Annotated in this window: 105 protein-coding genes, 7 tRNA genes and 2 pseudogenes (2 of these 114 cut by a window edge); 67 read left to right on the top strand and 47 right to left on the bottom strand. The window is 60.8% G+C overall.

The annotated features are described in order from the left end of the window. Positions 1–126: the 5' end (the start) of a SmpA/OmlA family hypothetical protein gene (locus ACEN93_RS09495; RefSeq protein ID WP_039772082.1), read on the bottom strand. Its footprint begins 393 nt before the window's first position; the window shows 126 of its 519 coding nt (coding positions 1–126); its start codon is at positions 124–126; the stop codon falls past the left edge of the window. A 320-nt stretch (positions 127–446) separates the two neighbouring features. Here ACEN93_RS09495 and mgtE point away from each other — a divergent pair, with 320 nt between their 5' ends. Then, entirely contained in the window at positions 447–1,889 is a 1,443-nt protein-coding gene (gene mgtE, locus ACEN93_RS09490; RefSeq protein WP_007960287.1) for a magnesium transporter, read from the top strand. A gap of 113 nt (positions 1,890–2,002) precedes the next feature. Here the strand turns inward: mgtE and ACEN93_RS09485 are convergent, their stop codons facing one another. Continuing rightward, positions 2,003–2,329 (bottom strand): Arc family DNA-binding protein, encoded by a 327-nt coding sequence (locus tag ACEN93_RS09485; RefSeq protein WP_003178899.1) that lies wholly within the window; start codon positions 2,327–2,329, stop codon positions 2,003–2,005. 389 nt (positions 2,330–2,718) lie between these two features. Here ACEN93_RS09485 and phnN point away from each other — a divergent pair, with 389 nt between their 5' ends. Beyond that, positions 2,719–3,288, top strand: coding sequence for a phosphonate metabolism protein/1,5-bisphosphokinase (PRPP-forming) PhnN (gene phnN / locus ACEN93_RS09480; protein ID WP_039772084.1), 570 nt, complete (start codon positions 2,719–2,721; stop codon positions 3,286–3,288). Here the strand turns inward: phnN and ACEN93_RS09475 are convergent. Both ACEN93_RS09475 and ACEN93_RS09470 read right to left on the bottom strand, forming a co-directional pair. Next, complete coding sequence (locus ACEN93_RS09475; protein ID WP_007960291.1) at positions 3,263–3,442, bottom strand: PA3371 family protein; 180 nt, start codon at positions 3,440–3,442, stop codon at positions 3,263–3,265. The two genes, phnN and ACEN93_RS09475, sit on opposite strands and share 26 nt — an antisense overlap. 20 nt (positions 3,443–3,462) lie before the next feature. Then, on the bottom strand, positions 3,463–3,690 hold the full coding sequence (locus tag ACEN93_RS09470; RefSeq protein WP_064598789.1) for a hypothetical protein: 228 nt from the start codon (positions 3,688–3,690) through the stop codon (positions 3,463–3,465). A gap of 284 nt (positions 3,691–3,974) precedes the next feature. Here ACEN93_RS09470 and ACEN93_RS09465 point away from each other — a divergent pair. Next, a tRNA-Arg gene (locus ACEN93_RS09465) sits at positions 3,975–4,051 on the top strand. A gap of 55 nt (positions 4,052–4,106) precedes the next feature. Here the strand turns inward: ACEN93_RS09465 and ACEN93_RS09460 are convergent. Both ACEN93_RS09460 and ACEN93_RS09455 read right to left on the bottom strand, forming a co-directional pair. Then, complete coding sequence (locus ACEN93_RS09460) at positions 4,107–4,970, bottom strand: methyl-accepting chemotaxis protein (RefSeq protein WP_404943279.1); 864 nt, start codon at positions 4,968–4,970, stop codon at positions 4,107–4,109. Beyond that, a pseudogene (locus tag ACEN93_RS09455) lies at positions 4,965–5,747 on the bottom strand (MCP four helix bundle domain-containing protein); the annotation flags it as partial. The pseudogene ACEN93_RS09455 and the gene ACEN93_RS09460, both read right to left, overlap by 6 nt. Before the next feature lie 366 nt (positions 5,748–6,113). Between ACEN93_RS09455 and ACEN93_RS09450 the strand changes: the two are divergent. From ACEN93_RS09450 to ACEN93_RS09440, 3 genes are read left to right on the top strand one after another with little or no spacing between them, the layout of a single operon-like run. Continuing rightward, positions 6,114–7,514, top strand: coding sequence for a cytochrome c (locus tag ACEN93_RS09450; protein WP_414882118.1), 1,401 nt, complete (start codon positions 6,114–6,116; stop codon positions 7,512–7,514). A gap of 3 nt (positions 7,515–7,517) precedes the next feature. Then, a complete protein-coding gene (locus ACEN93_RS09445; protein ID WP_495611332.1) occupies positions 7,518–8,072 on the top strand; it encodes a sugar dehydrogenase complex small subunit in 555 nt (184 codons plus the stop codon). After that, positions 8,069–9,703 carry a GMC family oxidoreductase gene (locus ACEN93_RS09440; RefSeq protein ID WP_102688149.1) on the top strand — a complete coding sequence of 545 codons (1,635 nt, stop codon included), beginning with the start codon at positions 8,069–8,071 and terminating at the stop codon, positions 9,701–9,703. Before ACEN93_RS09445 ends, ACEN93_RS09440 begins: the two co-directional genes overlap by 4 nt. 75 nt (positions 9,704–9,778) lie before the next feature. On the opposite strand, the gene ACEN93_RS09435 is transcribed toward ACEN93_RS09440, so the two are convergent. After that, positions 9,779–11,149, bottom strand: a complete 1,371-nt coding sequence (locus ACEN93_RS09435) for a lysozyme inhibitor LprI family protein (protein WP_495611331.1) — start codon at positions 11,147–11,149, stop codon at positions 9,779–9,781. 215 nt (positions 11,150–11,364) lie between these two features. Between ACEN93_RS09435 and ACEN93_RS09430 the strand changes: the two genes are divergently transcribed. The 4 genes from ACEN93_RS09430 to ACEN93_RS09415 all read left to right on the top strand — a co-directional run bounded on the left by ACEN93_RS09430 (position 11,365) and on the right by ACEN93_RS09415 (position 16,552). Beyond that, a complete protein-coding gene (locus ACEN93_RS09430; protein WP_085647368.1) occupies positions 11,365–12,969 on the top strand; it encodes a tetratricopeptide repeat-containing response regulator in 1,605 nt (534 codons plus the stop codon). After that, positions 12,966–13,658 carry a sensor histidine kinase gene (locus ACEN93_RS09425; protein ID WP_495611330.1) on the top strand — a complete coding sequence of 231 codons (693 nt, stop codon included), beginning with the start codon at positions 12,966–12,968 and terminating at the stop codon, positions 13,656–13,658. Before ACEN93_RS09430 ends, ACEN93_RS09425 begins: the two co-directional genes overlap by 4 nt. A gap of 219 nt (positions 13,659–13,877) precedes the next feature. Next, positions 13,878–15,119, top strand: a complete 1,242-nt coding sequence (locus tag ACEN93_RS09420) for a glutamine synthetase family protein (protein ID WP_490844115.1) — start codon at positions 13,878–13,880, stop codon at positions 15,117–15,119. Between the two features lie 68 nt (positions 15,120–15,187). Continuing rightward, positions 15,188–16,552, top strand: coding sequence for an MFS transporter (locus tag ACEN93_RS09415; RefSeq protein WP_495611329.1), 1,365 nt, complete (start codon positions 15,188–15,190; stop codon positions 16,550–16,552). A 60-nt stretch (positions 16,553–16,612) separates the two neighbouring features. Here ACEN93_RS09415 and ACEN93_RS09410 read toward each other — a convergent pair whose 3' ends face one another. The 4 genes from ACEN93_RS09410 to flgA all read right to left on the bottom strand — a co-directional run bounded on the left by ACEN93_RS09410 (position 16,613) and on the right by flgA (position 19,265). Then, positions 16,613–17,359 carry a flagellar brake protein gene (locus tag ACEN93_RS09410; protein ID WP_039772106.1) on the bottom strand — a complete coding sequence of 249 codons (747 nt, stop codon included), beginning with the start codon at positions 17,357–17,359 and terminating at the stop codon, positions 16,613–16,615. A gap of 95 nt (positions 17,360–17,454) precedes the next feature. Next, entirely contained in the window at positions 17,455–17,922 is a 468-nt protein-coding gene (locus ACEN93_RS09405; protein ID WP_039772108.1) for a flagella synthesis protein FlgN, read from the bottom strand. Between the two features lie 48 nt (positions 17,923–17,970). Beyond that, on the bottom strand, positions 17,971–18,297 hold the full coding sequence (flgM, locus tag ACEN93_RS09400) for a flagellar biosynthesis anti-sigma factor FlgM (protein WP_007960324.1): 327 nt from the start codon (positions 18,295–18,297) through the stop codon (positions 17,971–17,973). A 206-nt stretch (positions 18,298–18,503) separates the two neighbouring features. Then, entirely contained in the window at positions 18,504–19,265 is a 762-nt protein-coding gene (gene flgA, locus ACEN93_RS09395) for a flagellar basal body P-ring formation chaperone FlgA (RefSeq protein ID WP_064598681.1), read from the bottom strand. An 82-nt stretch (positions 19,266–19,347) separates the two neighbouring features. Here flgA and ACEN93_RS09390 point away from each other — a divergent pair, with 82 nt between their 5' ends. The 6 genes from ACEN93_RS09390 to flgE all read left to right on the top strand — a co-directional run bounded on the left by ACEN93_RS09390 (position 19,348) and on the right by flgE (position 24,334). Then, positions 19,348–20,280 (top strand): chemotaxis protein CheV, encoded by a 933-nt coding sequence (locus ACEN93_RS09390; RefSeq protein ID WP_011335509.1) that lies wholly within the window; start codon positions 19,348–19,350, stop codon positions 20,278–20,280. Between the two features lie 47 nt (positions 20,281–20,327). Beyond that, on the top strand, positions 20,328–21,155 hold the full coding sequence (cheR, locus tag ACEN93_RS09385; protein ID WP_179694059.1) for a protein-glutamate O-methyltransferase CheR: 828 nt from the start codon (positions 20,328–20,330) through the stop codon (positions 21,153–21,155). A 236-nt stretch (positions 21,156–21,391) separates the two neighbouring features. Beyond that, on the top strand, positions 21,392–21,799 hold the full coding sequence (gene flgB, locus ACEN93_RS09380; RefSeq protein WP_007960328.1) for a flagellar basal body rod protein FlgB: 408 nt from the start codon (positions 21,392–21,394) through the stop codon (positions 21,797–21,799). Between the two features lie 3 nt (positions 21,800–21,802). Then, complete coding sequence (flgC, locus tag ACEN93_RS09375; RefSeq protein ID WP_007960329.1) at positions 21,803–22,246, top strand: flagellar basal body rod protein FlgC; 444 nt, start codon at positions 21,803–21,805, stop codon at positions 22,244–22,246. A gap of 15 nt (positions 22,247–22,261) precedes the next feature. Continuing rightward, the gene (flgD, locus tag ACEN93_RS09370) at positions 22,262–22,990 is read left to right on the top strand and encodes a flagellar hook assembly protein FlgD (RefSeq protein ID WP_039772111.1); all 729 of its coding nucleotides are present in this window, start codon (positions 22,262–22,264) and stop codon (positions 22,988–22,990) included. A 30-nt stretch (positions 22,991–23,020) separates the two neighbouring features. After that, on the top strand, positions 23,021–24,334 hold the full coding sequence (gene flgE / locus ACEN93_RS09365; protein WP_039772113.1) for a flagellar hook protein FlgE: 1,314 nt from the start codon (positions 23,021–23,023) through the stop codon (positions 24,332–24,334). 680 nt (positions 24,335–25,014) lie between these two features. Here flgE and ACEN93_RS09360 read toward each other — a convergent pair. Further along, the gene (locus ACEN93_RS09360; protein WP_011335505.1) at positions 25,015–27,909 is read right to left on the bottom strand and encodes a ribonucleoside-diphosphate reductase subunit alpha; all 2,895 of its coding nucleotides are present in this window, start codon (positions 27,907–27,909) and stop codon (positions 25,015–25,017) included. 736 nt (positions 27,910–28,645) lie between these two features. Between ACEN93_RS09360 and ACEN93_RS09355 the strand changes: the two genes are divergently transcribed. Both ACEN93_RS09355 and ACEN93_RS09350 read left to right on the top strand, forming a co-directional pair. Beyond that, the gene (locus tag ACEN93_RS09355) at positions 28,646–29,368 is read left to right on the top strand and encodes a response regulator (RefSeq protein WP_039772899.1); all 723 of its coding nucleotides are present in this window, start codon (positions 28,646–28,648) and stop codon (positions 29,366–29,368) included. After that, positions 29,365–30,975: an ATP-binding protein gene (locus tag ACEN93_RS09350; protein ID WP_039772898.1), complete on the top strand. Its 1,611-nt coding sequence runs from the start codon at positions 29,365–29,367 to the stop codon at positions 30,973–30,975. Before ACEN93_RS09355 ends, ACEN93_RS09350 begins: the two co-directional genes overlap by 4 nt. Before the next feature lie 6 nt (positions 30,976–30,981). Here the strand turns inward: ACEN93_RS09350 and ACEN93_RS09345 are convergent, their stop codons facing one another. Both ACEN93_RS09345 and ACEN93_RS09340 read right to left on the bottom strand, forming a co-directional pair. Then, on the bottom strand, positions 30,982–31,707 hold the full coding sequence (locus ACEN93_RS09345; protein ID WP_103386072.1) for a 4'-phosphopantetheinyl transferase family protein: 726 nt from the start codon (positions 31,705–31,707) through the stop codon (positions 30,982–30,984). A 209-nt stretch (positions 31,708–31,916) separates the two neighbouring features. Further along, positions 31,917–32,708 carry a dienelactone hydrolase family protein gene (locus ACEN93_RS09340; protein WP_085668007.1) on the bottom strand — a complete coding sequence of 264 codons (792 nt, stop codon included), beginning with the start codon at positions 32,706–32,708 and terminating at the stop codon, positions 31,917–31,919. Positions 32,709–32,850: 142 nt separating this feature from the next. Here ACEN93_RS09340 and ACEN93_RS09335 point away from each other — a divergent pair, with 142 nt between their 5' ends. The 3 genes from ACEN93_RS09335 (at position 32,851) to ACEN93_RS09325 (ending at position 35,581) form a co-directional block, all read left to right on the top strand. Further along, a complete protein-coding gene (locus tag ACEN93_RS09335; protein WP_064598671.1) occupies positions 32,851–33,456 on the top strand; it encodes a hypothetical protein in 606 nt (201 codons plus the stop codon). A gap of 104 nt (positions 33,457–33,560) precedes the next feature. Further along, a complete protein-coding gene (locus tag ACEN93_RS09330) occupies positions 33,561–34,238 on the top strand; it encodes a response regulator transcription factor (protein ID WP_039772894.1) in 678 nt (225 codons plus the stop codon). Then, positions 34,235–35,581: an ATP-binding protein gene (locus ACEN93_RS09325; protein ID WP_039772893.1), complete on the top strand. Its 1,347-nt coding sequence runs from the start codon at positions 34,235–34,237 to the stop codon at positions 35,579–35,581. Before ACEN93_RS09330 ends, ACEN93_RS09325 begins: the two co-directional genes overlap by 4 nt. Before the next feature lie 4 nt (positions 35,582–35,585). Here ACEN93_RS09325 and ACEN93_RS09320 read toward each other — a convergent pair whose 3' ends face one another. After that, on the bottom strand, positions 35,586–36,584 hold the full coding sequence (locus ACEN93_RS09320) for an AraC family transcriptional regulator (protein WP_039772892.1): 999 nt from the start codon (positions 36,582–36,584) through the stop codon (positions 35,586–35,588). A 353-nt stretch (positions 36,585–36,937) separates the two neighbouring features. On the opposite strand from ACEN93_RS09320, the gene ACEN93_RS09315 reads away from it, so the two are divergent. Beyond that, complete coding sequence (locus tag ACEN93_RS09315) at positions 36,938–38,272, top strand: dicarboxylate/amino acid:cation symporter (protein ID WP_039772890.1); 1,335 nt, start codon at positions 36,938–36,940, stop codon at positions 38,270–38,272. Between the two features lie 145 nt (positions 38,273–38,417). Further along, positions 38,418–39,599 (top strand): CaiB/BaiF CoA transferase family protein, encoded by a 1,182-nt coding sequence (locus ACEN93_RS09310; RefSeq protein ID WP_495611328.1) that lies wholly within the window; start codon positions 38,418–38,420, stop codon positions 39,597–39,599. A gap of 110 nt (positions 39,600–39,709) precedes the next feature. On the opposite strand, the gene ACEN93_RS09305 is transcribed toward ACEN93_RS09310, so the two are convergent. Continuing rightward, positions 39,710–40,204: a SprT family zinc-dependent metalloprotease gene (locus ACEN93_RS09305; protein WP_007957760.1), complete on the bottom strand. Its 495-nt coding sequence runs from the start codon at positions 40,202–40,204 to the stop codon at positions 39,710–39,712. A 159-nt stretch (positions 40,205–40,363) separates the two neighbouring features. After that, positions 40,364–40,966, bottom strand: a complete 603-nt coding sequence (locus ACEN93_RS09300; RefSeq protein ID WP_007957761.1) for a Yip1 family protein — start codon at positions 40,964–40,966, stop codon at positions 40,364–40,366. Positions 40,967–41,255: 289 nt separating this feature from the next. Here ACEN93_RS09300 and ttcA point away from each other — a divergent pair, with 289 nt between their 5' ends. Then, positions 41,256–42,080: a tRNA 2-thiocytidine(32) synthetase TtcA gene (gene ttcA / locus ACEN93_RS09295; protein WP_011335493.1), complete on the top strand. Its 825-nt coding sequence runs from the start codon at positions 41,256–41,258 to the stop codon at positions 42,078–42,080. Positions 42,081–42,148: 68 nt separating this feature from the next. Further along, positions 42,149–42,823, top strand: coding sequence for a DNA-3-methyladenine glycosylase I (locus ACEN93_RS09290; RefSeq protein WP_197869224.1), 675 nt, complete (start codon positions 42,149–42,151; stop codon positions 42,821–42,823). Positions 42,824–42,952: 129 nt separating this feature from the next. Here the strand turns inward: ACEN93_RS09290 and ACEN93_RS09285 are convergent, their stop codons facing one another. Genes ACEN93_RS09285 through arsC form a run of 3 tightly spaced genes read right to left on the bottom strand, consistent with a single transcriptional unit; the run spans position 42,953 to position 44,326 of the window. Then, entirely contained in the window at positions 42,953–43,378 is a 426-nt protein-coding gene (locus ACEN93_RS09285) for a DUF2069 domain-containing protein (RefSeq protein ID WP_039772886.1), read from the bottom strand. A 1-nt stretch (position 43,379) separates the two neighbouring features. Beyond that, the gene (wrbA, locus tag ACEN93_RS09280; RefSeq protein ID WP_007957765.1) at positions 43,380–43,976 is read right to left on the bottom strand and encodes an NAD(P)H:quinone oxidoreductase; all 597 of its coding nucleotides are present in this window, start codon (positions 43,974–43,976) and stop codon (positions 43,380–43,382) included. Further along, positions 43,973–44,326: an arsenate reductase (glutaredoxin) gene (arsC, locus tag ACEN93_RS09275; RefSeq protein ID WP_039772884.1), complete on the bottom strand. Its 354-nt coding sequence runs from the start codon at positions 44,324–44,326 to the stop codon at positions 43,973–43,975. Before arsC ends, wrbA begins: the two co-directional genes overlap by 4 nt. Positions 44,327–44,440: 114 nt before the next feature. On the opposite strand from arsC, the gene ACEN93_RS09270 reads away from it, so the two are divergent. Next, complete coding sequence (locus ACEN93_RS09270; protein ID WP_074688164.1) at positions 44,441–44,908, top strand: TlpA disulfide reductase family protein; 468 nt, start codon at positions 44,441–44,443, stop codon at positions 44,906–44,908. 142 nt (positions 44,909–45,050) lie between these two features. Here the strand turns inward: ACEN93_RS09270 and ACEN93_RS09265 are convergent, their stop codons facing one another. Together ACEN93_RS09265 and ACEN93_RS09260 are read right to left on the bottom strand one after the other, a co-directional pair. Next, on the bottom strand, positions 45,051–45,455 hold the full coding sequence (locus tag ACEN93_RS09265; RefSeq protein ID WP_007957769.1) for an META domain-containing protein: 405 nt from the start codon (positions 45,453–45,455) through the stop codon (positions 45,051–45,053). Next, complete coding sequence (locus ACEN93_RS09260) at positions 45,455–45,889, bottom strand: hypothetical protein (protein WP_007957770.1); 435 nt, start codon at positions 45,887–45,889, stop codon at positions 45,455–45,457. The genes ACEN93_RS09265 and ACEN93_RS09260 overlap by 1 nt, the downstream gene beginning before the upstream one ends. 133 nt (positions 45,890–46,022) lie before the next feature. Here ACEN93_RS09260 and ACEN93_RS09255 point away from each other — a divergent pair, with 133 nt between their 5' ends. Further along, positions 46,023–46,463 carry a hypothetical protein gene (locus ACEN93_RS09255; protein WP_039772880.1) on the top strand — a complete coding sequence of 147 codons (441 nt, stop codon included), beginning with the start codon at positions 46,023–46,025 and terminating at the stop codon, positions 46,461–46,463. A 10-nt stretch (positions 46,464–46,473) separates the two neighbouring features. On the opposite strand, the gene ACEN93_RS09250 is transcribed toward ACEN93_RS09255, so the two are convergent. Together ACEN93_RS09250 and ACEN93_RS09245 are read right to left on the bottom strand one after the other, a co-directional pair. After that, entirely contained in the window at positions 46,474–47,463 is a 990-nt protein-coding gene (locus tag ACEN93_RS09250) for a 2-hydroxyacid dehydrogenase (RefSeq protein ID WP_495611327.1), read from the bottom strand. 83 nt (positions 47,464–47,546) lie between these two features. Next, positions 47,547–50,300 (bottom strand): response regulator, encoded by a 2,754-nt coding sequence (locus ACEN93_RS09245; RefSeq protein ID WP_495611326.1) that lies wholly within the window; start codon positions 50,298–50,300, stop codon positions 47,547–47,549. 216 nt (positions 50,301–50,516) lie between these two features. Between ACEN93_RS09245 and ACEN93_RS09240 the strand changes: the two genes are divergently transcribed. The 7 genes from ACEN93_RS09240 to ACEN93_RS09210 all read left to right on the top strand — a co-directional run bounded on the left by ACEN93_RS09240 (position 50,517) and on the right by ACEN93_RS09210 (position 58,818). Beyond that, a complete protein-coding gene (locus ACEN93_RS09240) occupies positions 50,517–51,239 on the top strand; it encodes a response regulator transcription factor (RefSeq protein WP_039772876.1) in 723 nt (240 codons plus the stop codon). Continuing rightward, positions 51,226–52,650, top strand: coding sequence for a sensor histidine kinase (locus ACEN93_RS09235; RefSeq protein ID WP_495611325.1), 1,425 nt, complete (start codon positions 51,226–51,228; stop codon positions 52,648–52,650). The genes ACEN93_RS09240 and ACEN93_RS09235 overlap by 14 nt, the downstream gene beginning before the upstream one ends. A gap of 140 nt (positions 52,651–52,790) precedes the next feature. Continuing rightward, positions 52,791–53,693 (top strand): cysteine synthase CysM, encoded by a 903-nt coding sequence (gene cysM, locus ACEN93_RS09230; RefSeq protein ID WP_495611548.1) that lies wholly within the window; start codon positions 52,791–52,793, stop codon positions 53,691–53,693. Continuing rightward, the gene (gene rlmD / locus ACEN93_RS09225) at positions 53,693–55,078 is read left to right on the top strand and encodes a 23S rRNA (uracil(1939)-C(5))-methyltransferase RlmD (RefSeq protein ID WP_103386081.1); all 1,386 of its coding nucleotides are present in this window, start codon (positions 53,693–53,695) and stop codon (positions 55,076–55,078) included. The genes cysM and rlmD overlap by 1 nt, the downstream gene beginning before the upstream one ends. 88 nt (positions 55,079–55,166) lie before the next feature. Continuing rightward, complete coding sequence (gene relA / locus ACEN93_RS09220; protein ID WP_007957789.1) at positions 55,167–57,410, top strand: GTP diphosphokinase; 2,244 nt, start codon at positions 55,167–55,169, stop codon at positions 57,408–57,410. Between the two features lie 5 nt (positions 57,411–57,415). Further along, positions 57,416–58,249, top strand: a complete 834-nt coding sequence (gene mazG, locus ACEN93_RS09215; RefSeq protein WP_039772901.1) for a nucleoside triphosphate pyrophosphohydrolase — start codon at positions 57,416–57,418, stop codon at positions 58,247–58,249. A 26-nt stretch (positions 58,250–58,275) separates the two neighbouring features. Further along, positions 58,276–58,818 (top strand): DUF2058 domain-containing protein, encoded by a 543-nt coding sequence (locus tag ACEN93_RS09210; RefSeq protein ID WP_007957793.1) that lies wholly within the window; start codon positions 58,276–58,278, stop codon positions 58,816–58,818. A 97-nt stretch (positions 58,819–58,915) separates the two neighbouring features. Here the strand turns inward: ACEN93_RS09210 and ACEN93_RS09205 are convergent, their stop codons facing one another. From ACEN93_RS09205 to ACEN93_RS09180, 6 genes are all read right to left on the bottom strand, one after another. Further along, positions 58,916–59,104 (bottom strand): hypothetical protein, encoded by a 189-nt coding sequence (locus ACEN93_RS09205; RefSeq protein WP_039772867.1) that lies wholly within the window; start codon positions 59,102–59,104, stop codon positions 58,916–58,918. 278 nt (positions 59,105–59,382) lie between these two features. Then, positions 59,383–60,603, bottom strand: coding sequence for a beta-ketoacyl-ACP synthase I (gene fabB / locus ACEN93_RS09200; RefSeq protein WP_007957797.1), 1,221 nt, complete (start codon positions 60,601–60,603; stop codon positions 59,383–59,385). Between the two features lie 11 nt (positions 60,604–60,614). After that, on the bottom strand, positions 60,615–61,130 hold the full coding sequence (fabA, locus tag ACEN93_RS09195) for a 3-hydroxyacyl-[acyl-carrier-protein] dehydratase FabA (RefSeq protein WP_003227150.1): 516 nt from the start codon (positions 61,128–61,130) through the stop codon (positions 60,615–60,617). A 247-nt stretch (positions 61,131–61,377) separates the two neighbouring features. Continuing rightward, positions 61,378–63,279, bottom strand: coding sequence for an ATP-binding protein (locus tag ACEN93_RS09190; protein ID WP_163976153.1), 1,902 nt, complete (start codon positions 63,277–63,279; stop codon positions 61,378–61,380). Further along, entirely contained in the window at positions 63,276–64,208 is a 933-nt protein-coding gene (locus ACEN93_RS09185) for an ABC transporter substrate-binding protein (RefSeq protein ID WP_414882125.1), read from the bottom strand. Before ACEN93_RS09185 ends, ACEN93_RS09190 begins: the two co-directional genes overlap by 4 nt. Continuing rightward, entirely contained in the window at positions 64,209–66,332 is a 2,124-nt protein-coding gene (locus ACEN93_RS09180; RefSeq protein ID WP_414882126.1) for a TonB-dependent receptor plug domain-containing protein, read from the bottom strand. A 196-nt stretch (positions 66,333–66,528) separates the two neighbouring features. Here ACEN93_RS09180 and ACEN93_RS09175 point away from each other — a divergent pair, with 196 nt between their 5' ends. The 9 genes from ACEN93_RS09175 to ACEN93_RS09135 all read left to right on the top strand — a co-directional run bounded on the left by ACEN93_RS09175 (position 66,529) and on the right by ACEN93_RS09135 (position 74,402). Continuing rightward, on the top strand, positions 66,529–67,554 hold the full coding sequence (locus ACEN93_RS09175) for an NAD(P)H-dependent glycerol-3-phosphate dehydrogenase (RefSeq protein ID WP_495611324.1): 1,026 nt from the start codon (positions 66,529–66,531) through the stop codon (positions 67,552–67,554). A gap of 18 nt (positions 67,555–67,572) precedes the next feature. Further along, positions 67,573–67,920 carry a DUF4389 domain-containing protein gene (locus ACEN93_RS09170; protein ID WP_039772859.1) on the top strand — a complete coding sequence of 116 codons (348 nt, stop codon included), beginning with the start codon at positions 67,573–67,575 and terminating at the stop codon, positions 67,918–67,920. Continuing rightward, on the top strand, positions 67,917–68,369 hold the full coding sequence (sixA, locus tag ACEN93_RS09165) for a phosphohistidine phosphatase SixA (RefSeq protein ID WP_007957806.1): 453 nt from the start codon (positions 67,917–67,919) through the stop codon (positions 68,367–68,369). Before ACEN93_RS09170 ends, sixA begins: the two co-directional genes overlap by 4 nt. A gap of 81 nt (positions 68,370–68,450) precedes the next feature. After that, positions 68,451–70,106 (top strand): AMP-binding protein, encoded by a 1,656-nt coding sequence (locus ACEN93_RS09160; RefSeq protein WP_134334275.1) that lies wholly within the window; start codon positions 68,451–68,453, stop codon positions 70,104–70,106. A gap of 31 nt (positions 70,107–70,137) precedes the next feature. Beyond that, positions 70,138–70,581, top strand: coding sequence for a hotdog fold thioesterase (locus ACEN93_RS09155; RefSeq protein WP_007957810.1), 444 nt, complete (start codon positions 70,138–70,140; stop codon positions 70,579–70,581). Between the two features lie 118 nt (positions 70,582–70,699). Next, positions 70,700–71,506: an alpha/beta fold hydrolase gene (locus ACEN93_RS09150; RefSeq protein ID WP_039772855.1), complete on the top strand. Its 807-nt coding sequence runs from the start codon at positions 70,700–70,702 to the stop codon at positions 71,504–71,506. After that, a complete protein-coding gene (locus tag ACEN93_RS09145; protein ID WP_495611323.1) occupies positions 71,503–72,357 on the top strand; it encodes an alpha/beta hydrolase in 855 nt (284 codons plus the stop codon). Before ACEN93_RS09150 ends, ACEN93_RS09145 begins: the two co-directional genes overlap by 4 nt. A gap of 127 nt (positions 72,358–72,484) precedes the next feature. Continuing rightward, complete coding sequence (locus tag ACEN93_RS09140) at positions 72,485–73,291, top strand: DUF4892 domain-containing protein (protein ID WP_495611322.1); 807 nt, start codon at positions 72,485–72,487, stop codon at positions 73,289–73,291. Between the two features lie 70 nt (positions 73,292–73,361). Continuing rightward, positions 73,362–74,402 (top strand): AI-2E family transporter, encoded by a 1,041-nt coding sequence (locus ACEN93_RS09135; RefSeq protein ID WP_039772850.1) that lies wholly within the window; start codon positions 73,362–73,364, stop codon positions 74,400–74,402. Between the two features lie 654 nt (positions 74,403–75,056). On the opposite strand, the gene xopAW is transcribed toward ACEN93_RS09135, so the two are convergent. The 3 genes from xopAW to ACEN93_RS09120 all read right to left on the bottom strand — a co-directional run bounded on the left by xopAW (position 75,057) and on the right by ACEN93_RS09120 (position 77,823). Next, positions 75,057–75,914: a XopAW family type III secretion system calcium-binding effector gene (xopAW, locus tag ACEN93_RS09130; protein WP_495611321.1), complete on the bottom strand. Its 858-nt coding sequence runs from the start codon at positions 75,912–75,914 to the stop codon at positions 75,057–75,059. 110 nt (positions 75,915–76,024) lie between these two features. Further along, entirely contained in the window at positions 76,025–77,074 is a 1,050-nt protein-coding gene (locus ACEN93_RS09125) for a sensor histidine kinase (RefSeq protein WP_103387434.1), read from the bottom strand. After that, positions 77,074–77,823: a response regulator gene (locus ACEN93_RS09120; RefSeq protein ID WP_085668032.1), complete on the bottom strand. Its 750-nt coding sequence runs from the start codon at positions 77,821–77,823 to the stop codon at positions 77,074–77,076. The genes ACEN93_RS09125 and ACEN93_RS09120 overlap by 1 nt, the downstream gene beginning before the upstream one ends. A 295-nt stretch (positions 77,824–78,118) precedes the next feature. Here ACEN93_RS09120 and pyrF point away from each other — a divergent pair, with 295 nt between their 5' ends. Beyond that, a complete protein-coding gene (pyrF, locus tag ACEN93_RS09115) occupies positions 78,119–78,817 on the top strand; it encodes an orotidine-5'-phosphate decarboxylase (RefSeq protein WP_007960372.1) in 699 nt (232 codons plus the stop codon). Between the two features lie 52 nt (positions 78,818–78,869). Here pyrF and ACEN93_RS09110 read toward each other — a convergent pair whose 3' ends face one another. Beyond that, positions 78,870–79,874: an NADP-dependent oxidoreductase gene (locus tag ACEN93_RS09110; RefSeq protein ID WP_039772847.1), complete on the bottom strand. Its 1,005-nt coding sequence runs from the start codon at positions 79,872–79,874 to the stop codon at positions 78,870–78,872. A 228-nt stretch (positions 79,875–80,102) separates the two neighbouring features. On the opposite strand from ACEN93_RS09110, the gene ACEN93_RS09105 reads away from it, so the two are divergent. The 4 genes and pseudogenes from ACEN93_RS09105 to ACEN93_RS09090 all read left to right on the top strand — a co-directional run bounded on the left by ACEN93_RS09105 (position 80,103) and on the right by ACEN93_RS09090 (position 84,534). Then, entirely contained in the window at positions 80,103–80,864 is a 762-nt protein-coding gene (locus ACEN93_RS09105) for an SDR family oxidoreductase (RefSeq protein ID WP_007917441.1), read from the top strand. Between the two features lie 196 nt (positions 80,865–81,060). Continuing rightward, complete coding sequence (locus tag ACEN93_RS09100) at positions 81,061–82,461, top strand: aminotransferase-like domain-containing protein (protein WP_103387432.1); 1,401 nt, start codon at positions 81,061–81,063, stop codon at positions 82,459–82,461. Between the two features lie 108 nt (positions 82,462–82,569). Continuing rightward, positions 82,570–83,673 (top strand): annotated as a pseudogene (locus ACEN93_RS09095) (HAMP domain-containing protein); the annotation flags it as partial. After that, positions 83,653–84,534: a methyl-accepting chemotaxis protein gene (locus tag ACEN93_RS09090; RefSeq protein WP_371857911.1), complete on the top strand. Its 882-nt coding sequence runs from the start codon at positions 83,653–83,655 to the stop codon at positions 84,532–84,534. The pseudogene ACEN93_RS09095 and the gene ACEN93_RS09090, both read left to right, overlap by 21 nt. A gap of 635 nt (positions 84,535–85,169) precedes the next feature. Here ACEN93_RS09090 and ACEN93_RS09085 read toward each other — a convergent pair. After that, positions 85,170–85,928, bottom strand: a complete 759-nt coding sequence (locus ACEN93_RS09085) for a hypothetical protein (protein ID WP_011335462.1) — start codon at positions 85,926–85,928, stop codon at positions 85,170–85,172. 388 nt (positions 85,929–86,316) lie between these two features. On the opposite strand from ACEN93_RS09085, the gene ACEN93_RS09080 reads away from it, so the two are divergent. The 6 genes from ACEN93_RS09080 (at position 86,317) to ACEN93_RS09055 (ending at position 86,941) form a co-directional block, all read left to right on the top strand. Then, positions 86,317–86,392: transfer RNA gene (locus ACEN93_RS09080), tRNA-Glu, on the top strand. A 2-nt stretch (positions 86,393–86,394) separates the two neighbouring features. After that, positions 86,395–86,470: transfer RNA gene (locus tag ACEN93_RS09075), tRNA-Gly, on the top strand. Positions 86,471–86,574: 104 nt separating this feature from the next. Next, a tRNA-Glu gene (locus tag ACEN93_RS09070) sits at positions 86,575–86,650 on the top strand. 3 nt (positions 86,651–86,653) lie between these two features. After that, positions 86,654–86,729, top strand: a tRNA-Gly gene (locus ACEN93_RS09065). 58 nt (positions 86,730–86,787) lie between these two features. Next, a tRNA-Glu gene (locus ACEN93_RS09060) sits at positions 86,788–86,863 on the top strand. 2 nt (positions 86,864–86,865) lie between these two features. Further along, positions 86,866–86,941, top strand: a tRNA-Gly gene (locus tag ACEN93_RS09055). A 343-nt stretch (positions 86,942–87,284) separates the two neighbouring features. Here ACEN93_RS09055 and ACEN93_RS09050 read toward each other — a convergent pair. The 9 genes from ACEN93_RS09050 to ACEN93_RS09010 all read right to left on the bottom strand — a co-directional run bounded on the left by ACEN93_RS09050 (position 87,285) and on the right by ACEN93_RS09010 (position 97,818). Further along, the gene (locus tag ACEN93_RS09050; RefSeq protein WP_210709307.1) at positions 87,285–88,850 is read right to left on the bottom strand and encodes a type VI immunity family protein; all 1,566 of its coding nucleotides are present in this window, start codon (positions 88,848–88,850) and stop codon (positions 87,285–87,287) included. A 2-nt stretch (positions 88,851–88,852) separates the two neighbouring features. Beyond that, the gene (locus tag ACEN93_RS09045) at positions 88,853–89,731 is read right to left on the bottom strand and encodes a VRR-NUC domain-containing protein (protein WP_074688139.1); all 879 of its coding nucleotides are present in this window, start codon (positions 89,729–89,731) and stop codon (positions 88,853–88,855) included. Then, positions 89,731–92,097 (bottom strand): type VI secretion system Vgr family protein, encoded by a 2,367-nt coding sequence (locus tag ACEN93_RS09040; RefSeq protein ID WP_495611320.1) that lies wholly within the window; start codon positions 92,095–92,097, stop codon positions 89,731–89,733. Before ACEN93_RS09040 ends, ACEN93_RS09045 begins: the two co-directional genes overlap by 1 nt. A gap of 25 nt (positions 92,098–92,122) precedes the next feature. Next, positions 92,123–92,380: a PAAR domain-containing protein gene (locus ACEN93_RS09035; RefSeq protein ID WP_074688135.1), complete on the bottom strand. Its 258-nt coding sequence runs from the start codon at positions 92,378–92,380 to the stop codon at positions 92,123–92,125. Positions 92,381–92,409: 29 nt separating this feature from the next. Next, positions 92,410–93,231, bottom strand: a complete 822-nt coding sequence (icmH, locus tag ACEN93_RS09030) for a type IVB secretion system protein IcmH/DotU (RefSeq protein ID WP_085668014.1) — start codon at positions 93,229–93,231, stop codon at positions 92,410–92,412. A gap of 524 nt (positions 93,232–93,755) precedes the next feature. Further along, positions 93,756–95,495 (bottom strand): dipeptidase, encoded by a 1,740-nt coding sequence (locus ACEN93_RS09025; RefSeq protein ID WP_039770714.1) that lies wholly within the window; start codon positions 95,493–95,495, stop codon positions 93,756–93,758. Positions 95,496–95,690: 195 nt separating this feature from the next. Then, positions 95,691–96,329, bottom strand: coding sequence for a LysE family translocator (locus ACEN93_RS09020; protein WP_011335460.1), 639 nt, complete (start codon positions 96,327–96,329; stop codon positions 95,691–95,693). 1 nt (position 96,330) lies between these two features. Then, positions 96,331–97,101, bottom strand: a complete 771-nt coding sequence (locus tag ACEN93_RS09015) for a 2OG-Fe(II) oxygenase (RefSeq protein ID WP_007952184.1) — start codon at positions 97,099–97,101, stop codon at positions 96,331–96,333. A gap of 90 nt (positions 97,102–97,191) precedes the next feature. Continuing rightward, the gene (locus tag ACEN93_RS09010; RefSeq protein WP_085668018.1) at positions 97,192–97,818 is read right to left on the bottom strand and encodes an alanyl-tRNA editing protein; all 627 of its coding nucleotides are present in this window, start codon (positions 97,816–97,818) and stop codon (positions 97,192–97,194) included. Positions 97,819–97,908: 90 nt separating this feature from the next. Here ACEN93_RS09010 and ACEN93_RS09005 point away from each other — a divergent pair, with 90 nt between their 5' ends. After that, the gene (locus ACEN93_RS09005) at positions 97,909–98,904 is read left to right on the top strand and encodes a LysR family transcriptional regulator (RefSeq protein ID WP_064598590.1); all 996 of its coding nucleotides are present in this window, start codon (positions 97,909–97,911) and stop codon (positions 98,902–98,904) included. Between the two features lie 56 nt (positions 98,905–98,960). Here the strand turns inward: ACEN93_RS09005 and ACEN93_RS09000 are convergent, their stop codons facing one another. Both ACEN93_RS09000 and ACEN93_RS08995 read right to left on the bottom strand, forming a co-directional pair. Then, positions 98,961–99,368, bottom strand: coding sequence for a PA2817 family protein (locus tag ACEN93_RS09000; RefSeq protein ID WP_039770706.1), 408 nt, complete (start codon positions 99,366–99,368; stop codon positions 98,961–98,963). A gap of 74 nt (positions 99,369–99,442) precedes the next feature. Beyond that, on the bottom strand, positions 99,443–101,890 hold the full coding sequence (locus tag ACEN93_RS08995) for an acyl-CoA dehydrogenase (RefSeq protein WP_134334267.1): 2,448 nt from the start codon (positions 101,888–101,890) through the stop codon (positions 99,443–99,445). Positions 101,891–102,138: 248 nt separating this feature from the next. On the opposite strand from ACEN93_RS08995, the gene ACEN93_RS08990 reads away from it, so the two are divergent. The 4 genes from ACEN93_RS08990 to ACEN93_RS08975 all read left to right on the top strand — a co-directional run bounded on the left by ACEN93_RS08990 (position 102,139) and on the right by ACEN93_RS08975 (position 105,307). Beyond that, positions 102,139–102,798 carry a transglutaminase-like domain-containing protein gene (locus ACEN93_RS08990; protein WP_039770701.1) on the top strand — a complete coding sequence of 220 codons (660 nt, stop codon included), beginning with the start codon at positions 102,139–102,141 and terminating at the stop codon, positions 102,796–102,798. 43 nt (positions 102,799–102,841) lie between these two features. Next, positions 102,842–103,465: a glutathione S-transferase family protein gene (locus tag ACEN93_RS08985; RefSeq protein ID WP_039770700.1), complete on the top strand. Its 624-nt coding sequence runs from the start codon at positions 102,842–102,844 to the stop codon at positions 103,463–103,465. A 133-nt stretch (positions 103,466–103,598) separates the two neighbouring features. Then, a complete protein-coding gene (locus tag ACEN93_RS08980) occupies positions 103,599–104,531 on the top strand; it encodes an ABC transporter ATP-binding protein (protein ID WP_039770736.1) in 933 nt (310 codons plus the stop codon). Beyond that, complete coding sequence (locus ACEN93_RS08975) at positions 104,528–105,307, top strand: ABC transporter permease (RefSeq protein WP_007950763.1); 780 nt, start codon at positions 104,528–104,530, stop codon at positions 105,305–105,307. The genes ACEN93_RS08980 and ACEN93_RS08975 overlap by 4 nt, the downstream gene beginning before the upstream one ends. A gap of 54 nt (positions 105,308–105,361) precedes the next feature. Here ACEN93_RS08975 and ACEN93_RS08970 read toward each other — a convergent pair whose 3' ends face one another. Then, entirely contained in the window at positions 105,362–105,880 is a 519-nt protein-coding gene (locus ACEN93_RS08970; RefSeq protein WP_064598575.1) for a DUF2062 domain-containing protein, read from the bottom strand. Positions 105,881–106,016: 136 nt separating this feature from the next. Between ACEN93_RS08970 and ACEN93_RS08965 the strand changes: the two genes are divergently transcribed. From ACEN93_RS08965 to murB, 8 genes are all read left to right on the top strand, one after another. Continuing rightward, positions 106,017–108,260, top strand: coding sequence for a DNA internalization-related competence protein ComEC/Rec2 (locus tag ACEN93_RS08965; protein WP_495611319.1), 2,244 nt, complete (start codon positions 106,017–106,019; stop codon positions 108,258–108,260). Positions 108,261–108,338: 78 nt separating this feature from the next. Next, a complete protein-coding gene (locus tag ACEN93_RS08960; protein ID WP_163976130.1) occupies positions 108,339–108,974 on the top strand; it encodes a MotA/TolQ/ExbB proton channel family protein in 636 nt (211 codons plus the stop codon). Further along, on the top strand, positions 108,971–109,399 hold the full coding sequence (locus ACEN93_RS08955; protein WP_285414387.1) for an ExbD/TolR family protein: 429 nt from the start codon (positions 108,971–108,973) through the stop codon (positions 109,397–109,399). The genes ACEN93_RS08960 and ACEN93_RS08955 overlap by 4 nt, the downstream gene beginning before the upstream one ends. Beyond that, positions 109,399–110,409 (top strand): tetraacyldisaccharide 4'-kinase, encoded by a 1,011-nt coding sequence (lpxK, locus tag ACEN93_RS08950; protein ID WP_039770693.1) that lies wholly within the window; start codon positions 109,399–109,401, stop codon positions 110,407–110,409. Before ACEN93_RS08955 ends, lpxK begins: the two co-directional genes overlap by 1 nt. Before the next feature lie 24 nt (positions 110,410–110,433). Beyond that, the gene (locus ACEN93_RS08945; RefSeq protein ID WP_003179363.1) at positions 110,434–110,619 is read left to right on the top strand and encodes a Trm112 family protein; all 186 of its coding nucleotides are present in this window, start codon (positions 110,434–110,436) and stop codon (positions 110,617–110,619) included. Continuing rightward, on the top strand, positions 110,616–111,380 hold the full coding sequence (gene kdsB, locus ACEN93_RS08940; protein WP_074688122.1) for a 3-deoxy-manno-octulosonate cytidylyltransferase: 765 nt from the start codon (positions 110,616–110,618) through the stop codon (positions 111,378–111,380). Before ACEN93_RS08945 ends, kdsB begins: the two co-directional genes overlap by 4 nt. Continuing rightward, positions 111,380–111,844, top strand: coding sequence for a low molecular weight protein-tyrosine-phosphatase (locus tag ACEN93_RS08935; protein ID WP_064598568.1), 465 nt, complete (start codon positions 111,380–111,382; stop codon positions 111,842–111,844). The genes kdsB and ACEN93_RS08935 overlap by 1 nt, the downstream gene beginning before the upstream one ends. Further along, positions 111,841–112,640 carry the 5' portion of a UDP-N-acetylmuramate dehydrogenase gene (murB, locus tag ACEN93_RS08930; protein WP_495611318.1) on the top strand. It continues 220 nt past the right edge of the window, so the window shows 800 of its 1,020 coding nt (coding positions 1–800); the start codon lies at positions 111,841–111,843; the stop codon falls past the right edge of the window. Before ACEN93_RS08935 ends, murB begins: the two co-directional genes overlap by 4 nt.

Genomic DNA, 112,640 nt, shown 5'->3' with positions numbered 1-112,640 from the left:
GCAGCTCAATGTGGTGAACGTGACGCTGCCATCGGAAGCTTCGCAGCGATGAAGTGTCGTTGCGCTCCCGATGGTGGGCAGGCAGAGCAGGGCGGTCAGCATGAATCGGGATGTTTTCGATGGCATTCGGCGTCCTCCATGACGATCCTTCTCAAGCGTAGCTGGCAGTTTTTTCAGCGCCGGTGTGTTTTCTTTTCAGAATGAGTCGTCGCAGTGTGAAGGATCAGGACAGTGCTTAGCTTTGTCTCGCAAGCGCTTGTTTCAGCCACGATTTTTTAACGTTTAAAACCGTCAGGCGGTGTATCATTGCGCCCGTCAGCCCCGCCGGGGCTTATGGAAAACCTCCATGGACTTACCCAGTAGTTATTCAGTAACCCGTTTTACCAATCATGAATTGACTGATTGATCCTTCCGGCGTGCCCCGCTGCTGGGAGTGGAGTTCGCCTATGTCCGAAATCGAAGTAAAGAAAACACAGGAAAGCCTGCAGGATCGCCTGGCTCAGGTCGTCGAGCTGCTGCAGCGCCAGCGGGTCGTCGAAGACCTGACTCATCGCCAGGAAGGCCCGCATCATGATCGGGTCGAGAACCTGGTCCACCGGCAAAACCTCGTCGAGCTGCAACGCAAGCTCGATGATCTGCACTCCGCCGACGTCGCCTACATTCTTGAAGCCCTGCCGCTGGACGATCGTCTGACGCTCTGGCAACTGGTCAAGGCCGATCGCGACGGCGACATTCTTCTCGAAGTATCCGATTCCGTCCGTGAAACGCTGATCGCCGACATGGACGATCACGAGCTCCTGGCTGCCGCCAAGGACATGGATGCCGACGAACTTGCTGACCTGGCCTCCGAGCTGCCGCGAGACGTCGTCCATGAGCTGATGGAGACTCTGGACCAGCAGCAGCGCGAACGTGTGCGTTCGGCTCTCTCCTATGACGAGGAGCAGGTCGGTGCGCTGATGGACTTCGAGATGGTGACCATCCGTGAGGATGTCAGTCTTGAAGTGGTTCTGCGTTACCTGCGTCGTCTGAAAGAGCTGCCGGGCCATACCGACAAACTGTTCGTGGTCGATTACGACGGTGTGCTCAAGGGCGTGCTGCCGATCAAGCGTTTGCTGGTCAATGATCCGGAGAAACAGGTTTCCGAAGTCATGGCGAGTGACCCGGTGAGTTTCCACCCGGACGAAGACGCCTACGACGCCGCTCAGGCGTTCGAACGTTACGACTTGATCTCGGCCCCGGTGGTCGACAAGAACGGCAAGCTGATCGGCCGTCTGACCATCGACGAAATGGTCGACCTGATTCGTGAAGAGAGCGAAAGCGAAGTCCTCAATATGGCGGGTCTGCGTGAAGAGGAAGACATCTTCGCCTCCGTCTGGAAGTCCCTGCGCAACCGTTGGGCGTGGCTGGCGATCAACCTGATCACGGCGTTCGTCGCATCGCGGGTGATCGGCCTGTTCGAAGGTTCGATCGAGAAGCTGGTGGCCTTGGCAGCGCTGATGCCGATCGTGGCGGGCATCGGCGGTAACTCCGGCAACCAGACGATTACCATGATCGTTCGCGCCATGGCCCTCGATCAGGTCAGCACTGGCAATACCTCGCGCCTGATGCGCAAAGAGCTGGCCGTTGCGTTGATCAACGGTTTGGTCTGGGGCGGGGTGATCGGTGTGGTCGCTTACTTGCTCTATGGCAGCTGGTCGCTGGGTGTGGTCATGACGGCCGCCATGACATTGAACCTGCTGCTGGCAGCGTTGATGGGGGTGTTGATCCCGATGACCCTGGCCAAGATGGGGCGCGATCCGGCGATGGGCGCCAGCGTGATGATCACGGCCATGACCGACAGTGGTGGCTTCTTCATCTTCCTGGGGTTGGCGACGATCTTCCTGCTCTGACCGACAGTATTGAAACAGCCCGCCGATTGGCGGGCTTTTTTTCGTCCATGAAAAGCCGAATTGCGGGCAAAAAAAAGCCAGCATTCATGCTGGCTTGAGGTGTTCGGTGTGGCTCAGGATGCGTCTGCGGCCATTTCGGCGTCGTGGGCGATCAGAGAAACCAGTGCGTTCTGCTGGCGATGGGAGAGTTGGCGGAAGCGTTGCAGCAACTCGCGTTCGTGCAGCGACAGCTCCGGGCTGTCCAGGCGCATGCTCAGCTCTTCGCCCAGTGCACCTTCCTGAATAAGACTCTGCTCAAGGCGCGCAATGATCTCGGAGTTCATGCTGCGATGATGATTGCGAGCCACCTCGGCAATGCGTTCACGCATTCCGTCTGGCAGACGTACGACGAACTTGTCAGCCGTACGGCTGGAATAAATTGCCTGTTTCAATGGGCGCATATATTTAACCGGTTAGTTCAGGGGAGCGGTTCTCGGGATTGGCCGCAGGATGTGTTCTAGGACAAGCATCCGCGCCAAATGGTTCAACCTGAATTGTTAAGAGGCGCGCATCATGCCTCAAAATTGCCAGATCATTGGCGTCAATTCTGTGACAAATATTGATCCGGGTAAAGGCGTAATGCCAGCACCAATTATCAGAAATGCGGACTGGTTTGAAAAGAAAGCATCTGCCCGTATTGCTGACCGCGTCCTGAAACACGTCGTCTGATGCCCGAAGACGTCAGAACGTGCATGCTATGCAGGTTGAATCGTTGTTCCTTACCTTGTACAGGATAGTGGCAAATGGCCGATTTACTAGGGGCAAATGTCCGCCGGAGGGCGTTTTCAGGATGGATGGCAGGCTGATTTACCTCATGGGACCTTCCGGCTCCGGCAAGGACAGTCTGATCGAGGCAGCGCGTGAGCCTTTAAGGGCGTTGAACTGCGAAATCATCAGGCGAGTGATCACCCGTTCGGCCGAATCCGTGGGTGAGGATGCAATCGGTGTGGCGCCGCAGGAGTTCGAGCGACGTCAGCGTGCCGGCGAGTTTTCACTGGCGTGGCAGGCTAACGGTCTCGCCTACGGCATTCCGGTGGAAATGGATCAATGGCTGAAAACCGGCAAACACGTCCTGGTAAACGGCTCTCGGGCAAACCTTCGACAAGCGCTGGAAAGTTACCCGACTTTGGTGCCGGTGTTGCTGACAGTTCGGGAGGATGTTCTGCGTGAGCGCCTGCTCCGGCGTGGCCGGGAGACGCTTGACCAGATCGATGCGAGGCTGGCGCGCAATACGCTGTTCAAGGACAGGCGTTCAACTGATAGTCCTGTGCACCTGATCGACAACTCGGGCGCTCTGGCCGATGCAGTCAATCATCTGCTGGAGCTGGTCAGGTTCAGCGCAATACCGGGTCAAACTTGATCTTGCGCCCGGCCACCAGTGCCAATACGAACAGCGCCGAAAAGACGCCGCAACCGATCAGGGGCAGGGATATTTCGGTTTCCTCGAACAGCGAAAAATGCCCGAGGCCACTCAATAAGGCGAGGATCAGAAATCCTGCAGCTGACTTGGACATGCTGTACTCCTGAAGATATTTCAAAAAACCAGACGTTCAGTCGAATGCGTCGGCAACGCCTGTTCAGACTCGCTGACTGCTTGCGGGGCAAAGCTCTTATCGCTCAACACCGCCCATTGCGGCGCCTTCTGCACTTGCAGGTAGTGCGGCATGCGTCCGGCCACTTTTTCGTTATCCGCGGGGGCGAAGTGAAAGCCGACCAGAACGGCCAATGCGATTGCATTTGCGAACACGAGGGCGCTGTTCATGAGACGAGTCTCCGATTGTTCTTGTATAAGAACCGGTAAAGCAGCCGTCGTGCCAATAGTCTAACCGCTGTTAAGTCCTTTAAAAACAAGCATTTAGCAGGGTTTTTCGGATGTGCCGCATTGCATTTTGCAATGGTGGCTTTTTGCGGCGATGCAAATTGCACGGTAAAACGTCCGGCACCCTTGCAAGGCGCCTGCCTACACTTAAAAAGCCCTGCGGACGACATGACAAAACAGGGCCCGGCCGTTAACATGCACGCCGTCTGTCGCACCGACAGATTTGCGTCCCAGTAGCTCAATTGGATAGAGCATCCCCCTCCTAAGGGGAAGGTTGGCAGTTCGAACCTGCCCTGGGACACCATCTATTGAAAAAGCCCCGCGCAGAGTGATCTGGCGGGGCTTTTTTTGTCGCGAGTTTACAATCGGAAGCGACTGACCAGGGTGTTGAACGACGCCGCCAGGTTGGACAGTTCCTGGGTCGAGGCGCTGGTCTGATGCGCGCCTGCCGCCGTCTGGGTGGAGAGATCCTGGATGTTGACCAGATTTCGGTCCACTTCCCGAGCTACGTGTGCCTGTTCTTCCGAGGCTGTCGCGATGACGAGGTTGCGGTCATTGATCTGCGAGATGCCGTCGGCAATCAGCTCCAGGGCCTGGCCGGTCGCTTGCGCCAGTGACTGGGTTTCGCTGACCAGCGCCTGGCTTTTGCCCATGGCGCCGACGGCTTCGTCTGCACTGTTGCGAACGTCGTTGATCATGCCTTCGATTTCCCCTGTCGAAGCCTGGGTTCTTGCCGCCAGGGCTCGTACCTCGTCGGCGACCACGGCAAAACCTCGACCTTGCTCACCCGCGCGCGCAGCCTCGATGGCGGCGTTAAGCGCCAGCAGATTGGTTTGCTCGGCAATCCCCCGGATCACATCGAGAACTTTGCCGATGTCTCGAACTTTCTCCGCCAGATCCTTGACCATGGTGGTGGAGGTGGCGATTTCCGTGGTTGCATGGTTGATCGCGGCAACGGCGTTTCGCGCTTGATCGCGTCCGTTACTGGCTTCCCGGCTGGTGGTCTGGGAGGCCTCGGAGGTGGATACCGCATTGCGCGCAACTTCCTCCACGGCGGAGGTCATTTCCGTGACAGCCGTCGCTGCCTGCTGGATCTCGTCGTTCTGACGAATCAGTCCGCGGCTTCCATTGTCAGTGACGGCGGTGAGTTCTTCGGCAGCGGAAGCCAGTTGATCCGCCGCGCTGGCAATCTGCTGAATGGTGCTTTTCAGACTGCCCTGCATCTCGGCCAGGGCCGTGAGCAACTGGCCGGCCTCGTCGCGGCCGGTGCTGACGATGTTTTGAGTCAAGTCGCCCCCAGCGATGCTTCGGGCGCTTTCAACGGCTTTGGAGATGGGGCGGCTGATCAGTCGGCTGATGAACAGGCCGAGCAAAATCGCGGCAACAAAGGCCAGCACGATGCCGATGTACAGCGAGGTCTTGGCGGAGGACTCCGTCAGAACCGATCGTTTTGCGGCTTCGCTGACCTGCATGTCGTTGGAGTTGGTCATGATGGTCAATTCATCCATGACGACGCGATAGTTTTTCTGCAGGTCGCCGAGCAGCAGTTCGCGACCATTTTCCAGGTCGCCGGACTTCATCAGGGTCAGATACCTTTGCACGATCGCCTGGTAAACGGGCCAGGCTTTCTCCATCCGGTCGCCCGCCGCACGTTCGTCGTCGGCAAGCTCGGTTTTCCGGTATTCGGCAAAGGCTTTTTCGCTCGCCAACTGGTTGGCGCTCATCGAGGCGAGAAATTCGTCTTTGGTGCTCTGGGGCAGGTTGGCGGCAGTGGCGACGTAAAGCCGATACATGTCACGGGTCTGTCCGACAGCCTTGATTTTGGTCTGCGCAATGTTGGCGACGGCGACGAGGTTGTTACCGAACACCGATCTGAGGCTTGTCGAGAGTTCGGTCACTCCCCGGCTTCCCAGCAGGCCCACCCCCAGGGTGATGAAGGCGCACGCCGCGAAGGCCGTGATCAATTTCGTGGAAAGTCTTGCGTCATTCAACCAACTCATAAGGGGCATCCTGCTGACATGTGGGGGCGGGTCAATATCGAGCGCAGCTCGTAAGCAAATGGCTTGTCGTCGTACATCTTTCGGCTGCGGAGTCCACAACTGTAGGGTTACCAGTTGTTTCTTATCTAAATATATTCCGCATTAAACCCCCTTGTAACCAGCGTTCTAGAGCATTCAGCACATACATACAAAAGATGGCACTTGGCCTTTTCTATTTGTTGCCAAGTGTTACATTATGTGGAATATTCCAATAAATACGTACGACATCGTACCTCTTCGTCCTTGTCGCTCAAGATGACGAGGACGCTGTGTTCGTGATTTCCAGAACCGTGAAAAAAAAGAACGAAGCAGCCTAGGGTAGGACTCATGTCGCGTCGCATTGATAAAGGGAAACGCAGGGGGTACGCCTCTGCCGGATTGGTTACGCTGCTGATCGCCATAGCTGGCACCGCGTACGGCGAGACGCTCGACAGCACGGCCTCGGCGGGCAAGCGTCTGGCGGTAGCGGCTGACTGTGTGGCTTGCCATACGGCGCCAGGCGGCAAGGCTTTTGCGGGTGGCTATCCGCTCAGCTCACCGATGGGCACGATCTACTCGACCAACATCACGCCTTCGAAAACGGCGGGTATCGGCAATTACACGTCTGAGCAATTCGCCCGTGCGGTCCGTGACGGGGTGGCGGCCGATGGCACTCGGCTGTACCCGGCGATGCCCTATACCTCTTATTCGAAGATGACCGACAGCGACATTGCTGCGCTCTACGACTACTTCATGCATGAAGTGGCGCCGGTCGATACGCTGAACCAGAAAACCGCTCTGGATTTCCCGTTCAATATCCGCGCATCGATGATTGGCTGGAACGCGCTGTTCCACAGCAAAACACGCTTCACGCCGGATCCGGCCAAGTCTGCCGAGGTCAACCGTGGCGACTATCTGGTCAACGGCCTGGCTCACTGCGATACCTGCCATACACCGCGCAATGTCCTGATGGCTGCCGACAGCGCAAAACCGTTGGCCGGCGGATCACTGGGCAGTTGGTATGCCCCCAATATCACTTCCGACAAAGTCAGCGGCATCGGTGCCTGGTCGAGCGACGAGATCGTGGCCTATCTGCGTACCGGTCACGTCGAGGGCAAGGCCCAGGCGGCAGGCCCAATGGCCGAAGCGGTGGAGAACAGTCTGCAGCATCTGAGCGATGTGGATCTCAAGGCCATCGCGGCCTATCTGCTGCAGACGGCGCCGATCAACAACGGGGAAACCAAAGCCCGCCACGAGTACGGTCAGGCCTCGGTCGATGAATTGACGCTGCGCGGAGGCAAACCGGGGGATAACCCGGGCTGGCACATATTCAGTGGCACTTGCGCCAACTGCCATCAGCCGAACGGTCAAGGCACGCGGGAATACCCATCGCTGTTTCACAACACCGCCACCAGTCGCAGCGACAACCTGATCGCGACCATCGTGTACGGCGTGCATCGTGAAGTCGACGGTGTGGCCATCGACATGCCGGGCTTCGGCCCGGACGCGTTGTTCACCGATCGCCTGAACGACCAGCAGATTGCCGACGTCAGCAACTACGTGCTGTCGCGCTACGGCAATGCCGACACGGTTGTCACCGCCGCCGATGTGGCACAGCTACGCAACGGTGGGCCCCAGGCGCCACTGGCAGTAATGGCGAAGTTTACGACCCCGGTCATCATTCTCGTGTGCTTGTTGATCGGCCTGGGCGCATGGGCCTTGATTGCACGTCGGCGCAAGGAGGCCTGAGCAATGGACACTTCAATGACGCAAAAACACGAAAAAACTCAAACCGAAAGCTCGGCCGGGCTCACTCGCCGCAATCTGTTGCGCGGTTCCGTGACGCTGGGCCTGGCCGCGATGATCGGCAGTGCGCTGCCCTGGCAGTCGGTGCTGGCAGTCCAGGTATCGAGCGACGATTTCATTGCGCTGTCGCAGTTTCTGGTCAGCCGTGCGGTCAATCCGGTTCTGGCCGCTCGTTATTACGCCGCGCTGGACAAGCGCGCGCCGAATTTCTCGACCAACGTGATTGCCTTGAAGCAATTGATCGGCGCACAGGGTTACAAGCATGTCGATGAATACCTGGCGCAGCCGAATCCGGATCCGTCGCTGCGGGCCACGGCCACCAGCATCATTTCCGCCTGGTATCTGGGCGTCGTCGGTGAGCCGGCGGATGCCGAGTTGATCAGCTATTCCCTCGCCATGATGTATCAGCCCACTCACGGCATTCTCATCATTCCAACCTACGGTGGCGGCCCGGATTCATGGGGTCCCAAACCAGCAGTCATTCAGGACTCGACAGTATGAGCAGCGATCAATTCGACGCCGATGTGGTGATCATCGGTTCCGGTGTCATGGGCGGTCTGATCGCCACGGGCCTGGCCAAAGCGAACAAGTCGGTGATCGTGCTCGAGGCCGGTCCCCGGGTGAATCGCCGTGATGTGGTGGAAACATTCCGCAATGCCCCGGTGAAACTCTCGCTGGCCAATGCCAAGCTGCAGGGCGCGGGGTCGCCCTATCCGAGCCTGCCTCACGCGCCGTCGACCTACGGCGACTATTTGCAGCAGGTAGGGCCAGTGAAATACAACACTTCTTACTTGCGTGTGGTGGGCGGCACCACCTGGCACTTCGGTTCCTCGCTGTGGCGCATGCTGCCCAACGATTTTCGTCTCAAGTCGCTGTATGGCCGTGGTCGTGACTGGCCTATCAGTTATGACGAACTGGAACCGTATTACGCTCGGGCTGAAATCGAACTGGGCGTTTCCGGTGTCGACGGCCAGGACGAAAGCGGGCAGGGCGGGGACGCCTATCCGCCGCGCTCGATTCCCTATCCGATGGAGGGCCTTAAACCGAGCTACATGTTCAAGCGCCTTTCCGAATTGCTCAGCAAGGGTGGGTATAACCCGATCCTCGAGCCGAATGGCCGGGCGACCCGCCCCTATGGCAAGCGGCCTCCCTGCGCTGGCAACAACAACTGCAATCCGGTGTGTCCGATTGCCGCCAAGTACGACGGTTCGATGCACATCGATGAGGCCGAGCGCCATGGCGCCAAGGTGCTGGACAACTCTGTCGTCTACAAGATCGAGGCGGGCGACGACGGCAAGATCACCGCGATCTGGTACATGCGCCCCGACAAGACCAAACACAAACTGACCGCCCGGGCCTTTGTACTGGCGGCGTACGGTATCGAGTCGCCGAAGCTGCTGTTGATGTCGACCTCGGAAAAGTACCCGAACGGGATTGCCAACTCCTCGGATCAGGTCGGGCGCAACCTGATGGACCACACCGGCATCAGCATGAACGTCATGACCAAGGAAGACATGTGGCCGGGCGAAGGGCCGACGCAATTGCTGGTCTATCTGAACAGCCGCGATGGTGCGTTTCGCAACGATTACCCGAGCTACAAGATCAAGGTGCGCAACACCGTGCCGACGTCGCAGATCACTTCGAACCTGATTGCCAAAGGCGTGCTGGGCTCGAAGCTCGATGAGCAGATCCGCCTGCAATCGGCGCGCTCCCTGAACTGGGCTGTCGACTTCGAAACCCTGCCACTGCCGGAGAATCGGGTCACCCCGAGCAAGACCAAGTTCGACGCCATCGGTCTGCCGGTTCCCGAGATCTACTACAGCGTTCCCGACTACTGGCACGCCGGCAAAGAGAAGGCTCTGGAGGACTTCAAACAGTTTGCGAAACTGCTCGACGCCGACATCCTCAGCACCGACACGGGCTTCCAGAACCGTCAGCACATCATGGGCACCACCATCATGGGCGATGACCCAAAAGACTCGGTGGTGGACCGCGATTGCCGCAGTCACGACCATTCCAACCTGTTCATCGCAGGCACGAGCGTCATGCCATCGTCCTCCTGCGTGAACCCGACGCTGACAGGTGCGGCATTGAGTATTCGGATTGCCGATGTGTTGGTGGCGGAGGTCTGAGAAGCGCCCTGAAGTGAAAAGCCCCACGCAGAGAAATCTGGTGGGGCTTTTTTGTATTTCGAAAGGCGCGAAGCTTTAGAAATTATCAGCTCCGCCTTCGGTTTTGCCGACTGACGTGCTGACCTGGGTGATATGTCGGCGCCCGTTCACTGAATAACTGCGCTGCGGATCTTCGGACTCCGGCTTGCGCATCAACAGTACCGCAGGAAGACCGTTTTTTTCGTCGTAGGTACCGAACCAGTTGATCAGTCTTGCGACATAACAATCATCACCAATGATCACGGGGAAGTCGGCGACAGGTTCGATTGCGTAGTAGCTCGCACCGTAGCCGTAGTACTCCTCACTGTCCTTGGCGGTTTTGGGGATGGGGCAGAGTGGTTTTTTCTGCTGTCCCGTCATCCCCGCATGTGCGTCCAGACCGGTCACAGCTTTGGCGAGCACCTTCTGCAGGGACGGTTCCAGTTCGTAGGCTTTATCGCTGTCCTCGATGTACTGAGTGTGTGGAACCTTCAGTTGGTAGTCATAGCGCACGCTGACTGTCGGCACTTGCCTGTTGACCTTCAGAGGATTGAGCAGATAGACCTGATCTTCGCCGTAGCTGCCGTTTCGGTAGGCGAAATAGATTTTTCCGCGAGCACCGATCAGGTACACGGCCTGATTGGCACCGCGGTCATTGGTATAGAAAAGGACGCTGTCGTTACTGTTCTGAGGGACGAACTCAGCAGTTCTCCTGATAAATCTGCCGTCACTCCGACGCCAGGTTTCCGTGTAATGAAACATCCCGGTGCCGCCGGAGTAGGTTTCCACGATGAGATCGCGCTGACCGTCCCCATCCAGATCCATCAGGGTGTAAGAGGTTTGGCCGGACTCTGCGGCTCCCTTGATGTCGGATGCTTGCAGTGCTTTCCACTCGTCTTGCGTGACATCTTTGGGGATGGTCGTGGGGAAGAGCGGTTGCTCATCCTCATCCAGCTCGGCTGAAAACGAGCTGCCGATGGAGCCAAGGGTCAGAGAATTCAGCGCCCGCTCCAGCGCAAACTCCGGGTTCTCCTTGCTCATCTCCCGAATCCGTTGCTGCAGATCCTCCATGACCTGTTTATCGATCTCGTCCGGCTTGTAGGCCACCGCGTCGATCCACTGCGCGTGCAAGACCTGCAAACGATCCTGATAACGCTGGCTCAGGCAACTGACCTCCTCGCCACATCCATCACGCTCCCTGAGCCACTGGCGCTGAGCCTTTTTCACTTCGGCCTGCTCCGGGGCAGCTTTCATCAACTTCCGATAAGCCGCCCCCATCTGCGCATCCAGCTCATACAACGGCTTGTCCGCGCAAATCGCTTTCTCCACAACACTCGCCGCCTTTGTGCAGTCCATTCCGCTCGCCAGTGCCTGCTGAAAAAACAGCAGCGCACAGGCCGATACGATGTAGCGTCCCTTGATGTACACGATGAATCCTTTGCCATTGGAAGGTGAGAACCGCCGCGCAGGGTAATCCTTGCGCAACGAATCTTGAACCCCCGCTTCAAGAGAATCGCTGATCCGGCCGATAACCCGTTCGGTGACTACAGAGTCGCGCGAAATCGCTTGATAGCATTTGGCCGGCAGCTATCATCTGCGCGCCTGGAAATGGTCCATCTTCTTCAATTGCCTGGAAATCCTCGATGCTGTCGTATCACCAAAAGAGTTTTCTGATCGTCGATGATTTCTCGGATTTCCGCAGTTCCGTGCGTTCGATGTTGCGCGAGTTGGGTGTCAAGGATGTGGACACCGCCGACACGGGTGAGCAGGCGCTGAAAATGTGCGCGCAGAAGTCCTACGATTTCATCCTTCAGGACTTCCACCTCGGTGACGGCAAGAAGAACGGCCAGCAGGTGCTGGAAGACCTGATGATGGAGAAGCTGATCAGCCACGAAGCGGTGTTCGTGATGGTCACGGCCGAGACCAGTCAGGCGATGGTGCTCAGTGCCCTGGAGCACGAGCCGGACGCGTACCTGACCAAGCCGTTCAACCGTTCCGGCCTGGCTCAGCGCCTGGAGCGTCTGGAGCAGCGCAAGACCCTGCTCAAGCCGATTCTGCAAGCCCTCGACCGTGGCAAACCGATGGAAGTGCTCAACGCCTGCATCGCCCTGTGCAAACAGGACATCCGCTATTCGCCGCTGTGCCTGCGTTATCGCGCCGATGCGTTGCGCGACATGAACCAGAACGAAGCGCTCGAGCGCCTTTACGACAGCATCATCGCTGACCGGCCGTTGCCGTGGGCGTTTGCCGGGTTGGGCAAGTTGCTGTTCAAGCGTGGGCAGGTCAGTCAGGCCAAGGGCGTTTACGAAAAAGCCCTGAAGGTCTTCCCGATGATGCCGGCGCTGTATGACGGCATGGCTGACGTGCTGGTCGCCGAAGGCGATACCAAAGGCGCGCAGCAAGTGCTGGAGGAAGCGATTCGCCTGTCGCCGCTGGCAGTGCGCCGTCAGGCATTGCTGGGCAAGCTGGCGATGGCCAACGAAGATTTCGACACCGCTTCCCGGGCTTATCGCCAGGCGGTGAATCAGGGCGCGCAATCGCGCTTCAAGGATCCGGAAAGCAATCTCGGCCTGGCCCATGCCTTGATCAGCAAAGGCAGTGAGCGCGGGCTCGATACCCGAACGCGTCTGGAGATCAACACCACCCTCAGCGCCGTGGCCAAGGAAAACCCGACCGATCCGGGCCTGCAGATTCGTGCGCGTCTGATGAAGGCTACGAGCCTGTTGCTCAACGATGCCGAGACCGCCGAAAAACTCACCGAACAAGCGCTGATGCGCCTCGACGGCATGGAGCAGTTCATGAGCCCCGAGGCCGCGTTGCTGGTGGCCAAGCAATTGCAGATGCTCGGCCAGACCGAGGCGGGCACCTCGATGCTCAAGAGTTGTGCGGAAATCTACGGCGATGACCCGACGGTGATGAAAGACATCGCCAAGCTCACCGACGACCCGACTATTCTCAGCTCCAGCAACGCGGCCGCCGACCTCAACCGGCAGGGCGTGCGCGTGTACAAGACCGGGAACCTGGTGGAGGCCCGCGAGGTGTTCCGCAAGGCGCTGAAGATGCAACCGAAGAACATCAGTATTGCGCTGAACATGGCCCAGTCGCTGCTGCACGGCACCGACACCAATGTGCCGTCGGCGGAGCTGGAAGAATGTCGGGCCTGCCTGAAACTGGTGGGCATGATGCCCGATACCGACGCGCGTTATCCGCGTTATCAGAAGCTGAAAAGCAAGGCGTTTGGCGAATGAACCAAGACGAGCAGGCACTGGATTTTTCCACGGTGATCGCCTCCACCGTGCACGACATGAAGAACTCTCTGGCGATGCTGATGCAGGCCCACAGCCAATGGCTGGCACGCTTGCCCGCAGCGCAGCGCCAGGGGCCGGAGCAGGGCGTGATCGACTTCGAGTTCGCCCACCTCAACGGCATGCTGGTGCAGTTGCTCGGGCTGTACAAGCTCGGGGTCAATCAGATGCCGTTGCAGCCGGCTTATCACGAGCTGGACGACTTCATCGAGGCGCAACTGGCGGCGCATCAGGAAGTGTTCGCCAGTCGTGGAATCCTCGCCACTTACGAAGTCGATCCGCTCAGTCCGCTGGGTTTCTTTGATCGCGAACTGATCGCCTCGGTGCTGGGCAACTGCATCAACAACGCCATCCGCTACGCCCGCGAATCGCTGCTGATCACCGTCAGCGACGAAGCCGGGCAACTGGTGCTGAGCATCAATGACGACGGCGACGGTTACCCGGCCGAAATGCTCGAGCGCCAGTCCGATTACGTGCAGGGCATCAACCACAGCAGTGGCAGTACCGGCCTTGGTCTGTACTTCGCCGGACGCATCGCCGCGCTGCATCAGCGCAACGGTGTTGGCGGCCGGACCGAGATCCGCAATGGCGGCCCGTTGGGCGGCGGCGTGTTCAGTATTTACCTGCCCTGAATCACCGATTCATCGACCGGAATTCTTTTTGTTGGCTGCTGCTTGATATTCCGAACAGCCGAAGCCTATTTTGTCCGGGTCGCCGTTCGCGGCTCGCACAATAACAAGGATTGCGTCATGACAACCGATGGCCAGCGTTCACTCGCGCAGCGATTGACGGGCATTGATGAGATTGAATGTGTCACGCCGGATTTGAACGGTGTGCCACGGGGCAAGGTAATGACCGCCGAGGGTTTCCTCGAAGGGCGGCGTTTGCAGTTGGCCCGGGGGGTGCTGCTGCAATGCATCATGGGTGGTTATCCCGCCGCGAAATTCTATGGCAGCGATGACGGTGACCTGGCGCTGGTGGCCGATCCCGCGCAGATCCATCCGTTGCCATGGAGTGAAGAGCCACGGGCCTTGGCAATCTGTGATGCCGACGAACTGACCGGCGAAAGCTCCAACCTGTCGACCCGTGGCCAGCTCAAAAAAGTCATTGCCCGCTACGCGGCCCTCGGTCTGGCGCCGGTGGTGGCAACCGAACTCGAATTTTTTGTGTTCGCTCCGAACACCGACCCGACCCAACCGTTCCAGCCGCCAGTCGGTCTCGACGGTCGTCGCGAGGACGGTCATTCGGCGTTCAGCGTCAGTTCCAACAACGGTCTGCGACCGTTCTTCAGTGAAGTCTATAAATGTATGGCGGCTCTGGGCCTGCCACGCGATACCTTCATGCACGAAATGGGCGTCAGCCAGTTCGAGATCAACCTGCTGCACGGTGATCCGCTGCTGCTGGCCGACCAGACCTTTCTGTTCAAGCATCTGCTCAAGGAAGTCGCGCTCAAGCACGGCCTGACCGTGGTGTGCATGGCCAAGCCGCTGGCGCACACGCCGGGCAGTTCGATGCACATTCACCAGAGCATCGTCGAGATCGGCAGCGGCAAGAATGTGTTCAGTGACGCGGACGGTCAGCCGACTGCAATGTTCCGCCACTTCATCGGTGGGCAGCAGGCGGGCATGGCTGATTTCACCGCGCTGTTTGCGCCGAACGTCAATTCGTATCAACGGCTGTGCCATCCGTTTGCCTCGCCGAACAATGCCTGCTGGTCCCACGACAACCGCGCTGCCGGCCTGCGCATTCCGGCCAGTTCGCCGGTTGCGCGTCGGGTCGAGAACCGTTTGCCGGGGGCCGATGCCAACCCGTACCTGGCGATTGCCGCAAGCCTGGCCGCCGGCTTGTACGGCATCGAGCATGAACTCGAGCCAAGCGAAGCGATTCAGGGCGAGTTCGACGTGCCGGACAATCTTTCGCTGCCGTGTACCTTGCACGCGGCGCTCGAACGTCTGAAACGCAGCCAGCTTGCAAAGGAACTGTTCGGCACGGAGTTCATCGAAGGCTACATCGCTTCGAAGACCATGGAGTTGACCAGTTTCTTTGATGAAATCACTCCCTGGGAACGCCGTGTTCTAGCAGCCCAGGCCTGACGAAATGTCGCCGTCGGGCTATCGTTTGATAGCCCGATACTTACTGCAAGGAGCCGCTCGGAACGCCGATGCGCCAAATCTGGAAATCCTTTCGAGCGCTGTATTTCGCCTCGCTGATGATGTTGATCGGCTCGGGCCTTCTTTCTACTTATCTGGCTTTGCGTCTGGCTGCCGACTATGTCGACGGGTTGTGGGTCGGTGCGTTGATGGCGGCCAACTATTTCGGTCTGGTGCTGGGCGGCAAGATCGGTCACCGACTGATTGCCCGGGTCGGGCATATCCGCGCCTACTCGGCGTGTGCCGGGATCGTCGGTGCGGCGGTGCTCGGTCATGGCCTGGTGGACTGGTTGCCGGCGTGGCTGGTGCTGCGGACCATCGTCGGCCTCGGCATGATGTGCCAGTACATGGTCATCGAGAGCTGGCTGAACGAGCAGGCCGACGCCAATCAGCGCGGTCTGGTGTTCAGCGGCTACATGATCGCGTCGTACCTGGGGCTGGTACTCGGTCAGCTGATTCTGGTCATGCACCCGGGCCTTGGTCTGGAACTGCTGATGCTGGTCGCGTTGTGTTTTGCCCTGTGTCTGGTGCCGGTGGCACTGACGCGGCGGATTCACCCGGCACCGCTGCATCCGGCGCCGATGGAGCCGCGCTTCTTTATCAAGCGCGTGCCGCAGTCGCTGAGTACGGTCCTCGGGGCAGGGCTGATCATCGGTTCGTTCTACGGTCTGGCGCCGCTGTATGCCTCGCAGCAGGGGCTGTCCACCGAACAGGTCGGTCTGTTCATGGGTAGCTGCATTTTTGCCGGGCTGGTGGTGCAGTGGCCGCTGGGCTGGTTGTCCGACCGCTATGACCGGGCGCTGTTGATCCGCTGTTTCGCGCTGTTCCTCGCGGTTGCTTCGTTGCCGCTGGCGATCCTGCCGCAAGTGCCGCTGGAGGTACTGTTCGTGGTCGGCTTCCTCTGTTCGCTGGTGCAGTTCTGCCTGTACCCGTTGGCGGTGGCGTTCTCTAACGACCACGTCGAAGGCGAGCGTCGGGTGTCGCTGACGGCGATGCTGCTGGTGACTTACGGCGTGGGGGCGAGTATCGGGCCGCTGGCGGCCGGGGTGCTGATGAAGCTGTTCGGGCCGCAGAGTCTGTACGCGTTCTTCACCTTTTTCGCGCTGGTGCTGGTATGGCGGATCCGGCCGAAAGCCGTGACCAATCTGCACCAGGTCGATGATGCGCCGCTGCATCACGTGGCGATGCCGGACAGCATGTCCAGTTCGCCGCTGGTGGCAGCGCTTGACCCGCGGGTTGACGAGCAGGTGGTGCAGGAGCAGATGCAGAATACGGTCGCTCCGGAGCCTGAACCTGAACCCGAGCCAGAACCTGTCGCGTCAACCGACTCGACAATCGAAGGCGAAGGGCCGGACATCAGCCCCGCCAGGCCGTGATTCAGGCATAAAAAAACGGGCAGTCACCGCAGTGACTGCCCGTTTTTTCATGCATGCCGATCAGAGGTCGTCTTTATCGAACCGACGCGCTTCGCGTTGCAGTTGATAAACGAAACGCTCGACGTTGCGCGCCGCCGGGCCGCTGATGTTGTGAAAGCGCAGGCCGGCGAAGGTGATGTTGAGTTTTTCTTCGAAATGCAGGTAACGCAGCTCGACCGAAGTCGGCTGGTTGCCGAACAGCGGCGCGGCGATCAGGCGATCATAAACCTGGCCCAGTTGCAGGCGGTCGGTGATGTCGCCTTCGAAGCGCAGTTTGCAGCCGGTGGCGGAGATATCCAGCAGTTTGCCGCCGATAGGCGACTTGAGCTTTTCGCCGCCCAGTTCGACGCTGACCAGGTCGGTCAGCTTCAAAGCGGCGCGGAACGCATTGCGGCGCTGGTGATAAACCACTTCGGTGGGCAGGTCGCCGGTGTAGAAGCGATCGCCACTGGATTCTTCGATGTTCAGCGTGCCGTTGCATTCCCAGGCAATGCGCACGCCGTCATGAAAACCTTCGACCTTGAACGGCTCGCCGGCGAGCAGGAAGCGTTCGCCATCGCGCGGGATCATCTCGTCCAGGGCAATCGTGGCGGTTTCCCGGTCAACCTTGATCAGGTAGCTCTGGAAGCGCTGGCTGCGCTCGTGGAAGGTGATGATCAGAGGATCATGGCTTTCTTGCAGCTGGCGCAGGTTGCTGGAGATTTCCAGAGGTGTAGTGAGCACCTTTGGGGGCTGCGGAGCATCATCCGCGCTGAGGACGTTGGACACGTTAAATCAATCTCCAGACAAAATTTGACTACGGCTGGCCAGTATTTTGCCAGCATGTTTCGCACGTTGATAGGGCGCAAGCATAGAAGAAAGCATCACGCCTGGCTGAGCGCGCGCGGTTTCTGCAGTTTGGAGAAGGTGCCACTGGCATCGTAGAGCGCGGGTGGCTCGCCGCCGGTGAGGATTTTCAGCTGATTGGCCGTGGCGGCCTGTTGCATGATGATCGACTGGCCATTCCTGGCATTGGCTGCCTGGCACTGGGCGATCAGATCGGTCAGGACATCGCTCTGGCTGAGCAACTGGTCGCCGATGCTCGACTGGCTGGCCAGTTGTTCCAGGCCGGCGCGGTCGAGCGACAGATTGAGACTGGCGAGGATTTCGCTGCGCTTGCGGCCATGCTGTTCGAGCAGAATGATCAATGCCTGCTTGTTCGCCAGAATTTCTTCCAGCAGAGGCATGTCGCGACCGTGCAAGGCGAGGGACTCGGTTTGCAGTAACTCCAGCAATTGTTGAGCTGGAGCAAAGTCGTCGATGATCAGTTGCAATAAATTAGTGTCGTGCATGGCTGGCCTTGGGTTTTAAGCGTCCAAAAGCCTGGCGCTGACCGAGGCCTAGCGCTGGGCTTCGAAATTGAGCAGTTTGCTGGCTACACGGTTGCTGTCGACCTTGTAGCTGCCATCGGCAATCGCTGCTTTCAACTCGGCCACGCGGGCCTTGTCGACGGCAGGCTGATCACGCAGCTTGTCAGTGACCTTCTGCAACTGTTGAGCCTCATTGCTGAGGTGTACCGATTCCCCGCTTTTTGCGGTACTGGCCTGTTCGGCCGGGGTATTCAGCGGCGCGGAGGTGCCGGTTTCGGCGGTTTCCTTGGCGTTGCTGGTACGTGTACTGCCCGTAAGTGACGAGGAGCTGTTCAAACGGCTGAAATCGATGACCATGTTAAAAACCTCTGGGAATTTGGACGCTTGCCATGTTCTCGGCCATCCCCTGGAAAACTTTAGGCCCATTTAGCAATGAGCTTGCATGCGCCGTTGCAGATCCTGCTGCGGCACAGTTTAGGGAACAGCTCTGGCCAGCGCCAGTTTTCTGCCAAACGCTCAGGGGCTTTTCAAATATCCGTTCATGCCGCCGCTCACATCGCCGCTTACATGGCCACTTCCACCTGGCCGGGCGCTACAACCTGCGCCTTGATGACCCGTTGGGAGTTGAGGTTCTTCACTCGAATCTGTTCTTTCAGGCCGCCGTTGGCCAGCGCTTCGCCCGGCATCCGGACGGCGAGGGTACCGCTGCGGGCGGTGATCACCACTTGATCGCCCTTGCGAACCACTTCCGCCTGTTCCAGATGCACCAGGGTAATGACTTGATCGGCTACCGTTGGTCGGGTCAATTTCTGGCCGATGGCTTCATCCACCGACGTCAGGAAACCCTGATTGATCGTGCTGACGTCGCGCTCGCGCAAGGTCACGTCCTGCGGCTCGATGATGCCGGCGCGCTTGAGTGGCCGCGTGGTGGTGACAATCTCGCGAAACAGGCGGACTTGAGCGGGCACGAACACCGTCCAGGGGGAGGCGCCTTCGCAGCGGACCTTGACCGTGACACGGCCCAGAGGGCGTGCCGGACTCTCCAGTGTCGCTGTCAATTCCTTGTCGCACATAGGCATGCGCATGCGTGGATCGAGCTGGTTGACCTCGATTTCATATCGGCCTTCCGTTTGACTGGTGGCGAGATAGTCTTCTACGGTGAATTCAAGAAAGCCCTGAGTGACGCCGATAAGCATGTCAGGCATGGTAACCGCATCAGCAACGGCAGGGCTGCCAGCGAAAGACAGGCAAACGGCGGACATCGCGCAAAGCCCTCTGCGGAGGGGAGATGTCAGGCGTCGGAAAAATGTCGTTTGAGCGTTCATACGAGTTAAAAAGCAAGCGCCGTGCCGTTTAGCAATGAATGTGCGTCGCAACAACACTTGGCGTTGGTGTAGGAGTCTGGGCATGGCTGGTGTAATGGATTCGGTGAACCAGCGCACGCAACTGGTGGGGCAGAATCGCCTGGAGCTGTTGTTGTTCCGTCTCGACGGCCAGCAGCTCTACGGGATCAACGTGTTCAAGGTTCGGGAAGTGCTGCAGTGCCCGCAACTGACGCTGATGCCCAAGTCCAGTCCTGTCGTGTGCGGGGTGGCGAATATCCGGGGGGCGACCATTCCGATCCTTGATCTGGCGATGGCGACCGGCTCCGGTGCTTTGAAAGACAAGAACAGTCCGTTCGTGATCATCACGGAATACAACACCAAGACCCAGGGTTTCCTGGTGCGCTCGGTGGAACGTATCGTGAACATGAACTGGGAAGAGATTCATCCGCCGCCCAAGGGCACCGGACGCGATCACTACCTGACCGCTGTGACTCGGGTCGACAATCAGTTAGTCGAAATCATCGACGTCGAGAAGGTGCTGGCGGAAGTTGCGCCGACACCGGAAGCGATTTCGGTCGGCGTGGTGGATGTCGAGACCCAGAGCAAGGCGTTGTCGCTGCGGGTGCTGACGGTCGATGACTCGTCGGTGGCGCGCAAGCAGGTGACGCGTTGCCTGCAGACGGTCGGTGTCGAAGTGGTGGCGTTGAACGACGGCAGGCAGGCGCTGGATTACCTGCGCAAGCTGGTCGACGAGGGCAAGAAGCCGGAAGAAGAGTTCCTGATGATGATCTCCGACATCGAAATGCCGGAGATGGACGGGTACACCCTGACGGCCGAGATCCGCAGCGACCCTCGCATGCAAAAGCTTCATATCATCCTGCATACTTCGTTGTCGGGTGTGTTCAATCAGGCGATGGTCAAGAAAGTCGGTGCCGATGACTTCCTGGCCAAATTCCGTCCTGATGACCTGGCATCCCGGGTAGTCGACCGGATCAAAGCAGCAGACATCAGCTAAGGGCCTTCTGCCCCTGGCGTTCAACACGATTTAAGAGGCGGCATCATTTGTCTACGGGTAATTTGGATTTCGAACAGTTCCGGGTCTTCCTGGAAAAAGCCTGTGGCATTTTGCTCGGTGAAAACAAGCAGTATCTGGTCTCGAGCCGTCTCAACAAACTGATGGAGCAGCAAGGCATCAAGTCCCTGGGTGAGCTGGTTCAGCGCATCCAGACCCAGCCACGCAGCGGTTTGCGCGAGCAGGTGGTCGATGCCATGACGACCAACGAAACCCTGTGGTTTCGCGACACCTATCCGTTTGAAGTCTTGAAGAACAAGGTACTGCCCGAGGCGATCAAGGCCGCTCCCGGCCAGCGTCTGCGGATCTGGTCGGCGGCCTGCTCGTCGGGTCAGGAACCCTATTCGCTGTCGATGTCGATCGACGAGTTCGAGCGGACGAACATCGGTCAGTTGAAGATGGGCGTGCAGATCGTCGCCACGGATCTGTCCGGCAGCATGCTGACCAACTGCAAGACCGGCGAGTACGACAGCCTGGCGATCGGTCGCGGTCTGTCCGCTGATCGTCTGCAGCGCTACTTCGACCCGAAAGGGCCGGGGCGCTGGGTGATCAAGGCGCCGATCAAGAACCGGGTGGAATTCCGCTCGTTCAATCTGCTCGACAGCTACGCAAGCCTGGGCAAGTTCGACATCGTGTTCTGCCGCAACGTGCTGATCTATTTCTCCGCCGAGGTGAAGAAGGACATCCTGTTGCGCATCCACAGCACGCTGAAGCCGGGCGGTTATCTGTTCCTTGGCGCTTCCGAGGCGCTGAACGGTCTGCCGGATCATTACCAGATGGTTCAGTGCAGCCCGGGGATCATCTACCAGGCGAAGTGAAACACCGGCGACACAAGAAACGGGAGTCCTCAGGGGCTCCCGTTTTTTTATGCCTGAAGGTTTTGCCGGTGGCAGGCGGCAGAAAAGCGGCATCCGGCGGAAACCGGTTGCCGCTTTTCTGGCATTGCCGCTTTGCCGATTGCGTGCAAAGCCCCGTAATCCGGGGCTTTCTCAAACTGGCACGCCGCTTGCTATAACCCAGTTACGAAAAATCCGGTCACCTGAAGGTTCCCGACATGAGCATCAGCTTCGATAAAGCGCTCGGCATTCACGAAAAGGCTCTGGGCTTCCGCGCCCAGCGTGCCGAAGTGCTGGCCAACAACATCGCCAACGCCGACACCCCGAACTACAAGGCGCGGGATCTGGAGTTCTCCAAAGTGCTTGAAGCACAGAGCCAGAAGAACGCCAACGGCACCATCGCCCTGAACATGACCAACAGCCGTCACATCGAAGCTGAAGGCCTGGGCAATGGCGACGAGTCGCTGATGTATCGCACGCCGATGCAGCCGTCGATCGACCAGAACACCGTGGACGCCCAACTGGAACAGTCGAACTACGCGGAAAACGCCGTCGGCTTCCAGGCCAGCTTCACCCTGCTCAACAGCAAATTCAAAGGGCTGGTCTCAGCCCTGCGCGGAGAGTAATCCATGTCCCTGTCCAGCGTTTTCAACATTGCCGGCAGCGGCATGAGTGCCCAGACCACCCGCCTCAATACCGTGGCTTCGAACATCGCCAACGCCGAGACCGTCTCGTCGAGCATCGACCAGACCTACCGTGCCCGTCACCCGGTGTTCGCCACCATGTTCCAGGGCGGCCAGAGCGGCGGCAGCAATTCGCTGTTCCAGAACCAGGATGCTGCGGGCCAGGGCGTGCAGGTCATGGGCGTGGTCGAAGACCAGAGCAACCTCGAAGCGCGCTACGAGCCGAACCATCCGGCGGCCGACGCCAAAGGCTACGTCTACTACCCGAACGTCAACGTGGTGGAAGAAATGGCCGACATGATTTCCGCGAGCCGGTCATTCCAGACCAACGCCGAAATGATGAACACCGCCAAGACCATGATGCAGAAGGTACTGACCCTCGGTCAGTGATAAGGGGCGACTGCCATGAGTGTTACCGATACCACCAGCAGCCTGACGATGAACGACATACTGGCCAACTCTTCGAAGAAGACCAGTAGCACCACCACCGGCGGCATCGCTTCGGCCACCAACAGCTCGACCGGCGGCCAGGCCCTGGGCAAGGACGCGTTCCTGCAACTGCTGGTGACCCAGCTGAAGAACCAGAACCCGCTCGACCCGCAGGACAACAGCGCATTCGTTGCCCAGCTGGCGCAGTTCAGCAGCCTCGAGGGGATCACCACCCTCAACAGCACCGTCAGTTCGCTGGCCGGCAACTACAACTCGTCGCAAGCCCTGCAGGCTTCGTCGCTGGTGGGTCGCAATGTGATTGTGCAGACCAATACGGTTCAGCTGGACGATCCGAGCAAAGGCATGACCGGTTCGGTCACTGTTCCGTCGTCGATTGCCGGCGGTACCGTCACTATCACCGACAGCAGCGGCGCCACCGTTCGCACCATTGATCTGGGCAGTCGCGCCGCAGGCGATGCGAGCTTCACCTGGGACGGCAAGGACAAGGACGGCAACCTGGTGAAAACCGGTACCTACACCGTCAAGGCCAACGCCTCGATCAACGGCACCGCGACCGACCTGGCGACCTATCTGCCAGCCACGGTCACCAGCGTGACGATCAGCCAGACCGGCGGCGAGCTGATGCTCAACCTGTCCGGCAAGGGCACCGTCGCTCTGTCCAAAGTACAAACCATTGGTATATAGAGCCGACTAACCGGCACAAAGGAGTGGAATATGTCTTTCAATATCGGCCTTAGCGGTCTCTATGCAGCCAACAAGCAACTGGACGTGACCGGCAACAACATCGCCAACGTCGCGACCGCCGGTTTCAAATCGTCCCGCGCAGAATTCGAAGACGTCTACTCGGCGACTCGCCTGGGCAGCGGCAGCAAGGTCATTGGTAACGGCGTGCGTCTGGCCAACGTTTCCCAGCAGTTCACCCAAGGCGACATCAACAACACCGGCAACGTGCTGGATATGGGGATCAATGGTTCGGGCTTCTTCACCCTGAGCAACAACGGTTCGATCTCCTACACCCGTGCCGGTACGTTCAAGGTCGACAAGGACGGCTTCATCACCAACACTGACTACACCTCGCGTCTGCAAGGCTACGGTGTGGACTCCAACGGCAAGATCATCAACGGCGTGTTGACCGATCTGAAGATCGACACCTCGAACCTGGCGCCGAAGTCCACCTCGCTGGTGACCTCGACCATTAACCTGAACTCGACGGCTCCGGTGATCGACGACACAGTAGCGGCCGGCAAGTTCGACCCGACCAACCTCGCGACCTACACCAAGTCGTTCAGCACTCCGATCTATGACAGCCAGGGCAACTCCCATGTCATGGATCAGTACATGGTGAAGACAGGCGCCAACACCTGGAAGGTCTACACCCTGGTGGACGGTCGCAACCCGGATGCTACCGGCAGCGATCCGAAAGTCACTGCGCCTGTCGCATCGACCATGACCTTTGACTCCACTGGCAAGCTGACTCAGGTCAGCACTCCGCCTGCCGTGATCAGCAGCGACCTGAAACTCACTGGCTGGGTACCGGGCACTGTCACCAATGGTGTGTGGACGGCCAACGGTGCTTCGGCTAACCCGGCCGGCATTACCATTTCGATGGCCAAGACCACTCAATACAACGCTGACACCGCGCGTTCGATCCCGACTCAGGATGGTTACGCCACTGGCCAGATCACCAACCTGACCATCGACGGTACCGGTACGCTGTTCGCCAACTTCAGCAACAACCAGAGCAAGGCCATCGGCCAGGTTGCGCTGGCGAGCTTCACCAACGAGCAGGGCCTGCAGCCGATCGGTGGTACCAGCTGGAAAGAGACTTTTGCTTCGGGTATTCCGGGCTACGATGCGCCGGAGACCGGTACGCTGGGGTCGGTGGTTTCGAACTCGCTGGAGGAGTCGAACGTTAACCTGACCAATGAGCTGGTTGATCTGATCAAGGGCCAGAGCAACTATCAGGCGAACGCCAAGACCATTTCGACTCAGAGCACTATCATGCAGACCATTATTCAGATGACCTGATTTCTGGGTTTTGGCTGGTTAAGGAGCCCCTCTTTTTGAGGGGCTTTTTTTTGGCTGCGGTTTGGGGTGTTTATCCGTTTCTGCGGGTGTTGCCGCTGGCGGTTTCGCCCTTACGGCGAGTCCCTTTTGCAAACGCCCAAAAGGAACCAAAACGCTGGGCCCCGGCGTTCGGCACCTCGCTTTGGCTCGGTGTTCCTTCGTTACGGGATTCATCCGGGGGCATCGCCTACGGTTTGCTTCGCTGCACCTCCTCTCGATGCATGCGGCTGCGCCGCACGGTCGCTGCGCTCCCACCCCCGGATAAATCCCTCCACTCAGCCTTCCGATGGGGCCGGCACGTCAAAAGCGGTACTCGAGCTAACGCTCATCGTGTTGAGTGGTGGAGAGCGGAAGCAGAAGCAGCAGCGGAAGTGGAAGCAGGAGCAGGAGCAGGAGCAGAGAAAGCAGGAGCAGAGAAAGCAGGGGTTGAGTTGTATGCGTTTCAAAACCCAAGTTCACCTCGGTATTTCACGTCGGCGTATCTCTATAAAACCCCTCGGTCAGTCCCCTCTCCCTCCGGGAGAGGGCTAGGGTGAGGGCCGCTTTTGCTTTTATCGCGGGCAAAAGAAAACCCCCGACAAACCAGAAGTCTGTCGGGGGTTCTCGGGTCAGGCGTTTTGCAACGCCCGATTCAGCTCAGCTTATTGGCAAGCTTCGCAATCCGGCTCGTCGATGGCGCAAGCCTTCGGTACTGGAGCCGGGCCGGCAGGGGCTGCCAGGACCGAGTCGTCGCCGTGGTTGCCGCCGCTGGAAACAGCGTTCAGCTTGCCGGTGTTGATGGTCGACTTCTCGGTGCTGGTCGCGGCCAGGGCACGGAGGTAGTAGGTGGTTTTCAGACCACGGTACCAGGCCATGCGGTAGGTCACGTCCAGTTTCTTGCCCGATGCGCCGGCGATGTACAGGTTCAGCGACTGGGCCTGGTCGATCCACTTCTGACGACGGCTGGCGGCGTCAACGATCCACTTGGTGTCCACTTCGAACGCGGTTGCGTAGAGCTCTTTGAGTTCTTGCGGGATGCGCTCGATCTGCTGAACCGAACCGTCGTAGTACTTCAGGTCGTTGATCATGACCGAGTCCCACAGACCGCGAGCCTTCAGGTCGCGAACCAGGTACGGGTTGATCACGGTGAATTCGCCCGACAGGTTCGATTTCACGTACAGGTTCTGGTAGGTCGGTTCGATCGACTGCGAGACGCCGGTGATGTTGGCGATGGTCGCGGTCGGTGCGATGGCCATGATGTTCGAGTTACGGATGCCTTTCTGCACACGGGCGCGAACCGGTGCCCAGTCCAGGGACTCGGTCAGGTCGACGTCGATGTACTTCTGGCCACGTGCTTCGATCAGGATCTGTTGCGAATCCAGCGGCAGTACGCCTTTGGACCACAGCGAACCCTGGAACGTCTCGTACGAGCCGCGCTCGTCGGCCAGGTCACAGGAAGCCTGGATCGCGTAGTAGCTGACCGCTTCCATCGACTTGTCGGCGAACTCGACGGCAGCGTCGGAACCGTAAGGGATGTGCTGCAGGTACAGCGCGTCCTGGAAGCCCATGATGCCCAGGCCGACCGGACGGTGGCGGAAGTTGGAGTTCTTCGCCTGCGGTACCGAGTAGTAGTTGATGTCGATCACGTTGTCGAGCATGCGCACGGCGACGTCGATGGTGCGCTTGAGCTTGGCGGTGTCCAGCTTGCCGTCGACGATGTGGTTCGGCAGGTTGATCGAGCCCAGGTTGCAGACCGCGATCTCGTCCTTGTTGGTGTTCAGGGTGATCTCGGTGCACAGGTTCGAGCTGTGAACCACGCCGACGTGCTGCTGCGGGCTGCGCAGGTTGCACGGGTCCTTGAAAGTCAGCCATGGGTGGCCGGTTTCGAACAGCATCGACAGCATCTTGCGCCACAGGTCTTTGGCCTGGATGGTCTTGAACAGCTTGATCTTGCCCGGGTATTCGGTCAGGGCTTCGTAGTACTCGTAGCGCTCTTCGAAGGCCTTGCCGGTCAGGTCGTGCAGGTCCGGTACTTCGGACGGCGAGAACAGGGTCCACTTGCCGTCATCGAAGACACGCTTCATGAACAGGTCAGGGATCCAGTTGGCGGTGTTCATGTCGTGGGTACGACGACGGTCATCACCGGTGTTCTTGCGCAGCTCGATGAACTCTTCGATGTCCATGTGCCAGGTTTCCAGGTAGGCACAGACAGCGCCTTTGCGCTTGCCACCCTGGTTAACGGCGACGGCGGTGTCGTTCACCACCTTCAGGAACGGAACCACGCCTTGCGACTTGCCGTTGGTACCCTTGATGTACGAGCCCAGTGCACGAACCGGGGTCCAGTCGTTGCCCAGGCCGCCGGCGAATTTCGACAGCATGGCGTTGTCGTGGATCGCGTGGTAGATGCCCGACAGGTCATCCGGCACGGTGGTCAGGTAGCAGCTCGACAGCTGTGGACGCAGGGTACCGGCGTTGAACAGGGTCGGGGTCGAAGCCATGTAGTCGAACGAGGACAGCAGGTTGTAGAACTCGATCGCACGGTCTTCTTTCTGCTTCTCTTCGATCGCCAGGCCCATGGCCACGCGCATGAAGAAGATCTGCGGCAGTTCGAAACGCACGCCATCCTTGTGGATGAAGTAACGGTCGTACAGGGTCTGCAGGCCCAGGTAGGTGAATTGCTGGTCGCGCTCGTGGTTGATCGCCTTGCCCAGTTTTTCCAGGTCGAAGGAGGCCAGCACAGGGTTCAGCAGTTCGAACTCGATACCTTTGGCAACGTAGGCCGGCAGGGCCTTGGCGTACAGGTCGGCCATTTCGTGGTGAGTGGCGCTCTCGGCCACGCCCAGGAAGCCCAGGCCTTCGGCACGCAGGGTGTCCATCAGCAGGCGGGCGGTCACGAACGAGTAGTTCGGCTCGCGCTCGACCAGGGTGCGAGCGGTCATCACCAGCGCGGTGTTGACGTCGTTCAGGGCCACGCCGTCGTACAGGTTCTTCAGGGTTTCGCGCTGGATCAGGTCGCCGTCGACTTCGGCCAGGCCTTCGCAGGCTTCGGTGACGATGGTGTTCAGGCGGCCCATGTCCAGCGGCGCAAGGCTGCCGTCGGCGCGGGTGATGCGGATCGACGGATGCGCCTGTACCGGAGCTTCGGCGGTGGTGCGGGTGGCGCGTTCCTTGGAGCGGGCGTCACGGTAGATCACGTAGTCGCGAGCCACTTTCTGCTCGCCGGCACGCATCAGGGCCAGTTCGACCTGGTCCTGGATTTCTTCGATGTGGATGGTGCCGCCCGACGGCATGCGACGCTTGAAGGTCGCGGTGACCTGTTCGGTCAGGCGGGCAACGGTGTCGTGGATTCGCGACGAAGCGGCAGCGGTGCCGCCCTCAACTGCGAGAAACGCTTTGGTGATAGCGACGGTGATCTTGTCATCGGTGTAAGGAACGACAGTGCCATTACGCTTGATCACGCGCAGTTGGCCAGGCGCGGTGGCAGCCAGATCCGAATTCGAATCGGCGGCCTGCGGCAAGGTGCCCTGCGGGTTCTCGCGAGTTGTGTCGGTTTGCATGGGGGGTGATCTCCACATTCTCTATGTTTGTTTGGGCACCATCATGGTGCTCACCGTTCTGGTCCGAAGCACTACAACCGACGGGCGTCGGGCATAACAACTTCGGACCAGTAGGAAAAAGGCTAATGACGCCGCATCCTTGCCGAAGTTTTCGGCCACGAGCCAAGGCTCGAGCCGGATTACTTCCAGGGTGACAGTAATGACTGCAACACCCGTACCGTTCCGGTCGTTGCCAACCTGAAAAACGGTGCCATCCGCGAGTGCGGTTTGGGCTTTGAAAAACTTGCTTGGTTCAACCGGAAACTGGCAATAAAGCACTTGAGTTTCAGGTCCGAAATGTGGTTGGGCTCTGGAATGGAAAACCCTATATGTAGGGGCTGTCCTCGCGCCGTGCTACAAGATAATGCGTTTCGAGGGGGCTTGCAACGTACGAGCTGTGGATAAACCTGTGCGTAAATTGTGTAAGAAACCAGGAATTCCCGTGTAGGCCGCGAACCTGCTGAGCTAGACCGTCTGTCACTGTTTTTCACCGCAAAAAAATGCCGCGGCGGAATTTTGAGGGCGCGAACCCTATCACAAAAATCCGCCTTGTCCGAACGCATTTACCGACTTGTGTTCTGGCTGTACGCCGTTTATACAATCGGCCCATGCGCACGCATTCTTATCCTCCTTAAAGATGACAAAAAGACGGGAGGATCCTTCCTTTATAAGCAGTTTCGGCAAGCAGAGGTCACCCGTGGAGCAAGAAGCCTGGCAGGTATTGATCGTCGAGGATGACCAGCGTCTGGCTGAACTGACCCGTGAATACCTGCAAGCCAACGGATTGCGCGTGGAGATCGAAGGCAACGGTGCGCTGGCGGCGGCACGGATCATCAAGGAGCAGCCGGACCTGGTGATCCTCGACCTGATGCTCCCCGGTGAAGACGGCCTGAGCATTTGCCGCAAGGTGCGCGATCGCTACGACGGGCCGATCCTGATGCTAACCGCGCGTACCGATGACGCCGACCAGATCCTAGGCCTCGACCTCGGCGCCGACGACTACGTCTGCAAACCGGTGCGCCCGCGGCTGTTGCTGGCGCGCATCCAGGCATTGTTGCGCCGCAGTGACACACCGGAGCCGGCGGCAGGCAATCCGCGTCGGTTGCAATTCGGTCCGCTGGTGGTGGACAACGCGTTGCGCGAAGCCTGGCTCAGCGACAGCGGCATCGAGCTGACCAGTGCCGAATTCGATCTGCTCTGGCTGCTGGTGTCCAACGCCGGACGGATCCTGTCCCGGGAAGAAATCTTCACCGCGCTACGCGGCATCGGCTACGACGGCCAGGACCGCTCGATCGATGTGCGCATCTCGCGCATCCGCCCGAAGATCGGCGACGACCCCGATCATCCGCGCCTGATCAAGACCATTCGCAGCAAAGGCTACCTGTTCGTGCCGGAAGCCTGCGCAGACCTGCCGCTGTGAATTCGATCTTCCTGCGCATCTATGGCGGCATGTGCGCGGCGCTGATTCTGGTGGCAGTGCTCGGCGTGCTGGCGCTGCACCTGCTCAATCAGGTGCGCAGCGAGCAATACCGCGAGCGTCTGGCCCACGGTACGTTTTCGCTGATGGCCGACAACCTGCAACCGATGAACGAAACCGAGCGCCATCGCGCCTTGCTGGTATGGGAGCGGCTGCTCGGGATTCCGCTGGCAGTGAAAACCTTTGCCCAGACCGATCTCGACCTGACCCAGCGCACCCGGGTGCAGCGCGGGCAGGCGCTGGTCGAACAGACCGGCCCACACGCGGCCAAGGTCTATCGCCTGGTCAGCGACAAGGAGCAACTGGTGCTGGTGGGTGAGGTGCAGCAGATCAGCGAGCAACTGGCCCGGGCGACCATTTATCTGTTGGCCGATGAACTGGTGCGGGTGCCGGTGGGCGAGCAGCCCAAACGACTGGCGCAGCTGAAAGAAGACAAAGGCTTCGGCTTCGATTTGCGGTTGGTCACGGTCAGCGATGCCGACATGGACGAAGACCAGAGCCGTCGGGTGTCCGAAGGCGATACGGTGATGGCGCTGGGCAAGGGGGGCGATTCGATCCGGGTGTTCGCCGGTATGGTCGGCACGCCGTGGGTGCTGGAAATCGGGCCGCTGTATCAGATGAACCCGTACCCGCCGGAATGGCTGGTGCTGATTGCTGCCCTCGGCCTGACCCTGATCGGCCTGATCGTCTATCTATTGGTGCGGCAGCTCGAACGACGTTTGCGCGGGCTCGAAGCCGCCGCCACGCGCATTGCCAAGGGCAGCCTGGAAACCCGGGTTCCGGCCCGGGGTGCCGACTCGGTGGGCAAACTGGCGGCGGCGTTCAATGGTATGGCCGAGCACTTGCAGCAGTTGCTCGCCATTCAGCGTGAACTGGTGCGCGCGGTGTCCCACGAATTGCGCACGCCGGTGGCGCGCCTGCGTTTCGGTCTGGAGATGATCGGTTCGGCGACCACCCCGCAGGCGCTGGAAAAATACCGCGAGGGCATGGACCACGACATCGAAGATCTCGACAAACTGGTCGACGAAATGCTCACGTACGCCCGGCTGGAACAGGGCTCGCCGGCGTTGACCTTCCAGCGCATTGACCTGGATGCGCTGGTCAATCAGGTGATCGAAGAGCTGGCGCCTCTGCGTGCAGAAGTCACGGTGCAACGCGGCTTGTGCCTGTCGGCGGCGGATTGCGATGACGCCTGGGTCGAGGCCGAGCCGCGTTACCTGCACCGCGCCTTGCAGAATCTGGTGAGCAACGCCATGCGCCATGCGCGTTCGAAGGTCACGGTCAGTTATCAGGTCGGGCAGATGCGTTGCCGGGTGGATGTCGAGGACGACGGCCCCGGTGTGCCGGAAACCGCCTGGGAGAAAATCTTCACGCCGTTCCTGCGCCTGGACGACAGTCGCACCCGGGCGTCCGGCGGACACGGCCTGGGCCTGTCGATCGTGCGGCGGATCATTCACTGGCACGACGGCCGGGCGCTGATCGGCAAGAGCAAGAGTCTGGGCGGAGCGTGCTTCAGCCTGAGCTGGCCGAGGAATCAGGAGCGGCGCTAAAAAACTTCAGGCAGGAATGCTGACCAGACTCAGCAACTGCCCGTCCTGCACGCCAAATTGCGCATCGAGTTCAGTGCCGTTGCGCCATTCGCCGGACAGGTCCGTCAGCAGCCGCAGCCGCACCTGACCTTGTTCATTCCACTCCAGCACCTCGGCGTGTTCGAAGTAGAAGCGCTGCTGCACGATCGGGTACAGCGCCTTGAACAGGCTTTCTTTCACCGAGAAGGTCAGGGTCACCCACAACGCAATCTGATCTCGGGAGCCGGCGGCCATGCGCTGCATTTCCGGCGGGGTCAGGATCTCTCCGGCCAGTCGTTCGGCGCGTTCGGCGTTGAGCAGGTTTTCCAGGTCCATGCCCAGTCCGCGCCAGTGCTGCTTGTTGGCGACAATCGCCGCCGCACGGCCGGTGCTGTGGGTGATCGAGCCGCAGATGTGTGCCGGCCAAATGGGCGCGCGGTCCTCGCCGATCGGCGGAACAGTGCTTGAGCCTTCCAATTGCTGCAACGCGGCCCGGGCGCAAATCCGCCCGGCAAGGAATTCCGCCTGCCGCTTGGCCACCGAACGCTGAATGCTCGGCGGCGGCTCGATGGCGCTGCGGCGGAAGTCATCGCCGAGCAGTTGCGACGGGTCGAAATGGGTGGTCAACAGCACGGTGTCAGGCAATACCTTCGGCAGCGGCCAATGGGCATCGAGCGGAGTGCAGCAGGCGGGGAGGAAAGGGCTGGCAGTCATGTCGGCATTTTGCCGGGTTGTCTTCGGGCTGGATAGTGCAGAGCAGGTGATCGTTCCCACGCAGAAGCCTGGAGCCATGATCGTTCCCACGCTCTGCGTGGGAATGCATACAGTGACGCTCTGCGTCACACCGCGAAGGGACGCGGAGCGTCCCGGGCTGCATTCCCACGCGGAGCGTGGGAACGATCAGCGCGAGGGGGCGACCGGGTTCAGCCAAAGATTTTCTTGAAGAACGCCTGCATGTCCGCCCAGGATTTTTCATCGGCGGCCTTGTTGTAGCCGATATCCGGGCCACCGTGATCGCCGTGGCTCAGGCGATCCGCGTCGGGATTGCTGAACCCGTGCTTGGCGCCGTCGAGATTGACGAATTGATAGTCGGCGCCGGCCTTGTCCATTTCCGACTTGAACGCCGCGACGTTGTCCGGGGTGACCATGCTGTCCAGCGCGCCATGCTCGACGAGAATTTTCGCCTTCACGCTGCCAGGCGCAGCCGGGGTCTTGGTGGCCAGCGCACCGTGGAAACTCACCACGCCGGCCAGCGGCACACCCTGACGCGCCGCATTCAGCACCACGCCACCGCCGAAGCAGTAACCGATAGCGGCGATTTTATCCTTGTCGGTCTGCGGCTGTTTCTTCAACAGATCCAGCCCGGCCTGAAAGCGCTTGCTGGCGGCATCGGCGTTTTGCGTGGCCGCTTGCATGAACGCCATCGCGTCTTTCGGGTGCTCGGTGTTCTTGCCCTCACCGTACATGTCGATGGCCAGCGCGCTGTAGCCGAGCCCGGCCAGATCCCGGGCGCGGCGCTTGGCGTAGTCGTTCAGTCCCCACCATTCATGCACCACCACCACGCCGGGGCGCGGGCCCTTGATCGCGTCGTCGTAGGCGTAGTAACCGATCAGCTTCGTGCCGTCGGCGCTCTGGTAGGGGATTTCCTCGGTCTTGATCGCAGCCTGGCTGAGGCTGCTGAAGACGAGCAGGGCGAGGGTTAGAAGCAGGCGCATGATCGGGTCTCCTGACAATAAAGGGTCAAAACAGCCTAGTTCATTTCATTCAGGCCAGGTTCAGAGAGTGTTCAGGGGCGGTACAGGGGAGGGCCAGTAACCTTGCGCCATACCCAAACAGCACTGTGAAAGAGGAAACTCCATGACTCGTTTAAATAAACTGCTGCTGGCTTTTACCGTAATGAGCGCCAGTATCGCGGCCCACGCCGACACCACCAGCAACTTCGCCGGCCTGACCTTTGGCCAGACCAGCGACAAGATCAAGAAATCCAACGCCCTGAACGACAACCTCGGCCACCCGGACGCCACCGCGGCCATCGACGGCAACAACACCTACGGCCTGCGTCTGGGTCAGCAAAACAGCCAGGGTCGCTACTACGCCACCTACGACAACGTGTCGGGCTCGCACAATGGCATTAAACTGCGCCAGGAAAACCTGCTGGGCAGCTACGATCTGTTCTACCCGGTGGGCGGCAGCACCAAGCTGTTCGGCGGTGCCACGGCGGGTCTGACCAAGCTGACCCAGGATTCGCCAGGCTACAGCCGCGACAGTGACATCGGTTACGCCGTCGGCGGTCAGTTCGGTGTGCTGCAGCAAGTCTCGCAGAACACCTCGGTCGAACTCGGTTACCGTTACCTGCGCAGCAACGCCAGCACCGAGATGAAAGAGAGCGGCGGCAGCAAGCAAGGTTCGCTGGACTTGACCAGCAGCGCCCAGACTTACCTGTCGGCCAACTACGCTTTCTAAGCGATTGGCGTCAGGCCCGCGCCGGGTCGTCCTTTGAGGGGCGACCCGGCGCAGCCATGTGAGGCGAAAGCCTTTGGAGTTGTCGATTTACCCGGGAGAGCGTCATGAAACTGTTGGTCGTCGAAGATGAAGCGCTGTTGCGCCATCACCTGCAAACCCGCCTGACGGAGAGCGGTCACGTGGTCGAGTCCGTGGCCAATGCCGAAGAGGCGTTGTACCAGACCGGGCAATTCAACTTTGACCTGGCGGTGATCGACCTCGGCCTGCCGGGCATGGGCGGGCTCGACCTGATCCGTCAGTTGCGCTCGGGCGGCAAGACCTTTCCGATCCTGATCCTCACCGCGCGCGGCAACTGGCAGGACAAGGTCGAAGGCCTGGCCGCCGGCGCCGACGATTACGTGGTCAAGCCGTTCCAGTTCGAAGAGCTCGAAGCGCGGCTCAATGCGTTGCTGCGCCGCTCCAGCGGTTTCACCCAGTCGACCATCGTCGCCGGCCCGCTGTTGCTGGATCTGAATCGCAAGCAGGCGAGTCTCGACGAGCAACCGCTGGCGCTGACGGCCTACGAATACCGGATACTCGAATACCTCATGCGCCATCACCAGCAAGTGGTGCCCAAGGATCGGCTGATGGAGCAGTTGTACCCGGATGACGACGAGCGCGATCCGAACGTGATCGAAGTGCTGGTCGGCCGTCTGCGCCGCAAGCTCGAAGGCCCGGCCGGATTCAAGCCGATCGACACCGTGCGCGGCCTCGGTTACCTGTTCAATGAGCGCTGCACTTGATCCGTTCCCTTCGCGTCCGGCTGATGCTCGCCGCCACCACCCTGGCGGTGTTGTTCATGCTCGCGTTGCTCCCGGCGATGCAGGGCGCATTCAGCCTGGCGCTGCAGGACTCGATCGAGCAGCGGCTGGCGTCCGACGTCACCACGCTGATCTCCGCCGCGCGGGTTGAAAACAACCACCTGATGATGCCGGCACAGTTGCCCGACGAGCGCTTCAACCTCACGGACAATCGCCTGCTCGGCTACATCTATGACCGCGAAGGCCATCTGGTCTGGCGTTCGAAAGGCACCCAGGAAGAGAAGATCAACTACACGCCGCGCTACGACGGCCTCGGCAACGAGTTCGCGCGGATCCGCGAAGCCAACGGTCAGGAATTCTTTGTCTACGACGTCGAAGTCAAACTGCTCGGCGGCAAGAGCGCAGCCTTCAGTATCGTGGCCCTGCAACCGGTGCGCGAATACGAAACCACCCTCGAAGGTCTGCGGGAAAATCTCTACCTCGGTTTCGGCGCGGCGCTGCTGGTGCTGCTCGCACTGCTGTGGATCGGCCTGACCTGGGGCCTGAAAGCCTTGCGCCGGCTAAGTCAGGAACTCGACGAGATCGAAGGAGGAACCCTCGAAAGCCTCAGCGAACAACACCCGCGCGAACTGCTGCGCCTGACCGGTTCCCTCAACCGCCTGCTGCACAGCGAACGCCAGCAGCGCAGCCGTTACCGCGACTCCCTCGACGACCTGGCCCACAGCCTGAAAACTCCGCTGGCGGTATTGCAAGGCGTCAGCGAAGACATGGCCCAGCGCCCCGAAGACCGCGATCAGGCCTGGGTGCTGCAAACCCAGATCGAACGCATGAGCCAGCAGATCGGCTACCAGTTGCAACGCGCCAGCCTGCGCAAAAGTGGCCTGGTGCGCCATCAGGTGCGCCTGCGTCCGGTGCTGCAAAGCCTGTGCGACACGCTGGACAAGGTCTACCGCGACAAACACGTGCGCGTGGCCTTCGATCTGCCGGAGCACTGTTACGTGCCGATCGAGCAGGGCGCCTTGCTGGAGATGATGGGCAACCTGCTGGAAAACGCCTATCGCCTGTGTCTGGGCGAAGTGCGCATCAGCGTGCGCGAAAGTCTGGACGGAATCGAACTGTGCATCGAAGACGACGGCCCCGGCGTACCACCGGATCAGCGCGCACGGATTCTCGAACGCGGCGAACGTCTGGACCGCCAGCATCCGGGGCAGGGCATCGGGCTGGCGGTGGTCAAGGACATCATCGAGAGCTATAGCGCCAAGCTGACCCTGGGGGATTCGCCGATGGGCGGGGCGGCGTTCAGGATTCATTTTCCGGCGGTGTGACCGCTCACTGCTCCTGCGCTCGATAAGCCCCCGGCGTCAGCCCCGTCCACTTCTTGAACGCACGATGAAACGCCGACGGCTCGGAAAACCCGAGCTGTTCGGCGATCTGTTGCAACGACAGATCCGCGCGCCCCAGGTGATAAATCGCGATGTCCCGCCGCAACTGATCCTTCAATTCCTGAAAGCTGGTGCCTTCCTCGCGCAGATGCCGGCGCAGGGTTTGCGGGCTGATGTGCAGGTGCGCGGCCACGGCTTCCAGATCCGGCCAGCGCGTGCTGTCGTGGCTGAGCAAGCGGCGCAGCCGGCTGCTCAGGCTGTTGCCGTCGTCCGGGCGGGACAGCAGGTCGGCGGGGGAGCGTTCGAGAAAATGCTTGAGGGTGCGTTCGTCCTGCAACAGCGGCATGTGCAGGTAGCGACTGTGAAACACCAGGCTGCTTTGCGTTGCGGAAAATTCCAGCGGGCATGAGAACAGCAAATCGTATTCCGCCCCGTGCGCCGGTTTCGGGTAGCTGAAGTTCGCCTGTTCGAGGCGAATCCGCTGGCCGATCAGCCAGCTGCCGAGGCGATGCCAGATCACCAGCAGGCTCTCGCTGAGAAAGTGATCCGGGTCCCACAATTGCGCATCGTCGAGACTCAGGCGCACCCATTCGTCTTCATGGCTCAGGGTCAGGCGCGGGGCTTCGGGGAATAGGCTATAAAACAATAAGCCGCGTTGCAGAGCCTTTTCCAGGCTGCGGCAATGAATAATCGCGTGGCACATCATGGCGAAGCTGCCGGGTTTGCTCGGTGCGTTGCCGAAGCCCAGGTATTCGTCGTCCAGGGCCAGCCACAGGTTCTGGATCAGCTGGGTGAATTGCTCCGGGGCGATCCGCGCGCGCGGCTCGTCGAGCAGTTCGGGGCTGATGCCCAGTTGCTGCAGCAGGTCCGAATAGTCGTAACCCGAGCGCCGCGCGCCACCGAGGGCGGCGCGGGCAAAGTGACTGGCGATGGTGCGTTCGCGCATGAGCGGCAGGTCCTTCCTCTGGCGACCGATGGTAGCGGCTGCCTTTGATCGGTAACAAGGCGGATTTCCGCCAAATTGTAGGACGAGGTCGGGCGAGTTGGCGGAAATCCGCCACACTTGAGTCACCGAACGGTGACACAGAAAAACCCATATCCCCTGATATCAAAAGGCTTGCAGCGATTTGCACCAAAGTGGCACGACGTTTGCGATAAGAGCCACAGAAGCGTGCGCCGAGCCGGTCCGGAAAAGCGCCGTTCGACACAACAAATCCCTCCAGTGCAGGAGGGTTCGCAATTCAGGTTTCGCGTTCAACAGATGGATGTTGCCACGCGGGACTCTTGAGGAACTTTGCAATGACGACTCGTCAGCCACTGTACAAATCCCTGTATTTCCAGGTGATCGTTGCCATCGCCATCGGCATCCTGCTCGGTCACTTCTACCCACAGACCGGTGTGGCGCTCAAGCCACTGGGTGACGGGTTCATCAAACTGATCAAAATGGTCATTGCGCCGATCATCTTCTGTACCGTTGTCAGCGGCATCGCTGGCATGCAGAACATGAAATCTGTGGGCAAGACCGGCGGCTACGCGCTGCTGTACTTCGAAATCGTTTCCACCATTGCCCTGCTGATCGGTCTGGTCGTGGTCAACGTTGTGCAACCGGGCGCCGGCATGCACATCGACGTCACCACCCTGGACGCCTCGAAAATCGCCACTTATGTGACGGCCAGTAAAGACCAGAGCATCGTTGGCTTCCTCCTCAACGTGATCCCGAACACCATCGTCGGCGCATTCGCCACCGGTGACATCCTGCAAGTGTTGATGTTCTCGGTGATCTTCGGCTATGCGCTGCATCGCCTGGGTTCATACGGTCGTCCGCTGCTGGACATGATCGATCGCTTCGCCCACGTGATGTTCAACATCATCAACATGATCATGAAACTGGCGCCACTCGGTGCGCTGGGCGCCATGGCGTTCACCATCGGTGCCTACGGTGTCGGCTCGCTGGTGCAGCTGGGTCAGCTGATGATCTGCTTCTACATCACCTGCGTACTGTTCGTCGTGCTGGTGCTGGGTGCGATCTGCCGGGCTCACGGTTTCAGCGTGTTCAAACTGGTGCGCTACATCCGTGAAGAGCTGTTGATCGTACTGGGTACGTCCTCGTCGGAATCGGCGCTGCCACGCATGCTGATCAAGATGGAACGTCTGGGCGCGAAGAAATCGGTGGTAGGTCTGGTCATCCCGACCGGCTACTCGTTCAACCTCGACGGTACCTCGATCTACCTGACCATGGCGGCCGTGTTCATCGCTCAGGCGACCGACACCCACATGGACATCACCCATCAGATCACCCTGCTGCTGGTGCTGCTGCTGTCCTCCAAAGGCGCAGCCGGTGTGACCGGTTCGGGCTTCATCGTACTGGCGGCCACCCTGTCGGCCGTAGGTCACCTGCCGGTGGCCGGTCTGGCGCTGATCCTCGGTATCGACCGCTTCATGTCCGAAGCCCGCGCCCTGACCAACCTGGTCGGCAACGCCGTAGCGACTATCGTCGTGGCCAAGTGGGTCAAGGAGCTGGACACCGACGTGCTGCAATCCGAGCTGGCCTCGGGCGGTCGCGGTATCTCTGACGAGCGTCAAGAAGACGACCTGGGCGTGGCCGAAGGCCCGACCCCGAGCAATGTGAAGTAAGCATCGCTCGAATGGAAAAACCCGCTTCGGCGGGTTTTTTCTTGTCTGCTGTTTGAGCGCAACGGTCAGCGCAACTGATGGATCCGGTAATTGCCCCATCGCCGATGGCTGCCTAGGCTGCATGCATCGTTGATGGAGAATGCCCATGTCTGCACCGCTGGCCTCACTGAAGATTCTGGATTTCTCGACCCTGCTGCCGGGGCCGTTCGCCTCGCTGCTGCTGGCGGACATGGGCGCCGAGGTGCTTCGCATCGAATCGCCGACCCGCCTCGACCTGGTGCGGGTGTTGCCGCCCCACGATCACGGTGTCTCGGCCAGTCACGCTTATCTCAATCGCAACAAGCGCAGCCTGGCCCTGGACCTCAAGCAGCCCGAGGCGCTGGAGCTGGTGAAGCAGCTGCTGGTGGATTACGACATCGTGCTGGAGCAATTCCGACCCGGAGTGATGGAGCGGCTGGGGCTGGGTTACGAGACGCTGAAGGCGATCAATCCGAAGCTGATTTACGTGTCGATCACCGGTTACGGCCAGACCGGACCGTACAGGGATCGCGCCGGTCACGACATCAACTACTTGGCGCTGGCCGGGCTCTCCAGTTACACCGGGCGCGCCGACAGCGGGCCCTTGCCGCTGGGCATGCAGGTGGCGGACGTCGCGGGCGGCTCGCTGCACGGGGTGATCGGTCTGCTGGCAGCGGTGATTTCCCGCCAGCAAACCGGGCAGGGCACCCATCTGGACGTGAGCATGACCGACTGCGCGTTCAGCCTGAACGCCATGGCGGGTGCCGGTTATCTGGCCTGCGGCGAGGAGCCGGGCTGGGAAGATCAGATGCTCAATGGCGGCAGCTTCTACGATTACTACCGCTCTCGCGACGGGCGCTGGATGTCGGTGGGCAGTCTGGAACCGGCCTTCATGCAGCAACTGTGTGCGGCGCTGGGGCGGCCGGAACTGGCGGCGCAGGGCTTGTCACCCAAACCCGAACAGCAACGGGCGCTCAAGGACGCCTTGAAGGTCGAGTTCGAGAAGCATGACTTTGCTGAACTGTGCGAGCTGTTCGCCGGGATCGATGCCTGTGTCGAACCGGTATTGAATCTGGGCGAGGCGGTGCAGCATCCGCAATTGCAGGCGCGGGAACTGGTGACGCAGGTGTCGCGTGGGGATGGCACGGTGCAGGCGCAGATCGCTTGCCCGCTGAAATTTTCCGACGCATTGCCGGCGCCGCGGCATGTGGGAGCGGCGCTGGGGCAGCATACGGATCAGGTGTTGGCGGAGTTGGGGGTGAGCCCTGAGCGGATTGCCGAACTACGTGCCGCGAAAGTGGTTTTGTAGCTCGTTCCCACGCTCTGCGTGGGAATGCCGCCATGGACGCTCTGCGTCCACTGTGACGCAGAGCGTCACGGGATACATTCCCACGCAGAGCGTGGGAACGAGGTGGGGACTTACTCGACCCGCATCTCGCCACTGAACACCAGCGTGTTGCGGCAACGCCGGCACAGATAGCGCCGCCCCTGCCGGACCAGACTATGGCGCTGCGCCGAAAACGGAAAATCGCTATCCGCACACGGGCACTTATAGATGTAGCGGGTCACGCTGCGGCGTTTGACTTCATAGGTATGGCAGCGGTCCGGCGGCAATTCGTAAACGCCGCGCATGATCAGTTGCCATTCCTCGCCGTGGGGCTGGATGCGGTCGCCGAACAGTTGATGGGCGATCAGGTGCGCGACTTCGTGGGCCACGGTCTGCTTGAGGAAATGTTCGGTGTTTTCCCGGTACAGCTGCGGATTGAAGCGCAGCAGGTTCTCGTGCAGATGCGCGACCCCGGCTTTTTGCCCGCGCAGCTTGAGGCTCACCACGGGGCGTTTGAAAGGACGTTTGAAAAAGGATTCAGCGAGTTGGAAACAGTCTTCGACGCGGGTATTGAGTTGCTCGGGCATGCTTGATGGATCTCCAGAGGCGTCGAGTATGCCGCAACCCCGGGGCGTTGCGAATCGTCGAACTGCCGAATGGTCGTCGCTCCTTTTCAACCGGCACGAGAAGGCCGCCTTGCGGCGGCCTGTGTTGGCGGATCTTGTTCTTCTCGGTAGCGAAGCTATCTAGTTTGTATAGACGGGCCCCACGCCCAGTCCCCAGACAATCACGGTGAACGCCATGATGGCCACCAGCACCACCAGACCCACCGCCAGTACCGAGCTGGAAAACAGGAAACCCTCGTCGGACGGAATGTTCATGAAGGTCGGCAGCCCCACATACAGCAGGTACACCGTGTAGCAGATGGCCGCCGTGCCGACGATCATCCCCAGCCACATGTGCGGGTAGAGCGCCGCCAGCCCGCCGACGAACAGCGGTGTCGCAGTGTAGGTGGCAAATGCCACGCAACGGGCCAGGCTCGGGTTGGCGTCATAGGTGCGGGCCATCCAGTGCACGAAGGCACCCATGACCGCGACCCCGCCGAGCATTGCCAGATAAGACATGATCGTCATCCACAACGCGCTTTCGACGGTGAGCATCACCGGTGCGCGGTTGCCGATCACCCAGCCGACCTGGGTGGTGCCGATAAATGCCGAAACAGCGGGGATCGCCGCCAGGATCAGTGTGTGAGTCAAGTACATGTGGCTGATGCTTTCTTCCTGGTCGCCACGGATTTCCTTCCATTCCTGATCGGGGTGGGTAAAAAGTCCCACTACGTGATGGATCATGCCAGTCACTCCTCTCGTTATTGCTATCGCCCCCCAGCGGAGCGCCTACGGGCCAATGCGGCCGAGCAAATACAGGTCTTCAGATTGTGTGCGACCTTATGTCGCAGTATAGAAAGGTCTTAACCGCACAGGTGATAGGGGCTTAGAGCAAATCGCGCTGTAAAACCTCGGGGTAATCGCGTCGGGGTCTGTGTAGACGGGCGCTGCGAGCGGCGACAACCTGTGGCCACAAGCCCAGTGTTTTTGCGTAAAATGCCCGCCTTTCGTCACACCTCACGGATTTCGCGTCATGGGCACTCTTACGGTCAACCAGAACAAACTGCAAAAGCGCCTGCGCCGTCTGGCCGGCGAAGCCGTCACCGACTTCAACATGATCGAAGACGGCGACAAGGTCATGGTCTGCCTGTCCGGGGGCAAGGACAGCTACACCATGCTCGACGTGCTGATGCACCTGCAGAAGGTTGCACCGATCAAGTTCGAGATCGTCGCCGTGAACATGGACCAGAAGCAGCCGGGTTTCCCCGAGCACGTGCTGCCGGCCTACCTGAAAGAGCTGGGCATCGAGTACCACATCGTCGAGAAGGACACGTACTCGGTGGTCAAGGAACTGATCCCGGAAGGCAAGACCACCTGCTCGCTGTGCTCGCGCCTGCGCCGCGGCACGCTGTACACCTTTGCCGACGAAATCGGCGCGACCAAAATGGCTCTCGGTCATCATCGCGACGACATCGTCGAGACATTCTTCCTCAACATGTTCTTCAACGGCAGTCTCAAGGCCATGCCGCCGAAGCTGCGCGCCGACGATGGTCGCAACGTGGTGATCCGTCCGCTGGCCTACTGCAACGAGAAAGACATCCAGGCCTACTCGGACTTCAAGCAATTCCCGATCATCCCGTGCAACCTTTGCGGCTCCCAGGAAAACCTGCAGCGTCAGGTGGTCAAGGAAATGCTCCAGGACTGGGAACGCAAGACCCCGGGCCGTACCGAGAGCATCTTCCGCAGCCTGCAGAACGTGATCCCGTCGCAACTGGCTGACCGTAACCTGTTTGACTTCACCAGCCTGAAGATCGACGAGACGGCGGCTTCGCGTTTCGTCAATGTGGTGAACCTGTAAGTGATCTGATCGCTCGAAAGAAACGGCGCTCGCGGGCGCCGTTTTCAATTCATTTTTTAGGAGAGGGCATGCGCGACTACAAGTGGCTGCACGAATACTGTCTGAACCGCTTCGGTTCGGCGGCTGAACTGGAAGCCCATCTGCCCGTTCCCAAGACCCCGGCGCAACTGCGCAAGATCAGCGACGACCGTTATCTCTCGACCATGGCCCTGCGGGTGTTTCGTGCCGGGCTCAAGCACAGCCTGGTGGACGCCAAGTGGCCGGCCTTCGAAGAAGTGTTCTTCAAGTTCGACCCGGAAAAGGTCGTGCTGATGAGTGCCGAACACCTTGAGCGGCTGATGCAGGATGCGCGGATCATCCGTCACCTGGGCAAGCTGAAAAGCGTGCCACGCAATGCGCAGTTCATTCTGGACGTCGAGAAAGAGAAGGGCAGTTTCGGTGCGTTGCTGGCCGACTGGCCGGTGACCGACATCGTCGGTTTGTGGACCTACCTGAAAAAGCACGGCCATCAATTGGGCGGGCTGTCGGCGCCTCGGTTTTTGCGGATGGTCGGCAAGGATACGTTTGTGCCGAGCTACGACGTGGTCGCGGCGCTGAATGCGCAGAAGATCGTCGACAAGGTGCCCACCAGCCTGCGGGATCTGGCGACAGTGCAGAACGCGTTTAACCAGTGGCATGAAGAGAGTGGCGGACGGCCGATGAGCCAGATCTCGATGATGCTGGCGTACACCGTCAATCATTGAGCCTAGGGTGATCGTTCCCACGCTCTGCGTGGGAATGCCGCCCGGGACGCTCTGCGTCCCTGAGACGCGGAGCGTCTCTTGATGCATTCCCACGCGGAGCGTGGGAACGATCTTGGAGTTGGAGCGCAGTCAGGCGACGGAGATTTCGCCTTCGCCCGCCAGTTTGCGGTTCAGCTGATACCGCCACCGCACATACAGCAACGCCGAGCAGAACACCGCCAGACTGGCGATCATTTCCAGCACGCCGAACAGCTGCCGGCTCGGGTCGTATGCGGCCAGCGCGCCCTTGATGAAATACAGGTTCACCACAAAGCACATCCACGAATGCCCGCGTGCGCTGCCCATGATCATGCCCGGTGCGAGCACGATCCACGGGATCAGCTCGATCAGCAGAATCACCCACGGCCGCGCGCCGTGCAGGTCGGCGAACACCAGGTAATACGCGGCGAGCAGTCCGGCCAGGCCGAAAAAACACAGCAGACTGATCACCCGCATGGCCCGCACCCGTGGCTCCAGCCACTCGACGGCGGGCAGGACTTTCGGCTTTCTGGCCATCTCAGTTCCCCAGTTTCTGGGCGGTCTTGGCCAGACGTGCGCCGAGTGCGCGGCACAGCGCCACTTCGTGCTGATCGAGACCGCTTTTGCCGTCGGCCCCGGCGTGATGGCTGGCGCCGTACGGCGTGCCGCCGCCCTGGGTTTCCAGCAGCGCTGACTCGCTGTAGGGCAGGCCGGTGATCAGCATGCCGTGGTGCAGCAGCGGCAGCATCATCGACAACAGGGTAGTTTCCTGGCCGCCATGCAGGCTGGCGGTGGAGGTAAACACCCCGGCCGGTTTGCCGACCAGCGCGCCGGTCAGCCACAGGTTGCTCGTGCCATCGAGGAAATACTTGAGCGGCGCGGCCATGTTTCCGAAACGGGTCGGGCTGCCGAGGGCCAGGCCGGCGCAGTTCTTCAGGTCATCCAGCGTGGCGTACAGCGCGCCTTCATCCGGAATGTCCGGTGCCACGGCTTCGCACTCGGTGGAGATCGCCGGCACGGTGCGCAGGCGTGCTTCGAGGCCGGCCTGCTCGACGCCACGGGCAATCTGCCGGGCCATCTCGTTGGTCGAGCCGCTGCGGCTGTAATACAGAACCAGAATGTACGGCGCACTCACGGCAGCAGCTCCAGGATCTGCTCCGGTGGACGGCCGATAATGGCTTTGTCGCCGGCTTCGAGAATCGGTCGCTCCATCAACTTCGGATGTGCCGCGATGGCTTCGATCAATTGTTTTTCGGTGAGACTGGCGTCGGCCAGGTTCAGGGTCTTGTATTCGTCTTCGCCGGTGCGCAGCAGTTGCCGTGCGCTGATTCCCAGCTTGCCGAGCAGCGCCTTGATCTGCGCGGCGTCCAGCGGGGTTTCGAGGTAGCGCACCACGTTTGGCGTCAGGCCACGGGCTTCGAGGAGTTCGAGCGCACCGCGGGATTTCGAGCAGCGCGGGTTGTGATAAAGCGTCAGATCGGTCATGGGCGGGTCGCTTCTTGCGTAGAGTGGCGGCTATTCTAACTGTGCAGCGCGCAATCCAGAACCTTGGGAGGCGATGGGTCGCAGGCGCATTCAATTTTTCACAAGGAACACAACATGACACGGGCACTGGCAGCGGCATTGACGATCATCGGGGCGTTGATGCTGGGGGGCTGCGGTAACGACTACGGCATCGACCAGAACGGGCAGAAAGTGGCGTCCGAGCGCCTCGACAAACAATGGGTCGTGCTCAACTACTGGGCCGAATGGTGCGGCCCGTGCCGCACGGAAATCCCGGAACTCAACCATCTGGCCGAAGAGCTCAAGGGCAAGAAAATCGGCGTGTTCGGGGTCAACTTCGACAACGTGCAGGGTGACGAGCTGAAGAGCGCCAGCGAAAAACTGGGCATCAAATTCACCGTACTGGCGCAGGACCCGGCGGAACTGTTCGAACTGCCGCGCAGTGAGGCCTTGCCGGTGACCTACATCATCGACAACAAGGGCAAGGTGCGGGAGCAGTTGATGGGTGAGCAGACGGCGGCGGGGGTGATGGCGAAGCTTGAGGCGTTGCAGGCTACCAACTGATTTGCCTTGGCTGATCGTCGCTGATCGTTCCCACGCTCCGCGTGGTAACGCCGCCCCGGACGCTCCGCGTCCGCTGTGACGCAGAGCGTCACGGGATGCATTCCCACGCAGAGCGTGGGAACGATCATTCAGGGCAGCAGGATCAGCCTTCTTCCAGCCACCAGCGCAATGGCTTGCCTTCAGCCGGCCAGAAGCGCATCTGCTCGATCGGCGAGATATCCCAGCGTTCCACGTGTTCCAGGGCCTGGAGGAAGCGTTGCTCCTGCTCCATGAGCGCCGGTGCGCAGAGTTTGCGGGTCTTGCCGATCTTGCCGAAGCTCAGCTTGTCGCCTTCCAGGGTGTACGGCGCGAACCAGTGGTTGCAGCCGCCATTGCCATACGCCCGCCCGTCATCGCCGAGGGTCACGGTCAGGTGGCTGTAATCCATCAGCGGACGCTCGCCGATCCATTCCAGAATGTAGCTACGGTTCTGTTGCAGTTGCACAGGCTCCGCGGCGCAACCCATCAGGCCGGCGCCGACAGCAGCGGTCAGGGCCAGGTGTTTCATCACGCCGGCTCCTGGCATTTCGGGCACAGATGCTTGTCGCCGACGGCTTTCCAGCCCAGCTCCGCAATACGTGCCGTGGCGGCCGGTTTTTCCGCAGGCTTGCCCAGTTTGGCGTCCACGGCGAATTCGAAGCTCAGCTCCTTGGCGCAGCTGTCGCAGTTGACCTGCCAGGTGTGGATCGCCAGTTCACCGAACACCGGGCCGGTGGTCATGGCAGTCCATTGACCCGGCGGGTTGATCAGGTGGCGGACGGTGTCGACGGTCAGGCGCATGGACAAGTCCTTGCTGCCTTTGAGGGTCACGACCAGCACGTCGCCGATGCGGATCGAGCCACCGTTGCCGGTGACCTGATAACGGCCCGGAACCAGGGCGCGGCATTCGGTGAGGGTGTGTTGCGGGTTCATCAGGGTGTAGCGGAAATCGTGTTCGACCATGGGTCCTCCAAATATGCGCGACATGCTAGCACGGGCTTGATTGCAGAATGATGCGCGCGTGCGACCTTCGATCCGGTTCAAATCGACACCGCAGTCGTGGCAAACTGCCGCCTTCATTTTCAAGGAACGGAACATGGCGCTGATCGAATGTTATGAATGCAAGCGGAGCATCAGCTCCGAAGCCACGGCGTGCATTCATTGCGGGGCTCCGCTGGCAGAGGCGCAGACGCCTCAAGCCGAAAAGGGCGCGTCGACGATTTCCTTTGGCAGCCTGCCGCGTAACAAGGCAGTGCCCGAGGCCCACGTTCCGCCACCGGCCCCCGAGCGGCCGAAGATCATGCCGGCCGCGGCGGGGCGACGTCGTCGTTCGCAGCCTGTCGAGCCCGTGGCAAACCCGGACGGCTCGCGTCCGGTGGAAGGCTGGCTGAAGATCATGGCGTTTCTGATGCCGCTGGTGTTTGTCTGGTTCCTGCTGCGCAGCGGGCACTCCCTCAAGCAACGTTTACTGGGGTTCGGCTGGCTGGCGCTGTTGATCCTGTGCGTAGCGATTACCCCGACGCCACCTCCGGTCTGAGTCCGACCGTTCAGCCCTCGACCTGGTTCTGCGGCGTACCCGCCGCCCAGGTCGCGATGTTGTGCAGGGTGGTCGCGGCAATCGCGCCCAGCGCCTCATGGGTCAGAAACGCCTGATGGGCGGTGACGATCACATTGGGGAACGTCAGCAGCCGCGCCAGCACGTCGTCCTGTAGCGGCAGGTCGGAACGGTCCTCGAAGAACAGCTGCGCCTCCTCTTCATACACATCCAGTCCCAGATAACCGAGCTGGCCGTCCTTCAAGGCGTCGACCAGCGCTGGCGTGTCCACCAGACCGCCGCGCCCGGTGTTGATCAGCATCGCCCCCGGTTGCATGTGCGCCAGCGAATCGCGGTTGATCAGGTGTCTGCTCTGTTCGTTGAGCGGGCAGTGCAGGCTGATGATCCGTGCTTGCGCCAGCAGGTCCGGCAGGCTGAGGTAGCGCGCGCCCAACGCTTCGACGGCAGGGTTCGGATAAGGGTCGTAGGCCAGCAGTTCGCAGCCGAAGCCGTGCATGATCTTCGCGAAGGTCGCGCCGATCTGTCCGGTGCCGACGATGCCGACGGTTTTGCCCACCAGATCGAAACCGGTGAGCCCGTGCAGGCTGAAATCACCTTCGCGGGTGCGGTTGTAGGCGCGATGCAGGCGACGGTTGAGGGCGAGGATCAACGCCACCGCATGTTCGGCCACCGCATGGGGCGAGTAGGCCGGTACGCGCACGACGGCCAGCCCCAGACGTTTGGCGACGGCCAGATCCACATGGTTGTAGCCGGCCGAACGCAAGGCGATCAGGCGAGTGCCGCCCGCGGCCAGACGCTCCAGCACCGGGGCGCTCAGGTCATCGTTGATGAACGCGCAGACTACTTCGTGATGTTCGGCCAGCGCTGCGGTATCGAGACTGAGCCGGGCTGGCTGGAAGTGCAGTTCGATCCCGGCCGGGCAGTCGGCGGCGAGGAAACTGTCGCGGTCGTAGGTCTGGCTGCTGAAAACGATCGTGCGCATGAAATCCTCCTGGAGCATCGACGCGGGCGCAAATCACCCGCGACAACTTTAGCTGCGTCGGCGTTGACCGGCATTGCCGTGGATCAGGCGCTGATCTTCGCCTGGGCCGCCAGGCGATTGATTGCCCGCTCCAGCTCGTCCAGCGCGGTCGAGGCCTTGGGATCCTGCTGCTTGAGCAGGGTTTCGCTGCGCTGGCAGGCGGCGCGCAATTGCGGCACACCGCAGTAACGGGTGGCGCCGTGCAGACGGTGCACCCGTTCGAGCAGACTGTTCTGATCCTGACTGTCGCGGGCGGTGCGGATGGCTTCGCGGTCGGCCTCGAGCGAAGCCAGCAGCATCGCCAGCATGTCCGCCGCCAGATCCGCCTTGCCGGCAGCCAGGCGCAAACCTTCTTCGTGATCGAGAATTGGCAGTTCCTGATTGCCCAGCAGGCTTTCGCCGCCACGGTCCGGCGCCTGATTGCGCAACGCCAGGCCCGTCCACTTCAGCACGACTTGCGCCAGTTGCCGCTCGCTGATCGGCTTGGTCAGGTAGTCGTCCATGCCGCTTTGCAGCAGCGCGCGTTTTTCATTGGCCATGGCGTGGGCGGTGAGGGCGACGATCGGCAGCGGCGTGCAGTGTCGCTCGCTTTCCCACTGGCGGATGGTTTCGGTGCTCTGGCGTCCGTCCATGCCGGGCATCTGCACGTCCATCAGCACCAGATCGAAGGTTTCGTTCTGCACCGCTTTGACCGCGGCATAACCACTTTCCACGGCCAGCACCTTGGCGCCCATGTCTTCGAGCAGCGTCTGCACCAGCAACAGGTTGGCCGGGTTGTCGTCGACGCACAGCACTTTCGGCGCGCGGCTCGACAACGGTTCGCCCGGTTCGCTGCGCGGCTGGCGCGGATTGACCATGTCCGACAACGCCCGGCGCAGTTTGCGGGTACAGGCCGGCTTCGATTGCAGCTGACTGTGAGGGTTGGGCACTGAAAGGTGGTACAGCGTCAGTTCGGTGGTCGGGCACAACACCAGCACCCGACAACCGAGGTGCTCAAGGTCCCAGATGTGCTGGTTGAGACGCTCCGGCGGCATGTCGTTGCTGGTGATGCCGAGCACCGCCAGATCGATCGCCTGATCGGTCTGATGGGCGCCGGTAACGCCATTGGTCAGGCTTTCCAGGGTATTGAACGGCGTGACGTCGAGGCCGCAATCCTCCAGTTGATGCTGCAGGGCCTGACGCGCCAGTTCGTGGTTTTCCAGTACCGCCACCCGGCGCCCGAGCAACGGCGCGCAGGGCAGGTCTTCGGCGTCGTCGCGGGTCTTGGGCAGGTTCAGGCTGATCCAGAATTCCGAACCTTCGCCCGGCGTGCTGTCGACGCCGATCTCGCCGCCCATCTGCTCGATCAGGCGCTTGGAAATCACCAGCCCCAGGCCGGTGCCGCCGGGTTGGCGCGACAGCGAATTGTCGGCCTGGCTGAAAGCCTGGAACAACGCGCGCACATCCTGGTTCGACAGGCCGATGCCGGTGTCCTGAATGCTGATGCGCAACTGCACGCTGTCGTCGTTTTCTTCTTCGAGCATGGCGCGGGCGACGATGGTGCCTTCGCGGGTGAACTTGATCGCGTTGCTCACCAGATTCGTCAGGATCTGCTTGAGCCGCAGCGGATCGCCGACCAGCGACAGCGGCGTATCGCGGTACACCAGACTCACCAGTTCCAGCTGCTTGGCGTGGGCGGCGGGGGCGAGGATGGTCAGGGTGTCCTGCAACAGGTCGCGCAGGTTGAACGGAATATGGTCGAGCACCAGTTTGCCGGCTTCGATCTTCGAGAAATCGAGGATCTCGTTGATGATCCCCAGCAGGCTGTCGGCGGATTTTTCGATCGTGCCCAGGTAGTCGAGCTGGCGCGGGGTCAGTTCGCTTTTCTGCAACAGGTGGGTGAAACCCAGAATGCCGTTGAGCGGCGTGCGGATCTCGTGGCTCATGTTGGCGAGGAATTCGGATTTGATCCGGCTCGCTTCCAGCGCTTCCTTGCGGGCCAAGTCCAGCTCGATGTTCTGGATCTCGATGGTTTCCAGGTTCTGGCGCACGTCTTCGGTGGCCTGATCGACGCTGTGCTGCAATTCTTCCCGGGCGTTCTGCAGGGTGCCGGCCATGCGGTTGATGCCGGACGCCAGTTCATCCAGTTCCTGACTGCCCAGCGGTGGCAGGCGGGTTTCCAGGTGACCGTCCTTGAGCTGCGCGACGGCCTGTTTGATCTGGCTCAGCGGGCGGTTGATCGTGCGGCCCATGCGCAAGGCCAGCAGCGCGGCACCGGCCAGTCCCGCACCAATCAGCAACAGACTGGCGAACAGGCTTCGGTAGCCGCGCAACAGCATGCCGTTGTGCGACAGCTCCAGCTCGACCCAGCCGAGCAGGCGGTCGGACTCTTGCGGGATCAGCTCGCCGGCGAGGTTGCGGTGTTTGCCGAAGACCGGCAGCAGATAGCGGGTGGCATCGTTGCCGCTGCGTCGCAGCAGGTGCGCGCTGTCGCCGCTCGGCGCCTGGTTGAGCATGGTCGGGCCGGCGTGGGCGAGGGGAGAGCGATCGGGCGCGAGGAAGGTGACGGCGCGCACGTCTGGTTGTTCGAGGGACTGGGTGGCGATGCGCTCGAGCAGTTCGGCATCGCCGCGGCCCATGGCCGGTGCCACCAGCGGAGCCAGTTGCTCGGCGATCATTTCGCCGCGCTGCATCAGTTGGGTTTGCAGGTCGGACTGCTGCGTCCAGGTGAAATACCCGCCCAGCACCAGTGCCATCAGGCTGGTCGGCAACAGGGTCAGCAACAATACGCGACCTTTGATTCCCAGTTTCTTGAGCACGCCTTTCTCCTGCATCCCGCTGATCGTTGACTCACACGTGCGTCCGGCACGCGGTATCGGCGCAGTGTAGCGATTTGCTTGCGGGCAATCTTGGGAAAAATGATGTCGTGTTTGTTCACTTGCAGGCCGGTCATCTGTCCGACAGGTCAAGCTTGGGTTGCCGGGCGCCGGGCAATCTTGAATAATCGCCCAACTGAGAATTATTTGCAGATAGTCATGACTCCTGTCTCTATTGGCCAACCCCGCATTCTTTCCATCGAAGACGATCCCGTCCTCGGTGCCTATGTCCATGAACAACTGGGCCGCAGCGGCTTCCAGGTCACCTGGTGCCAGAACGGCAGCGAAGGCCTGAGCATTGCCCGGCGCCAGCCGTTCGATGTGGTGTTGATGGACATTCTGTTGCCGGGGCTGGATGGATTGAACGTCCTGACTCAACTGCGTCAGAGCCATTCCACGCCGGTGCTGCTGATGTCAGCCCTCGGTGCCGAAGCCGACCGTATCAGCGGTTTCCGCCTCGGCGCCGACGACTATCTGCCCAAACCCTTCAGCATGGCCGAGCTGCATGTGCGGATCGAAGCGATCCTGCGCCGGGTCGCCCTCGACCGTCGTCCGGCGGCTATCGCTCCGGCGGTGCCGGTCGGCGGACTGCGTTTCGACGATGAGCAGTGCGATGTGTTCTACCTCGACCAGCCCGCCGGCCTGACTCGCAGCGAATACCGCCTGCTGGAAACCCTCAACCGCAACGACGAGGAAGTGCTGAGCAAGGCCTTCCTTTATCAGCACGTTCTTCAGCGTGGTTATGCCGCCCACGACCGCAGCCTCGACATGCACATCAGCCAGATCCGCCGCAAACTCAAGTCGGTCGGCTACACCGAGCGTGAAGTGCGCACGGTGTGGGGCAAGGGTTACGTCCTGAGTGCCGTCGATGAAAGTGTCTGACCTTCCGGGCCGGCACTCGCTGTTCTGGAAACTCGCCTGCCTGCTGGTGGCGTTCTGTCTGTTGATGATCTGGCTGAGCTGGTCCTGGGGCCGGTACATGGAACAGCGCAACCAGTTCCTCTCCGACGACGCCCGTCGCACGCTGAGCCGTTATGCCTCCGAGGCCGAGCGCGCCTGGCAGCAGGGCGGGCGCGATGGCATCGATAGCTGGTTGCAGAGCATGGAGTTGCGTGAGGCCGGCTGGGTCGGCGTGATCGGCGGCAACCTGCAGTCGCTGGGCAGCCAGCCGTTGAACGTTCAGGAGCTCCAGCGCCTGACCTTCCTGCGCGGCCTTGACTGGCCGATTCACAAAAAGGGCCGGCCGTGGCTGCGGGTCCCATTTCCCAATGACCCGACCGCCGGCAGTCTGGTGATCGAGTTGCCCGAGCGATTTCTGCCGGGCAAATACCGGGTGTTCTGGCGGGTCATCACCAACGGTGTGATTCCCGGTCTGTTCACCTTGCTGCTGTGCGTCGGCCTGTATCGCCTGTTGGTGGTGCCGCTGAACAATCTGCGCGAGCAGGCCAATGCGTGGCGTGCCGATCAATTGAATGTGCGGTTGTCGAGCGGCATCACCCAGCGCCCCGATGAACTCGGCGAACTGGCCCGCGCCTTCGATTCGATGTCCGAACGCCTGCAATCCACCGTGGCCCTGCAACAGCAACTGTTGCGCGACCTGTCCCACGAACTGCGCACGCCCCTGAGTCGGTTGCGGGTCGCCAGCGAAAGCGAGCAGCAGCTGCAACCGCTGCGCGAACGTATCGGTCGCGAAGTCGACGTGATGCAGCGATTGGTGGAGGACACCTTGCAGCTGGCCTGGCTCGACACCGAACGCGCGCCGTTGCCGGACGAAGCGATCCAGATTCAGGCGCTGTGGGAAATGCTCACCGAAAACGCCTGCTACGAAAGCTGCTGTCCGATGGGGCAGTTGCAGTGCGGCGTTGAAGCTTCCTGCTGGGTACGCGGCAATCTCAACACCCTGGCCCAAGCCTTGGAAAACATTCTGCGCAACGCCATTCGCCATTCGCCACCGGGAGGCGTCGTGCGGCTCGACGGTCGACGGGATGGCGATTACTGGCACCTGTGGCTGGAGGACGAGGGCGGCGGCGTGGCCGAAGTGGATCTTGAGCGGATCTTCTCGCCCTTCATCCGACTCGACGGCTCGCGGCCGGGAGACGGTGGATTTGGGTTGGGGCTGAGTATCGCGAGGAACGCGGTGCAACGCCAGGGCGGAACCCTGTGGGCCGAGAACGGCCCGTCGGGATTGCGCTTGAATCTGCGGTTGGTGGCGGATGACAGTGCTGTCAGTCCCGACGTCTTCGCTGGCAAGCCAGCTCCCACCGTGGACTTGAACCGCCCGCAGATTGTGTGAGCGGCACAGGAAAGTCTCACCACTGGTCAGACTTTTCTGCTTATTCCAATAAACCATAAGCACCACACTTTGCGTGATATGGCCTGCGCAGGTTTGCCGGTATGATAGGCGCCCCCGCTGTCCGGATTGCGAAAAACGCCATGACCTTGCAGTACCCAACCATCGCCGATTGCGTCGGCAACACGCCGCTGGTGCGTTTGCAGCGCCTGCCCGGTGTCACCAGCAACACCCTTTTGCTCAAGCTCGAAGGGAACAACCCGGCGGGTTCGGTCAAGGATCGTCCGGCGCTGTCGATGATCACCCGTGCCGAGTTGCGCGGGCAGATCCACGAAGGCGATACGCTGATCGAAGCGACCTCGGGCAACACCGGGATCGCCCTGGCGATGGCCGCCGCGATCAAGGGTTACAAGATGATCCTGATCATGCCGGACAACTCCAGCGCCGAGCGTAAGGCGGCGATGACCGCTTACGGCGCAGAGCTGATTCTGGTCAGCCAGGAAGAGGGCATGGAAGGCGCTCGCGATCTCGCCCAGCGGATGGAAGCCGAAGGCCGTGGCAAGGTGCTGGATCAGTTCGCCAACGGCGACAACCCTGAAGCGCACTACACCACCACCGGCCCGGAAATCTGGCGTCAGACCCAGGGCTCCATCACCCACTTCGTCAGCTCCATGGGCACCACCGGCACCATCATGGGCGTGTCGCGTTACCTCAAGGAACAGAACGACAACGTGCAGATCATCGGCCTGCAACCGATGGAAGGCTCGGCCATTCCCGGCATCCGCCGCTGGCCGCAGGAATACCTGCCGAAGATCTACCAGGCCGACCGCGTTGACCGCATCGTCGACATGGCGCAAAGCGAAGCCGAGGACGTCACCCGGCGTCTGGCCCGCGAAGAAGGCATCTTCTGCGGCGTGTCCTCGGGCGGTGCGGTGGCAGCGATGCTGCGCCTGTCCAAAGAAGTTGAAAACGCGGTGATCGTCGCGATCATCTGCGACCGTGGCGACCGTTACCTGTCGACCGGCATTTTCGACGCGCCCAACTGATGGCCAAGCATGAGAGAGGCCTGCGCTTCCAGCCCACCGGCGGCAGCAAGGCCGCGCAAATCCCGACCGGCAAAAAGCAGCGCCTGAGCATCGAGCGCCTGGCCAATGACGGTCGCGGCATCGCGTTTTTTGAAGGCAAAACCTGGTTCGTCCTCGGCGCCCTCGCGGGTGAAGAGGTCGAAGCGCGGGTGCTCGGCGCTCACGGCAAAGTGGTCGAGGCGCGCACCGAGCGCGTGTTCAGCGCCAGTCAATTGCGTCGTCCCGCACCTTGCCAGCACGCCGGCCGTTGCGGCGGTTGCAGCGTTCAGCATCTGCCCCACAACGAACAGCTTGCCCTGAAACAGCGCATGCTCGCCGAGCAGTTGTCGCGAGTCGCCGGTGCCGAGCCCGAAGAGTGGGCGGCGCCGTTGACCGGCCCCGAATTCAGCTACCGTCGCCGCGCCCGGATCGCCGTGCGCTGGGACAGCAAGACCAAGAAGCTCGAAGTCGGTTTCCGCGCCGCCGGCAGTCAGGACATCGTCGCGATCAGCGAATGCCCGGTGCTGGTACAGCCCTTGCAGCCGATCATGACCCGCTTGCCGGAGATGCTGCGACGCTTGAGCAAACCTCAGGCGCTGGGGCATGTCGAATTGTTCAGTGGCTCGTCACTCGCCGTACTGCTGCGTCACATGGCGCCGCTGTCCGAGGCCGACCTGACGATCCTCAAGGATTTCTGCGCGTTCCATGAAGCGCAGCTCTGGCTGCATGGCGAAGGCGAACCGCAGCCGGTGGATGATGCACAGTCGCTTGGCTATCACCTGGAACAGTGGGATCTGCAATTGGCTTACCGGCCGGGGGATTTCATCCAGGTCAATGCCGGGGTCAACGAGGCCATGGTCGCCCAGGCGCTGGACTGGTTGAAACCGACGAGCGATGAGCGCGTGCTCGACCTGTTTTGCGGCCTCGGCAACTTCGCCCTGCCGCTGGCGAAAGCTGCGCGTGAAGTGGTGGCGGTCGAAGGCGTGCAGACCATGGTCGATCGCGCGGCAGCGAATGCCGCCAGCAACAATTTGCATAACACAAAGTTTTTTCAGGCCGATTTATCCCAGCCTTTGACCGATGCCCAGTGGATCGGAAACGGCTTTTCTGCGGTACTCTTGGACCCACCGCGCGACGGTGCTTTCGAGGTGGTGCGCAAGCTGGCGGCCTTGGGCGCCAAACGGTTGGTGTACGTGTCGTGCAACCCTGCAACTCTGGCGCGCGATACGGTCGAATTGATCAAGCAGGGCTACCGGTTAAAACGTGCCGGGATTCTCGATATGTTTCCTCAGACGGCACATGTCGAGGCCATGGCGTTATTTGAAGCGAGCCAGGATGGCTCGTCTGATCCGACTGGTCGTCCGTAGCGCTCGCCTTGGCCCCGCGAGCGCGAACGGGCATTGACGGTCAGTGATTTGACGCATTGAATCTGCGTCGTAGGGAAGGTAAAGCAAGATGGTACAGGTGAGAGCACACCAGCCGATCAACACTGACGGCAGTATCAATCTCGAGGCTTGGCTCGATCACGCGGTCAGTGTCGATCTGGCACTGGATCGCGAAGCCTTGAAAGAGGCCTGCGAGTACGCTCGCCAGGCCGAGCAGCAATCCAATGCGGCGAAGAATCTCTGGTCCGAAGGCAGCGGCAGTTTCAGCACGGGCCTCGAGATCGCCGAGATCCTCGCCGACCTCAAGCTCGATCAGGATTCGCTGGTTGCCGCGGTTCTTTATCGCGGCGTACGCGAAGGCCAGATTGAACTCGCAGCGGTCAGCCAGCGCTTCGGCCCGGTGGTCGCCAAGCTGATCGACGGCGTGCTGCGCATGGCGGCGATCAGTGCCAGCCTCAGCCCGCGCCAGTCGATGGTGCTCGGCACTCAGGGCCAGGTGGAAAACCTGCGCAAGATGCTGGTGGCGATGGTCGACGACGTGCGTGTCGCGCTGATCAAACTCGCCGAACGCACCTGCGCGATCCGTGCAGTGAAAACCGCCGACGACGAAAAACGTAACCGGGTCGCCCGGGAAGTGTTCGACATCTATGCGCCGCTCGCGCATCGACTCGGCATCGGTCATATCAAATGGGAACTGGAGGACCTGTCCTTCCGTTACCTGGAACCCGATCAATACAAACAGATTGCCAAGCTGCTGCATGAGCGGCGGCTGGATCGTGAGCGTTTCATCGCTGACGTGATGACCCAGCTCAAGGACGAACTGCAGGCCACCGGCGTCGAAGCCGACATCAGCGGTCGGGCCAAACACATCTATTCGATCTGGCGCAAAATGCAGCGCAAGGGTCTGGAGTTCAGCCAGATCTACGACGTGCGTGCGGTGCGCGTGCTGGTGCCGGAAATGCGCGACTGCTACACCGCGCTCGGTATCGTCCACACCCTGTGGCGGCATATCCCGAAAGAGTTCGACGACTACATCGCCAACCCGAAAGAGAACGGCTACCGCTCGCTGCACACGGCGGTAATCGGCCCGGAAGGCAAGGTGCTGGAAGTCCAGATCCGGACCCATTCGATGCACGAAGAGGCCGAACTCGGTGTCTGCGCGCACTGGCGCTACAAGGGCACCGACGTCAAGTCCGGCTCCAATCACTACGAAGAGAAAATCTCCTGGCTGCGTCAGGTCCTCGAGTGGCACGAAGAGCTGGGCGACATCGGTGGTCTGGCCGAACAGCTGCGGGTCGATATCGAGCCGGACCGGGTCTACATCTTCACCCCGGACGGTCACGCCATCGACTTGCCGAAGGGCGCGACGCCGCTGGACTTCGCCTACCGCGTGCACACCGAAATCGGTCACAACTGCCGTGGCGCGAAGATCAACGGGCGCATCGTTCCGCTCAACTACAGCCTGCAGACCGGTGAACAGGTCGAGATCATCACCAGCAAGCACGGCACTCCGAGCCGTGACTGGCTGAACCCGAATCTGGGCTACGTCACCACGTCCCGGGCGCGGGCGAAGATCGTGCACTGGTTCAAGTTGCAGGCGCGCGATCAGAACGTCGCGGCGGGCAAGACCCTGCTCGAGCGCGAGCTCAATCGCCTCGGCCTGCCGGCGGTGGACTTCGACAAGCTGGCCGACAAGGCCAACATGAAAACCGCCGAGGACATGTTCGCCGCCCTCGGCGCCGGCGACCTGCGTCTGGCGCAACTGGTCAACCTCGCGCAACAACTGGTCGAGCCGGAACGCGGCAACGAACAGCTGGAACTGATTCCGCGCAAGGCGACCGGCTACAAACCGGGCAAGCGCGGCGACATTCAGATCCAGGGCGTCGGCAACCTGATGACGCAGATGGCCGGCTGCTGCCAGCCGTTGCCGGGCGATGCGATCGTCGGCTACATCACCCAGGGCCGTGGCGTGAGCATTCACCGTCAGGACTGCGCCTCGGTGCTGCAACTGGCCGGGCGCGAGCCGGAGCGGATCATCCAGGTCAGCTGGGGCCCGGTGCCGGTGCTCACCTATCCGGTGGATATCGTCATCCGCGCCTACGATCGTTCCGGTCTGCTGCGTGACGTTTCGCAGGTGCTGCTCAACGAGCGGATCAACGTGCTGGCGGTCAACACCCGCTCGAACAAGGAGGACAACACCGCGCTGATGTCCCTGACCATCGAGATTCCGGGTCTGGACGCGCTGGGGCGATTGCTGGGGCGGATTTCCCAGTTGCCGAACATCATCGAAACGCGGCGTAACCGGACTCCATGAAACCGATCTACAGCCTTGAAGACCTGCTGCATCTGATGAACCGTCTGCGCGACCCGCAGTACGGTTGCCCATGGGACATCAAGCAGACTTACGCGACCATCGTCCCGCACACCCTTGAAGAGGCCTACGAAGTCGCCGACGCCATCGAGCGCGGCGACTTCGACCACTTGCAGGGCGAGTTGGGCGATCTGCTGTTTCAGGTGGTGTATTACAGCCAGCTGGCGCGGGAGGAGGGGCGGTTCGAATTCGCCGGGGTGGTCGACAGCATCACTCGCAAGCTGATCCGTCGCCATCCGCACGTGTTCCCCACTGGCGATCTGTATGCGCCGCTGGACGTGCCGCGTTTGAACGAAGAGCAGGTCAAGCAGCGCTGGGAGGAGATAAAGGCCGAAGAGCGTGCCGAGAAATCCGCAGAGCCGCAGCAACTGTCACTGCTCGACGATGTGCCGGCTGCGTTGCCGGCGTTGTCCCGCTCGGCCAAGTTGCAGAAGCGCGCAGGGCAGGTCGGTTTCGACTGGCCGGATGCGTTGCCGGTGCTGGACAAGGTCCGTGAAGAACTCGATGAAGTGCTCGAAGCCATGTCCGAAAATGACCCGCAAGCGGTGGCCGACGAGATCGGTGATCTGCTGTTTTCGGTGGTCAATCTGGCCCGGCACCTGAAGGTCGATCCGGAAACTGCGTTGCGTGGCGCCAACGCCAAGTTCGAGCGACGTTTCCGTTTTATCGAACAGGCATTGCGCGACACCCACCGACCCATGGAAGATTGCACCCTCGAAGAGTTGGACGCCCTGTGGGGCGAAGCCAAACGTCAGGAAAAGAATTCGCCCAGCTGTGGCTGAGCCGTTGCCCAAGTGAGTAAGCATCAATGAGCCTTTCCCTTCGCGACCAGTTGCTCAAGGCAGGACTGGTCAACCAAAAGCAGGCCAAGCAGGTCAGCAAAGACAAACAGAAACAACAGCGCCTGGCCCACAAGGGTCAGATCGAACTGGACGACTCCCAGCAGCGTGCTGCCCAGGAAGCCCAGGCCGAGAAGGTCAAGCGCGACCAGGAGCTGAACCGTCAGCAGCAGGAGAAGGCCGAGGCCAAGGCCCGCGCCGCCCAGGTCAAGCAGTTGATCGAGGTCTCGCGTCTGCCGAAGCTGACCACCGAGGACTACTACAACTTCGTCGACGACAAGAAGGTCAAGCGCATCTCGGTCAACACGCTGATGCGCAACAAGCTCAGCAGCGGTTCGCTGGCGATCGTGCACCACGCCGGCGGCTACGAAGTGATTCCTCGTGAGGCCGCCCTGAAGATTCAGGAGCGCGATCCACAGCGCATCGTCCAGCTCAACGAGAAGGTCGAAGAGGTCAATGCCGAGGACGATCCGTACGCGGCCTACGTGATCCCTGATGATCTGATGTGGTAATCGGGTCTCGCCGGGCTGCGAAGCGGCCCTGAAGCACTCAACAACGACAAACCCCGCTCATGGCGGGGTTTGTCGTTTTCAATGCTGTGGTTTTGTTTCAGGCGGATTTCCGATCCCGCTGCTGTTCCTGCAGTTCCAGTTCGGCCTTGTAGTTGTGGGCGTCGATCTCGTTGTGGAACATGCCGACCAGCAAGTCTTGTTGATGCACATCCCAGATCCGTACGCCGGCGGCTACGCCTTCATGGGACATGTGTGAATCGTCGCGTTCAGTTACTTTTACAGTCATCTGCTAGCTCCAAATCTCAAGTTATCTGCAGCAAGGCGTGTGCAGGACTCTGTTATAGATTTTGTTAGCCTGCTAAGTAAACGCCCGATTCGTGCAATGTATTCTTGCGAAATCTGCAACAGCGCTGGAGCCCGCAGAAACCGCGACATTCAGTCGCAGGGCGGTAAGTTGCATGACAAACGTTTCATCTTGGCGCCGCTGAAAATGCCTTTCTCCAGGCAAAAAAAAACGCCCCGAACCAGTCGGGGCGTTTTCATGTGCGGCTCAGCGGGAGGGAATTACTTGCCTTCCCAGCGCTTCAGCACGAGGGTGGCGTTGGTGCCACCGAAGCCGAAGCTGTTGCTCATCACGGTGTTGATGGTGGCGTTCTCGCGGGTCTTGGTCAGCACCGGCAGATCGGCCACTTCAGGGTCCAGTTCGTCGATGTTGGCCGAACCGGCGATGAAGTTGCCTTCCATCATCAGCATGCAGTAGATCGCTTCGTGAACGCCGGCGGCGCCCAGGGAGTGACCGGACAGGCTCTTGGTGGAGCTGATGGCCGGGGCCTTGTCGCCGAACACTTCGCGCACACCTTTCATTTCCGCGACGTCGCCGACCGGAGTCGAAGTGCCGTGGGTGTTCAGGTAGTCGATCGGGGTGTCGACGGTGGACAGCGCCTGCTGCATGCAGCGGATGGCGCCTTCGCCGCTTGGAGCCACCATGTCGTAGCCGTCGGAAGTCGCGCCGTAGCCAACGATTTCCGCGTAGATCTTCGCGCCACGGGCGAGAGCGTGTTCCAGTTCCTCGACCACCACCATGCCGCCACCACCGGCGATGACGAAACCGTCACGGTCGGCGTCGTAGGCGCGGGAAGCTTGTTCCGGGGTGTCGTTACGCTTGCTGGACAGTGCGCCCATCGCGTCGAACAGGAACGACTGGCTCCAGTGCTCTTCTTCACCGCCACCGGCGAACACGATGTCCTGCTTGCCCATCTGGATCTGTTCCATGGCGGTACCGATGCAGTGAGCACTGGTGGCGCAGGCAGAAGCGATGGAGTAGTTCAGGCCCTTGATCTTGAACGGTGTGGCCAGGCACGCCGAAACGGTGCTGCTCATGGTCCGCGTTACACGGTATGGGCCGACGCGCTTGACGCCTTTCTCGCGCAGGATGTCCAACGCTTCCATCTGGTTCAGGGTCGACGCGCCGCCGGAACCTGCAATCAGGCCGGTACGCGGGTTGGACACCTGCTCTTCGGTCAGACCGGAGTCAGCGATGGCGTCTTTCATGGCCAGGTAGGCGTAAGCCGCTGCGTGGCCGACGAAGCGATAGATCTTGCGATCGATCAGCTCTTCAAGGTTGAGGTCGATGGAGCCGGAAACCTGGCTACGCAGACCCATTTCGGCGTATTCCGGGTTGAACCGGATGCCAGGGCGGCTTGCACGCAGGTTAGCGGAGACGGTCTCTTTGTCATTGCCCAGGCACGAAACGATGCCCAGACCAGTGATAACGACGCGGCGCATGCGAATAACCCTTAGAAGTTGTCAGTGGAGGTGAACACGCCGACGCGAAGGCCTTCGGCGGTGTAGATTTCGCGACCGTCGACAGTCACCGAACCGTCGGCGATGGCCAGGTTCAGCTTGCCCTTGAGGACGCGCTTGATATGAATGTTGTAGGTGACTTTCTTGGCGGTCGGCAGGACCTGGCCGAAGAATTTCACTTCGCCCGAACCCAGCGCACGGCCGCGGCCCGGCAGGCCTTGCCAGCCCAGGAAGAAACCGACCAGTTGCCACATGGCGTCCAGACCCAGGCAGCCCGGCATCACCGGATCGCCTTCGAAGTGGCACGCGAAGAACCACAGGTCAGGGTTGATATCCAGCTCGGCGACCAATTCACCTTTGCCGTACTTGCCGCCTTCTTCGCTGATCAGGGTGATGCGATCCACCATCAGCATGTTCGGGGCGGGCAGTTGCGCGTTACCTGGGCCGAACAGCTCACCGCGACTGCAGCGCAGCAGGTCTTCCCGAGTAAAGGCGTTTTGTTTGGTCATGCGAGCTCCTCAATAATCCCATGCGGCAGGTGGGGCAAATCTTCCCGGCCGATCGACGCGTTCATGCCTCGAACCGGCAGCCTACTCATAGACTATTGCGTTGTGGTGAAAGTCACAGCACCAAGGACATGAATGTACACTTGTGCACTGAAATTTTTAATCAAGCCCCTTTTGAGGCCCGTTCGGGTGCCTAAGACTGCCGCACTTTCGCTTTTCACGCCAGTCGCAGATGCTCGAAAGGGCCTCTCTACTGCACCCAGCGCTGCAGAATCTGCTGCAGGTCATTGCGTTTGAATGGCTTGGCCAGGTAATCGTTCATCCCCGCCGACAGGCAGTTTTCGCGATCACCCTGCAACGCGTTGGCGGTCAGGGCGATGATCGGCACCTGGCCGCAGCCGGGCAGGCGGCGGATCTGTCTCGTCGCCTCGTAACCGTCGATGAGCGGCAGGCGGCAATCCATCAGGATCGCTTCGAAACGGCTGTCCCCGGCACTGCGCACCGCCTGCACGCCATCGGTGGCGACGCTGACGGTAAAGCCCAGGCTGCGCAGCATCGCTTCGATCACGGTCTGGTTGACCGGGTTGTCCTCGACCAGCAACACATGGCGTCCTTCGCCGTGACGGTTACCGTTCAATGCGCGCGGTGCCGCCAGCGCGGGCAGTGCCTGCTTATATAGGGCCAGTGGTATTTCCAGGGTGAACACCGAGCCGCGACCTTCTTCACTCTGGGCACGCAAGGTGCCGCCCATCCGCTCGGCGAGGGTGCGGGCAATCGGCAGGCCCAGGCCGGTGCCGCCATAACGACGGGAAATCGAGCTGTCGGCCTGCTGGAACGCGTTGAACATCAGCTCCAGGCTCTGCGGCGAAATCCCGATGCCACTGTCACGCACCGCGCAGGTGAACCACAACAACTCGTGATCCAGCGATTGCCATTGCGCCTCGATGCTGACGCGCCCCTGCTCGGTGAACTTCAGCGCATTGCCCACCAGGTTGACCAGAATCTGCCGGATCCGCGTCGGATCGCCCTGTACCTGCAAGTCGTGCATGTCATCGGGGATCCGCAGTTGCAGGGCCAACCCGCGTTGCGCCGCGCTGTGCTGGAAGGAATGGGCGCAGGCGCCGATCAGGTCGGCTAGGTTGAACGGAATGTGCTCCAGCTCCAGCTCCGAACGTTCGATGCGCGAGAAATCCAGAATGTCGTTGATCACCTTGAGCAAGTGCTCGGTGGACTCGGAAGCCAGCGCCGCGTACTCGACCTGCTCCTCGGTCATGTCGGTGGTTTCCAGCAATTGCAGCATGCCCAGCACGCCGTTCATCGGGGTGCGCAGCTCATGGCTCATCATCGCCAGGAAATCCGATTTGGCGTTGTTGGCCTTTTCCGCCTCTTCGCGGGTCTGGATCAGTTGCGCCATCGCCTGATGCTGTTCGCGGCTGGCCTGCTCCAGCGCCTGGGCCAGGTTGTTGATGTGCTGGGACAGTGCGCCCAGCTCGGTGTCATCGACGATCGGCAGCGGGGTTTTGTAGTCGCCCTCCTGAATCGCCTTGACCGCATTGCCGATGTCGCGGATCGGCTGCGACAGGCTGCCGGCCAGTCGCCGCGCCAGCACAAAGGTGAAGAGCAGGGCGAACAACGCCAGAATCCCGGCCTTGAGCAGGATCTCCTGTTGGCGCTGACTGAAGGCGTCATTCGACAGCCCGACGATCACCCGCCCCAGATAATCTTCGCTGGCCACGCCGGGGCTGCTCTTGCCGTCCTGAAAGAAATCGTTGTGCAAGGCGATGCGTTGCAGCCGCACCGGCGCCTGGAACACTTCGACCTGATGCGGGCGATTGTGCGCATCCGCCGGCTGTTCGACGTAGGCCAGAATCCGGTTGGCGCTGTCCTGCACTTCCAGAAACCGCACGTTCGGCGTGGCCAGCGTGGCCTTGAGCAGGCTTTCCAGGACTTCGTTGTTGCCGGAAATCACCCCGTACTCGGTGGCCGGTGCGAGCTGGTTGGCGATCAACTGGCCGGTGTGATTCAGCTCCTGACGCAAATCCTGAATGCGCACGAAGGTGAAAAAGCTGATCAGCAGCAAGGTCAGCAACAGCGCAGGGCCCAGACTGATCAACTGAGTGCGGGTGTTGATGTCCCAACGGCGGAAAATCATGGGCGGCGCTCTCCTTCGGCCAGCTCTGCGGCGACAGACGCTTCATTCATCGGTTCTATCCCTAAGGAACGAGCCACCTGCGCATTACTTGAGACTTTAAAACGCCCGGGGTAGAGCGTGCGCGGCCAGGTGGCCGGTGGCCGGTCCAGCAGTTCGTCGAGGACGGCCAGCCAGTCGTTCTGATCGCTGTAGGTACTGGCCAGGCTGCCGGCGCGAACGAACGAGACATTCGGCCCGACCAGTGCCAGTTGCCGAGAGTAACTGCTGAGCAACAGGTTCTTCGCGGTTTTCGGGTTGTACAGGTCAGGGTCGTCGAGGCCCAGCAGCACGTCGCTGCTTTTCAGCACGGTCTGCAAGGGGCGGCTGTCATGGGTGTTGTCCCAGCGCTGCGGGACGATTTGCAGATTCAGCGGCTGGGCGGCCGATTGCAGCTCCTTGAGCAGGAATTCGCTGTGCTGATCGAACAGCACGCCGACGCGCCCGGCCTGGGGCAGAATCCGGCGGATCAGTTGCAACTGACGACTCAGCGGCGGATCGGCCCACAGCAGGCTCAAGTGGGGTGGTTGCGCGTCGCCGAAGCGTTGCCGGGCCTGCAAACGGCTGATGCGCAGGACCAACGTCGCCGGCCCTTGGGATTCCTGCATGCGCCAGTCGAGGCTCGGCAGATCCAGCAGAATCAGGCGCAGGCTCGACGGCAACTTGCCCGGCGCCGGCAGGCTGGCCAGTGGCTGGAAATGCACGCGGTCGGTGGGGCGCAGTTCGCTCAGGGCCTGAACGAAGGACTGCACACCGGGGCTTTCCTCGGCGCCGGTCAGCAGAATATCGGCCGCCTGCACGGCCACGCCATGCAGCCACGCTGTCAGGAACAGACACAGCCCGGCCAGCCATTGGCCGAGCGTTGGCATCTTCCGTGACAGGGCGTAACGCATCTAGAACTCCAGCTCGGCGCTGAAATACACCACGCGGCGTTCGTCGTAATTGTTGTCGACGAAGGTGGTCGGCTCATGGTCGAGGCGTTGTTGCAGCACGCCGGCCAGTTGCAGCTGGGCTTTGCCCAGGGCGATGCGTTTGGCGATCCGGGTGTCGACCCGCTCGAAGCGGTAACCGTTGAGCGCGTTGTCACCGTAATAGAAGAGGGCGCTGTTCCAGCCGTGGCCCCAATCGCGCAGCCAGCCCGCCGAACCGCTGTTGCGCGCGGTGAATTGCTGATCCAGCGGATTGCTCGCCTCGGCGTCGACGAAGGCGTATGTCAGGCGCAAGCGGTCAGCCGCACTCAGGCGCCAGTCCAGTTGCGTCTCGGTGCCGCGAAACCGCGAATCGTTGGCGTTGCTGGCGATGTACTGATTGTTGCGCAGCGGCTCGCTGATCATCCCGGTGATTTCGTCGTAGAACAGCTTCACGTCCAGGGCCAGGCCCCACTCCGGGAAATAGCCGTTGTAGCCCAGCTCCCGCGAGCGCATGTGCTCCTGGTCCAGATCGCCGGGGCCCCGGGTCTTGACGAAGTAGCGCGCCGAAGACTGGCCATAGGCGGCGGGCCGCAGGTTGGTCACCTGATAACTCCAGTTGACGTTGTTCTCGAACATGTCCGGCGAACGGATGGCTTCCGAATACACCGCGCGCAGGCTGTGGCGCGGGTTGAACAGGTAGTTGACCGCAAACCGGGGCGTCAGCGAACTGCCGATCAATTGCGTGTCTTCGAACATGGCGCCGCCCTGCAACAGCCAGTGTTCGCTGGCGCGCCATTCCAGCTGGCCGAAGGCGCGCCAGGTGGTGTCGTCCAGCGTGCCGTTGAAATAGGTCTCGGAATCGGCCCGGTCGTAACGATAGTTCAGGCCGCTGACCAGACGCAGGCTATCGGACAGGCTGAGGGTGTCCTGCAACTCCAAGTCGTAGCGCGATTCCCGGGCACTCTGGTCGATGTCGCCACACAGGGTCTGGCGCGCACCGTTGCGCCACTGGTCCAGCACCTGATTGGCCAGGGTCATTTCCTGTGGCGTGCCGGCGGGTGCGCCGGGCCCGGTGAACAGCGTCATGTTGCGGGCCAGGCGTTCGGTGTAGTTCGGATTGAGTTGCCACAGCTCGGTCAATTGCGGGCTGAACGACACTTCGGCGTCACAGGCGCGCCAGGTCTGCTGGCGATCCCAGTGTTGCGCCGAGCCTTGCACATAAAGGCTGTGATCGGGGTTGATGTCCAGGTTCCAGCGCACCGAACCGGCGTAGTCCTTGGCAACCACGTCGGAATTGTTCCCGGCAGCGGTAATTCCGGAGAACACCGGGCGGTAGGTGTAAGGCCGCTGATTGGTCCCGTCCTTGGCATTGACCTGCCAGTCCAGGCTCTGGTTGTCGCTCAGGGTCTGGCTGACCGCGAGGCTGAAGCGGTTCAAGCGACGGTTGTCGCGGTAATCGGCGCCGGTGCGGTCGCTGTCAAAGCCGTCGTCCTCCTGGCCGGACAGCGACAGACGCAGGTCGCCGCCATTCCAGCCGGTGCTCTGGCTGGCATAGAAATCGTTGATGCCGCGTTGGCCGCGGGTCAGCTTCAGTCGTGTGCCGTGGCTGTCCGCCGGGTTGCGGGTGATGATGTTGATCACCGCCATCAGCGCGTTGGCGCCGTAGCTGACGGTGTTCGGGCCGCGAAAGACTTCGATGCGCTCGATGTCTTCCATGGCCACCGGGATATCGCTCCAGTCCACGGTCGCCAGACCGGCGCGGTACACCGAGCGGCCGTCGATCAACACCTGCATGCGCCGGGCTTCGCTGGCGTTGGTCCCGTGATAGTTCACCGCCGCCTGATTGCCGCTGATATTGCCGACCATCATCCCCGGCACCAGGCGCAGCAGTTCACTGATGTCCCGGGCACCGCTGGCGCTGATCAGTTCGCTGTCGAGCACGGTCATGCTACCGGGGACTTCCGCCGGCGACTGTTTCAGCCGCGTGGCGGTCAGGATCTGCGGCAAGGCCTCACTGTCGACAAACAGGTCGTCCGCCAACAGCACCGGGCTGAACAGCAGCGCCAGCAGCAGGGACGAACGCGGGGAAGGGGGGCCAGAAAACACGACGCAGCCTTGATAGCAAAGAATTGGCGCGCATGTTAACCGAGGTCGACGACTTTTCCAGTCACGTTGCAGGCATTTTCCTCGGTTTTATTGGTCTTCTTCCTACAAGTGCGGGTAATTGACGCCGGGGCTGTCCGAGAAGGGGACGCTCCGTATAATGCCGGCATCGCCACTGGTATGGATTAACGGATTACATATGACTGAACAGCGCCCGATTGCGGTCCTGGGAGGCGGAAGTTTCGGTACCGCCGTGGCCAATCTGTTGGCCGAGAACGGCCATCATGTCCGGCAGTGGATGCGTGACCCCGAACAGGCCGAGGCCATCCGGGTCAATCGCGAGAACCCGCGTTACCTCAAAGGCATCAAGATTCTGCCCGGCGTGACCGCGGTCACCGACCTGCAGGAAACCCTCGACGCCTGCGATTTGTGTTTCGTCGCGTTGCCGTCCAGCGCGCTGCGCACGGTATTGGCGGCACACGCCGAACGCCTGAGCGGCAAGATGCTGGTCAGCCTGACCAAGGGCATCGAAGCCCACACCTTCAAACTGATGAGCCAGATCCTCGAAGAGATCGCCCCGCAGGCACGTATCGGCGTGCTGTCCGGGCCGAACCTCGCGCGGGAAATCGCCGAGCACGCGCTGACTGCCACCGTGGTTGCCAGCGAAGACGAAGAACTCTGCAAAGCCGTGCAGGCCGCGTTGCATGGCCGCACTTTCCGCGTCTACGCCAGCGCCGACCGTTTCGGCGTGGAACTGGGCGGCGCACTGAAAAACGTCTACGCGATCATCGCCGGCATGGCGGTGGCGCTGGAAATGGGCGAAAACACCAAGAGCATGCTGATCACCCGCGCCCTGGCCGAAATGACCCGGTTTGCGGTGAATCAGGGCGCCAACCCGATGACCTTCCTCGGTCTGGCCGGTGTCGGTGACCTGATCGTCACTTGCTCGTCGCCGAAAAGCCGCAACTACCAGGTCGGTTTTGCCCTCGGTCAGGGCTTGAGCCTCGACGAAGCGGTGTCGCGCCTGGGTGAAGTGGCCGAAGGGGTCAACACCCTGAAAGTGCTCAAGGCCAAGGCCCAGGAGGTCGGCGTGTACATGCCGCTGGTCGCCGGACTGCATGCAATCCTGTTCGAAGGGCGCACGCTTGAGCAGGTGATCGGTCTGCTGATGCGTGCCGAACCGAAAACCGATGTCGACTTTATTTCCACCAGTGGTTTCAACTGATTCAGCAGGGAGCAGGCCATGAACGATCCGAAAACCGAAGCCAAATATGAATCCATCCTCCTGCGGGTGTTGTGGATGATTGTTTACATCCTGGTCTGGCAGGTGGCGCAGTTCATCCTCGGCGCGGTGGTGCTGGTGCAGTTGATCTATCGTTTGTTCTATGGCGCCCCAAGCGCCAGCCTGATGAATTTCGGCGACAGCCTGAGCCAGTTTCTGGCGCAGATCGGCCGTTTCGGCAGCTTCCACAGCGACCAGAAACCCTGGCCGTTCGCCGACTGGCCGGCGCCGCGTACGCCGGAAGGTGAAGCGCCACACGTTGTCGCGCCGGCACCGCATCCGGCCCGGGATGAGGAACCCAAGCTATGAAACTCTGGGTATTGCGTCACGGTGAGGCCGAGCCCTATGGCTCGCGCCCCGACTCCGAGCGGGAACTGACCGCCCACGGTCGCAAGGAAGTGTTGAGCAGCGCGGCCCGTTTGATGGGCCAGCCGCTGACGGCGATCTACGCCAGCCCGTACCTGCGGGCGCAGCAGACGGCGCAACTGGTGCGCGAGGCGCTGGGCTTCGAGCCGGAAATCCGTACAGTCGAGTGGTTGACCCCGGAAGTTGACCCGGACCGCGTGGCCGAGCAACTGGTGTCGGTGAGCAACGTGCTGCTGGTCAGCCACAATCCGCTGGTGGGCAATTTGCTCAGCTACCTGCAACACGGTGCGGGCTACCCACCGGAAAAGGTCAGCACCGCCGGGCTCGCCGAGCTTGAACACAGCGAGTTGCTGATCGGCTCGATGACGCTCAACAGCCTTAAACATCCCTGAAATTTTTTGTATGAAATAGTCAACCAAGCACTTGCTTGGTTGACTACGCTTGCTCCAGACCAAAAAACAGGAGCGAGTCGAATGTCTTCCGCCTTCCGTTTGCCGCTGGACGTGTTTTACGAACGCGAGGCCCGGCACCCGCGTCAGCGTTTTCTGGTGCAGCCGATCGGCGGCGGGCAGGTCGAGACACTGACCTGGGCCGACGTCGGCCATCAGGCCCGCTGCGCGGCGCACTGGCTGCGCTCCCGGGAATTGCCGCAAGGCAGCCACATCGCCCTGATCTCGAAAAACTGCGCGCACTGGATCATCGCCGACCTGGCGATCTGGATGGCCGGGCACGTTTCGGTGCCGCTCTATCCGAACCTCACCGCCGAATCCGTGAATCAGGTGCTGACCCACTCGGAAAGCGTGCTGGCGTTCATCGGCAAACTCGATGACTGGCCGGGCATGTCGCCGGGTGTACCGGCCGGCCTGACCACCGTCAGCCTGCCGCTGCATCCACCGGGCACATTCGATTTCAACTGGGATGACCTGCAACGCAGCTCGCCGATCCAGGACGATCCGCGTCCCGCCGCCGAGCAACTGGCGACGATCATTTACACCTCCGGCACCACCGGCCAGCCCAAGGGCGTGATGCACAGCTTCGCCAATCTCGGGTTTGCGACGACGCGCGGCACGCAGTTGTTCGGCCTCAATGAGAACGACCGGCTGCTGTCGTATCTGCCGCTGTGTCATGTGGCCGAACGGATGTTCGTTGAACTGGCGTCGATCTATACCGGGCAGACAGTTTTTTTCGCCGAAAGCCTCGACACCTTTCTTGCCGATCTCAAGCGGGCGCGGCCGACGGCGATGTTCGGGGTGCCGCGGATCTGGACCAAGTTCCAGATGGGCGTCTACAGCAAGATCCCGGCAAAACGTCTGGATTTCCTGCTCGGTCTGCCCTTTATCGGCAAACGGATCGGCCACAAGGTATTGGCGGGGTTGGGGCTGGATGCGTTGCGCGTGGCGCTGTCCGGTGCGGCGCCGGTGCCGCTGACCCTGTTGCGCTGGTATCAGAAACTCGGGCTCGACGTGCTGGAGGTCTACGGCATGACCGAAAGCTGCGGTTATTCGCACATCTGCCTGCCGGGGCAATACAAGGAAGGCTGGATCGGCCGGCCGTGCCCCGAAGTTGAAGTGCGGATCGACGAGTCGGGTGAAGTGCAGGTGCGCAGCCAGGCGAACATGCTCGGCTATTTCAAGGAACCGCAGAAAACCGCCGAGACCCTCACCGAAGACGGCTTCCTGCGCACCGGCGACAAGGGCGAACAGGACGCCGAAGGGCGCTTGCGCCTGACCGGGCGGCTCAAGGAAATCTTCAAGACCAGCAAGGGCAAATACGTCGCCCCGGCGCCGATCGAAAACCGTCTGGCGGTGCATTCGCGGATCGAGCAGGTCTGTGTGGTCGGCGATGGCCTGAGTGCGCCGCTGGGGTTGTGCGTGCTCTCGGCGGTGGGCCGGGAAGAGCCCCGCGCGCCGCTGCATTCGAGCCTGGAAAAATTGCTGGAGGAGGTCAACGCCGTGCTCGACAAGCACGAGCGCCTGCGTCGGCTGGTGGTGGTCAAGGACAGTTGGGCAGTGGAGAACGGCTTCCTCACCCCGACCTTGAAGATCAAACGCAACATTATCGAAGACACCTACGGAGCTCGTTTCGAAGAATGGAGCGAGCGCAGCGAGGCGGTGCTGTGGCAGGATTGAGCGTCGATCAAAACAACAAAGGAAGCCTGCGATGACCTTGTGGCGCACCACTCCGAACATCGAGCAGTTGAACGCAATCCAGAAAAACACCATCGGCGAAGTGCTGGACATTCGCTTCGAGTCCTTCGACGAAGAATCGCTGACGGCCAGCATGGTCATCGACCATCGCACCCATCAGCCTTACGGCCTGTTGCACGGCGGCGCCTCGGTGGTGCTGGCGGAAACGGTCGGGTCGATGGCCAGTTACCTGTGCATCGACGCCAGCAAGTTCTATTGCGTGGGCCTGGAAATCAACGCCAACCACTTGCGTGGCTTGCGCAGCGGACGAGTGACGGCGGTGGCCAAACCGATTCACATCGGCCGCACCACCCACGTCTGGGACATCCGCCTGACCAGCGATGAAGGCAAGGCCAGTTGTGTGTCGCGTCTGACCATGGCGGTGGTGCCGCTGGGAGAACAACCGCCGGCGCGTTGATGGCCGCAGCGTCATAGCCCTGACCGGACTGTCATCATTCCTGGCAGTTACGGTCATTGCCGTAGGACACGGTCTTACGGACAATCAACGCCTGTTTTCCGCTCATGGATTTGCCGGTATGTCGCAACCGATCTTCTTCGCCCACGCCAACGGTTTCCCTTCGGGCACCTACGGCAAACTGTTCGCGGCGCTGGCGCCCGAGTACCGGGTCGCGCATCTGGAACAACATGCCCATGACCCGCGTTTTCCGGCGGGTGACAACTGGTATCACCTGGTCGATGAACTCATCCATCATCTTCAACAGCAAGACGAGCCGGTGTGGGGCGTGGGCCATTCCTTCGGCGGCATGCTGCATTTGCACGCCGCACTGCGTTGCCCTGAACTGTATCGGGGCGTGGTGATGCTCGATTCACCGGTGCTGACCCGCACCGATCAATGGGTGATCCGCGCCGCCAAGCGCTTTGGTTTCATCGACAAACTGACCCCGGCCGGCCGCACGCTGGGGCGCCGCGAAGAGTTTGCCGATCTGGACAGTGCCCGTGGTTATTTCGCCGGCAAGACATTGTTCCGCAGCTTTGATCCGGAATGTTTCGATGCCTATCTGCAACACGGTCTGCACAAGGTCGGTGACAAGCTGCGTCTGCGCTTCGATCCCGCGACCGAGATCAGCATCTATCGCGGCGTGCCGCACACCAGTCCTGCGCATACCCGGCAATTGAAAGTGCCGCTGGCGGTGGTACGTGGACACAAGAGCCGCGTGGTGATGAACCACCACACCCGATTTGTCGGACGCCTGCCTCAGGGTGAGTCGCTGACCGTGCCTGGCGGCCACATGTTTCCGCTTGAGCGTCCGCAGGACACCGCACAATTACTGAAAAACCTGTTCAATCGCTGGGAGCGCCGGCAAGACAAGGATTGCGCATGAACCCGACCGTTGAAGAAGTGCGCCTGAGCCTGCCGCATATCGAACTGGCGGCCCACCTGTTCGGCCCGGAAGACGGGTTGCCGGTGATCGCCCTGCACGGCTGGCTGGATAACGCCAACAGCTTCGCGCGCCTGGCGCCGAAGCTCAAAGGCTTGCGCATCGTGGCGCTGGACATGGCCGGTCACGGGCATTCCGGGCACCGGCCGAACGGCGCCGGTTACGCACTGTGGGACTACGCCCATGACGTGCTGCAGGTCGCCGAGCAACTGGGCTGGAAACGTTTCGGCCTGCTCGGGCATTCCATGGGCGCCATTGTTTCGCTGGTGCTGGCCGGCTCGTTGCCCGAACGCATCACCCATCTGGCGTTGATCGACGGAGTGATTCCTCCTACCGACAAAGGCGAAAATGCCGCCGAGCGCATGGGCATGGCCTTACAGGCGCAGCTCGATCTTCGGGAAAAGCGCAAACCGGTCTACAACACCCTCGACCGGGCGATCGAAGCGCGGATGAAAGGGCTGGTGGCGGTCAGTCGCGAAGCCGCCGAACTGCTGGCGCAACGCGGTCTGATGCCGGTGCCCGGCGGTTACACCTGGCGCACTGACAATCGTCTGACGTTGCCGTCGCCGCTGCGTCTGACCCAGGAACAGGCGATGGCGTTCGTCCAGCGCATTGCCTGCCCCGCGCAGTTGGTGGTCGCCGCCGACGGCATGCTGGCCAAACATCCCGAGCTGCTGGACCGTCTGCCCTTTGCCCGGGAACAGCTGCCGGGCGGGCACCATCTGCACCTGAACGATGAGGCCGGGGCCGAGCTTGTCGCAGACTGTTTCAATCGGTTCTTCGCCATTCCTTGACTTGCTCCCGGCAACTGTCGAGGCTGGGCGGGTTGAAATGGGAGACAACCAAGATGGATTTCTACACCGCTGCGACTTCGAACTGCCCTCAAGGCACCCAGGCCATGCCCCTGCGATGAGCCTGTCCATGCGATCTATCAGTCTGCTGGCGCTGTGCTGTTTCAGTCCCTTTCTAATCGCTGCCGATCTGCCGGGCAGTCAGGATCTGCCGATCGTGCCGCGTCTGGCCGATGCGCAGATCGTCGACTATCGCCCCGCCGTGGAGCTGGAGCGGATCTACCCGCTCGGCTCGATCCGCAAGATCAGCGGCCAGTTGCGTTTCGACGGCCAGGTCAGTGCCCGGGGGCAAACCACCTCGGTGACCTATGAATTACCGCCGGAACATTCCGCCACCGAAGCCTTTACCCTTGCCCGCGAAGCCCTGCAAAAGCAGGATGCCCAGCTGTTGTTCTGGTGTCAGGCCCGGGATTGCGGCGAGAGCAGCCTGTGGGCCAACGAGGTGTTCGGCAACGCCAAGCTGTACGGTGCCGACGAGCAGCAGGCCTATCTGCTGTTGAGGCTCGCGGCCCCGCTCGACAACACGCTGGTGGCGCTGTACAGCATCACCCGCGGCAATCGCAAAGCCTATCTGCACGTTGAGCAGTTCGAGGCGCTGGCACCGCTCGGTGACCTGCTGCCGACCTCGGCCACGCTGCTGCGGGAACTCAAAAGCACCGGTGAGCTGGATTTTCCAAAGCTCGCCGGCGATCCGGATGACACCTGGCTGCGCTTGCTGTCCCGTGGTTTGAACCTCGACACCACCTTGCGGGTGACGGTGTCCGGGCCCAAGGCCGAGGCCTGGCGGCAGGCGCTGATCGGGCAGGGCGTGCGCGCCGCGCGAATGGAAACCGGCAGTGTCGACGGCGAAGGTCTGCGCATCGATCTGTTGCGATAAGGTGTCTTTGGCGGACACGCTCGACGTGTTCGCCTACTCTTTGCCTGACTGATTTTTTTCGAGATTTCACATGCCCAATAATGATCGTCTGTTGGTGCAGATCCTGTTGCTGGTGCTGTTTGGTGCCAGTTTCTGGGTGATGGCGCCGTTCTGGTCGGCGCTGTTCTGGGGCGCGGTGCTGGCGTTTGCCAGTTGGCCGCTGATGCGCTTGCTGACCCGCTGGCTCAATGGCCGGGAATCCCTGGCGGCCCTGGTTCTGACCATGGGCTGGATGTTGCTGGTAGCGGGGCCGCTGGTGTGGCTCGGCTTTAACCTGGCCGATCACGTACGTGACGCTACGGCGTTCATCAAGGATGTGCAGGTCGACGGGCTGCCCGAGGCGCCGAGCTGGCTGGGTGGCGTGCCTTTGGTGGGCGAACGGCTGGTGGGGATCTGGAACAGCATCGATCAGCAGGGCGCGGCGCTGATGGTGACGGTCAAACCCTATCTGGGGCAGGTCGGCAACTGGCTGCTGGCGCGCAGTGCGCAGATCGGCAGCGGGATTCTCGAGCTGACCCTGAGCATTGTCTTCGTGTTCTTTTTCTACCGCGACGGGCCGCGGCTGGCGGCATTCGTGCACAGTCTGCTGGAGCGCTTGATCGGTGATCGGGCCGGGTACTACATCGATCTGGTGGCCGGTACCGTGCAACGGGTGGTCAACGGGGTGATTGGTACAGCGGCGGCGCAAGCGGTGCTGGCGCTGATCGGGTTCCTGATTGCCGGCGTGCCGGGGGCGCTGGTGCTGGGGATCGTGACGTTTCTGCTCAGTCTGATTCCGATGGGGCCACCGCTGGTGTGGATTCCGGCCACGGCATGGCTGGCCTGGAAGGGCGAGTACGGGATGGCGGTGTTTCTCGGGATCTGGGGGACGTTCATCATCAGTGGCGTGGATAACGTGCTCAAGCCGTATCTGATCAGCCGGGGCGGGAATCTGCCGTTGGTGATTGTGTTGCTTGGGGTGTTTGGCGGGTTGATTGCGTTTGGGTTTATCGGGTTGTTTATCGGGCCTACGCTTTTGGCTGTTGCTTATAGTTTGTTGACGGATTGGAGTAAGAGTCAGGCTCGGGTTTGAGGCTTTTGACTTGGCGGCCTTTGGGCCGACCAGGTTTTGGGTTGACTGTGTACATATCCGTTTCTTCGGGTGCTGCGGCTGACGGTTTCGCCCTTACGGCGAGTCCCTTTTGGCAAACGCCCCAAAAGGAACCAAAAGGGCTTGCCCCAACGTCCGGCGCCTCGCTGTGGCTCGGCGTTCCTTCGCTCCGGGATTGATCCGGGGGCATCGCCTACGGTTTGCTTCGCTGCACCTCCTCTCGATGCATGCGGCTGCGCCGCACGGTCGCTGCGCTCCCACCCCCGGATAAATCCCTCCACTCAGCCTTCCGAAGGGGCCGGTACGTCAAAAGCGGTACTCGAGCTAACGCTCATTGTGTTGAGTGGTGGGAAGCCAAAGCCAAAGCGAAAGCGAAAGCAGATTCTGGTGCTGGTGCTGGTGCTGGTGCCAATGTCGATGCAGGAGCAGGTGCTGGCGCAGTAGTGAACTTATGTGTTTCAAAACCCGAGTTCACTTCGGTATTTCACGTCGGTGTAGTTCGCTTAAACACCTCGGTCGGTCCCCTCTCCCTCTGGGAGAGGGCTAGGGTGAGGGCAGCTTTGATGACACACCGCAAAGCCAAAGCAAACCACTCACCCAGCCAACCTCAGTCGTCCCTCAAATCCTCACCCCATCTCAAGTCGCCACATTCAAATACTTGCCCACCGACGCAGTGCTTTCGAGCGAGTACTGCTTGCTCAGATTGGCAATCATGCGGTTCAGCGCTTCGGTGGTGGTTTGAGTATTGCTGGCGGTCTGTTCGTCGTCCGGGCGTTCGCGACCTGCATGCAGTGCAGCTTTCAGTTCGTCGCTGCTGACGCCTCCGCTGCTGTCGCTGTCCAGCATCTTGAGCAGGGCGGCGGCGGTGTCGGTGTTGTTCGAGGAGGTGCTGTCGCTGACTTGCAGCGCGCTGTTCAGTTCGGTGGCGGTAACCGTGCCGTCGCCGTCGGCATCGAGTTGGCTGAAGAGTTCGTCGCTGGAGGCTTGAGGCGGCGGGGGTGGCGGTGGGGTGAGGCTGGCGGCGAGTTCGTCCTGGCTGACGACGCCGTCTTCGTTCTTGTCCAGGGCCGAGAAGATTTTGCTGCTGTCGGCACTGCTGCCGGCGCTGGTCAGGCCGTTGCTCAGTTCGTCGCTGCTGATGGCGCCGTCGCCGTCGGCGTCCAGGGCGCTGATCAGGGCGTCGGCCAGTTGGGTGTTGGGGGCCTGGTCGCCTTGGGGCGGTGGCGGTGGGGTCATGGCGGTCATTTCTTCGGCGCTGAGGCTGCCGCTGGCGTCGCTGTCCAGATCGCCGAATTGTTTGCTCAGGCTGACCAGCAGGCCGTCGTTGGACTTCTGCGACAGGGCGCTGCCCAGTTCGTCCTGATCCACCGCGCCGTCGCCGTTGCTGTCGAGTTTGGCGAACAGTTCTTTTTGCAGCTGCTGGCTGCGGGCGTTTTGGGTGGAGGTGCTGCTGGTGCTGGTATAGCTCGTGTAGTTGCTGACGCTACCGATCATCGGGCTCACTCCTTGGACTGGAAAACCGGTGGGTGTACCGGCTTATGCAGCCTCAAGGTGCAAGGTGTCGTGGGTATGTGAGGTTTGTACCGGCCGGTACACAGTCAAACTCAGTGGCGAGGCAGCTGGATCACGGCGGTCAGGCCGCCGCCGGGCGTTTCTTCCAGGGTCAGTTGTCCGCCCTGGCGCTGCGCCGCTTCCCGGGCGATGGTCATGCCCAGGCCGACGCCGCCGGAGTTGCGGTTGCGTGATCCTTCGAGGCGGAAGAACGGCTCGAATACCGCTTCACGCTTGTCCGCCGCGATGCCCGGGCCGTGGTCGATGACGCGGATCAGCAGTTGTTCGCGCTGGTCTTGCAGTTCGATGTGCGCTTGGCCGGCGTAGCGCAGGGCGTTGTCCATCAGGTTGTTGATGCACGAGCGCAGGGCCATCGGCTGTACCTGCAACGGGGTGCAGTGGCCGCTGACTTGCACGTCAGCGCCTTGATCCTGGGCGTTTTCGCACAGTGATTCGACCAGCGCCTGCACGTCCATCAATTGCAAGGCTTCGCTGGTGCGCTGTTCGTGCAGGTAGGTGAGGGTGGCGTCGAGCATGCCGATCATGTCGTCCAGATCCTGGCGCATCTGGCCCTGCAGTTTGTCGTCGCTGATATTCTCCAGACGCAGTTTCAGCCGCGACAGCGGGGTGCGCAGGTCGTGGGAGACGGCGCCGAGCATCCGCGCCCGTTGCTGCACCTGTTCGCGGATGCGCTGCTGCATCAGGTTGAAGGTGTACGCAGCCTGCCGTGCTTCCCGCGGGCCGGTTTCGTCCAGTGGCGGGCTGTCGAGGTCTTCGCTCAGGCGCTCGGCCGCATCGCTCAGACGCTGGATCGGCCGGGTCAGCAGCTTGGCGCCGTACCAGGCGGCGATGATCAGCGAGATGAACTGGAAGGTCAGCGGCACGACCGGCCCGCCGAACCAGGGTCGCGGCGGACGGGGCGGGTAGCGTGGATCCTGAGCCGGCTGTTGACCGTCGAGGTTTTGCGAGAACTCCGGCGGCGGTGGCGGGGGCGGTGGGCCGTAGAGGCGGAACCAGGCGAAGGCCAGCAGGTGCGCCAGGACGATCGCCACCAACAGCATGCCAAACAGGCGGCCGAACAGCGTGTCGAAGCGCGCCCGCATCAGCCGATGTCTCGCGCGTCGAACAGGTAGCCTTCACCCCGAACGGTCTTGATCAGTTGCGGGGCTTTCGGGTCGTCGCCGAGTTTTTGCCGCAGACGCGAGACCAACAGGTCGATGCTGCGGTCGAAGGCTTCGATCGAGCGGCCACGGGCGGCGTCCAGCAACTGTTCGCGGCTGAGCACCCGGCGCGGACGTTCGATGAATACCCAGAGCAGGCGGAATTCGGCGTTGGACAGCGGCACCACCAGGCCATCGTCGGCGATGAGCTGGCGCAGGACGCTGTTCAGGCGCCAGTTGTCGAAGCGAATGTTCGCACGCTGTTCGCTGCGGTCGTCGCGCACCCGACGCAGAATTGTCTGGATCCGTGCCACCAGTTCGCGGGGTTCGAACGGTTTGGCCATGTAGTCATCGGCGCCCAGTTCCAGGCCGATGATCCGGTCGGTGGGCTCGCAGCGGGCGGTGAGCATCAGGATCGGGATATCGGATTCAGCGCGCAGCCAGCGGCACAGCGACAGACCGTCTTCGCCGGGCAGCATCAGGTCGAGCACTATCACGTCGAAATGCTCGGCCTGCATCGCCTGGCGCATGGCCGCGCCGTCGGTGACGCCGCTGGCGTGAATGTTGAAGCGGGCCAGGTAATCGATCATCAGTTCACGGATCGGCACGTCATCGTCGACGATCAGGGCGCGGATGCTCCAGCGCTTGTCGTCTTTCTGCTCGTCGTTCACGGAGGCTTGGGAGTTGTGCATGAGGCTGTTCATCTGCCAGTAGGCCGCCAACCACAAAGATAGGCTGCGAGGTTGTGGTTTCAGCATAGGCGTCCGGCCGTGAGGCGGGAAGGGCTGCTGTAAGGACTTGTTGCGGCTGGCGAGGCTAGCGCGGGCGCATGTTGCCGGCGTGTCGGCTGTGTATCGGGTTCGACACAATACCCTGCAAGGCTATGCTGATCACGGTTGGCGCGACGATTTACCGATCATCGGGTGCCGCGCCGCCGCCGGTTCCGCTACAATGCGCGCCGATTTCGACTTGCCTGAGAGCCCATCCATGTCCGCCTGCCAGACTCCTATCATCGTCGCCCTGGATTTCCCTACCCGTGACGCCGCACTGAAGCTGGCCGACCAGTTGGACCCGAAACTGTGCCGGGTCAAAGTGGGCAAGGAACTGTTCACCAGCTGCGCTGCGGAAATCGTCGGCACCCTGCGTGACAAGGGTTTTGAAGTATTCCTCGACCTTAAATTCCACGACATTCCCAACACCACGGCGATGGCGGTCAAGGCCGCTGCCGAGATGGGTGTGTGGATGGTCAACGTTCACTGCTCCGGCGGCCTGCGCATGATGGCGGCCTGCCGTGAAGAGCTGGACAAGCGCAGCGGCCCGCAGCCGTTGCTGATCGGCGTGACCGTGCTGACCAGCATGGAGCGCGAGGATCTGGCGGGTATCGGTCTGGACATCGAGCCGCAGGAGCAGGTGCTGCGTCTGGCGGCGCTGGCCGAAAAGGCCGGGATGGACGGTCTGGTGTGCTCGGCGCTGGAAGCCACTGCGCTGAAAACCGCGCATCCATCGCTGCAACTGGTGACCCCGGGGATTCGTCCGGCGGGCAGCGCCCAGGACGACCAGCGTCGCATCCTGACCCCGCGTCAAGCGCTGGATGCCGGTTCCGACTATCTGGTGATCGGCCGTCCGATCAGCCAGGCGGCGGATCCGGCCAAGGCGCTGGCCTCGGTGGTTGCCGAACTGGCCTGAGCGAACAGCTGAAGCATCAAAGAAGGGAGCCCGATGGCTCCCTTCTTTGTTTTCAGACCTTCAACACCAGCTTGCCGAAGTTCTCGCCGCTGAACAGTTTGCCCAAGGTTTCCGGAAAGGTTTCCAGGCCTTCGACGATGTCTTCCTTGCTCTTGAGTTGACCTTTGGCCATCCAGCCGGCCATTTCCTGGGCGGCGCTGGCGTACCGCGCGGCGTAATCCATCACCACAAAACCTTCCATCCGCGCGCGGTTGACCAGCAGCGACAGGTAGTTGGCCGGGCCTTTGACAGCTTCCTTGTTGTTGTACTGGCTGATCGCGCCGCAGATCACCACGCGTGCTTTCAGGTTGATACGGCTGAGCACGGCGTCGAGTATATCGCCGCCGACGTTGTCGAAATACACGTCCACGCCTTTCGGGCATTCGCGTTTGAGACCGGCCAGCACGTCTTCGCTCTTGTAGTCGATGGCGCCGTCGAAGCCCAGTTCGTCGATCAGGAACTTGCACTTGTCGGCGCCACCGGCGATGCCGACCACCCGGCAGCCTTTGATTTTGGCGATCTGCCCGGCGATGCTGCCGACCGCGCCCGCTGCACCGGACAACACCACGGTGTCACCGGCCTTCGGTGCGCCGACATCGAGCAGGGCGAAGTAGGCGGTCATGCCGGTCATGCCCAGTGCGGACAGATAAACCGGCAGCGGTGCCAGTTTCGGATCGACCTTGTAGAAACCTCTTGGCTCACCGAGGAAATAATCCTGCACGCCAATGGCACCGTTGACGTAGTCGCCGACGGCAAACCCCGGATTGTTTGACGCGACGACTTTGCCTACGCCCAACGCGCGCATGACTTCGCCCAGACCCACCGGCGGGATGTAGGACTTGCCTTCGTTCATCCAGCCGCGCATGGCCGGGTCGAGGGACAGGTATTCGTTCTTGACCAGAATCTGCCCTGCCGCCGGCTCGCCGACCGGTACTTCCTGATAGGTGAAGGTCTCGCGGGTGGCGGCGCCCACCGGGCGTTTGGCGAGCAGGAACTGGCGATTGGTCTGGTTGGTCATGACAGGCACTCGAATTGAATGAAGCCTTGTTGATAGACCTTCATGGGCGATGCCGCAAGGTTGGCTCACGGGGCGAATGCAGGTTGATCCAGTACGGTGATAGTCCCCGGCGGGGTTTCATCACTACGATTCATGCAAGCCTAACCGGCCTTTTGATAGTGCTGACGTCACTCAGGCCCCTGTGGCTATGCTGCCTTCATCAATCCCCCCGCATTCGAGGACATAACAATGAGCATGACGTTTTCCGGTCAGGTCGCCGTCGTCACCGGCGCGGCCAACGGCATTGGCCGCGCGACGGCCCAGGCGTTCGCCGCCGAAGGTCTGAAAGTGGTGGTGGCCGATCTGGATGCGGCCGGGGGCGAGGGCACCGTGGCGCTGATTCGTACAGCCGGTGGCGAAGCGACCTTCGTGCGCTGCAACGTGACCGTCGAAAGCGAAGTGAAAAATCTGATGGACGAGGTGATCAATACCTATGGCCGTCTCGACTACGCCTTCAACAATGCCGGGATCGAAATCGAGAAAGGCAAACTGGCCGAAGGCTCGATGGACGAGTTCGACGCGATCATGGGCGTCAACGTCAAGGGCGTCTGGCTGTGTATGAAGTATCAGTTGCCGTTGCTGCTGGCGCAGGGCGGCGGGGCGATCGTCAACACCGCGTCGGTGGCTGGATTGGGCGCCGCGCCGAAGATGAGCATCTATGCCGCCTCCAAGCATGCGGTGATCGGCCTGACCAAGTCGGCGGCGATCGAATACGCCAAGAAGAAAATCCGCGTCAACGCGGTATGCCCGGCGGTGATCGACACCGACATGTTCCGTCGCGCCTATGAAGCGGACCCGAAAAAAGGTGAATTCGCCAACGCCATGCACCCGGTCGGGCGCATTGGCAAGGTCGAGGAAATTGCCAGTGCCGTGCTGTATCTGTGCAGCGACGGTGCGGCTTTTACCACCGGCCATTCGCTGGCCGTGGATGGCGGCGTGACCGCCTTCTAAAGTGGCGTCGACCGAGACAAAGAATGACCCGCCCACTGGCGGGTTTTTTTTCGCCTCGGGAGCGGTTCCGTGAGTCCGCTAAACAATGTGTTTCAAATGGTGAGAACGGAGGCTTTTGGCGGTTTTGTCGCACAGCCTCAAGGGCGTGGCTGTGATTTACTGCCGCCAGCAAAAACGGACAGGAGTTTGCGTGCTCATGGAATTGAGAATTGACCGACAGGCAATGGTGCCGGTCGTACAGCAGATTGTCGACGGGTTGACCGAGTGGATCATGCAGGGGCAGGTGCCGCCGACGACGCGTCTGCCCTCCGTGCGGGAGATCGCACGGTGCAATCTGCTCAGCCAGTCCTGCGTCATGGAGGCTTGCGAGCGGCTGGTGGCGCAAGGGGTTCTGGCCTCGCGTCAGGGCTCGGGATTCATGGTGGCGGCTTCGTCGCCTGGTTGCTGCAAGGCGATCGATGGCTCGGGCTGTGAGGGGGAGCGCACCGGGGGCGATCCGGCCCTCCGATGGCGCGGCGGTTTGACGCTGGGGAGTGGCGTCCTGCCAGAGAGTTGGCGCGAGCCCGATGATCTCGGCTATGCGATCCGCGAGGTGACACGCGCCGACATGGCCAGCCTGTTCAACTACAGCACGCCTCTTGGGCTGCCGGCGTTGCGCGAACAGATTGTCAGGCGCCTCGGATTGCTGAATATCAAGGCTGCTGACGAGCAGGTGATGACCACCGCCGGCGCCAGCCACGCACTCGACCTGATCGTGCGGACCTTGTTCAAGGCCGGTGATTGCGTCGTGGTAGAAACCCCCGGTTATGCGCCGCTGTTCGATCTCCTGCGCTTGCACGGCGTGCGCATGCTGGAGGTTCGCCGTACGGCGGGCGGGCCGGATGTCGAGGCGCTCGAGGTGTTGTTGCAACAGTTTCGGCCCAGCGCGCTGTTCGTCAACAGTCACCATCACAATCCCACGGGCAGTTGCCTGCTGCCGGCGGTCGCCCGACGCATCCTGGAGTTGAGCAGGATCTACGATCTGCGACTGATCGAAGACGATGTATACGCCGATCTGCACAATGGCAGCGGCACTCGCCTGGCAGCACTGGATGACGAGGGAAGGGTGATTTACGTCGGCAGTTTTTCCAAGACCCTGAGCAGCTCGCTACGGGTGGGTTTCGTGCTGGCCGATGGCGAGCTGATCGAGCGGATGGCGCGGGTCAAGATGATCAGTTGCATGGGGACCCCGAGGTTCTGCGAGGCGGTGCTGGCCGGGATGCTGGCCAGTGGCGCCTATCGAAAACTGGTACAGCGTCAGCGTCAGCGGCTTTCCACTGATCGTGCGGCTGCTCTTCAGGCGCTGGAAGACGCTGACTGGGAGGTGTTCGGCAAGCCCACGGGCGGCCTGTTCATCTGGGCACGTTCGCCAGTGGCCGATGAGGCGCGCCTGCGCTGGCATGCTCTGCGATGCGGTGTGCAGTTGTCCTGCACAACATCGTTCAGTCCCAGTGGCGAAGCCTGCGACTGGCAGCGGATCAACGTGGCTTACGCCTGCGATCCGCGGGCACGGCAGTTTTTTCGCGACACCGCCATGGATCGACCTCGAACGTTCTGAAAACGACGCGTGCGTAGCTTTTTGCCATTATTCCGACGCCAGAGACTTGTGCTGGTTCAAGGCCGTTGCGAATCTTCGGCTACAGACTATGGCAGGGGACTACGCGCAATGATTTCGGCCGTGCAAGGACGTTTTGCCAACCTCGGTATGGCAAAAAAACTGGGTATCGGGTTTGTGCTGGTGTTGTTGCTGACTGCACTGGTGGCGGCGATTGGCGTCTGGTCCCTGCAGACCATCAGTCAGCGCTTCGACGGCCTCAAGCAGATGTCATCGCTCAACAGTGGCCTGCTCAAGGTGCGACTGCTGGAGCAGGACTACGCCTTGCACGGCAACCCGAAAACCGTCGATGCCTTGCATGAGGGGGTCGACGGCTTGATTGCCATGGCCGACCAACTCAAGGTTTTGTCGCCGGGCAATGAGTCGGTCATGAACGACGTCCAACAGTCATTGGGCGCGTACCGCAAGGCGTTCGATGAGTTCGTCTCGTTGTCCCAGGCCAAGGACCTGGCGCTGGAGATGGCCAGTTGGTCGGTGTCCAGCGTTGCCAACAATCTCGATGTGTTGCAGGCCGGTCTGGCCGACGACGGCGCGTACACCCTGAAAGACAGCGAGGGCAAGGACGGGGCGCAATTCATCGAGCAGGCCGGCCAGGTCAGTCAGGTCTCACGGTTGATGCTGCAGGCGATGAACGAGGCGCGGGTACGCCTGGATCAAAGCCGCAAGGGTGATGACAGCGCAGGTCAGGGCAATATCGAGCAGGCTGCCCAGGCTCAGGCCCAGGCCGAACAGCTCAAGTCCACGGTCAAGGACGAAGGCTATCTGACGGTGCTCAATGAAGTGTCCGGGCACATTGCCGGTTTCAGCGACAAGCTGGCCGAGTACACCGGGTTGCTGGCCCAGGAAAAGACTGTCTATCAACAGCTGCACCAACGGGCCGACGAAGTCGTGGCACGGGTCGATCAGGCGTATGTCGCGCAAGATGGCGCCATGCAGAGCGAACTGAAAAAGAATTCGGTGCTGATCATCGGCTCATCGGCGTTGGCATTGCTGGTCGGGCTGATTGCGGCGTGGGTGATTACCCGGTTGATCGTTGCACCGTTGCGCAGCGTGATTCACGTGGCGCAACAGATTGCGGCCGGTGATTTGAGCGCAACGATCGAGGTCTCCCGCCGTGATGAAATCGGTCAATTGATGCTGGCCATGCAGCAGATGGGCGCGGGCTTGAGCACGATTGTCAGCGGGTTGCAGGCGGGAATCGAACAGTTGGCCAGTTCGGCGCAATCGCTGTCGGCGGTGACCGAGCAGACCAACCTGGAGGTCAGCAGCCAGAAAGAGGAAACCGAACAGGTGGCGACGGCGATGAACCAGATGACCGCCACCGTTCACGATGTGGCGCGTAATGCCGAAGAGGCGGCGCTCGCAGCGCAGACCGCTGATGGCAAGGTCGAAAGCGGCCAGCAGGTGGTGCGCCAGAGCATGGCGCGGATCGAGCAACTGGCGGATTCGGCGACGTCGGCCAGTTCGAGCATCGAAAGCCTCAGTGCGGAAATCCAGAATATCGGCACGGTGCTGGAAGTGATCAAGAGTGTCGCCGAGCAGACCAATCTGCTGGCGCTCAACGCGGCGATCGAAGCGGCGCGGGCGGGCGAGCAGGGCAGGGGCTTTGCGGTGGTCGCCGATGAGGTGCGGGCGCTGGCCCGGCGCACGCAGCAGTCGACCGAGGAAATCGAGCGGCTGGTCAGCGCCTTGCGCTCGGCGGCGCATTCGTCGGTGCAGCAGATTCAGAGCAGTGGCGAACTGGTGAAACTGGCGGTGAGCGATGCGTTGCAGACCGAGAGTGCGTTGGGGAGTATTGCGGCGGCGGTTTCGTTGATTCAGCAGATGAACCAGCAGATTGCGGCGGCGGCCGAGGAGCAGAGTTCAGTGGCCGAGGAGATCAATCGCAGTGTGACGAGTATTCGGGCGAGTGCGGATCAGTCTTCGATTGCCATGCGCGGGAATGCGGCTTCGAGTGTTGAGCTGGCGCAGTTGGGGAGTGAGTTGCGGGGGATGGTGGGGCACTTTCGGCTTTGACCTTGGCGGCCTTTGGGCCGACCAGGTTTGTGGTTATGTTGAGTACATATCCGTTTCTTCGGTAACGGCTTCTTATGGTTTCGCCCTTACGGCGAGTCCCTTTGGCAAACGCCCCAAAGGAACCAAAGGTCTGGGCCCCTGCGTTCGGCCCCTCGCTGGGGCTCGGGGTTCCTTCGTTCCGGGATTCATCCGGGGGCATCGCCTACGGTTTGCTTCGCTGCACCTCCTCTCGATGCATGCGGCTGCGCCGCACGGTCGCTGCGCTCCCACCCCCGGATAAATCCCTCCACTCAGCCTTCCGAAGGGGCCGGTACGTCAAAAGCGGTACTCGAGCTAACGCTCATCGTTTTGAGTGGTGGGAAGCCAAAGCCAAAGCCAAAGCCAAAGCCAAAGCCAAAGCAGAAGCAAGAGTAGAAGAAGCAGAGGATGCAGAAGGTGCAAGGTGCAGCAGAGTGAGTTGCATACTTTTTAAAACCTGAGTTCACCTCGGTATTTCACGTCGGCGTACTTCTCCCGAACAACTCGGTCAGTCCCCTCTCCCTCCGGGAGAGGGCTAGGGTGAGGGAAAGCTTTTGATCTTCTTCTTTCAGGCAATAAAAAAGCCACCTCCCGGTGGCTTCTCTCTTTGACTGCACTCAGTCGTAAATCACTTTCTTCTTCCAGTCCGCATCAGCCTCGACATCTTTGAGGCCGGCAGTCAGTTGGTTTTCTTCGCCTTCGACCGGGGCGATTTTGTCCATGACCTGGGCGTTGGCGCGGGCCAGGAGTTTTTCCAGGTATTGGAGTTGTTCGGCGTAGATTTGCGGGTCCTGCTGTTTGCGCAGGTATTGCACGCCGCGTTCGAAGGCGAGGCGGGCCTGGCCGGGTTGGTTTTGCTGGAGGGCGTGTTGGCCGAGGTTGTTGAAGAACTCGATGTGCAGCAATACGAGGATGTGGCGGACTTCGCGGATCCAGTGTTTGGCTTCGTTCGGTGGCAGGAAGCCGTCCTGGGCGGCGCGGGTGATCTGGCCGTGGAGGGCTTCGAGGAGGAAGCGGACGTCCTTGGCTTTTGCTTCGGTCTGGATCGGGGCCGGCGGGTTGTTGACCGGGATCGATTCGCCCTGGGCGACCAGGGCGCTGAGTTCGGTGATGCGGGCCTTGGTGGTGGCGCTGGTCTTTTCCAGGTTCAGCAGGCGCTGGCAGACGTTCAGCTCGAGGCGAGTCAGCAGCAGTTTGAGGGCCGGGGTCATGAACTGGCCGGGGAAGGTTTCGGTCAGTTCGCCGCAACGGCGCAGGCGGTCGTTGAGTTCGACCTTGGTGCGGGCCTTCTCCAGTTTGGTGTTTTCCACCACATGGTTCATGTAGCCAATGGCGATCAAGATTGCGATCCCGGCTATGACTAGCAGGGTGATCATGAGTGGTGTCACCGGTAAGACCTCTTTATAGGGTTCGCGTGCGAGTGTAGTGGCTTGGCATACAGGAGCCTAGCGCCGCTCGACGGGTTTGGATCGGCGAAGCTGAATCTGTATCGGCCAGGAACCGGCTTATATAAATGCTGGCCCTTGGGGTGCAGATTGCCATCACCTGTGCCGTGGACTATAACGCCTTGGCGAGTGTCGGAATATAGGCGTCAATCGTCGGGCGACGCAAAAGCCGGAAACGGTGCGTAAAGCAGGTCGAAGTCATTGATTTAAATAAATTTATATCTGGGGGTTGACGACCTTTCAATCCATCCATAGAATGCGCGCCACTTGCAGCGTAAAGCACACAGCGAAACGCGGCAGGGAGTGAATGTTGTAGTGTGTCCCCTTCGTCTAGTGGCCTAGGACACCGCCCTTTCACGGCGGTAACAGGGGTTCGAGTCCCCTAGGGGACGCCAATGCGGGAATAGCTCAGTTGGTAGAGCACGACCTTGCCAAGGTCGGGGTCGCGAGTTCGAGTCTCGTTTCCCGCTCCAATTTTAAACAGCAACGCTTAAGGGCGGTGCTGAGTGAAACCAGAGCCAACTCTTCGGAGGCGGATCTGGACACCGAAACACACACCATGTGTTCCGGGTAGCGTGTCCCCTTCGTCTAGTGGCCTAGGACACCGCCCTTTCACGGCGGTAACAGGGGTTCGAGTCCCCTAGGGGACGCCATTTGCGGGAATAGCTCAGTTGGTAGAGCACGACCTTGCCAAGGTCGGGGTCGCGAGTTCGAGTCTCGTTTCCCGCTCCAAATTCAAAAAGCGCCGCTTTGCAAAGAGCGGCGTTTTTATTAGTGAAAGTTGTAGCCTGTCCCCTTCGTCTAGTGGCCTAGGACACCGCCCTTTCACGGCGGTAACAGGGGTTCGAGTCCCCTAGGGGACGCCATTGCGGGAATAGCTCAGTTGGTAGAGCACGACCTTGCCAAGGTCGGGGTCGCGAGTTCGAGTCTCGTTTCCCGCTCCAAATTCACAAAAACGCCGCTCAATAGAGCGGCGTTTTTGTATGCATGCGATTTGTGGTTAGCTGACTTCAATTCCAATGCAAAAAGGCCCGCTGAAGCGATTCGGTGGGCCTTTTTGCATTGGGTGTCTGTTTACCAGGACATCATCAAACCATCGTTGTCAGGCGCAGGAGGCGGTAAACGCGGCAGCTACCAAAACTTTCAGGCTGTCGTCGCGTCGTGGCGCTGCTTCAAGGCCCTGAACCCGAAGCCTGGACGAAAAAGCACGCTGTCGCAGATTGCCCTGTATTTTTCGGCCACTGGCGCGCGAACCGAGTTGTCGTATTGGGCTGCTGTCCGTCGCTATCACGATGGCTCCAGTCCCATCCAGAGCCAGACTACTCGCTCACCATCCACTGTCGGCATCAGAACGCCATGCTCGATGACTTGCTTACTCCCCGGCTTATACTCACACACCCAGGCGCCCGGATACGGACAGGGTTGACCGCTGTTCGCACGCATGCCGCTGACCGTCCAGTGCCAGCGCACGACCCGACCCTCGTGGGCGGGTAACGGTTCGTTCAACTGAACATCGCGAGCGATGAAACGGTCGCTTTCAACTTCCCAGCGCCCTTCGCGAGGAGCCGGATCATGGGTATTGGCATAGCGGGCAGGCTCTGGTGGTGTTTGATCAAGGTCACGCTGCCATGTCACCAAATCGTCTGTGGATGCTGCATCGAGGTTTTGCATCATTTCGCCCTGTTTGAACGCTCGCCGGGTTTCCGCCTGTCCTGGAACCAGCCACCATCCGTCTTGAATACAAGCTGTTCCAGCTACCATACGAAGAGGCATTGGCGTAGAGATTTGGACGGAAGGCATGGGCGATGGAGCGATGAAGCGCATTGCTGGCGTAGGCCAATCGCTGTCGGTGTCAAAGCGGGATATCCAGCGACGGCTGTCAGCGTCAGTGAAACGCTCGTTGGGGTCGCCGTCCCATTGGCCGAAGCCCAGCAATCCCAAGTCGTCGTTGCGGATCGGCTTGAGCAGTTTGTTCAAGAGCATGGGCAGTTCGGGCACACCTTTTTCAACCGGATACAATTCTGGCTGTTCGCCCAGTTCGATCCATTGGCCGCTTTGTAATTCGGTAATGCTGATACGTGGGTGAGAGAGTGTCGTACGTACTTGCTCGCGGGTCAGGTCAAGTTTTTCGCGCCAGTGGTCTGCGAGCAGGAAGGCCCAGGTGGGAGGGCGGATGCCGTGGACCAGTTCACTGTTCATACAGAAGGCGTAGTCGATATCCAGGCCGTAGAAACTCGGGGTGAGTGCCCGCTCCCAAGTGGTGATGGCTGATCGCGTACCAAATTCAAGCGGGTTGGCCATGGCGAAGCCGCTGTAGACCTGATGCGCCTTGAGCAGGTCAATGGTCTTAAGCACAAAGCGGCGCCACGCTTCGCGGGTGTCCAGCCACCATTGCCAGCGGTAATAGAACGTGATTGAGGAATAAGGGTTATAACTACCTTCGTATTCTAAAAATGATGTTCGCCAGAAGTAACCTGCCGTTGTGGGTGACGTGGCATGGTTTTTTTCATCAGTGAAGTTAAAGACAAAAGTTTTATCGCTAGAAATTTTCCTGGCCTGTTCACGAAGATCTGGCAATCGTGTAGAGCCATATGGATGTGGACGTTCTGAAACGGGGTGGGTGCCAACGGTGTAAGGTTTGCCAAGGAGTTGTTCGAAGGCTTCGTGGATATCCACCATCATCAGCGCTGCTTCTTGGTGGTTGTCTGGAGCAGGGGGGAAGTAGAAACTGATGAAAGGGCTGACGCTGTGTCGAGCATCGTCCGTACCCCAATCAGTGTTTGGCCACTCCTTGAGCTCTGCAATAAATTCATCACGCTCATCTTCATCAAACAAATTATGGGTAGTGCTCACGTTCACCTCCTGTTTTTGGCGCCCTTGGATGTAGGGGGTTGTTTGTTATCCGTTTCAGGGCCAGTGCAATCTTCCGGAACGCGTAGCAAGGCCACTTTCTCCCGCCCAATCTTTTCTCGGTTGACGCCTGTTTTGGGTCTCATCAGTCGCGCGTAATCGTTTATTTGTGTTTGTTTTACCCAATCCCCCGGAAACTTGATCTCGACTGCCGCAAATACATTTTCGATCTCGAACGGTTCCTGGCGGTATTCCACGACCACCAGATCAGGTGCCAGAGAACGCGGGCGGGGCCAGAATGGCTGTATCGCGCTTCCAAACCGTTTGGGGCGAGTTGCTGGATCGCCAAGCAATGCTTTTTGGCTGCTTTGGTTGTAGTTCGGCTCCGCCTTGAGTGGGCTTCGCCATTCCAACGCCTCGTCCACGGACTCAAAGAACAGCGAGGCGGTGAACTGCTTGAGTGCAACCTCAATTATGGTTTCCACCCTATCGCCGGCGATCTTTTTGCGAATGCGGCGTGGCACCTTGATTGGCATCTGTAGGGCAACTGTGCAGACTTGGCTGATGGCTGGGCGAAAAGGCACCTTACGTTCGATGTATTCCTTGAAATTCAAGTTCTCCTTGCCTCTGCGAGAAGCCGTGCTATTGCCGCCCCGGTCCACCGTGGCAAACGTGGAGCTTTTGACGTCGATTTCACGCGTCATTGCTTCGATAGTTGCTCGAAGCATGTTTTTAATCTGCTTTCTTCGCTCCTTAATCTCTACTGCGAGTTGGTCCAACTCGGCGGCGGTTTTGGCGTTTTCATAAGCCTGGTTTGCTCGGTAGGCCCGATAGGCTCTGTCGATAACGTGAGCGAGCGTTCGGGCAATGGGGACTACTGGCATCAGTCGAGGCCTTCGCTGTAATGAGCAAGAAAGTCTTCAGGAAACATGACTTTGGTCTCTGCGGGTGGAGCTTCATCATCGAAAGCCATCAGATAGGGTTGCCAGGTTTCGGTGATTCGCTGATCGTCGCGCATGATTGCTTTATGGGCCTGCACGGATTTGGATGCCTCGGTAACAGTCCAGTCAGTTCCCCCTTGGGGGCAGGTCAGGCCTTCGGTGAGTAGGGTGGCGCCATCAGTGATGCGATATCGATAGCCCGCGAAAACACGTTGATCGTTCTTCAGCAACGTGTAACGTCCCAGGAATGCTCCAAGCGGTGCGGGAGGCGATTGTGGATTGCCAAGCGGATTGCCCGTACCGATTGCATCTGTGGTGACGGGGCCTTTGATCTTGATGGTCAGCCCATCAAGGGTAATGCCATCGCTATCAATCGTGATGCTGCCACCGGGGGCTTTCAGAACAATGCGTTCGCCCGAGGTGACAACGAACACTGTCGTTTTTTGCTCAATGCGTTGCCCTGCTGACAGGTAGTAGCGGTTCCGGACTGATTGCTCAGCACTGCCTCCGATCTGGATGTTATGGTCAGCGGCAATTCTGTCATTCCGATTGTTGGCAATTTCCTCGAATCGGTCCCCACCGATGGTGGCGTGATAATTACGCCCCAGCGTCTGAATTCGATCACGGCCCAGTTCCAGATGCTGATCCTGCACAATAGCAATGTGTTCATCGTTACCTACTCGCTCGCTGCGGTTACGGCCGATTTCAACCTGCTCGTCGTGTTCGACCTTCTCGCTTCGGTCGTTACCCACGTAGGTGGTGTTGTTGTGCTTGATATGGACGTTCTTGTCTTTTTCGGCGTGGATAAAGACTTCCTGCTGCCCCAGTTCATCCTCAAAGCGCAGTTCGTTGAAGCCCGAGCCCTTATGAGTGCGGCTTTTGATGGTCATCCGCGTTTTGTGTTTCGGCAGCTCGTACGGCGGCAGATTGGTTTGGCGGTAGGTGCGGCCCGTGGCGATAGGCTGGTCCGGGTCGCCATCCAGAAAGCTGATGATCAGTTCCTGGCCCACACGCGGAATCGCCATCGCGCCCCAGGTCGCGCCCGCCCAACCTTGCGCCACACGAATCCAGCACGAACTCTGATCGTTGTTTTTATCCGCGCGGTCCCACGGAAACTGCACCTTGACCCGGCCCCATTCATCGCAATAGATCTCCTCACCGGGAGACCCAACCACCGTGGCGATCTGCGGGCCGTCGATGCAGGGTTTGTCACGCAGCGGTGCTTTCCAGTCCGAGGTCCAGCGGATGGCGCTGGCCTTCATTTCATAGGACGTGCCAAGGCCACTGCCAAACGATTCTTCCTGCAGGCTGGTGTGCTGCTTGCCCTCGTGCTGGATGGCGATGGTGCGCCAGCGATCGTTGAAATCGTCGCGGGGATGCTCGTTCAGGTCGAAGGCCAATCCCGGTTGCAGGCGAGCATCGTCGCCTTCCAGATGGGCCAGCTTGGCGTCGTTGCGCAGGGCAGCCAGCCGGGTTTTGGTGAAGGGCTTGCCGGCAACGTCGCGCTTGTAACGGCCGGGGTAGTCGTAGCGTTCGTAGTCCTTGTGCTGGTTGTTCAGGTCCTGGTCGCCAGTCGCCGTGTGCTGCTGGTTGTAGCGCGGGTGGGTGAAGGTGTAGTCGCGCTGCACCTGCACGGCGGTGCGGACCTGTTCGGTGTAGTGGAAGCGGTTCAGTGCCGGTTCCGTGGCGTCTCCACCGGCCATCGGCTGGTAGATCACCGGACAATCGGTGTGGGTGCTGATGGTGCCGAGGCCGCCGACGCGGTCGGTGAGGACCAGGGTGTGGCCGTCGGCGCGGTGTTCGAAGGTGTAGAGCAGGCCTTCTTCGGCGGCGAGGCGGGCGATGAAGTCGAGGTCGGTTTCACCGGCCTGTACGCAGTATTCGCGAGGCTGGTGCTCGAAGCAGATTTCGCTGCGGATGTCGGTCAGTTTTTGTTCGGTGAGGACGCGGGTGATGATGTCGGGCACGGTCTGGCCCTGGAAGATGCGCCAGTTGGAACGCAGGTCGAAACGCTTCAGGGTCGGCTCGACCACGGCGGTATAGCGGGTGCGGCGAAAGCCGGTGTCGCCCTGGGTGAACAGGCTGACCAAGCCGTGGACGTAACGCACCGGAGTCTCGCCACGCCAGATCGTGAATAGCCCCGCCAGATCGAGCATGCGGTAGAAGTCGATGGCCGGGTGGTGACTGACCAGCTTCAGCTCAAGTTTGAAGGGCTGGGAAAGGCCCTCTTCAAGGTTGAACGAGACCACTTCGAAGGGATCGCCCCGCAGCGGTTCGAAGGTGTAACGCAGGTCGCTTTGACGGGGCATGAAACCTCCTTGTAGTCAGTGCGGGTCAGTTGATCAGCCAACTGTCATCGCCGTTTTCCAGGGTGCCTTCGTGGTCGGTGCTGTCGCCGACGCGGGCCACGGCTTTTCCGTTGATGTTCATTGAAGGCGAGCCACTGGTGATTACGGCTCCACAACTGAGTGTGTCGCCAGCGCGGGCTACAGCCCGGTCGTTGACAGTGAAACTCTCTGACCCACTGGCGACAGTGACTGGGCCACACACTGGACACGCATGGTCGTGACCGACCAAAACGACAGCAGGCATAGAGCCTCCTTATGGTTTTCACATGGGGGTTAGAGCTTGAGGATTTTGTCCAGCGAGGCAAGGACCTCTTGGGTGATGGCGTTCAGTCGCAGGGTATAGATCGTGTAAGCCATGACTAGTACGGCGGCGGCCAGTGCCCATGGCGTCCACAATGGCCACGTGCGTTTGATCCGGTAGTTACGCGGCGCAACGTTGGTCAACGGGTCGGTCAGGCGCTTGGGTGTTTCGCCGCGCAGGGGGCGCAGCAGGCCGTGCAGCTGGTTGATGATTTTTTGTATTTCGTCATCTCCCTTGGCATGGGCACCATATTTGCCTTTGAGACCAGAGATCAGGCACTGGTACATGAACTCCAGCACATGCTGGTACCGGGCCGCTTCGGGGATCATGTTGTTCATGACGGTAAAGAATTTTTCGCCGCCCCACGTCTCCTCATGAAACTGACTGAGCAGTGAGCGCGCACTCCAAGTGGAAGACTTGCCCCAAGTAGTGCTCATGACTACTTCATCCAACAACAGGCACAGACTGTAGGAGTAGGCCTTGAGCATGCCGGCGTCGTAGTCGAGCTGATTGACTTCTTCCATGATCGTGGTGATTTGGTTGCTGACGCTTCGGTACAGCGCGGGCACATCGTCGTGCTGGTACAGACGGCGCAGGCGAATGACCAGTCCGATCAGGGGCGTGGCAGCGTCGCATAACGGGTTCCAGGCCAGGCCACGCATATCGAATTCGGGATCTGCGAGCAGTGGTTCAGATTTGGTGCCAGTAGACGTCGGTTCAAGAGTGTTTTCGGGCGAGGTGGCAGCAGGTGTTGGTTCAGTGTGGGTGGCTCTGTTCGAAATGGCGTCACTCATCGCGTGCACTCTATTTTATCTATCTAGTTGCGTTGCAGAGCTGCAACGCCTAAGTCCTGCATGGAAGCCACTCTAGGCAGACAAGATTTGGAGCTTCAATAGGGCGTGGACGATCAAGAGCTGTCCTACAAATGCTGGCGTAATAGGCTGTCAGTTTTGACTGTCTTTGGTGGGCGCTTTTCGGTGGCGGATGCGGCTAGAGATCTGCGAATGGGTTGGGCATACTCGGTACAGCGTTCCACGGACGTGCCTGGACTGCTGGCTATCGGCCTTTCATGTAGGGGTTGTCAGCTTGCCGAAGTAGTACGCAATGTAGCCCGTCAATCAACGAGGCGTATCTAAAACATCCTGGAAATCAACGGATTGCTCGAAAAAACGAGTGTCTCGTTTCCCGCTCCAAATTCACAAAAACGCCGCTCAGTGATGAGCGGCGTTTTTGTTTGTGCGGTTTTTGTCAGGCAATAGAAAAGGACCTCGCGGTCCTTTTTTTGTGGGCCCGCCAATGTGGCGAGCCCGGTACGCGATCAGAGCTTCGGCAATTGCCCGATGCGTCCCATCATTTCGGTGACGATCTGCAGGTCCAGCAGGAACTGGTCAACGGTCTTGAATTCGCCATCGGTGTGACCGGTGTACTTGACCTCCGGTCGCGCCAGGCCGAATTGCACGCCGTTCGGCAGTTCATGCACCGAGGTGGCGCCGGCCGACGTGCCGAATTCGTGTTTCATGCCCAGGTTTTCGGTGGCCACGGCCAGCAGCGCCTTGACCCATTCGCCTTCAGGGTTGCGGTACATCGGTTCGGCGATCGAGTAGTCGAAGTTGACCGCGACATGGGTCTTCTTGCTCCAGGCCGCCAGTTTGTCGGCGATTTCGCGCTTGAGCACTTCCGGCGACTTGCCCTTCGGCACGCGCAGGTTGACCGCGAGTTTGAAGGTTTTGTCGTCCATGCCGACGTAGGTCAGGGACGTGGTCAGCGGGCCCATGAAGTCATCGGCGAAGCCGACGCCCAGCTTGCCACCCTTGTAATCCAGGCCCCAGTTGTCGGCGGCGTAGTGGGCAGCGTCGGTGATGTGGTTGTGCTTGAAGACGATCTTGCCGTCCACGCTATGGATGAAATCGAGCATGCGCGCGACCGGATTAACGCCGGATTCTGGCTCGGACGAGTGCGCGGAAACACCGGTAACGGTGAGTTTGACGTCTTTGCCATCGACCTTGGCGTTCACTTCGAAATCGCCGCCGTTGCGCTTGGCGTATTCAGCGCCGGCCTTTTGCAGGCTGGCCGCCAGCTCGGCGGGTTTGTCAGTCACCAGCGTGACGACCGAAACCGATGGAATCTGGTTGGTCGCCAGGCCGCCGGTCATCGAGGTGATTTCCGCGCCTTTACCCTCGGCCTTGCGCTTGGCGAATTTGGCCATGACGGTGCCGTAGCCTTTTTCCGCAATCACTACGGGATAGCCGCCATCCAGTGCCAGGTTGTACTCCGGCGTCGGGTTGCGTTCGAAGTAGTAGGGAATCGCGTCGCCGGTGGTTTCTTCGGTGGTGTCCACCAGCAGTTTGAAATTGCGCGCCAGTGGCAGCTTCTCTTCCTTGATCACCTTCATGGCATACAGCGTCACAACGATGCCGTTCTTGTCGTCCTCAGTGCCGCGGCCGTACATGCGGTCGCCGATCAGCGTGACCTTGAACGGATCAAGTTTGGTGCCGTCCTTCAGCACCCAGTTTTCCGGCGTTACCGGCACCACGTCGGCGTGAGCGTGAATGCCGACGACATCCTTGCCGCTGCCGTCGAGGGAGATTTCGTAAACGCGGTTGTCGATGTTGCGGTAGTTCAGGCCGAAAGACTCAGCCAGATCCTTGATCTTGCCGGCGATCTTGATGAATTCGGGGTTGTCGTGCTGATCGACGCCGTCCTTGCGGAAGGTCGGGATTTCCACCAGTTCGCGCAGGGTTTCCAGGGCGGCCTTGCCGTACTTCACGCGGGTGTAGAGACCGAGCAGGCGATGGATTTCGTTTTGCTGTTCAGCGGTCAGCGTCTTGTTGTCGAGGAAGGCGCTGATGGCCGGGCGCAGATCGTCGGTCTTGCTCAGGTCGTTCTTGGCCAGATCACCGAGAAATGCTCTGAAGTCACTGACCTTTGCCTCATTGAATGTCTTGAGAATGGTCGCGCTCTGCTGCTCGGTAAGGTTGGCATGGGCTGGCAGTGTGACGGATGAAAGGCTGGCCAGGATCAGTGTCGATGCGGCCAGTTGCTTGAGTGAAAAATCCATTGCTAAGGGCATTCCTTTGCAGGCAGTGAGTAGGAGGTGTCTGATCGAAGCGTCAGACGGTTTTGCAAACTAACACCACCAGCGAGTGATAGGGGAGCCCCCGAAGTGGGACGCGTCGCACAGAAATGCAAAAGCGGCGCAGAATCGAAAAAGCCCGTCCAATCTGTCTGGATCGGGCTTCTCCGATCAGCATGCTTACATCGACAGCACCAGACGCCCGGCAAACAGGATCAGAATCACCCCCATGCTGCGCTCGAACCAGTGGCCCATGCGCATGAACAGCACGCGCACTTTGCTGCTGGAAAAGAACAGCGCGACGATCACGAACCACAACGCATTCACCCCGCACATCCACAACCCGTACAGGGCCTGGATTTGCAGCGGCGTGCTGGCGCTGATGATCGTGGTGAAGATTGCAAGGAAAAACAGAGTGGCCTTGGGGTTGGTGGCGTTGGTCAGGAAACCGGTGGAAAACGCCTTGAACAGCGATTGCTCGACCAGCGGTTCGTCACTGGTCTTTTCGCCTTCCATTGTCGTCTTGGGTTTGCTGCGGATCAGGCTGACGCCCAGATAAAGAATGTAAGCACCGCCGACCACTTTGGCGACGGTCAGCAACCACGGCGTGGTGTGCATCAAGGCGCCGACGCCCAGCAGGGTGTACAGCACGTGCACGGAAATCCCCGCGCCGATGCCCAGTGCCGTGCAGATGCCGACCAAACGGCCGAAACGCACACTCTGGCGGATGGTCACGGCGAAGTCCGGGCCGGGAGCGACCACGGCCAGAAAGTGGATGGTGGCCAGCGCCAGAAACTCGCCCAGGTAATTCGATGTCATTTCAGCTCCAGAAAGTCAGGGGTGAAGCATTGCCGCGATAGCCGACAAAAAACGAAAGGCTCAAGCGCGGATCGGCCACGCCCGGCGTTACCGAGTGCATGCGGCGCGAATTGAACATGATGAAATCCCCCGGTTCCGGGCGTACTTCGAGGGCGGGCGGGCCGAGCAGCGCCGGGTCGATGCCGTAGCTGTCGCCGCGCATTTCGTCGAAGCGGTCCGGGGAAATGTCGTCTTCCCACATCTGCAATGCGCCGCCTTCGGTTGGCATGTTGAGGTAGACGTTGCAGGCGAACTGCGCCTCGAGGCTGCGGGCCTGGAAACTCTCCGGGGCGTCCTTGGCGAAGATGTCGTGATGGGCCAGAAAGCACACGCCCGGTTTCACCACCCGGGACAGGCCGACGTACATCTTGCGACCGTAGAGGTTTTCCAGGTGGGCACCCGCCGGCCAGGATTCGTCGAGCATGCAGCGCAGGGTGTCGACCGGCGACGAGTAGGGCGCGCAGCGGTTGCGCAGTTCGGCAATGTTGCTGGTGGCGCGCTCGAAGTAGTCCTCGATCAGCAGCGGCTGGTTTTCCGCCTCGTAGAACGCCATGCCGATACGACCGATACTGGGCGCGTTGATGTAGCCCTCGAAGCCGGGGGCGAGGATCTTGTCGCCAATCTGGATCGCCTGCGCCTGGGGCAGAAAGCCTTTGACGCGGATGGCAAGGACTTCTTCGTTGGCCAGTTTTTTTATGCACGTCTCATCGAGACGCTCGACGTCAAGCATCATGGTTTCAGGTCCATCTATCGAATAGTCAACGGAACCGGCGAACGCGGTTCCCCCGGCGTCGGACGCTGCATCTGACAGCGCCCGAAATCCTCAATCCACGCTGTAGTGGACGGACAACGTGCCTTTCTTCTGCGAAAGGGACGCGATCGTGACTGTGCCCAAATCCTTCAGGCTGCGTACATGGGTGCCACCGCAGCCATAGGCTGGCAGTTCACCGAAACCGATTTCCCGCGCGCCTTCGCGCAGGGACGTCAGGCGCGGCAGGTCGTGTTCGATCCATTGCCCGATGCCGTATTGAACGGTTTGCGCATCGACTTCCTGGGCCGAATCTCCGGGTTTGAATTGAACCCGGCCCTCGTCCGGCCAGTGGTGCGCCTTGACCGGCATCCAGCCCATGGCCTGGACGAAGTGGCCGATCAAATGTCCGGCAGAGTGCATGCGGGTGTTGAAGCGTCTGCGTTCTTCATCGACACGGATCTGGGTCATGCCCAGTGGCACCGGTTGATCGACGAAATGAATGATCCGGTCCGCTTCCTGGACGACGCGCAGAACCTGGCTGTCTCCGATCCAGCCGGTATCACAGGGTTGGCCACCGCCCTGGGGATGGAAAAGCGTGGCGCGCAACACAACGGCGAATTCGTTCTCGTGGGGCGTGCAGTCGAGGACTTCCACATTGGCCTTGAGGTCATCACTATGGAAAAAGAGGCGAAGCGTCATATTCCATGCCCTTATTAAAGTTTCTTTTTTAATTATATGAATCGTGCAATAACGTGATAATCCGTTCAAACATCAAAGGACTGTTGCGCTGTGAGCATAAATCTCCCGCTGCCGCTGCTCGGTGAAATGGCGATTTTCGTCAAGGTCGTCGAGACCGGCAGTTTCTCCGAAGCCGCTCGCCAGTTGGGCTCATCGCCCTCGGCAGTCAGTCGCAGTATTTCCCGACTGGAGAAGGCGCTGGCCACGCGTCTGCTGCAACGCACCACGCGCAAACTGCGCTTGAGCGATGGCGGGGAAGAGGTGTTCAAGCGCTGCCAGGAAATGGTCAGCGCGGCGAAGTCGGTGATGGAGATCAGCGGTCAGTTCACCCACGAAGCGGAGGGGCTGGTGCGGGTCAGCGTGCCGAAAGCGGTTGGGCGCTTCGTGATTCATCCGCACATGCCGGAGTTTCTGCGGCGCTATCCGAAGGTCGACGTGGAGCTGTTGCTGGAGGACCGCCAGGTCGATCTGATCGATGACCATGTCGACCTGGCCATTCGCATCACGGATCGTCCACCGGCGGGACTGGTGGGACGACAACTGCTGACCATCGACCATTTGCTCTGCGCCACACCGCAATACCTGGCCGAACACGGGACGCCAACTCATCCCCACGACTTGCTCAATCACAGTTGCATTTACCTGGGCGAGACCCCGAGTGATGCGCGCTGGAAATTCAAGAAAGGTACGAAAGCCGTTACCGTCGGCGTGCGCGGCCGGTATGCCGCCAATCACACCGGCGTGCGTCTGGGCGCCGTGTTGCAACACATCGGTATTGGCAGCCTGCCGTATTTCACCGCCCGTTATGCGCTGGAGCAGGGGCTGATCGTACAAGTGTTGCCGGACTGGACATTCCTGGCGTCGTACCACGGCGGATTGTGGTTGCTGCATTCGCCGACGCGCTATCTGCCGCCGAAGCTGCGGGTGTTCATCGACTATCTGGTGGAGTGCCTGGAGAAAGAGCCGACCCTGAGCAAGCCGGGGAAGTCTGGCGGTTCAAAACCATTGGCCGAGTACGAATTGCCCGAGAGTGAGGGGTTACTCTGACCCAATAAAAAAAGGCCCGCCTGGATCACCATGCGGGCCTTTTTATTGGGCGAAAATCAGTGCTTGCTGTCCTGGGCGGACATCGCCAGCAGCTGTTTTTCCTGGTTCCAGTCGAACGGTTCGTCGTTCTGTTCGGCTTCGTAGCGGCGTTCTTCCAGTGCCTGATACAGGTCGATTTCTTCGTCGGACAGGTAATGCAGGCAGTCGCCGGCGAAGAACCACAGTAGATCCCGCGGGATCAGGTGGGCAATTTGCGGGTAACGGGTAATCACTTGAGTCAGGATGTCCTGGCCCAGGTATTGGCTTTCGATCGGCTCGATCGGCAGTGACGCCAGCAGTTCGTCGAAACGCTCCAGGAACAGGGCATGGCTTTCTTCGGGAACCTGATCGGCCTCACCTACGGCGACCAGGATACTGCGCAGATGGTCGAGCAAAACCAGATGATCGGCAACGACGTTGGACACGAGATAAGTCCTCAAGAGCAAAACGGGCGCGGGAGTATAAAGCGCCCGCGCCCGTTTTTCACTGATTGAAGGGATCAGCGGATTTTGCCTTCCGCGGGTTTGAGTTGCTCCTTGTCGAAATCATCGACATCGATCACCTTGCGCCGCGCCGCCTCGGCATCACGCAGGGTCTGGGCTTCCACGGCCTGCAACACGCCGACTTCCAGTGCCGCATCGATGGCGTGTTCGCCTGCTACCGGTTTGACCTGACCGCTCTTGAGCGACGAGTGCAATTTCTTGTGCAGCGGTTGCGCAGCGTTCAGTTGATCGCAGGCGTGCTGCAGCGCACCGACGGCATCATCGGCCGATTGCGGGCGATAGCAGCCGGCAAGCAGTTCTTCCAGCGCCGGATCGCCCTTGGCCCGGCCGATGACCGCAGCCACCTCGGCACCGAGTTTGTCCGACGGGCCTTTGTGACGGCGGCCGAACGGGAACACGATCACGCGCAACAGGCAGCCGAAGACTCGGTTCGGGAAGTTGGTCAGCAGTTCATCCAGCGCCTTTTCCGACTGGCCGAGGCTTTCTTCCATGGCCCATCTGAACAGCGGTTCCATGTACGCCGGGGAATCGAGGTCGTGATAACGCTTGAGCGCCGCCGACGCCAGATACAGGTTGCTCAGTACATCGCCCAATCGTGCCGACAGACGCTCGCGGCGTTTCAGTTCGCCGCCCAGCAGCATCATGCTCAGGTCGGCGAGCATGGCAAACGCGGCAGCCTGACGGTTGAGGGCGCGGAAATAACCCTGGCTGAGCTTGTCTCCCGGTGCATGTTCGAAATGGCCAAAACCTAGGTTCAGCACCAGCGTGCTGGCGGCGTTGCTCACGGCAAAGCCGATGTGCTTGAGCAGCAGGTCATCGAATTCCTTGAGTGCCTGATCCTTGTCCTCGCGCCCGGCGAGGGCCATTTCCTTGAGGACGAACGGATGGCAGCGGATGGCGCCCTGGCCGAAGATCATCAGGTTGCGCGAAAGAATGTTCGCGCCTTCCACCGTGATGAAGATCGGCGCGCCGTTCCAGCTGCGGCCCAGGTAGTTGTTCGGGCCCATGATGATCGCCTTGCCGCCGTGTACGTCCATGGCGTGGCTGATGCACTCGCGACCGCGTTCGGTGAGGTGGTACTTGAGGATCGCCGACAGCACCGACGGCTTCTCGCCCAGATCCACCGCGTTGGCGGTCAGCATCCGCGCGGCGTCCATCATCCAGGCGTTGCCGCCGATCCGTGCCATGGCTTCCTGAATGCCTTCGAATGCTGAGAGTGGCACGTTGAACTGCTCGCGAATCTGCGCGTACTGCCCGGTCACCAGACTGGTGAACTTGGCCGCGCCGGTGCCCACTGCCGGCAGCGAGATCGAGCGCCCGACCGACAGGCAGTTCATCAGCATCATCCAGCCTTTGCCGAGCATGTCCTGGCCGCCGATGAGGAAGTCCAGCGGGATGAATACGTCCTTGCCGGAGTTCGGGCCGTTCATGAACGCAGCGCCCAGCGGCAGGTGGCGACGACCGATTTCCACGCCGGGGGTGTCGGTCGGGATCAGCGCCAGGCTGATGCCGAGGTCTTCCTTGTCGCCGAGCAGGTGATCCGGGTCATAGGCCTTGAAGGCCAGGCCGAGCAAGGTCGCGACCGGGCCGAGGGTGATGTAGCGTTTTTCCCAGTTCAGGCGCAGGCCGAGGGTTTCCTGACCTTCCCATTCGCCTTTGCAGATGACCCCGGTGTCGGGCATCGCACCCGCGTCTGAACCCGCGAGCGGGCCAGTCAGCGCAAAGCACGGAATGTCGTCGCCCCGGGCCAGCCGTGGCAGGTAATGATTGCGTTGTTCGTCGGTGCCGTAATGCAGCAGCAGTTCAGCCGGACCGAGGGAGTTGGGCACCATTACGGTGGAGGCAAGATCGCCGCTGCGGGTCGCCAGTTTCATCGCTACCTGGGAGTGGGCGTAGGCGGAGAAACCCTTGCCGCCGAATTCCTTGGGGATGATCAGGGCGAAGAAACCGTGTTCCTTGATGTGAGTCCAGGCTTCGGGCGGCAGGTCCATCGACTGGCCGATCTGCCAGTCGGTGACCATCGCGCAGAGCTCTTCGGTCGGGCCGTCGATGAACGCCTGTTCTTCTTCACTCAGTTGCACTTTGGGATAGGACAGCAGCTTGTCCCAGTCCGGACGGCCGCTGAACAGTTCGCCGTCCCACCACACCGTGCCGGCGTCGATCGCGTCGCGCTCGGTCTGCGACATCGGTGGCAGGGTTTTCTGGAACCAGCTGAACAGCGGCGCGGTGAAGTGTTTGCGGCGCAGGTCAGGCAATAGCAGCGGGGCGGCGACCAGGGCCAGCACGACCCAGAAAATCAGCAGCAACCAGCCCGGTGCGTGGCTGAAAATCCCCATCGCCAACAGGTAAGCGGCCACGATGCCCAGTGCCGGCAGCGGGGCGATGCGCCGGTGGGCCAGATACGCCACGCCGACGATCAGAACCAGTATCCACAACAACAGCATATTTAATCCTCCGTGAACCAGGGCGAACCGACCCACCAGAGCTTAGACGGCATCTGCAAAACGGGGCGGTCAGAGCAAGGTGATTGAAATCGTGGGAAACCCCGGATGTCTTTTGTAGGTTCGGTGGGCAACACGCGTGGGAAATCGTTCGCCGCTTCCGCGTCTTTGCGTGCATGTTTGGCCGAAACGTCGTTATCTCTGTGCTGAACCTCTCGCTAGACTCGGGGCTCAATCAGGAGAATGTCGTCATGCACGAGTATCTGAGCCCCGGCCGCTTCATCGATAGTGACCACCCCTCGGTGGTGGAGTTCGCCGAGCAGCACCGTGGTGCCAGTCGCGATCCGCTCGCGCAGGCGATCAGTCTTTATTACGCCGTGCGCGAGGCGGTGCGCTACAACATGTATACCTTCAGCCGCGACCCGCAGACCTTGCGCGGCAGCTACGCGCTGGCGGCAGGTGAAAGTTATTGCGTGCCCAAGGCCACGTTGCTCGCCGGTTGTGCGCGCCATTGCGGGATCCCCGCACGCATCGGTCTGGCGGATGTGAAAAATCATCTGTCGACGCCGCGTCTGCTTGAACTGCTGAGAAGTGAAGTGTTCGCCATGCATGGTTATACCGAGCTGTTTCTCAATGATCGCTGGGTGAAAGCCACACCCGCGTTCAACCAGAAGCTCTGCGAAATGTTCAACGTTGCGCCGCTGGAATTCGACGGCATGAACGACAGCGTTTTCCACCCGTACAACAGCGATGGTGCGCTGCTGATGGAGTACCTGGTCGATCACGGCCAGTTCGCTGATGTACCGGAATCTTTTTTCTTCGAACATCTGCAGAAATGTTATCCGCACCTGTTCAACGATCAGCAGACGCCACTGTCCAGTGACATGCGCGGTGATGTCGGCCGCCTCTGATCCGGCGTATGCTGCCTGCCCATTTACTGGAAAAGAGGCGGTCATGCTGAAGATCTGGGGTCGCAAGAATTCGTCGAATGTCCGAAAGCCCTTGTGGGCTGCCGAAGAGCTCGGGTTGGCCTACGAGGCCATCGATGCCGGTGGCGCGTTTGGTGTGGTCGACACGCCGGAGTATCGGGCAATGAACCCGAACGGGCGGGTGCCGGTGATTCAGGACGACGGTTTCGTGTTGTGGGAATCGAATGCCATCGTGCGTTACCTGCTGGCAAAACATGCAGCCGACACTTCGTGGTATCCGGCGGATCCGCAGATCCGCGCCACCGCTGACAAATGGATGGACTGGACGACTTCCAGTTTTGCAGGACCGTTTCGCACGGTGTTCTGGGGCGTTTTGCGTACCCCGGCAGACAAGCAGGACTGGCCGGCAATCCATGCGGCGATCAAGGAATGTGACGGCTTGCTGGCGATGGTCGATCAGGCACTGAAGCACCAGCCGTATCTGTCCGGCAATGAAATCGGCATGGGCGATATTCCGCTCGGCAGTTTCATTTATGCCTGGTTCGAGATGCCCATCGAGCGCGCGCCACAGCCGAATCTTGAAGCCTGGTACGCGCGGTTGAAGCAGCGTCCGGCGTATCAGAAAGCCGTCATGACCGCGTTGACTTAATACCTACTATCGACACACTTGACTGTACTTGTGCGGCGACGGCAAGCACCATTGCGCTCGAGCGCTGCGGTTGTCTTCCTCGCCGCCGGCTTTTTATCAGTCCTTTTTTCCTTACTGGGTGCGTAAATCCGATATGAGTTCCGCTCTGTCCATCCGGCAGCTAACCAAAACCTACGGCAACGGGTTCCAGGCCTTGAGTGGTATCGATCTGGACGTCGCCGAAGGTGACTTCTTCGCCTTGCTCGGCCCCAACGGCGCCGGCAAATCCACGACCATCGGCATCCTCTCGACCCTGGTCAACAAGACCAGCGGCACCGTGAATATCTTTGGCCACGACCTGGACAAGAACCCGGCGGCGCTCAAGCGCTCGATCGGCGTGGTGCCCCAGGAATTCAACTTCAACCAGTTCGAAAAGACGTTCGACATCGTCGTGACCCAGGCCGGTTACTACGGCATTCCGGCGAAGGTCGCCAAGGAACGCGCCGAGCAGTATCTGACCCAACTCGGCCTGTGGGACAAGCGCGATGTGCCGTCGCGTTCGCTGTCCGGCGGCATGAAGCGGCGTCTGATGATCGCCCGTGCGCTGGTGCATGAACCGCGTCTGCTGATCCTCGACGAGCCGACTGCCGGCGTCGACATCGAGCTGCGCCGCTCGATGTGGACGTTCCTCACCGAACTGAACCAGAAAGGCATCACCATCATCCTCACCACCCACTACCTGGAAGAGGCTGAGCAGTTGTGCCGCAACATCGGCATCATCGACCACGGCACCATCGTCGAGAACACCAGCATGCGTCAGCTGCTCGGCCAGCTGCATGTGGAGACTTTCCTGCTCGACCTGAAGAGCGATCTGGCGGTTGCGCCGCAACTGGTCGGCTATCCGGCCCGGCTGGTAGACGCTCATACGCTGGAAGTCCAGGTCGACAAGTCCATGGGCATCACTGCGCTGTTCGGCCAGCTGGCCCTGCAGAACATCGAAGTGCTGAGCCTGCGCAATAAAACCAATCGCCTCGAGGAGCTGTTCGTGTCCCTGGTGGAGAAAAATCTGTCGAAGGTGGCGGTATGAGTTCCGAGCTGCGCCCCAACCTCGTTGCCCTCAACACCATCGTTTACCGCGAAGTCAGACGCTTCACCCGGATCTGGCCGCAGACTCTGCTGCCGCCGGCGATCACCATGGTCCTGTACTTTGTGATCTTCGGTAACCTGATCGGCCGGCAGATCGGCGACATGGGCGGCTTCACCTACATGGAGTACATCGTGCCGGGGCTGATCATGATGTCGGTGATCACCAACTCCTACGGCAACGTGGTGTCGAGTTTCTTCGGCAGCAAGTTCCAGCGCTCCATCGAAGAACTGATGGTCTCGCCGGTTTCGCCGCACACGATCCTGATCGGTTACACCATTGGTGGTGTGCTGCGAGGCCTGATGGTGGGCGTGATCGTTACGATTCTGTCGCTGTTCTTCACCCATTTGCAGGTACACCATCTCGGTGTGACGGTGCTGGTGGTGGTGCTGACCGCGACGATCTTCTCGCTGCTGGGCTTCATCAACGCGGTGTTTGCACGCAACTTCGATGACATCTCGATCATCCCGACCTTCGTGCTGACCCCGCTGACCTACCTCGGTGGCGTGTTCTACTCGATCACCTTGCTGCCGCCGTTCTGGCAGACCGTGTCGCTGGCCAACCCGGTGCTGCACATGGTCAACGCCTTCCGTTACGGCATCCTCGGTGTGTCGGACATTCGCATCGGTATCGCGATCACCTTCATGCTGGTGGCGACCGTGGTGTTGTATATCGGTTGTTCGCGGTTGCTGGTGAGCGGGCGCGGCATGCGCACCTGATCCTTTCAATGCTGCAATGAAAAACGGCCTCCCACAGTGGAGGCCGTTTTGCATTCACGCCTGACGTCTTTTCTTGCGCCGCGCCCATTGCCGGGCCACCCACCAGCGCCAGTACAGCATCACCAGACAGTAGGCGAGGGCGCCCAGTGCCAGCCCGACCACCACCGAACCCAGCAGGAACGGTTGCCACAAGGTCGAGAGCTCACCGCTGATCCATTCCCAGGTCAATTCGTCCGGAAGTGTGCGGGCCGGAACGTCCATCAGCCAGGCCCCGGCCTGATAGGTGCAGAAGAACACCGCCGGCATGGTGATCGGATTGGTCAGCCAGACCAGGCTGACGGCAATCGGCATGTTGCCGCGCACCATGATCGCAAGGACAGCGGCCACCAGCATTTGTGCGGGAATCGGCAGGAACGCGGCGAACAGGCCGACGGCCATGGCGCGGGCCACCGAGTGTCGGTTGAGGTGCCAGAGGTTCGGGTCATGCAGCAACGTACCGAGAAAGCGTAAGGATTTGTGTTCCCTGATGCTCGTCGGGTCGGGCATGTAACGTTTGAATAAGCGCCGGGGCATAAGGCTTCTCGGTCGGTTAAGGCGGCAAGTATGTCTGGATTCTACGAACCGCCCATTCAGACTTTGTGACAATTGATAACGACGCCCTTGCCCCGCAGCCGCTATGCCTGAAGGTGGGACTCTCAAGGACGGGCTTATGCGCACAGGGATGATGGCGCTGGCGGTCGGTCTGCTGGCAGCGGTTTTTTTACCGGCCCTACCGCCGGTCGGGTTATTGCTGGTGTTGCCGTGGGTGGCGCTGATGCTGCTGCCGTTTCGCAGCTATCCACTGGCGTTTTTGCTGCTTGGATTTACATGGGCGGGTTTCAACGCGCAGATGGCGTTGAATGATCGACTGCCTTCCCGGCTGGATGGCGAAACGCGCTGGGTGGAAGGGCGGGTCGTCGGCTTGCCGCAGAACGCCGAGGGCGTCGTGCGCTTCGAACTGGCCGATGCGCGCTCGCGTCACGACAAACTGCCATCGCTGATGCGTCTGGCCTGGTACGCCGGGCCCGAAGTCAAAAGCGGCGAACGCTGGCGATTGGCGGTCAAGCTCAAGCGTCCCGGTGGGCTGCTCAATCCGGATGCGTTTGATTACGAAGCCTGGCTGCTGGCGCAACGCATTGGTGCTACCGGGACGGTGAAGGATGGCCAGCGTCTGGCGCCGGCGCAGTGGGCCTGGCGCGACAGTATTCGCCAGCGCCTGCTTGCCGTTGACGCCCAGGGTCGTAACGGCGCCTTGGCCGCGTTGGTGCTCGGCGATGGTTCCGGCCTCAGTCGCGAAGACTGGCAAATCTTGCAGGACACCGGCACCGTGCATCTGCTGGTGATTTCCGGCCAGCACATCGGGCTGTTGGCAGCGTTGATGTACGCGCTGGTCGCCGGGTTGGCGCGATTCGGATTTTGGCCGCTGCGTTGGCCCTGGCTGCCTTGGGCGTGCGGTCTGGCATTCACGGCGGCGCTGGGTTACGGCCTGCTGGCCGGGTTCGATGTGCCGGTACGGCGGGCCTGCGTAATGGTTGTGCTGGTGTTGTTGTGGCGTTTGCGCTTTCGCCATCTCGGTGCGTGGTGGCCGTTGCTGCTGGCCTTCAACGGCGTGTTGTTGATGGATCCGCTGGCCAGTCTGCGTCCGGGATTTTGGCTGTCGTTCGTGGCCGTGGCCGTGTTGATCTTCACCTTCGGTGGCCGTTTGGGACCGTGGCGCTGGTGGCAGACCTGGACACGCGCGCAGTGGCTGATCGCAATCGGATTGTGCCCGGTGCTGCTGGCGTTGAGTCTGCCGATCAGTCTCAGCGGGCCGCTGGCCAATCTGCTGGCGGTGCCGTGGGTCAGTTTTGCGGTGCTGCCGCCGGCGTTGCTCGGGACTTTGTTGCTGCCAATTCCTTATGTCGGTGAAGGGCTGCTGTGGCTGGCCGGTGGACTGATCGATGGATTGTTCCGGGCACTGGCCCTGATTGCCGGGCGCTGGCCGGCGTGGGTTGCACAATCGATGCCGGGCTGGATCGTGGCGCTGGGTTGCATCGGTGCAGTGCTGTTATTGCTGCCCCGAGGCGTTCCCCTGCGTCCCTTGGGCTGGCCGTTGCTGCTGGTGCTGGCATTTCCGCCTCGAGAACGCCTGACCGAAGGCGTAGCGGATGTGTGGCAACTGGATGTCGGCCAGGGTCTGGCAATTCTGATCCGCACCCGGCATCACACCTTGCTGTACGACAGCGGCCCGCGTTTCGGCGACTTTGACCTCGGCGAGCGAGTGGTGCTGCCGGCATTGCGCAAATTGGGCGTGGAACACCTCGACCTGATGCTGCTCAGCCATGCCGATGCCGATCACGCAGGTGGCGCACTCGCCGTAGCGAAAGGATTGCCGGTCAGCCGGGTCATCAGCGGCGATCCGCAGGGATTGGCCGTAGCGCTGAACGCCGAAGCCTGTGAAAGCGGTCGGCAATGGCAGTGGGACGGCGTTGCCTTTCATCTATGGCAATGGGCAGAAGCCCATGACAGCAACCAGCGTTCCTGCGTGTTGCAGATCGAAGCCAACGGCGAGCGGCTGCTGCTGACCGGTGACATCGACACCAATGCCGAGCGGGATTTGCTCAACAGCGCGCTGGCGGTTCCGACCCAGTGGCTGCAAGCCCCGCATCACGGCAGCCGCAGTTCCTCATCGATGGCCTTGCTCAAGGTTTTGCAGCCCCAGGCCGTGCTGATTTCCCGAGGGCAGGGCAACTCGTTCGGCCATCCGCACCCGACGGTCATTGCCCGTTACCGCAAGCAGGGAATACACATCCACGACAGCGCCGAGCAGGGCGCCATTCATCTGCAACTGGGGCGGTTTGAGCCGGCCCGGTCGATGCGTCAACAACGCCGGTTCTGGCGCGCCCCGCCGTTGCCGGGGACGGAGTACCGTTGAGCACGGTCGTCGGGGCGACGGGTCTTTATCGCGAACCGGTATGGTAAAGTGGCGCACTTTTTCGAGGGGGCTGTCACTGTGTGGGAATTGGTCAAATCCGGCGGCTGGATGATGTTGCCGATCATTCTGAGTTCCATCGCCGCCATGGCGATCGTCGCCGAGCGCCTGTGGACCCTGCGCGCCAGTCGCGTCACCCCTGAGCATTTGCTGGGTCAGGTCTGGGTCTGGATCAAGGACAAGCAGCTCAACAAGGAAAAACTCAAGGAATTGCGCGCCAACTCGCCGCTGGGGGAAATCCTCGCCGCAGGCCTGGCCAACTCCAAGCATGGTCGCGAGATCATGAAGGAGTGCATCGAAGAGGCCGCCGCCCGGGTCATCCACGAGCTGGAACGCTACGTCAACGCGCTGGGCACCATTGCCGCCATGTCGCCGTTGCTGGGTCTGCTGGGGACGGTGCTGGGCATGATCGACATTTTCAGTGCCTTCACCGGTTCCGGCATGACCACCAATGCTGCGGTGCTGGCCGGCGGTATTTCCAAGGCTTTGATCACTACCGCTGCGGGCCTGATGGTCGGTATTCCGGCAGTGTTCTTCCACCGTTTCCTGCAACGCCGCATCGATGAACTGGTGGTGGGCATGGAACAGGAAGCGATCAAACTGGTGGAAGTGGTGCAGGGCGACCGTGACGTCGATCTGGCCGGGGGCAAAGCGTGAAATTCCGTCGCAAGCCCCGGGAAACGATCGACATCAACCTCGCGTCGCTGATCGACGTGGTGTTCATCCTGTTGCTGTTTTTCGTCGTGACCACCACCTTCACCCGCGAAACCCAACTGCGTGTCGACCTGCCGGAGGCGGTCAGCGGCTCGCCGGCCGAGGATCAGCAGGTCAAGCAACTGGACGTCGCCATCAGCGCCGAAGGCGTGTTCTCGGTGAACAACAGGATTCTGCCGAAAAACGATCTGGCGACGTTGATGGACGCCATGCAGAAAGAAGCCAACGGCGACACCAACATGCCGTTGTCGATCAGTGCTGACGGCAAGGCTCAGCATCAATCCGTGATCACCGCCATGGACGCGGCCGGCAAGCTCGGTTTCAGCCATCTGCGCATGACCACGGTCGAGGCGGCGCCCAAATCCTGATGGCCATGTCCGATCGTCTGCTCGCCGCGTGGTATCAGGGGCACCCGGCCCTGACGCTGTTGCGGCCGCTGGAGTGGCTGTACCGCCGCGTGGTGGCCGGCAAGCGTCAGCGTTTTCTCGATGGCGAAGGTGAGATCTACCAGTCGCCGGTGCCGGTGATCGTGGTCGGCAACATCACCGTCGGCGGCACCGGCAAGACGCCTATGATCCTGTGGCTGATCGAGCACTGCCGACGCCACGGGCTGCGGGTCGGTGTGGTCAGTCGTGGTTACGGCGCCAAACCGGCGCAACTGCCGTGGCGGGTCGACGCTGACCAGACTGCCGACATCGCCGGCGACGAGCCGTTGCTGATCGTGCAGCGCACCGGCGTACCGCTGATGATCGATCCCGATCGCAGCGCCGCCGTCAGAGCCCTGCTGGACAGCGAGCCGCTGGACCTGATCCTGTCCGATGACGGCATGCAGCATTACCGCCTCGCGCGGGATCTGGAACTGGTGCTGATCGACGCCGCCCGAGGGCTTGGCAACCGGCGCTGTCTGCCCGCCGGCCCCCTGCGCGAACCGGTCGAGCGCCTGCAAAGCGTTGACGGTGTGCTGTTCAACGGCGCCCTTGAGGATCGCGACGGCGGTTTCGCCTTCCGTCTCAAGCCCTCGGCGCTGGTCAACCTTCGCAGCGGTGAACGCCGGCCGCTCGATCATTTTCCGCCCGGCCAGGCCGTGCACGCGGTGGCCGGGATCGGCAACCCGCAACGTTTCTTCAATACCCTCGAAGCGCTAGACTGGCGGCCTGTGCCCCACGCCTTCGCCGACCACGCCGAATACAGCGTGCAGGCCTTGAGTTTTACGCCGTCATTGCCAGTGGTGATGACTGAAAAGGACGCGGTGAAGTGCCGTGCCTTCGCCGCTGCCGACTGGTGGTACCTGGCGGTCGATGCTGTGCCGTCACCGGCCTTCGTGGCCTGGTTCGACACGCAGTTGATGCGCCTGTTGCCGGATCGTCTTTTGCCTTAATCCGTTTTTATCCAGGGAATGTTCATGGACACCAAATTGCTCGACATCCTCGCCTGCCCGGTCTGCAAAGGCCCGCTCAAGCTCAGCGCCGACAAGACCGAACTGATCAGCAAGGGCGCCGGTCTGGCGTACCCGATCCGCGACGGCATCCCGGTCATGCTGGAAAGTGAAGCCCGCACCCTGACCACCGACGAGCGTCTGGATAAATGACCACCGCCTTCACCGTTGTCATCCCGTCGCGCTACGCCTCGACCCGTCTGCCGGGCAAACCGCTGCTGGACATCGCCGGCAAGCCGATGATCCAGCACGTCTGGGAACAGGCCAGCAAAAGCAGCGCCAGCCGCGTGGTCGTGGCGACCGACGATGCGCGTATCGTCGAGGCCTGCAAGGCTTTCGGCGCCGAAGTGGTGCTGACCCGTGAAGATCACAACTCCGGTACCGATCGTCTGGCTGAAGTGGCGGCGAAGCTGGGCCTGGAGCCGGATGCCATCGTGGTCAACGTGCAGGGTGACGAACCGCTGATCCCGCCGAGCGTGATCGATCAGGTCGCCGCGAATCTTGCGGCCCACACCGAAGCGCGCATGGCCACCCTGGCCGAGCCGATCGAAGACGTGGAAACCCTGTTCAACCCGAACGTGGTCAAGGTCGTCAGCGACCTCAACGGTCTGGCGCTGACCTTCAGTCGAGCGACCCTGCCATGGGCCCGCGATGCTTTCGCCAAGAGCCGCGACGTGCTGCCGGAAGGCGTGCCGTATCGTCGCCACATCGGCATTTATGCCTACCGCGCAGGCTTCCTTCAGGACTTCGTGAACTGGGGACCGTGCTGGCTGGAAAACACCGAATCCCTCGAACAGCTGCGTGCCCTGTGGCACGGCGTGCGGATTCATGTGGCTGACGCGTTGATCGCGCCGCCGACCGGGGTCGACACCGCCGAAGACCTCGAGCGCGTCCGTCGCCTGCTGGAGGCCTGATGCGCGTTCTGTTCGTGTGCCTGGGCAACATCTGCCGTTCGCCCACCGCCGAAGGCGTGTTGCGCCACAAGTTGCGTGAAGCGGGGCTGGCGGATCAGGTCGAAGTGGCCTCTGCCGGCACTGGCGACTGGCACGTTGGCAATCCGCCGGACAAGCGCAGCCAGGCGGCGGCCAAGCTGCGCGGTTATGACCTGTCGGCGCAACGCGCGCAGCAGGTCAGCCGCGCCGATTTCGCCAGCTACGACCTGATCCTCGCCATGGACAACAGCAACCTGCGCAATCTCAAGGCGCTGCAACCGTCCACCGGCAAGGCCGAGCTGGACTTGTTCCTGCGCCGCTACGAAGGTGAAGTCGACGAGGTGCCGGATCCGTATTACGACGGCGATCAGGGCTTCGAGCAGGTGCTGGATCTGATCGAGCGTGCCTGCGATCAGTTGTTGATTGAAGTGAAGGGGCGGTTATGAGTTTGCAGATACAACCGCAGGTTTCCCTGAAACCCTTCAATACCTTCGGCGTTGATGTGCGCGCACAGCTGTTTGCCGAAGCCCACAGTGACGCCGATGTGCGCGAAGCCCTGGCGTATGCGAGTGCCCATGATGTGCCGTTGCTGGTGATTGGCGGCGGCAGCAATCTGTTGCTCACCGCGGATATCCCGGCACTGGTGCTGCGCATGGCCAGCCGTGGCATCCGCGTCATCAGCGACGACGGCAATCGTGTGGTGATTGAAGCCGAAGCTGGCGAACCGTGGCACCCGTTCGTGCAGCACACGCTGGCGCAGGGTTTTTCCGGGCTGGAGAATCTCAGCCTGATCCCCGGCACTGTCGGTGCTGCGCCGATGCAGAACATCGGTGCCTACGGTGTCGAGATCAAGGATGTGTTCGCCGGCCTGACGGCGCTGGATCGCCAGACCGGTGAGTTGCGCGACTTCAGTCTGCAAGAGTGCAACTTCGCCTACCGCGACAGCGTGTTCAAGCAGCAGCCGGGGCGTTGGCTGATTCTGCGGGTGCGCTTCGCACTGGACCGAGTCGCGCATTTGCATCTGGAATACGGTCCGGTGCGTCAGCGTCTGACCGAGCAGGGCATCGAGCAGCCGACGCCGACAGACGTCAGTCGAGCGATCTGCAGCATCCGCAGCGAAAAACTGCCGGACCCGGCGGTGCTCGGCAATGCCGGTAGCTTCTTCAAGAACCCGCTGGTGTCGGCGGCCGTGGTTGCACAGATCAAGGCGCAGCATCCGGATCTGGTGGCCTACGCGCAACC

Source organism: Pseudomonas sp. Pseusp21, assembly GCF_059492145.1.
Note: the sequence above shows the minus strand (reverse complement) of the source record. Positions and strands in the feature narration are given on the sequence as shown.

Excerpts from the sequence above, each read along its gene's own strand:
- ACEN93_RS09160 (WP_134334275.1), top strand. The coding sequence starts at position 68,451 with ATGTCTTCCGCCTTCCGTTTGCCGCTGGACGTGTTTTACGAACGCGAG.
- ACEN93_RS09360 (WP_011335505.1), bottom strand. The coding sequence starts at position 27,909 with ATGCAAACCGACACAACTCGCGAGAACCCGCAGGGCACCTTGCCGCAG.
- ACEN93_RS09440 (WP_102688149.1), top strand. The coding sequence starts at position 8,069 with ATGAGCAGCGATCAATTCGACGCCGATGTGGTGATCATCGGTTCCGGT.
- ACEN93_RS08995 (WP_134334267.1), bottom strand. The coding sequence starts at position 101,890 with ATGCTGTTGTTGTGGATACTGGTTCTGATCGTCGGCGTGGCGTATCTG.
- rlmD (WP_103386081.1), top strand. The coding sequence starts at position 53,693 with ATGGCCAAGCATGAGAGAGGCCTGCGCTTCCAGCCCACCGGCGGCAGC.
- flgM (WP_007960324.1), bottom strand. The coding sequence starts at position 18,297 with ATGGTCATCGATTTCAGCCGTTTGAACAGCTCCTCGTCACTTACGGGC.
- ACEN93_RS09390 (WP_011335509.1), top strand. The coding sequence starts at position 19,348 with ATGGCTGGTGTAATGGATTCGGTGAACCAGCGCACGCAACTGGTGGGG.
- ACEN93_RS09105 (WP_007917441.1), top strand. The coding sequence starts at position 80,103 with ATGAGCATGACGTTTTCCGGTCAGGTCGCCGTCGTCACCGGCGCGGCC.
- xopAW (WP_495611321.1), bottom strand. The coding sequence starts at position 75,914 with ATGATCGGTAGCGTCAGCAACTACACGAGCTATACCAGCACCAGCAGC.
- ACEN93_RS09290 (WP_197869224.1), top strand. The coding sequence starts at position 42,149 with ATGCGCGACTACAAGTGGCTGCACGAATACTGTCTGAACCGCTTCGGT.
- ACEN93_RS09235 (WP_495611325.1), top strand. The coding sequence starts at position 51,226 with ATGAAAGTGTCTGACCTTCCGGGCCGGCACTCGCTGTTCTGGAAACTC.
- ACEN93_RS09415 (WP_495611329.1), top strand. The coding sequence starts at position 15,188 with ATGCGCCAAATCTGGAAATCCTTTCGAGCGCTGTATTTCGCCTCGCTG.
- flgC (WP_007960329.1), top strand. The coding sequence starts at position 21,803 with ATGTCCCTGTCCAGCGTTTTCAACATTGCCGGCAGCGGCATGAGTGCC.
- ACEN93_RS08975 (WP_007950763.1), top strand. The coding sequence starts at position 104,528 with ATGAGTTCCGAGCTGCGCCCCAACCTCGTTGCCCTCAACACCATCGTT.
- phnN (WP_039772084.1), top strand. The coding sequence starts at position 2,719 with ATGGATGGCAGGCTGATTTACCTCATGGGACCTTCCGGCTCCGGCAAG.
- ACEN93_RS09285 (WP_039772886.1), bottom strand. The coding sequence starts at position 43,378 with ATGGCCAGAAAGCCGAAAGTCCTGCCCGCCGTCGAGTGGCTGGAGCCA.
- ACEN93_RS09045 (WP_074688139.1), bottom strand. The coding sequence starts at position 89,731 with ATGCCAGTAGTCCCCATTGCCCGAACGCTCGCTCACGTTATCGACAGA.
- ACEN93_RS09110 (WP_039772847.1), bottom strand. The coding sequence starts at position 79,874 with ATGACCAACCAGACCAATCGCCAGTTCCTGCTCGCCAAACGCCCGGTG.
- flgB (WP_007960328.1), top strand. The coding sequence starts at position 21,392 with ATGAGCATCAGCTTCGATAAAGCGCTCGGCATTCACGAAAAGGCTCTG.
- ACEN93_RS09320 (WP_039772892.1), bottom strand. The coding sequence starts at position 36,584 with ATGCGCGAACGCACCATCGCCAGTCACTTTGCCCGCGCCGCCCTCGGT.
- ACEN93_RS09475 (WP_007960291.1), bottom strand. The coding sequence starts at position 3,442 with ATGTCCAAGTCAGCTGCAGGATTTCTGATCCTCGCCTTATTGAGTGGC.
- ACEN93_RS09265 (WP_007957769.1), bottom strand. The coding sequence starts at position 45,455 with ATGAAACACCTGGCCCTGACCGCTGCTGTCGGCGCCGGCCTGATGGGT.
- ACEN93_RS09305 (WP_007957760.1), bottom strand. The coding sequence starts at position 40,204 with ATGCCCGAGCAACTCAATACCCGCGTCGAAGACTGTTTCCAACTCGCT.
- ACEN93_RS09420 (WP_490844115.1), top strand. The coding sequence starts at position 13,878 with ATGACCGCCGAGGGTTTCCTCGAAGGGCGGCGTTTGCAGTTGGCCCGG.
- ACEN93_RS09430 (WP_085647368.1), top strand. The coding sequence starts at position 11,365 with ATGCTGTCGTATCACCAAAAGAGTTTTCTGATCGTCGATGATTTCTCG.
- lpxK (WP_039770693.1), top strand. The coding sequence starts at position 109,399 with ATGGCCATGTCCGATCGTCTGCTCGCCGCGTGGTATCAGGGGCACCCG.
- ACEN93_RS09155 (WP_007957810.1), top strand. The coding sequence starts at position 70,138 with ATGACCTTGTGGCGCACCACTCCGAACATCGAGCAGTTGAACGCAATC.
- ACEN93_RS09145 (WP_495611323.1), top strand. The coding sequence starts at position 71,503 with ATGAACCCGACCGTTGAAGAAGTGCGCCTGAGCCTGCCGCATATCGAA.
- ACEN93_RS09250 (WP_495611327.1), bottom strand. The coding sequence starts at position 47,463 with ATGCGCACGATCGTTTTCAGCAGCCAGACCTACGACCGCGACAGTTTC.
- ACEN93_RS09470 (WP_064598789.1), bottom strand. The coding sequence starts at position 3,690 with ATGAACAGCGCCCTCGTGTTCGCAAATGCAATCGCATTGGCCGTTCTG.
- ACEN93_RS08945 (WP_003179363.1), top strand. The coding sequence starts at position 110,434 with ATGGACACCAAATTGCTCGACATCCTCGCCTGCCCGGTCTGCAAAGGC.
- flgE (WP_039772113.1), top strand. The coding sequence starts at position 23,021 with ATGTCTTTCAATATCGGCCTTAGCGGTCTCTATGCAGCCAACAAGCAA.
- relA (WP_007957789.1), top strand. The coding sequence starts at position 55,167 with ATGGTACAGGTGAGAGCACACCAGCCGATCAACACTGACGGCAGTATC.
- ACEN93_RS09015 (WP_007952184.1), bottom strand. The coding sequence starts at position 97,101 with ATGATGCTTGACGTCGAGCGTCTCGATGAGACGTGCATAAAAAAACTG.
- mgtE (WP_007960287.1), top strand. The coding sequence starts at position 447 with ATGTCCGAAATCGAAGTAAAGAAAACACAGGAAAGCCTGCAGGATCGC.
- ACEN93_RS09315 (WP_039772890.1), top strand. The coding sequence starts at position 36,938 with ATGACGACTCGTCAGCCACTGTACAAATCCCTGTATTTCCAGGTGATC.
- ACEN93_RS09210 (WP_007957793.1), top strand. The coding sequence starts at position 58,276 with ATGAGCCTTTCCCTTCGCGACCAGTTGCTCAAGGCAGGACTGGTCAAC.
- icmH (WP_085668014.1), bottom strand. The coding sequence starts at position 93,231 with ATGAGTGACGCCATTTCGAACAGAGCCACCCACACTGAACCAACACCT.
- ACEN93_RS09255 (WP_039772880.1), top strand. The coding sequence starts at position 46,023 with ATGGCGCTGATCGAATGTTATGAATGCAAGCGGAGCATCAGCTCCGAA.
- ACEN93_RS08990 (WP_039770701.1), top strand. The coding sequence starts at position 102,139 with ATGCACGAGTATCTGAGCCCCGGCCGCTTCATCGATAGTGACCACCCC.
- ACEN93_RS09335 (WP_064598671.1), top strand. The coding sequence starts at position 32,851 with ATGACTCGTTTAAATAAACTGCTGCTGGCTTTTACCGTAATGAGCGCC.
- flgA (WP_064598681.1), bottom strand. The coding sequence starts at position 19,265 with ATGAACGCTCAAACGACATTTTTCCGACGCCTGACATCTCCCCTCCGC.
- ACEN93_RS08980 (WP_039770736.1), top strand. The coding sequence starts at position 103,599 with ATGAGTTCCGCTCTGTCCATCCGGCAGCTAACCAAAACCTACGGCAAC.
- ACEN93_RS09125 (WP_103387434.1), bottom strand. The coding sequence starts at position 77,074 with ATGCGGGCGCGCTTCGACACGCTGTTCGGCCGCCTGTTTGGCATGCTG.
- ACEN93_RS09260 (WP_007957770.1), bottom strand. The coding sequence starts at position 45,889 with ATGGTCGAACACGATTTCCGCTACACCCTGATGAACCCGCAACACACC.
- ACEN93_RS09340 (WP_085668007.1), bottom strand. The coding sequence starts at position 32,708 with ATGCGCCTGCTTCTAACCCTCGCCCTGCTCGTCTTCAGCAGCCTCAGC.
- ACEN93_RS09185 (WP_414882125.1), bottom strand. The coding sequence starts at position 64,208 with ATGCGTTACGCCCTGTCACGGAAGATGCCAACGCTCGGCCAATGGCTG.
- ACEN93_RS09450 (WP_414882118.1), top strand. The coding sequence starts at position 6,114 with ATGTCGCGTCGCATTGATAAAGGGAAACGCAGGGGGTACGCCTCTGCC.
- flgD (WP_039772111.1), top strand. The coding sequence starts at position 22,262 with ATGAGTGTTACCGATACCACCAGCAGCCTGACGATGAACGACATACTG.
- pyrF (WP_007960372.1), top strand. The coding sequence starts at position 78,119 with ATGTCCGCCTGCCAGACTCCTATCATCGTCGCCCTGGATTTCCCTACC.
- ACEN93_RS09270 (WP_074688164.1), top strand. The coding sequence starts at position 44,441 with ATGACACGGGCACTGGCAGCGGCATTGACGATCATCGGGGCGTTGATG.
- ACEN93_RS09310 (WP_495611328.1), top strand. The coding sequence starts at position 38,418 with ATGTCTGCACCGCTGGCCTCACTGAAGATTCTGGATTTCTCGACCCTG.
- ttcA (WP_011335493.1), top strand. The coding sequence starts at position 41,256 with ATGGGCACTCTTACGGTCAACCAGAACAAACTGCAAAAGCGCCTGCGC.
- ACEN93_RS09035 (WP_074688135.1), bottom strand. The coding sequence starts at position 92,380 with ATGCCTGCTGTCGTTTTGGTCGGTCACGACCATGCGTGTCCAGTGTGT.
- ACEN93_RS09085 (WP_011335462.1), bottom strand. The coding sequence starts at position 85,928 with ATGATCACCCTGCTAGTCATAGCCGGGATCGCAATCTTGATCGCCATT.
- ACEN93_RS09170 (WP_039772859.1), top strand. The coding sequence starts at position 67,573 with ATGAACGATCCGAAAACCGAAGCCAAATATGAATCCATCCTCCTGCGG.
- ACEN93_RS09040 (WP_495611320.1), bottom strand. The coding sequence starts at position 92,097 with ATGCCCCGTCAAAGCGACCTGCGTTACACCTTCGAACCGCTGCGGGGC.
- ACEN93_RS09485 (WP_003178899.1), bottom strand. The coding sequence starts at position 2,329 with ATGCGCCCATTGAAACAGGCAATTTATTCCAGCCGTACGGCTGACAAG.
- ACEN93_RS09190 (WP_163976153.1), bottom strand. The coding sequence starts at position 63,279 with ATGATTTTCCGCCGTTGGGACATCAACACCCGCACTCAGTTGATCAGT.
- ACEN93_RS09330 (WP_039772894.1), top strand. The coding sequence starts at position 33,561 with ATGAAACTGTTGGTCGTCGAAGATGAAGCGCTGTTGCGCCATCACCTG.
- ACEN93_RS08970 (WP_064598575.1), bottom strand. The coding sequence starts at position 105,880 with ATGCCCCGGCGCTTATTCAAACGTTACATGCCCGACCCGACGAGCATC.
- fabA (WP_003227150.1), bottom strand. The coding sequence starts at position 61,130 with ATGACCAAACAAAACGCCTTTACTCGGGAAGACCTGCTGCGCTGCAGT.
- ACEN93_RS09120 (WP_085668032.1), bottom strand. The coding sequence starts at position 77,823 with ATGCACAACTCCCAAGCCTCCGTGAACGACGAGCAGAAAGACGACAAG.
- ACEN93_RS09405 (WP_039772108.1), bottom strand. The coding sequence starts at position 17,922 with ATGCACGACACTAATTTATTGCAACTGATCATCGACGACTTTGCTCCA.
- fabB (WP_007957797.1), bottom strand. The coding sequence starts at position 60,603 with ATGCGCCGCGTCGTTATCACTGGTCTGGGCATCGTTTCGTGCCTGGGC.
- ACEN93_RS09460 (WP_404943279.1), bottom strand. The coding sequence starts at position 4,970 with ATGCAGGGCAGTCTGAAAAGCACCATTCAGCAGATTGCCAGCGCGGCG.
- kdsB (WP_074688122.1), top strand. The coding sequence starts at position 110,616 with ATGACCACCGCCTTCACCGTTGTCATCCCGTCGCGCTACGCCTCGACC.
- ACEN93_RS09135 (WP_039772850.1), top strand. The coding sequence starts at position 73,362 with ATGCCCAATAATGATCGTCTGTTGGTGCAGATCCTGTTGCTGGTGCTG.
- ACEN93_RS09150 (WP_039772855.1), top strand. The coding sequence starts at position 70,700 with ATGTCGCAACCGATCTTCTTCGCCCACGCCAACGGTTTCCCTTCGGGC.
- ACEN93_RS09240 (WP_039772876.1), top strand. The coding sequence starts at position 50,517 with ATGACTCCTGTCTCTATTGGCCAACCCCGCATTCTTTCCATCGAAGAC.
- ACEN93_RS09345 (WP_103386072.1), bottom strand. The coding sequence starts at position 31,707 with ATGACTGCCAGCCCTTTCCTCCCCGCCTGCTGCACTCCGCTCGATGCC.
- ACEN93_RS09090 (WP_371857911.1), top strand. The coding sequence starts at position 83,653 with ATGCTGGCCATGCAGCAGATGGGCGCGGGCTTGAGCACGATTGTCAGC.
- cysM (WP_495611548.1), top strand. The coding sequence starts at position 52,791 with ATGACCTTGCAGTACCCAACCATCGCCGATTGCGTCGGCAACACGCCG.
- ACEN93_RS09140 (WP_495611322.1), top strand. The coding sequence starts at position 72,485 with ATGCGATCTATCAGTCTGCTGGCGCTGTGCTGTTTCAGTCCCTTTCTA.
- ACEN93_RS09300 (WP_007957761.1), bottom strand. The coding sequence starts at position 40,966 with ATGATCCATCACGTAGTGGGACTTTTTACCCACCCCGATCAGGAATGG.
- ACEN93_RS09010 (WP_085668018.1), bottom strand. The coding sequence starts at position 97,818 with ATGACGCTTCGCCTCTTTTTCCATAGTGATGACCTCAAGGCCAATGTG.
- ACEN93_RS08965 (WP_495611319.1), top strand. The coding sequence starts at position 106,017 with ATGCGCACAGGGATGATGGCGCTGGCGGTCGGTCTGCTGGCAGCGGTT.
- ACEN93_RS08935 (WP_064598568.1), top strand. The coding sequence starts at position 111,380 with ATGCGCGTTCTGTTCGTGTGCCTGGGCAACATCTGCCGTTCGCCCACC.
- ACEN93_RS09100 (WP_103387432.1), top strand. The coding sequence starts at position 81,061 with ATGGAATTGAGAATTGACCGACAGGCAATGGTGCCGGTCGTACAGCAG.
- arsC (WP_039772884.1), bottom strand. The coding sequence starts at position 44,326 with ATGACCGATCTGACGCTTTATCACAACCCGCGCTGCTCGAAATCCCGC.
- ACEN93_RS09025 (WP_039770714.1), bottom strand. The coding sequence starts at position 95,495 with ATGGATTTTTCACTCAAGCAACTGGCCGCATCGACACTGATCCTGGCC.
- ACEN93_RS09425 (WP_495611330.1), top strand. The coding sequence starts at position 12,966 with ATGAACCAAGACGAGCAGGCACTGGATTTTTCCACGGTGATCGCCTCC.
- ACEN93_RS08985 (WP_039770700.1), top strand. The coding sequence starts at position 102,842 with ATGCTGAAGATCTGGGGTCGCAAGAATTCGTCGAATGTCCGAAAGCCC.
- ACEN93_RS09175 (WP_495611324.1), top strand. The coding sequence starts at position 66,529 with ATGACTGAACAGCGCCCGATTGCGGTCCTGGGAGGCGGAAGTTTCGGT.
- ACEN93_RS09205 (WP_039772867.1), bottom strand. The coding sequence starts at position 59,104 with ATGACTGTAAAAGTAACTGAACGCGACGATTCACACATGTCCCATGAA.
- sixA (WP_007957806.1), top strand. The coding sequence starts at position 67,917 with ATGAAACTCTGGGTATTGCGTCACGGTGAGGCCGAGCCCTATGGCTCG.
- ACEN93_RS09445 (WP_495611332.1), top strand. The coding sequence starts at position 7,518 with ATGGACACTTCAATGACGCAAAAACACGAAAAAACTCAAACCGAAAGC.
- ACEN93_RS09020 (WP_011335460.1), bottom strand. The coding sequence starts at position 96,329 with ATGACATCGAATTACCTGGGCGAGTTTCTGGCGCTGGCCACCATCCAC.